The 81,602-nt window shown below is 65.6% G+C and carries 73 protein-coding genes and 1 CRISPR repeat array; of the genes, 27 read left to right on the top strand and 46 right to left on the bottom strand.

Features of this window, described 5'->3' with window-relative positions:
* Positions 1–128: 128 nt before the first annotated feature.
* The 3 genes from A6A05_RS00785 to A6A05_RS00775 all read right to left on the bottom strand — a co-directional run bounded on the left by A6A05_RS00785 (position 129) and on the right by A6A05_RS00775 (position 2,478).
* The gene (locus A6A05_RS00785; protein WP_068496500.1) at positions 129–503 is read right to left on the bottom strand and encodes a VOC family protein; all 375 of its coding nucleotides are present in this window, start codon (positions 501–503) and stop codon (positions 129–131) included.
* A 97-nt stretch (positions 504–600) separates the two neighbouring features.
* Complete coding sequence (gene purB / locus A6A05_RS00780; RefSeq protein ID WP_068496498.1) at positions 601–1,938, bottom strand: adenylosuccinate lyase; 1,338 nt, start codon at positions 1,936–1,938, stop codon at positions 601–603.
* 78 nt (positions 1,939–2,016) lie between these two features.
* A complete protein-coding gene (locus A6A05_RS00775) occupies positions 2,017–2,478 on the bottom strand; it encodes a MarR family winged helix-turn-helix transcriptional regulator (protein WP_068496496.1) in 462 nt (153 codons plus the stop codon).
* A 125-nt stretch (positions 2,479–2,603) separates the two neighbouring features.
* Here A6A05_RS00775 and A6A05_RS00770 point away from each other — a divergent pair, with 125 nt between their 5' ends.
* The 3 genes from A6A05_RS00770 (at position 2,604) to A6A05_RS00760 (ending at position 5,217) form a co-directional block, all read left to right on the top strand.
* The gene (locus tag A6A05_RS00770; protein ID WP_068496518.1) at positions 2,604–3,695 is read left to right on the top strand and encodes a ParA family protein; all 1,092 of its coding nucleotides are present in this window, start codon (positions 2,604–2,606) and stop codon (positions 3,693–3,695) included.
* Positions 3,696–3,766: 71 nt separating this feature from the next.
* Positions 3,767–4,537, top strand: coding sequence for a methyltransferase domain-containing protein (locus A6A05_RS00765; protein WP_068496494.1), 771 nt, complete (start codon positions 3,767–3,769; stop codon positions 4,535–4,537).
* Positions 4,538–4,569: 32 nt separating this feature from the next.
* On the top strand, positions 4,570–5,217 hold the full coding sequence (locus A6A05_RS00760) for a 3'-5' exonuclease (protein WP_068496492.1): 648 nt from the start codon (positions 4,570–4,572) through the stop codon (positions 5,215–5,217).
* Between the two features lie 6 nt (positions 5,218–5,223).
* Here A6A05_RS00760 and hemN read toward each other — a convergent pair whose 3' ends face one another.
* The 5 genes from hemN to A6A05_RS00735 form a co-directional block, all read right to left on the bottom strand.
* Entirely contained in the window at positions 5,224–6,573 is a 1,350-nt protein-coding gene (gene hemN, locus A6A05_RS00755; RefSeq protein WP_068496516.1) for an oxygen-independent coproporphyrinogen III oxidase, read from the bottom strand.
* A gap of 82 nt (positions 6,574–6,655) precedes the next feature.
* A complete protein-coding gene (locus A6A05_RS00750; protein ID WP_156520831.1) occupies positions 6,656–7,102 on the bottom strand; it encodes a hypothetical protein in 447 nt (148 codons plus the stop codon).
* A 53-nt stretch (positions 7,103–7,155) separates the two neighbouring features.
* On the bottom strand, positions 7,156–9,579 hold the full coding sequence (locus A6A05_RS00745) for an ATP-binding protein (RefSeq protein WP_068496488.1): 2,424 nt from the start codon (positions 9,577–9,579) through the stop codon (positions 7,156–7,158).
* Positions 9,576–12,530: an ATP-binding protein gene (locus tag A6A05_RS00740; RefSeq protein ID WP_068496486.1), complete on the bottom strand. Its 2,955-nt coding sequence runs from the start codon at positions 12,528–12,530 to the stop codon at positions 9,576–9,578. Before A6A05_RS00740 ends, A6A05_RS00745 begins: the two co-directional genes overlap by 4 nt.
* Before the next feature lie 8 nt (positions 12,531–12,538).
* Positions 12,539–13,474, bottom strand: coding sequence for a TRAP transporter substrate-binding protein (locus tag A6A05_RS00735; protein ID WP_068496484.1), 936 nt, complete (start codon positions 13,472–13,474; stop codon positions 12,539–12,541).
* 228 nt (positions 13,475–13,702) lie between these two features.
* On the opposite strand from A6A05_RS00735, the gene A6A05_RS00730 reads away from it, so the two are divergent.
* Complete coding sequence (locus A6A05_RS00730) at positions 13,703–14,143, top strand: RrF2 family transcriptional regulator (RefSeq protein ID WP_068496482.1); 441 nt, start codon at positions 13,703–13,705, stop codon at positions 14,141–14,143.
* Positions 14,144–14,262: 119 nt separating this feature from the next.
* Entirely contained in the window at positions 14,263–15,042 is a 780-nt protein-coding gene (locus A6A05_RS00725) for a response regulator (RefSeq protein ID WP_068496480.1), read from the top strand.
* A 46-nt stretch (positions 15,043–15,088) separates the two neighbouring features.
* Here A6A05_RS00725 and A6A05_RS00720 read toward each other — a convergent pair whose 3' ends face one another.
* The 6 genes from A6A05_RS00720 to ccoG form a co-directional block, all read right to left on the bottom strand.
* Positions 15,089–17,185 carry a bacteriohemerythrin gene (locus A6A05_RS00720; RefSeq protein WP_068496479.1) on the bottom strand — a complete coding sequence of 699 codons (2,097 nt, stop codon included), beginning with the start codon at positions 17,183–17,185 and terminating at the stop codon, positions 15,089–15,091.
* A 107-nt stretch (positions 17,186–17,292) separates the two neighbouring features.
* Positions 17,293–17,790: a CRISPR direct-repeat array (repeat unit 36 nt; unit sequence GCCGTGGTTCCCCTACCGACTCCCTGATGGTAGGCT).
* 58 nt (positions 17,791–17,848) lie between these two features.
* Positions 17,849–18,178, bottom strand: a complete 330-nt coding sequence (gene cas2 / locus A6A05_RS00715) for a CRISPR-associated endonuclease Cas2 (protein WP_068496477.1) — start codon at positions 18,176–18,178, stop codon at positions 17,849–17,851.
* Positions 18,175–19,062, bottom strand: coding sequence for a type II CRISPR-associated endonuclease Cas1 (gene cas1, locus A6A05_RS00710; RefSeq protein WP_068496475.1), 888 nt, complete (start codon positions 19,060–19,062; stop codon positions 18,175–18,177). Before cas1 ends, cas2 begins: the two co-directional genes overlap by 4 nt.
* Positions 19,038–22,076, bottom strand: a complete 3,039-nt coding sequence (cas9, locus tag A6A05_RS00705; RefSeq protein WP_245644108.1) for a type II CRISPR RNA-guided endonuclease Cas9 — start codon at positions 22,074–22,076, stop codon at positions 19,038–19,040. The genes cas1 and cas9 overlap by 25 nt, the downstream gene beginning before the upstream one ends.
* A 170-nt stretch (positions 22,077–22,246) precedes the next feature.
* The gene (gene tpx / locus A6A05_RS00700; protein WP_068496472.1) at positions 22,247–22,750 is read right to left on the bottom strand and encodes a thiol peroxidase; all 504 of its coding nucleotides are present in this window, start codon (positions 22,748–22,750) and stop codon (positions 22,247–22,249) included.
* Positions 22,751–22,852: 102 nt separating this feature from the next.
* On the bottom strand, positions 22,853–24,349 hold the full coding sequence (ccoG, locus tag A6A05_RS00695; RefSeq protein WP_245644106.1) for a cytochrome c oxidase accessory protein CcoG: 1,497 nt from the start codon (positions 24,347–24,349) through the stop codon (positions 22,853–22,855).
* A gap of 75 nt (positions 24,350–24,424) precedes the next feature.
* On the opposite strand from ccoG, the gene A6A05_RS00690 reads away from it, so the two are divergent.
* The gene (locus tag A6A05_RS00690) at positions 24,425–24,877 is read left to right on the top strand and encodes a YaiI/YqxD family protein (protein WP_068496470.1); all 453 of its coding nucleotides are present in this window, start codon (positions 24,425–24,427) and stop codon (positions 24,875–24,877) included.
* The gene (locus tag A6A05_RS00685; RefSeq protein WP_068496468.1) at positions 24,874–25,581 is read left to right on the top strand and encodes a Crp/Fnr family transcriptional regulator; all 708 of its coding nucleotides are present in this window, start codon (positions 24,874–24,876) and stop codon (positions 25,579–25,581) included. The genes A6A05_RS00690 and A6A05_RS00685 overlap by 4 nt, the downstream gene beginning before the upstream one ends.
* 5 nt (positions 25,582–25,586) lie before the next feature.
* Here A6A05_RS00685 and A6A05_RS00680 read toward each other — a convergent pair whose 3' ends face one another.
* Both A6A05_RS00680 and A6A05_RS00675 read right to left on the bottom strand, forming a co-directional pair.
* Positions 25,587–26,933: a cryptochrome/photolyase family protein gene (locus tag A6A05_RS00680; protein WP_068496467.1), complete on the bottom strand. Its 1,347-nt coding sequence runs from the start codon at positions 26,931–26,933 to the stop codon at positions 25,587–25,589.
* Complete coding sequence (locus A6A05_RS00675; protein WP_068496465.1) at positions 26,930–27,598, bottom strand: hypothetical protein; 669 nt, start codon at positions 27,596–27,598, stop codon at positions 26,930–26,932. Before A6A05_RS00675 ends, A6A05_RS00680 begins: the two co-directional genes overlap by 4 nt.
* A 133-nt stretch (positions 27,599–27,731) precedes the next feature.
* Between A6A05_RS00675 and A6A05_RS00670 the strand changes: the two genes are divergently transcribed.
* Positions 27,732–28,133: a bacteriohemerythrin gene (locus A6A05_RS00670; RefSeq protein WP_156520830.1), complete on the top strand. Its 402-nt coding sequence runs from the start codon at positions 27,732–27,734 to the stop codon at positions 28,131–28,133.
* Here A6A05_RS00670 and A6A05_RS00665 read toward each other — a convergent pair.
* Positions 28,109–28,975 carry a class I SAM-dependent methyltransferase gene (locus A6A05_RS00665; protein WP_068496460.1) on the bottom strand — a complete coding sequence of 289 codons (867 nt, stop codon included), beginning with the start codon at positions 28,973–28,975 and terminating at the stop codon, positions 28,109–28,111. The two genes, A6A05_RS00670 and A6A05_RS00665, sit on opposite strands and share 25 nt — an antisense overlap.
* Before the next feature lie 107 nt (positions 28,976–29,082).
* Here A6A05_RS00665 and A6A05_RS00660 point away from each other — a divergent pair, with 107 nt between their 5' ends.
* A complete protein-coding gene (locus A6A05_RS00660; protein WP_082910587.1) occupies positions 29,083–29,475 on the top strand; it encodes a bacteriohemerythrin in 393 nt (130 codons plus the stop codon).
* Here the strand turns inward: A6A05_RS00660 and phoB are convergent.
* The 16 genes from phoB to A6A05_RS00585 all read right to left on the bottom strand — a co-directional run bounded on the left by phoB (position 29,472) and on the right by A6A05_RS00585 (position 46,078).
* A complete protein-coding gene (phoB, locus tag A6A05_RS00655) occupies positions 29,472–30,179 on the bottom strand; it encodes a phosphate regulon transcriptional regulator PhoB (protein ID WP_082910586.1) in 708 nt (235 codons plus the stop codon). The genes A6A05_RS00660 and phoB overlap by 4 nt on opposite strands.
* Positions 30,176–30,868, bottom strand: coding sequence for a phosphate signaling complex protein PhoU (phoU, locus tag A6A05_RS00650; protein ID WP_068496457.1), 693 nt, complete (start codon positions 30,866–30,868; stop codon positions 30,176–30,178). The genes phoB and phoU overlap by 4 nt, the downstream gene beginning before the upstream one ends.
* A gap of 13 nt (positions 30,869–30,881) precedes the next feature.
* Positions 30,882–31,658, bottom strand: a complete 777-nt coding sequence (gene pstB, locus A6A05_RS00645; RefSeq protein WP_068496455.1) for a phosphate ABC transporter ATP-binding protein PstB — start codon at positions 31,656–31,658, stop codon at positions 30,882–30,884.
* Positions 31,659–31,668: 10 nt separating this feature from the next.
* Entirely contained in the window at positions 31,669–32,946 is a 1,278-nt protein-coding gene (gene pstA / locus A6A05_RS00640) for a phosphate ABC transporter permease PstA (protein ID WP_068496453.1), read from the bottom strand.
* The gene (gene pstC, locus A6A05_RS00635) at positions 32,939–34,315 is read right to left on the bottom strand and encodes a phosphate ABC transporter permease subunit PstC (protein WP_068496451.1); all 1,377 of its coding nucleotides are present in this window, start codon (positions 34,313–34,315) and stop codon (positions 32,939–32,941) included. The genes pstA and pstC overlap by 8 nt, the downstream gene beginning before the upstream one ends.
* A 69-nt stretch (positions 34,316–34,384) precedes the next feature.
* Positions 34,385–35,416 carry a PstS family phosphate ABC transporter substrate-binding protein gene (locus A6A05_RS00630; RefSeq protein WP_068496449.1) on the bottom strand — a complete coding sequence of 344 codons (1,032 nt, stop codon included), beginning with the start codon at positions 35,414–35,416 and terminating at the stop codon, positions 34,385–34,387.
* A gap of 158 nt (positions 35,417–35,574) precedes the next feature.
* Positions 35,575–35,697, bottom strand: coding sequence for a KUP/HAK/KT family potassium transporter (locus tag A6A05_RS21150; RefSeq protein WP_216635728.1), 123 nt, complete (start codon positions 35,695–35,697; stop codon positions 35,575–35,577).
* A gap of 85 nt (positions 35,698–35,782) precedes the next feature.
* On the bottom strand, positions 35,783–36,433 hold the full coding sequence (rpe, locus tag A6A05_RS00625) for a ribulose-phosphate 3-epimerase (protein ID WP_068496446.1): 651 nt from the start codon (positions 36,431–36,433) through the stop codon (positions 35,783–35,785).
* 134 nt (positions 36,434–36,567) lie between these two features.
* Entirely contained in the window at positions 36,568–37,632 is a 1,065-nt protein-coding gene (gene fba / locus A6A05_RS00620; protein WP_068496444.1) for a class II fructose-bisphosphate aldolase, read from the bottom strand.
* 25 nt (positions 37,633–37,657) lie between these two features.
* Positions 37,658–39,655, bottom strand: a complete 1,998-nt coding sequence (gene tkt / locus A6A05_RS00615) for a transketolase (RefSeq protein WP_068496443.1) — start codon at positions 39,653–39,655, stop codon at positions 37,658–37,660.
* Positions 39,656–39,676: 21 nt separating this feature from the next.
* Entirely contained in the window at positions 39,677–40,618 is a 942-nt protein-coding gene (locus tag A6A05_RS00610) for a phosphoribulokinase (RefSeq protein WP_068496441.1), read from the bottom strand.
* Positions 40,619–40,629: 11 nt separating this feature from the next.
* Positions 40,630–41,604 (bottom strand): class II fructose-bisphosphatase, encoded by a 975-nt coding sequence (glpX, locus tag A6A05_RS00605; protein ID WP_068496438.1) that lies wholly within the window; start codon positions 41,602–41,604, stop codon positions 40,630–40,632.
* A 168-nt stretch (positions 41,605–41,772) separates the two neighbouring features.
* Positions 41,773–42,306 carry a cytochrome b gene (locus A6A05_RS00600; RefSeq protein ID WP_068496436.1) on the bottom strand — a complete coding sequence of 178 codons (534 nt, stop codon included), beginning with the start codon at positions 42,304–42,306 and terminating at the stop codon, positions 41,773–41,775.
* Positions 42,307–42,377: 71 nt separating this feature from the next.
* Entirely contained in the window at positions 42,378–43,007 is a 630-nt protein-coding gene (locus A6A05_RS00595) for a LuxR C-terminal-related transcriptional regulator (RefSeq protein ID WP_068496434.1), read from the bottom strand.
* Between the two features lie 166 nt (positions 43,008–43,173).
* Entirely contained in the window at positions 43,174–45,279 is a 2,106-nt protein-coding gene (locus A6A05_RS00590; RefSeq protein WP_172822154.1) for a putative bifunctional diguanylate cyclase/phosphodiesterase, read from the bottom strand.
* A gap of 91 nt (positions 45,280–45,370) precedes the next feature.
* Complete coding sequence (locus A6A05_RS00585) at positions 45,371–46,078, bottom strand: CHAP domain-containing protein (RefSeq protein ID WP_082910585.1); 708 nt, start codon at positions 46,076–46,078, stop codon at positions 45,371–45,373.
* A gap of 225 nt (positions 46,079–46,303) precedes the next feature.
* On the opposite strand from A6A05_RS00585, the gene A6A05_RS00580 reads away from it, so the two are divergent.
* Both A6A05_RS00580 and A6A05_RS00575 read left to right on the top strand, forming a co-directional pair.
* Positions 46,304–47,320, top strand: a complete 1,017-nt coding sequence (locus A6A05_RS00580; protein ID WP_245644104.1) for a TAXI family TRAP transporter solute-binding subunit — start codon at positions 46,304–46,306, stop codon at positions 47,318–47,320.
* Positions 47,317–47,994, top strand: a complete 678-nt coding sequence (locus A6A05_RS00575; protein ID WP_156520829.1) for a DUF6969 family protein — start codon at positions 47,317–47,319, stop codon at positions 47,992–47,994. The genes A6A05_RS00580 and A6A05_RS00575 overlap by 4 nt, the downstream gene beginning before the upstream one ends.
* Before the next feature lie 148 nt (positions 47,995–48,142).
* Here the strand turns inward: A6A05_RS00575 and A6A05_RS00570 are convergent, their stop codons facing one another.
* The gene (locus A6A05_RS00570; RefSeq protein WP_216635727.1) at positions 48,143–48,502 is read right to left on the bottom strand and encodes a c-type cytochrome; all 360 of its coding nucleotides are present in this window, start codon (positions 48,500–48,502) and stop codon (positions 48,143–48,145) included.
* A 107-nt stretch (positions 48,503–48,609) separates the two neighbouring features.
* On the opposite strand from A6A05_RS00570, the gene A6A05_RS20505 reads away from it, so the two are divergent.
* Positions 48,610–48,768, top strand: coding sequence for a hypothetical protein (locus A6A05_RS20505; RefSeq protein ID WP_156520828.1), 159 nt, complete (start codon positions 48,610–48,612; stop codon positions 48,766–48,768).
* Here the strand turns inward: A6A05_RS20505 and A6A05_RS00565 are convergent.
* Positions 48,765–49,157, bottom strand: coding sequence for an HIT domain-containing protein (locus A6A05_RS00565; RefSeq protein ID WP_068496428.1), 393 nt, complete (start codon positions 49,155–49,157; stop codon positions 48,765–48,767). The genes A6A05_RS20505 and A6A05_RS00565 overlap by 4 nt on opposite strands.
* Positions 49,158–49,235: 78 nt before the next feature.
* On the opposite strand from A6A05_RS00565, the gene A6A05_RS20500 reads away from it, so the two are divergent.
* Both A6A05_RS20500 and A6A05_RS00555 read left to right on the top strand, forming a co-directional pair.
* Positions 49,236–50,381 (top strand): SGNH/GDSL hydrolase family protein, encoded by a 1,146-nt coding sequence (locus A6A05_RS20500; protein WP_068496427.1) that lies wholly within the window; start codon positions 49,236–49,238, stop codon positions 50,379–50,381.
* Positions 50,382–50,392: 11 nt separating this feature from the next.
* Complete coding sequence (locus A6A05_RS00555) at positions 50,393–51,280, top strand: DMT family transporter (RefSeq protein ID WP_156520827.1); 888 nt, start codon at positions 50,393–50,395, stop codon at positions 51,278–51,280.
* Here A6A05_RS00555 and glgC read toward each other — a convergent pair.
* Positions 51,277–52,563, bottom strand: a complete 1,287-nt coding sequence (glgC, locus tag A6A05_RS00550) for a glucose-1-phosphate adenylyltransferase (protein WP_068496423.1) — start codon at positions 52,561–52,563, stop codon at positions 51,277–51,279. The two genes, A6A05_RS00555 and glgC, sit on opposite strands and share 4 nt — an antisense overlap.
* Positions 52,564–52,718: 155 nt before the next feature.
* Here glgC and glgA point away from each other — a divergent pair, with 155 nt between their 5' ends.
* The 3 genes from glgA to A6A05_RS00535 all read left to right on the top strand — a co-directional run bounded on the left by glgA (position 52,719) and on the right by A6A05_RS00535 (position 56,301).
* Complete coding sequence (glgA, locus tag A6A05_RS00545) at positions 52,719–54,209, top strand: glycogen synthase GlgA (RefSeq protein ID WP_068496421.1); 1,491 nt, start codon at positions 52,719–52,721, stop codon at positions 54,207–54,209.
* Positions 54,209–55,186 carry a glucokinase gene (locus A6A05_RS00540; RefSeq protein ID WP_068496419.1) on the top strand — a complete coding sequence of 326 codons (978 nt, stop codon included), beginning with the start codon at positions 54,209–54,211 and terminating at the stop codon, positions 55,184–55,186. Before glgA ends, A6A05_RS00540 begins: the two co-directional genes overlap by 1 nt.
* Positions 55,187–55,257: 71 nt before the next feature.
* Positions 55,258–56,301, top strand: a complete 1,044-nt coding sequence (locus A6A05_RS00535; RefSeq protein WP_082910582.1) for a sensor histidine kinase — start codon at positions 55,258–55,260, stop codon at positions 56,299–56,301.
* A gap of 28 nt (positions 56,302–56,329) precedes the next feature.
* On the opposite strand, the gene A6A05_RS00530 is transcribed toward A6A05_RS00535, so the two are convergent.
* The 5 genes from A6A05_RS00530 to A6A05_RS00510 all read right to left on the bottom strand — a co-directional run bounded on the left by A6A05_RS00530 (position 56,330) and on the right by A6A05_RS00510 (position 60,474).
* Entirely contained in the window at positions 56,330–56,521 is a 192-nt protein-coding gene (locus A6A05_RS00530) for a hypothetical protein (RefSeq protein ID WP_068496416.1), read from the bottom strand.
* Between the two features lie 95 nt (positions 56,522–56,616).
* Complete coding sequence (locus A6A05_RS00525) at positions 56,617–56,997, bottom strand: dihydroneopterin aldolase (RefSeq protein WP_068496414.1); 381 nt, start codon at positions 56,995–56,997, stop codon at positions 56,617–56,619.
* Positions 56,998–57,015: 18 nt separating this feature from the next.
* Positions 57,016–57,522, bottom strand: a complete 507-nt coding sequence (gene folK, locus A6A05_RS00520) for a 2-amino-4-hydroxy-6-hydroxymethyldihydropteridine diphosphokinase (RefSeq protein ID WP_068496411.1) — start codon at positions 57,520–57,522, stop codon at positions 57,016–57,018.
* Positions 57,523–57,600: 78 nt separating this feature from the next.
* The gene (locus A6A05_RS00515) at positions 57,601–58,287 is read right to left on the bottom strand and encodes a response regulator transcription factor (protein WP_068496409.1); all 687 of its coding nucleotides are present in this window, start codon (positions 58,285–58,287) and stop codon (positions 57,601–57,603) included.
* Between the two features lie 108 nt (positions 58,288–58,395).
* Entirely contained in the window at positions 58,396–60,474 is a 2,079-nt protein-coding gene (locus A6A05_RS00510; RefSeq protein WP_068496407.1) for an ATP-binding protein, read from the bottom strand.
* 115 nt (positions 60,475–60,589) lie between these two features.
* On the opposite strand from A6A05_RS00510, the gene A6A05_RS00505 reads away from it, so the two are divergent.
* Positions 60,590–61,252: a hypothetical protein gene (locus A6A05_RS00505; protein ID WP_068496405.1), complete on the top strand. Its 663-nt coding sequence runs from the start codon at positions 60,590–60,592 to the stop codon at positions 61,250–61,252.
* 76 nt (positions 61,253–61,328) lie between these two features.
* Here A6A05_RS00505 and mepK read toward each other — a convergent pair whose 3' ends face one another.
* The 3 genes from mepK to A6A05_RS00490 form a co-directional block, all read right to left on the bottom strand.
* Positions 61,329–61,898 (bottom strand): peptidoglycan L,D-endopeptidase MepK, encoded by a 570-nt coding sequence (mepK, locus tag A6A05_RS00500; RefSeq protein WP_068496403.1) that lies wholly within the window; start codon positions 61,896–61,898, stop codon positions 61,329–61,331.
* Positions 61,899–61,991: 93 nt separating this feature from the next.
* Positions 61,992–63,566 carry a L,D-transpeptidase family protein gene (locus A6A05_RS00495; RefSeq protein ID WP_156520826.1) on the bottom strand — a complete coding sequence of 525 codons (1,575 nt, stop codon included), beginning with the start codon at positions 63,564–63,566 and terminating at the stop codon, positions 61,992–61,994.
* Positions 63,567–63,831: 265 nt separating this feature from the next.
* On the bottom strand, positions 63,832–64,248 hold the full coding sequence (locus tag A6A05_RS00490; protein WP_068496399.1) for a rhodanese-like domain-containing protein: 417 nt from the start codon (positions 64,246–64,248) through the stop codon (positions 63,832–63,834).
* 147 nt (positions 64,249–64,395) lie between these two features.
* Here A6A05_RS00490 and A6A05_RS00485 point away from each other — a divergent pair, with 147 nt between their 5' ends.
* From A6A05_RS00485 to A6A05_RS00460, 6 genes are all read left to right on the top strand, one after another.
* A complete protein-coding gene (locus A6A05_RS00485) occupies positions 64,396–66,459 on the top strand; it encodes a nitrite/sulfite reductase (protein ID WP_068496397.1) in 2,064 nt (687 codons plus the stop codon).
* Positions 66,456–67,148 (top strand): phosphoadenylyl-sulfate reductase, encoded by a 693-nt coding sequence (locus A6A05_RS00480; protein WP_068496395.1) that lies wholly within the window; start codon positions 66,456–66,458, stop codon positions 67,146–67,148. Before A6A05_RS00485 ends, A6A05_RS00480 begins: the two co-directional genes overlap by 4 nt.
* Positions 67,149–67,164: 16 nt before the next feature.
* Complete coding sequence (gene cysD, locus A6A05_RS00475) at positions 67,165–67,965, top strand: sulfate adenylyltransferase subunit CysD (RefSeq protein WP_068496506.1); 801 nt, start codon at positions 67,165–67,167, stop codon at positions 67,963–67,965.
* Positions 67,966–67,987: 22 nt separating this feature from the next.
* Positions 67,988–69,838 (top strand): adenylyl-sulfate kinase, encoded by a 1,851-nt coding sequence (gene cysC, locus A6A05_RS00470; protein WP_068496393.1) that lies wholly within the window; start codon positions 67,988–67,990, stop codon positions 69,836–69,838.
* 109 nt (positions 69,839–69,947) lie between these two features.
* The gene (locus A6A05_RS00465) at positions 69,948–71,618 is read left to right on the top strand and encodes a PAS domain-containing sensor histidine kinase (RefSeq protein ID WP_082910581.1); all 1,671 of its coding nucleotides are present in this window, start codon (positions 69,948–69,950) and stop codon (positions 71,616–71,618) included.
* Positions 71,615–72,490, top strand: coding sequence for a radical SAM protein (locus tag A6A05_RS00460; RefSeq protein ID WP_068496392.1), 876 nt, complete (start codon positions 71,615–71,617; stop codon positions 72,488–72,490). Before A6A05_RS00465 ends, A6A05_RS00460 begins: the two co-directional genes overlap by 4 nt.
* A gap of 9 nt (positions 72,491–72,499) precedes the next feature.
* Here the strand turns inward: A6A05_RS00460 and A6A05_RS00455 are convergent, their stop codons facing one another.
* Positions 72,500–73,090: a hypothetical protein gene (locus A6A05_RS00455; RefSeq protein ID WP_068496389.1), complete on the bottom strand. Its 591-nt coding sequence runs from the start codon at positions 73,088–73,090 to the stop codon at positions 72,500–72,502.
* 202 nt (positions 73,091–73,292) lie between these two features.
* On the opposite strand from A6A05_RS00455, the gene A6A05_RS00450 reads away from it, so the two are divergent.
* The 3 genes from A6A05_RS00450 (at position 73,293) to ligA (ending at position 78,958) form a co-directional block, all read left to right on the top strand.
* Positions 73,293–74,633 (top strand): glutamine synthetase family protein, encoded by a 1,341-nt coding sequence (locus tag A6A05_RS00450; RefSeq protein ID WP_068496502.1) that lies wholly within the window; start codon positions 73,293–73,295, stop codon positions 74,631–74,633.
* 131 nt (positions 74,634–74,764) lie between these two features.
* Positions 74,765–76,465, top strand: a complete 1,701-nt coding sequence (locus A6A05_RS00445; RefSeq protein WP_068496387.1) for a sensor domain-containing phosphodiesterase — start codon at positions 74,765–74,767, stop codon at positions 76,463–76,465.
* A gap of 39 nt (positions 76,466–76,504) precedes the next feature.
* Positions 76,505–78,958: an NAD-dependent DNA ligase LigA gene (gene ligA / locus A6A05_RS00440; RefSeq protein ID WP_068496385.1), complete on the top strand. Its 2,454-nt coding sequence runs from the start codon at positions 76,505–76,507 to the stop codon at positions 78,956–78,958.
* A gap of 51 nt (positions 78,959–79,009) precedes the next feature.
* Here the strand turns inward: ligA and A6A05_RS00435 are convergent, their stop codons facing one another.
* Entirely contained in the window at positions 79,010–81,253 is a 2,244-nt protein-coding gene (locus A6A05_RS00435) for a bacteriohemerythrin (RefSeq protein WP_068496383.1), read from the bottom strand.
* Between the last annotated feature and the right edge of the window lie 349 nt (positions 81,254–81,602).

Genomic DNA, 81,602 nt, shown 5'->3' with positions numbered 1-81,602 from the left:
TACAAAACCGGGCGCGCCGGGCGATCTCCCCAGCATCCACCCGGCCAGACGGTCACGCCCCAGTCCCAGGCGATCCAGCGGAACTACCGCCCCACGTACTCCGCCGAAAGCTCGAGTCCGACAGGCTGCTAGTAGCGCGACACTTCCACCAGATTGCCGTCAGGATCGCGGAAGTAAAGCGAGGTGATGGGGCCGGTGGCCCCGGTTCTGGCCACCGGCCCTTCCTCGATGGCGATGCCTTCGCGGTGCAGGCGCGCCGCCACCTCGTCCAACGGGCGTTCGGTGATCAGGCAGAAATCGGCCGCCCCCGGCGTTGGGCAATGCGCCTTGGGCTCGAACTCGCGGCCGTTCTGGTGCAGGTTGATCTTGTGGCGGCCGAAGGCCAGGGCTTTGCGGCCCTGGCCGAAGGTCACCACCTGGAACCCCAATGCCCTGGCGTAGAAGTCGCACGTCGCCTCGATGTCGGCGACGGTCAGGACGAAATGGTCGATCCGGTCGATCATGTTCTCATTGCCTTGCCCCTCGCCGGGCGCAAGCTCCGCTTGCTTGGCCGCCGCCTCAATGGCGGCTGAGCATGATTCGATTTCATCGGCTCATGCTTTACGCCCGGCCGAACACCCGGCGGAAGATGGTGTCGACATGCTTGGTGTGATAGCCCAGGTCGAACAATTCCTCGATCTGAGTGACGCTTAAGGCGCGGGTGACGTCCGCGTCGCCCTTCAGGTTGGCCAGGAACTGGCCGGTGGTGTCCTGGCCTTCGCCGGCGGCGTCCCACACCTTCATGGCATTGCGCTGGACCAGGCGATAGGCGTCCTCGCGGCTGGTGCCGGCCTGGGTCAGGGCCAACAGAACCCGCTGCGAGAACACCAGTCCGCCCAGTTGGTTCAGATTGCGTTCGACGGCATCGGGGTAGATCACCAGCTTATCGATCACGTTGGTCAGTCGCGCCAGGGCGAAGTCCAGGGTGATGGTGGCGTCGGGGCCGATATAGCGCTCGACCGAGGAATGCGAGATGTCGCGCTCGTGCCACAGGGCGACGTTCTCCATCGCCGGCATGGCATAGGCGCGGACCATGCGGGCCAGGCCGGTCAGGTTCTCGGTCAGGACCGGGTTGCGCTTGTGCGGCATCGCCGAGCTGCCCTTCTGGCCGGGCGAGAAATATTCCTCGGCCTCGCGGACTTCGGTGCGCTGCATGTGGCGGATTTCCACGGCGACGCGCTCGATCGAGCTGGCGATCACCCCCAGGGTGGCGAAGAACTGGGCATGGCGGTCGCGGGGGATGACCTGGGTCGACAGCGGCTCGGGGGCCAGGCCCAGCTTGGCGGCGACATGTTCCTCGACCCGGGGATCGATGTTGGCGAAGGTGCCGACCGCGCCCGAGATGGCGCAGGTGGCGATGTCGGCCCGGGCGGCGATCAGGCGGGTCTTGGCGCGCTGGAACTCGGCGTGGAAGCCGGCGAACTTCAGGCCGATGGTCACCGGCTCGGCGTGGATGCCGTGGCTGCGGCCCATGCACACCAAATCCTTGAACTCGAACGAGCGGCGCTCGAGGGCGGCCAGCAGCTTGTCCAGGTCTTCCAGCAAGATGTCGGCGGCCTGGGTCAGCTGCACGTTCAGGCAGGTGTCCAGAACGTCCGACGAGGTCATGCCCTGGTGCACGAAGCGCGATTCGGCGCCGATATGCTCGGCCAGTTCGGTCAGGAAGGCGATGACGTCGTGCTTGGTCTCGGCCTCGATGGCATCGATGCGGGCGATGCGCTCGGGCGTGTAGGGCAGGTCGCCCTTGGCCCACACCACCGCCGCCGATTCCTTGGGGATGATGCCGATCTCGGCCAGGGCGTCGCAGGCATGCGCCTCGATCTGATACCAGATGCGGAACTTGTTGGCGGCGTCCCAAATGGCGGACATCTGCGGACGGGAATAGCGGGTGATGGACATGGGAAACCCCTGCGGCGAAAGCGGCGCGAACGGTGAAGTGGGGTTATGGCAAAAAAGCCCGCGCTTGCAAAGGGGTGCTTACACCCGGATGCGGCCGTAATGGATGAAGTCGGACCAAGTCCGCTCCAGGCGCAGCATGGTCGAGACGGTGTCGTCCAGCGACTTCTTGGTGTCGTCGTCGGTGCCCATGGCGTTGGCCAGGTCGTTTTGCAGGGTGCGCACGGTGGCGCACAGTTCCAGGCCCTTGTCGGTCAGCTTCAGGCGGACCGAGCGGCGGTCGTGCGCGGAACGTTCCTGGGTCAGGTAGCCGTACTCGGTCAGGCCCTTGATGTTGTACGACACGTTCGAGCCCTGGTAGTAGCCGCGGTCCTTGAGGTCGCGGATGACCACGTCGTTCTCGCCGATATTGTAAAGCAACAGGGCCTGGACGGCGTTGATGTCCTCGATCCCCTTGCGGCGCAGCTCGGTCCGCAGCACGTCCAGGAAGTGACGGTGCAGTCTTTCGATCAGACGGATGATTTCGAAGTACGGCTGGCCCATGGGCGGTGAGTATAGATTTAAGAATTGTGTCCGCCAACAGGGAAAATCGCACCAAGCTTGAGATTGTCGCCCGCTGGTTCAACGGATATTCTGCCTGCCATCTGTTGCGAACCGGGGTTTTGCGCATGACCGACGGGCAAGTCGCCGCCAAGCCGATCGTCATTACCGTCTTCAACCAGAAGGGCGGCGTCGGCAAGACCACCACCAGCGTCAATCTGGCGGTGTGCCTGGCCGCCTTGGGCCGCCGCGTGGTCCTGGTCGACCTCGACAGCCAAAGCAACGCCACCACCTCGATGAGCCTGACGGCGCCGGTGCCGACCGGGGCCTACCACCTGATCACCGGCCGGGCCAGCTGCTCGGAATGCCTGAAGCCGACGCCTTACGACAATTTGCGCCTGATCGCCGGGTCGGACGAGCTGGCCTGGGCCGACATCGAGCTGGCCCTGCAGGATGATTGCCAGTTGGCGATCCAGCGCGCCTTCGAGCGGCTGCCAAGTGATGTCGAGATCGTGGTGATCGATTGCCCGCCGGCCCCGGGCATCGTCTCGGTCAACGCCCTGGTCGCCGCCGACGCGGTGGTGATGCCGGTGATGCCCAGCCCGCACGCGCTGGATGGCTTGCACAAGGCGTGGTGGAACGTCAATCGGGTGCGCGGGCACTTCAACCACGACCTGCACACCGTCTACATCCTGCTGACCATGACCGAGGACGGCGAGATGACCGGCCGTCTGACCGAGGACATCATCGCCGAGTTCGGCGCCCGGGTGGTGCCGGTGCTGATCCCGCGCGATCCGGTGGTGATCGAGGCGGCGGCGCGCGATCTGCCGGTGGTGACGATGGCGCCGCAATCGCCGCCGGCCCGGGCCTATCTGCGGCTGGCCGAATTGCTGCTGAATCGGGTGTCGCGCATGGCGGCGCTGGCCGAGGGTGACGAGGGCGCGGGTTCCGCCGACCGCGACTTCGGCGCCGACCGGCTGGCCGAATGGGCCGGAGCGGTCGCCCAGAGCGGCCAGGGCCGCCGGGCGGTGCCCGAGCCGGGCGATCCGCCGGCTCCGGGCTGGACCGAGGACATTCCCGCCGGATTGCCGCTGACCATGGCCCCGGGATGGGGCTGGAAGCTGGCGGTGGCGGCGGCGTTGGTGCTTTTGGGCGTGGTGATGGGGCTGGCCGCCGGGCTGACCATCCACAATTGGTCCTTGGTCCCGATCCCGGTCTAACCCGGCATTTTCCTAGGTTGACCGGTTAGTGCGGTACGGTACCTTGTCCACATTGGGGGGAGCCGTTCAGCATGCCATGGGATCCAAAACTCTATTCCGCCTTCGCCGCGCCGCGCCTGCGGCCGGCGCGGGATCTCTTGGGACGTGTCGATCTGGTGCGCCCGGCCCGCATCGCCGATCTGGGCTGCGGCACCGGCAACGTCACGCAGCTGCTGGCCGAACGCTGGCCCGAGGCCCGGGTGTGGGGCGTCGATTCCTCGCCCGAGATGTTGCGGGCCGCCGCCGCCGAACCGTCGTCGGTGACCTGGGTGGCATCCGACGCGGCAAGTTGGCAGCCCGAGGCGCCGCTGGACCTGTTGTTCTCGAACGCCGCCCTGCAATGGTTGGACGATCACGAAAGACTGTTTCCCCGATTGATGGATCTGGTCGCCCCCGGTGGCGTGCTGGCGGTGCAGATGCCGCACAACCATTATGCCGCGTCGCACGCGGTGATGACCGAAACCGTCGAGGCCGGCCCGTGGGCGCCGCTACTGCGCCCGCTGGCCCGGCGTTTTCCCGTCGGCGATGGCGATTTCTATTATGACCTTCTGGCGCCGCACGCGGCCCATCTGGACATCTGGGAAACCGAATACCTGCATGTGCTGGACGGCGACGACCCGGTGGTCAAGTGGACCATGGGCACCGCCTTGAAGCCGCTTCTGGACGCGTTGGAGGGCGAGGCCCGGGCCGAGTTCCTGGCCGAATACACCCGGCGTATCGGCTTGGCCTATCCACGCGGCGCCGATGGTCGTACGCTGTTTCCGTTCCGCCGCCTGTTCATGGTGGCATCGCGCCAGGGCTGACAAGGCGGCGCTTCACAAGAGAGGGGGGCGCCATGCTGACTTTGGAAGACCTGGACGAGGTCGAACGCATCGTCGCCATCGACGCCGAGACCACCGGCTTTCGCATTCCCGCCGCAGCCGAGATCAAGCGGATGCCCAAGGGGATGCGGCTGCCCGGCATCGTCATCGAGATCGGCTGCCTGGAACTGACCCGCGACGGCGACGGCTGGCGGCCAGGGCGGGAATGGCAGCGCCGCATCCAGCCGAATGGTCCGATCGCCAAGGCCTCGGTGGCAGTGCACGGCATCAATATCGCCGATCTCAAGGGCGCACCCACCTTCGGCGACATCCTGGACGAGTTCGAGGATTTCATCGGCCAGGACGTGCTGTTGGCCCACAGCGCCACCAACGAGATGGACTTCCTGAATTTCGAATATGCCCGGGTCGGGCGCTGCGGCTTCGATCAGGTGATCTTCGGCGAGGACGATTTCATCTGCACCCAGCACCTTTCCCGCTCGTTCTTTCCTGGCGTGCCGGGGTCGCTGGACGTGCTGTGCGATCGGCTGTGGATCGACCGATCCGATCGCTTCCAGCATCACGGCGCCCTGTTGGACGCCGTCCTGACCGCCGAGGCCTTCTTGAAGATGCAAGGCGGCTTCGTCGTCGATGAAACCCGCAAGGTCAGCTTCGGCGACGAATAGCCCCGCTCACACCGCCCGGGAATGGCGCTGTTCGCCCTTCTTCAGATAGCGGTCGAACACGGCCGCCGCGGCGCGCACCAGGGTGCGGCCCTCGTCGGTGACGGTGATGCGCCGGCCCTCGACCACCACCAGCCCGTCTTGCGACAAAGGCGCCAGGTTGGCCAACTCGCCCTGGAACTGGGCGGCGTCGGCGCCGTGGCGGGCGCAGACCGCGTCCAGGTCGATTTCCAGGTCGCACATCAAGGTCATGATGATGTCGCGGCGAAGCTGGTCGTCGGCATCGATGGCGACGCCGCGTGCGGTGGCCAGGCGGCCCTGCTTGATGGCATCCAGGTAGAAATGGGTCTCGCCGACATTGGCGACATAGCCTTGCGGCAGCATGCCGATGCCAGAGGCGCCGAAACCGATCAGCACGCTGGCCTCGTCGGTGGTGTAGCCCTGGAAATTGCGATGCAGGCGCTTTTCCTTCAAGGCGATGGCCAACGGGTCGTCGGGGGCGGCGAAATGGTCCAGCCCGATCTTGACGTAGCCCAGTTCCTCCAGCCGGGCGGTTCCCTGCTCGTACTGGGCCCAGCGGGTCTCGGCGTCGGGCAGGGCGGCTTCCGGGATCAGGCGCTGGTGCTTCTTCATCCACGGCACATGGGCATAGCCGAACAGGGCGATGCGGCGCGGCCTGAACCCATGCGCCTTGTCGATGGTATCGAGCAGGCCGTCTGTGGTCTGGTAGGGCAGGCCGTAGACCAGATCCATGTTGATTTCGGGCACGCCGTGGGTACGCAGCCAGCCGATGACGTTGGCGGTGACGTCATAGGGTTGGATGCGGTTGATCGCTTCTTGCACCTTGGGGTCGAAATCCTGCACGCCGATCGAGGCGCGGGTGACGCCGGCCTGGGCCATCGCCTTGACATAGGTCTCGTCGGCGGTGCGCGGGTCCAGTTCGACCGCGATCTCGGCGTCGGGCTTGATGACGAAGCGGCTGCGCAAGGTGTCGATGGTGCGGACGAAATCCTCTGGCGTCAGGATGGTCGGGCTGCCGCCGCCGAAATGGACGTGGCGCGCGGTCATGCGGGTGGCCAGGCAGTCGGCGACCAGCCCGATCTCGCCCAGCAATCCGTCCATATAGGCGGCGACGGGGGCATATTTGCGGGTGATCTTGGTGTGGCAGCCGCAGAACCAGCACATTTCGGCGCAATAGGCGATGTGCACGTACAGCGACAATTCGGTCGCCGGATCCAGCCCTTCCAGCCACTGGCCGTATTGCTCGGGACCGATGCCAGGATGGAAATGCGGCGCGGTGGGATACGACGTGTAACGGGGCACTCGCAAATCGTACTTGGCCGACAAATCGCGTCGCATCATGGGGTCCTTCGCAAAAACTCAAGGCCAGACCCTAACCCCGACGGCCGACCATTTCAACAATGGGGCCGGTAGGGCTATTTCAGCGGCGGCCGCCGACGCCTCGCAAGATGTCGATGATTACTCCGGTGGCCGCCTCGACCAGGACGACGTCGTCGCCGACCTGGCTGCGCTTGTAGCCCCGGGGCAGGCGTGACAGCTTGCGTTCCAGCTCGCCCGGCAGGTTACGGCCCTGCAAGCCGGGCGGCAGGGTGTCGCGCTTGGCCAGGCCGGGCGGCAACTCGTCGCGCTTGGCGAGTCCGGGCGGGGTCTTCTTGTGTTTGTGGCCCTTGCGGTCGTCCTCGCCGGTCAGGACCCGCTTGCCCAGGCGGAACCATTCCTCGATCTCGCGGCGGTCCTGGGCGGTGAAGCCCTCTTCGGCGCGGTTCAGGACGGCGCGGCTCAGGTCGGCGGCACTTTCCGCCCGGGCGGACAGTGGGGAAAGCGCCGCCAGGATCAGGGCCGCCACCGGAACAATGCGCATCATCATCACCATCCTCCCCTTCCGGGACTGACGAATCCTAGGCCATCCATGTGGCGAAGTCACGGCGCCTTCAGCAGCATCGAGGCCGGGAACCACAAGGTGACGGTGGTCCCGCCGCCTAATCGACTGTCGACGCTGAGCCGGCCGCCATGCAGTTCGATCAGCTTGGCCGACAGCGGCAATCCCAGGCCCGCGCCTTCGAACCGCCTGACCAGGCTGGAATCGGCCTGGCCGAACGGAGCCAGGATTTTGGACAGGTCCTCAGGCGCTATGCCGATGCCGTTATCGGCCACCCGCACCGCCAGACCGTCCTCGACCAGTTCGGCTATCAGGCGGACCTGGCCACCGGTGGGCGTGAACTTGATGGCGTTGCCCAGGATATTGACCGCCGCCTGCTTGATCCGGCGGGCATCGCCGGTCATGTCCGGCAGGTCGTGGGGAATGCTGGTCGATAGCGCCACGCCGGCCACGCTGGCCCGTTCGCGGACCAGGCCGATGCAATTGTTCAGGGTTTCGCAGGTGGCGACGCGGTCGCGCCGCAGCACGATATGACCGATATCGATGCGGGCGATGTCCAGCATGTCGTTGATGATCTGCAGCAGATGGCGGCCGGAAACGTTGATGTCGTGGGCGTATTCGCCATATTGCGGCGTGCCGATCGGTCCCAGCAGCTCGTTCTCGATGATCTCGGAAAAGCCGATGATGGCGTTCAGAGGGGTGCGCAGTTCGTGGCTCATGGTCGCCAGGAACTCGCTTTTCGAGCGATTGGCCAGTGCGGCGGCGTCGCGCGCTTCCAGGGTCGCGTGCTCGGCCTGCAGGCGTTGGGTGACGTCGTGGAACGCCGCCAGCATCGCCGCCGATCCGTCGGGGCTGTGCAGGGGGATGGTCGTCACCTCGTAGGTCAGCGGGCTGTCGGCCGGTTGCCACTCGCCGCCGGCCGGCAGCGCCTGGCCGAAATAGTCCAGCGCCTTGCGTCCGGCGATCGGTCCGAACGAGGCTTCCAGCGCCGGGTTGCCGTAGAGCATGGTGTCGTCGCCGTCGATCAGGGCGATGCCGTCGCGGATCGACGCCAGGATATGGCGCAGATGGGCGTGTTCGTGTTCCAGCGCCTGGCGGAGTTGATGGACCTCGGTGACGTCTTCCTTCAGGGCGATATAGCTGTCGATGTCGCCGGCACCGTTCTTGACCGGGGCGACGGTCATCTTTTCGCGGTAAAGGGTACCGTCCTTGCGCCGGTTGACCACCTCGCCGCGCCATTCCTGGCCGGCGCGGATGGTCTGCCACAAATCCTCGTAGGTTCCCGGCACCACCTGGTCGGATTTCAGCACGCGCGGATTCTGGCCGATCATTTCGGCCCGCTCGAAGCCGGTCATGCGGGTGAAGGCGGGGTTGGTGTATTCGATGTCGCCCTTGGTGTCGGTGATCATCACCGCCACCGGGCTTTGCTCGACGGCGCGAAACAGCTTGCGGGCCTCTTCCTGCCACAGGACGGCCCGACGTTCGCTGCGCCTAAGGGTTTCGAGCGAAAAGGCCACCAGCAGGACCGTGCCCACCAGCACCATATAGAAGGTGGTACGCGTTTCGGACAGGGCTCGGCCGATCTCCGCCTCGGCATCGGCTTCCAGCCGGGTCTCGGTCCGCTCGACCAGATCGCGCATGGCAAAATGGGCACGGTGCCAGTTTTCGGTTTCGGCGGCGCGCATCTTGCCGGCCAGGGCCAGGCGGTGCAGCCGCTCGATCTCTTCGGGGACCGGGCCGCGCACCACTTCGGTGAAAATGGCGGCCTGATCGGATGCTGCGTGCTGGCGGAAGGATTCGATGAAGGCATGGCGCTCGGCGCGCGCCTCGGCGAGCAGGCCGACCATCTCGCGGTCGGCCGCGCCTTGCGCGATCATCGCGGCCCCCAGGCTCCGCGAGCGTTCGATGCGATCCTTGACGCTGCCCAGGTCCATATAGGCGGCGATCAGGTTGGTCAGTTCCAGCGGTACGGAATTCTCGGCCGCCCGGGTTGCCGCGGCGACGAGTACCGAATAATTCTCGATGACGGTGCGCAAATCGCCATGGCCATCGACGGCGGCGCGCGCCCGGTCGATCAACTCGGTCGGCAGCCTTGTCTCCGAGGCGGCGCCAGCTCCCGTCGCCGAGTGCTGCGTCAGCCCCTGATACTCGGCCAGGCGCTCGTTGACGCGCTGGCGCTGCTCGATCAGTGCGGGAACCGACGCGGTGGACAGGCCGCTCATGGCCTGGGTGGACAGGCTGCGCTCGGCTTCCAGTTCGCGGGTCAGCGCCCGCGACGAACGGGCCAGTTGGGCCACCTTCAGCAGGTCCGAATTGCGGCGATAATCCTGCAGGCGGTCGTTGACCATCATCACCGAGAAGACCACCAGGGCCACCATCGGTGCCAGGATGGCCAATACCAGCCGCGAATGGCCAAGCCAGCCTTTGGCCTTGGCAAGTCCCAGCGACAGACGCGACGGCTTCATATTTGCGGCTCCGCCGGATTGGGCGAACCGGCCGCGCTGAGAAGGGCCAGGGCCTGGCGCAATTGCGCCATGTCCACCGGTTTGGTCAAGAACCCGTCCATACCGCTGGCGATGCAGCGTTCTGCCTCGCCGCCCAGGGCGTTGGCCGTCAGTGCCAGGATGGGGATGCGACCGCCGTGCTTGAGCTCTTCGGCGCGGATCTCGGCGGTCAGTTGCAGGCCGTCCATCACCGGCATGTGGCAGTCAGTGATGATCAGGTCGAACTTGCGACTGCGCCACATTTCAAGGGCGGCGGCGCCGTCTGCGACCATCTCCGGATGATGGCCCAGAATGCGCAGCTGGCGAAGGATGACCTGCTGGTTGACCGGGTGGTCCTCGGCCACCAGAATCGACAGTCCGGTGTCGGGCGGCGGGGCGAAGGCCGCGGGTTCGGGCGGCGCCGTGGCGGCGCCGATCGGGTGGCAGTCGGTGACCGTGGCGATCGCCGCCGTCACCGCGTGCGGATCGATCGGCCGGCCCAGGAAGCCCCGGCAGCGGGGAAGACGCTCCAGCACCGAATCGTCGGGGGAATCGAAGCTGTCGCGGATCAGCAGCAGCGGGGTATTCGCCAGGCTGGCCAGTTCGCCCAGATCGCTGCCTTCCAGGGTCATCACCGCCACCCCGAACGGCGCCCGGGTGTTGGCCGCCTTGGCCGAGGCGGCCAGGGCGCCGGCCATTTCCGACACCCGCACCACGGCGGCGCCGGCTTCCTCGGCGGCGCGGGCGATCATGGTCCGTTCGGCGGCGTCACGGGCCACCACCAACACCCTGACCCCCATCAGGTCGATCGGGGGCGGCGGAGCCTGGTCGTCGGTGACGACCACCGGGAAATCGAGATCGATGACGAAGGTCGATCCCTGGCCCTGATTGCTGAACAAGGCGATCCGCCCGCCCATCAGGTCGACCAACCGACGGGTGATCGACAGGCCCAGGCCGGTGCCGCCGAATCGCCGGGTGCTCGAACATTCCCCTTGGGTGAAGGGCCGGAACAGAGACGGTTGAACGTCGTCGGGAATGCCGATGCCGGTATCGACGACACGGATGCACAGGCCGACGCGGCCCTGGGCGTGGTCGGTGCGGACCGCGAAGACCCGGACCAGGCCCTGCTCGGTGAACTTGATGGCGTTGCCGACCAGATTGAACAGGATCTGCGACAGCCTGGCCGGGTCGGCCAGCATCTGCGCCGGAAGGGCCGGGTCGGCGAAGGCTTCCAGCACCAAACCCTTCTTGGCGGCGGCTCCGTTCAGGGTCTGGATGACGCCGTCGATCACCTGGGCCGGCGACACCGCGCGGGTCTCCAGTTCCAGCCGCCCGGCCTCGATCTTCGAGTAATCCAGCACGTCGTCGATGATCGACAGCAAAGCCAGGGCCGACTGGCGCACGGTCGCCACCAATTCGGCCTGGTCGGGCGACAGCGGCGAATGGGTCAGCACTTCCAGCATGCCGACGACGCCATTCATCGGCGTGCGGATCTCGTGGCTCATCGCCGCCAGGAACGCCGACTTGGCCTGGTTGGCGGCCTCGGCCGCTTCCTTGGCAAGGGTCAGTTCACGGATGGCACTGTCGCGATCGCGGGTGGCGTGGTGGAATTTCGACAGCACGCGGTTGAAGACCGCGGCGATCTCGGCGGTCTCGCCGCTGACGGCGGCCGGGACCAGCGGCCGGGCGAAGGGGGCGCCGTGCTCGTGGACCTCGATCTGGACCAGAAGATCTTGCAGGGTGCGGCGCTTGGCCTCGGCCTCGCGGGCAAGGTCACGTGCTTGTTCGGTCTCCAGGCGGGCCTTGGCCAGGGCGTCGCGCCGAAAGACCTCGACGGTGCGGGCCATCGCCGCCAATTCGTCGGGCAGGTCGGCGCCTTCGATCTCGCCGCTCCAGTCGCCGCGCGCTCCGGCCTCCATGCGTTGGCGCAGACGCTGCAAGGGCTGACGGATGGATTGGCCGATACTCCAACTGGCGATCGAGCCCACCACCAGCAAAATCAGGCCCAAGATCGCACCCGCCAGGCCAACGCGGACCAGCAGCCCTTTCGACTGGCTTTGCAGCATGACCTCTCGGTCGTGTCCCTGGGCGACGACGCGGTCGACCACCAGTGCCATCGTCGCCTGGTTGGAATCGACCTCGTTGGCCAGGGTAGCCGCGCGCAGGCCATAGGTGTCGGCGATGGCCTGGGTGGCGGCGTCGATGGTGGCGAGACGCCGGCCGATCACCTGCAGCGAATCGCGCTGCAGGTCGGTGGCGGCCAGCTCGACCAGGATCGGCACCGTTTCGGCCACCCGGCCCAGCGCGGCCCTGGCCGGGCGGCCTTGGGCGGGATCGCCGGTGAAGTAGAAGGTGTTGACGGCGATCAGGGCTTCGACGAAATGCTCGTGCGACTTGACCAGGGCCGGTTCCAGCAGGCTGCCGGGCCGCGACCGCACCGAGGCGTTCAGGATCGAATAAAGCCCCGACAGCTCCTTGGCCGACTGCACGATGTCGGATTCGTAGATGCGAGCGATTTCCGCGTTGATCGCTTTCAGGCGCTGAAAGCCGGCGACGAACCGCCGAGCCGCGTCGGTGATTTGCGTCAGCTCGGATGGACCGACGGATTGGGCCAGGGTGGGATCGGCCAGGGCGGCGAACAAATCTTCCGAACGGCGGATGATGTCCTTCAGCGCTTCGTCCGAAGGCGTGTTGAGGTATTGGCGGATCTGGCTTTGCAGTCGGCCGGACTGGGCGTCTATCGCGGTCAGCTGGTGGATGCGGCCCTGGACCAGACGCAGCTCATCAATGTCGGCGCCCACCAGTGCCGCACCTTGCCACGCCAGCAGGGCGATGGCGATCACCACCACGGCATTGAGCCCCACCACCAGCGGGATGCGCCAGCTGATCGGCAAGAACCTGATCCAGTGGCTGATGGCGAGGGGTTTTCCCATGGCGCCGCCTATCTGGTCGCCTGGATGCGGCGCACCAGGTCCTTCAAGGCGGGCGTTGCCGCAAAGCGGTCATAGACCGGCCGCATGGCGGCCTGGAAAGGCGCCTTGTCCACCGCGACCGGGACGATGCCGGCATCGGCCAAGGCCCGGGCCGCGATCTTTTCGCGCTCGGCCCACAACCGGCGCATCTCGGGGACCGAATCGGCGGCGGCCTGGCGAATCAGGGCGCGGTCGGCGGCCGGCAACTGGTCCCAGACCCGCTTGGACATCATCAAGACCTCGGGCGCCATCACATGTTCGGTCAGGGCGTAATGCCCCGCCGCCAGATAGTGGCCGGCGTCATGGTAGGATGGCAGATTGTTCTCGGCGCCGTCGATCAGCCGGGTCTTCAAGGCCACCGCCACCTGGCCATAGGCCAACGGCGTCGGCCTGGCCCCCAAGGCCGCCACCATCGCCTCGGCCAGCGGCGATTGCTGGACGCGGATGCGCAAGCCCTTGAGGTCGGCCGGGCGCTGGATCGGCTTGTCGTGGGTATAAAAGGACCTGGCCCCGGAATCGTAATAAGCCAGCAGGACGAAGCCATGCGCCTCGAAGGCGCGGCCGATCTCGGCTCCCACGGGGCCATCGACCACCCGATGCATATGCGCGGCCGAGGTGAACAGGAACGGCAGCGAGGCGACGATGGTTTCCGGAATGGTGGCGTTCAAGGGCGTCAGGTTGACCCGGGTCATCTCCAGCGCGCCGGCCAAGGTTTGCTGGATGGTTTCGACCTCTTCCCCCAAAACGCGCGAGTGAAAGATTTTCAGGGTCAGGCGCCCGTTCGAGCGCTCGGCCAAAAGCCGCCCCATATGCTCCAGCGCCTGCACCGTGGGATAGGCCTGGGGATGGGTGTCGGCGACGCGCAGCTCGCGCGCGGGGGCGCTGGCCGCCGACAAAAAGCCCATCAACGCGACACACGCGGACCAGAGATACGGCACGACTTTGGACACCACCGTCCCCCAGCACTGGCAACTTCTTCTGTTGTATCCCTGCACGCACCACAAAGAAAGGTTCTATGGATGCTGGAATCGTTCTACCGCATGGGTGGCATGCCGATCTTGGCATTGACCGCACACCTCAACTAATAGAAGATCGCGCGGCTGTGAACGCGGGGGAAAGCGAATGGCGGGATTATGCGTCTGACATTGCATACCGACTATGCCTTGCGGGTTCTGGTTCACGTGGGCCTTCGGCCCGGGGCACTGACCACCATCAACGACATCGCCGCCGAACATGCGATCTCGAAGAACCATCTGACCAAGGTGGTTCATCAGTTGGGCCGCGCCGGCTATCTCGAGACGGTGCGCGGCAAATATGGCGGTGTGCGTCTTCGGGTCGATGCGGCCTCGATTCGGATCGGCCAACTGGTCCGTCAGGTCGAGGACGATTTCGCCTTGGCCCGTTGCATGCGCGACGCGCCGGACGAGGCTTGCCTTCTCGATTCCTCGTGTGTCGCCCGTCACGCTTTTTCCGAAGGGCTCGATGCGTTCTTCACCTCGCTCGACCGCTATACCCTGGCCGACATGATCCAGGCCGAAAGGGGTAAGCCCAATTGCAAGGCCGCGTGCGGCTGAGCCGAGCGGGCGTGGCCCGCGTTTTCCGGACTGCGGCATGGTGAATTCTGGGGCAGGACACCCGGGCCTTGGCCGTGTTATAGAAGATCCCTGGGATTCGTTCGAGTTCGGGGGAGTGAATGTCCGCTTTTGATGCCGTCGATAACGAAAATGAACGCCGCGTCATCGCTGAGTTCCTTGAGGAACTGCGCGATACTGCCAGCGCCTTGCAGGTTCTCTTGGGGAACTTGCGCTCGAAAAGCGTGACCGCCGAAGAAGGCCTGGCCACCTTGAAGCGCGACGCCAGCAGCCTGCGCAGCAATGCCCAAGCCCTGAACGTGCCGCTGATCAAGCTGGTGACCCACCGCCTTGACGAATATCTGGCCGATCTGAAGGTTCTGGGCGACGGCGACCTTGACGCCATTCAGGTCTATATCGACCGCATCGACAAGCTGGCCGACGGCGACGATTCCGGTGCCGACATGCCGGCGGTGGCTCGCGCCTTGCCGGCCAAGCGCGCCGTCGACATCGATTTCGGCCCGATCGTCCAAAAGAATATCGAGGTCATGCTGGTGGTGCCCGAAAAGGCCATGAGCCGGATCGTCGAACGCGAGCTGGCCGCCTGCGGCTATCGCACCTCGGTGGTGCGCAATCCGTTCGAAGCGCTGGAAATGGTGGTGCACACCAAGCCCGACATGGTGGTCGCCTCGATGGAGCTGGGCAGCCTTTCCGGCGTCGATCTGGGCTGCGCCCTGTCGGCGATGCCGGTGACCCAGGGAATTCCGTTCGCCGTGTTCACCAGCTACGCCTGGGGACATCCCAAGCTGGCCGGTTTGCCGCCGCGCGCGGCGCTGATCCGCAAGGGGCCGCAATTCGGCGACGATCTCGCCGAATGCCTGTCGCGTTTCGGGATCACCTGACCGGCGTATCTTCCGAGATCATGCTGCGATCCTATCGCAGCATGATCTATGCCGCCTTGGCTTGGCGCAGGAACAGCGCCAGGTCGTGGTCGTCCTTGGCGAAATGTTCCCGGGTCCACGCCGCGAGATATTCGAAGGTCCGGTTGACGGCCCCGTCCTTGCCGGCTTCCATGTCGGCCTTCAGGGCGCCGGCCTGTTCCAGGAAACGGCGATGCGAATCGCGGTGGTGGTCGATGGCAGGATAGCCCTGGCGGCTCATCAGCGCCTCTTCCTCGCGGAAATGTTCGCCCATCTCGACCACGATGTCGGCGATGGCGGCACCGGTCACCCCAGAGGAATCACCGCCCATCATCGCCGCGAAGGTCTTGTTGACGTGGTCGAAGAAGGCGTGGTGCTGGGCATCGACGGCCTGGTCGCCGGTATCGTAATCGGCATTCCATTCCATCAAGGTGATTTCGTCCTGGTCCGAGCGGACCTGGTCGAGGAAGCGCCGGACCTCGGCGCGCAGATACTCGGCCTGTTGGGACAGGTCGGACGCCGAGGTGTGAATCTGCTCGGCGGCACCGCCGGTGTCGCGGGCGGCCTGTTCGACGGTGCCGATGTTCGACGACACCTCGTGCGTGCCTTCGGCGGTTTGTTCGATGTTACGGGCGATCTCGCCGGTGGCGGCGCTTTGTTCCTGCACGGCGGCGGCGACCGAACTGCCGATCTCGTTCATCTCGCCGATGACCGAGGCGATGCTGTCGACGGCGTGCACCGCGGACGCGGTGCCTTCCTGCACGGCCTTGATGTGGTTGGCGATCTCGCCGGTGGCGCGCGCCGTCTGGCTGGCCAGTCCCTTGACCTCGTTGGCGACCACCGCGAAGCCCTTGCCGGCATCGCCGGCGCGCGCGGCCTCGATGGTGGCGTTCAGGGCCAACAGGTTGGTCTGGTGGGCGATGGCGTTGATCAGGTTGACGATCTCGTTGATCTGGCCGACGGCGTCGGACAAATGGCGGATCTGGCCGGTGGCTTGTTCCGCCTCGGTCTCGGCGCGGGTGGCGACCGCCTGCGAACGCTCGACCTGCTGGGCGATTTCGGCGATCGAGGCCGACAGCTGCTCGGTGGCGGCGGCCACCGTCTGGGCGTTGCTGGAGGCCTGCTGCGCCGCCGAGGCGACGGTGGTGGCCTGGGCACTGGTTTCGTTGGCCGAGGCGGCCAGTTGCTGCGAGGCCGCCTGCAATTCGGTGGCGGCCGAGGTGACGGTCTGCACCACCTTGCCGACGCTGGATTCGAAGGCGTCGGCCATCTGCTTCATGGCGGCATGACGGGCGGCCTGGGCCTGGCGCTTCTGCTCGGCCTGCTCGGCCTGCAGTTTACGCACCTCGATGGCGTTGTTGCGGAACACCTCGACCGCCTGGGCCATGTTGCCGACTTCGTCGGTCCGTTGAAGGTCGGCGATCGGGCGTTCCAGGTCGCCGCCGGCCAGGGCTTTCATCGAGGCGGTGATGCGGGTCAAGGGCGACAGGATCGAGTTACGGGTGAACAGGCCGACCACCGCCAGGATCAGTGCGGTGAATCCTGCCGTTGCCAGGCCCAGGGCGAAGGCCCGGTTGGCCGCGGCGTCGGCGCCATCATGGATGTCCTTGGCGTGGGCCTCGATCTTGTCGGAAATGGCTTCCATCGCGGTGGCAAGGTCGTCGAACGACTTTTGCAACTCGCCGACCGAGGCCAGCGCCGCCTTGCGGTCGGTAAAGGCCAGATCGACGGTGCGGCGGACCTGTTGGGCATAGGCGGCCAGCGGTTTGTCGGCGCTGCTCAGCGCGGCCTTGATGTCGTCGGGCAGGTGCATCGACTTGTTGGCTTCGATGCTTTTGGTGAATTGCTCGATATGCGTGGCAAGGTCTTCGCGCAGATGTTTCTGGTCGGCGGCGTCGCCGATTTCGGCCATGGACAGTGCGGCGAAGGCATCGGCCCGCAGGGCGTCGTGCATCATGTCGGCGGTCATCTGGGTGCGCAGTGCCGATGCTGCGTCTGACAATTCCTCGACGCCGACCTCCATCTTCTCGGCGGTCCACAGGCTGTTTGCCGTCATCAGCGTGGCCACGCCCAGAACGGCAAGGCCAATGGCGGTGAACTTGCCGCGAATGGTGCGAATCAACATGGAAGGTCTGCCCCGAACGTCGTGTCGTCGGGTAATGTCCTTACACCAAATATGTTTATTTAACCCTAAAAATCCACCCGTATGGTTGGGGGCCTCCCCCCGGCCCGGCCGTGGTTCCCCTACCGACTCCCTGATGGTAGGCTCAAGGCACTCGTCGCCGCTCCTCAGGCGGCGCCGTGGTTCCCCTACCGACTCCCTGATGGTAGGCTCGGCAGTGCCTGCAGTCTGCGGCCGAAGCAGCCGTGGTTCCCCTACCGACTCCCTGATGGTAGGCTGTGGGCGGACATCGCACCGCTCTGCGATGAGCCGTGGTTCCCCTACCGACTCCCTGATGGTAGGCTGCGGGGTTTTCGCTTGTCATAGGCAAGGCAGCCGTGGTTCCCCTACCGACTCCCTGATGGTAGGCTCCGGGGACGAGCGGGCCGATCATCTGCAGGGCCGTGGTTCCCCTACCGACTCCCTGATGGTAGGCTCGAATCCGGCACCGTCACTATCACCATCAAGCCGTGGTTCCCCTACCGACTCCCTGATGGTAGGCTTTTTCTCCTTTTCGGCTCGTATGGCGGCTGGCCGTGGTTCCCCTACCGACTCCCTGATGGTAGGCTACCTTCACGGCAAGGCTCTGAAAATCCTCTGATTTCCGCCCCCTTTGTGGGGCCGAAATCAGAGGAGAACCAGCTGGCGTTGGGCGACGGTTTCATTTTTCGGGGCGTCTCCCAGCATGAGATACATGCGGCCATATTGGCGGTCGGTGACTTGAAGGGCGCGGATGCTACCGGTTCGCGGCAAATTCTTGCGGACCCGGGCCAAATGTTTGTCGATGGCTTCCTCGCCGCGGCAAATCCGAGCATACACCGAAAATTGCAGCATCAGATAGCCGTCATCCTTGAGGAAATTGCGAAAGCGGGTGGCGGCGCGGCGCTGATCCTTGGTCCCCACCGGCAGGTCGAAGAAGACGAACAGCCACATCAGGCGAACCTCCTCGGTTTTCATGGCGGTGCCTGCGGCAGGGCCAAGGCGTCGGGCGATTTGGTGTCGATGGCGCGGACCAGGCTGGCTGCCACGCGTTCGCAGGCCACCAAGGCGGTGACGGCGTCGCCGTCGATACAGGTGCTTTCCAGCAGTACGCCGGCCAGGGCGCGGCGGTCGTCGATGGTCAGCGGGCGGTCCCAGGGTGGGGTGGCCAAACCCACGACCAGTCTATCGACCAGCGGGCGGAACGGCTCGATCAGGTCGTCGGCCAGATTGAAGGGATTGGTGGCCGAGGCGTGGTGCAGACCGAAGGCCGGCAGCAAGCCGCTGGCCACCAGGGAGCGCGCCAGGGCCGAGCGCAGGATGGCATAGCCGTAATTCAGCATGGCATTGCGGCGGTCGGCGGCGGCCTCGCGGCGAAAATCGGGGAACAGGTGCTGCCAATAGAAGCGGGCGACGCGGGCCTCGACATTGCCGGGATCGCCCGATCCGACATGGCGGGCCATTTCTGCCAGCGTGTCTGACCCGTCAGGGTCGCGACCGGCCAACACCGCCGCCTGATGGGCGATCTTGGCCTGGATGATCGCCTGCCAGCAGCGCTTCTTGAACGGGGCCGACACCGCGATCTGCCGCCACGCCATCTGCGCCTGGCGGTGATGGGCGTGGAACGACAGGGCCATGCCGTTGGGCATGTGGGTGGCGTCGGTGGTGATCAGCGCGACGCCCGCCTCCATGCAGGCCGACAGTAGGGCGGCGGTCAGGCTGGCCTGGGGGGTGTCGAGCACCACCCAGGCCAAGTCCTCGAGCGCCAGGCGGACGATGCCGTCTTCCTGTTCGATGGCGATCTGGCCGTCGGCCAGGGACAGCCGGGCCGGCCGGCTTATGTGCAGGCCACGCCATGCCATGTCCGCACCTCGCGTTCGATTTCGCTCAAATTGCCCATGCGGTCCATGGCGAACTTGCGGAAGGATGCCAGGGTCTTGGCGCCGATGCCCGTTGATGCAAGGGATTTGCTGTGGTGTGGGGAAATCGATATGGCCCCGGTCGAACGGTGCATTCCCCGGAAGTACCCCTCGATCCGCGTCCCGTCGGCTTTCTCGACGGCGATCCATGAGAACGGGTACAGGCTCCACAGGAATTCGTGGTCTGGTCCCATGACCGTCCATTCCTTCTCGGGTTTGTAGGCGACCACCGCCCGGTTGGGCGGCTGCGGCCAGTCGGTGGGGTCGAACACCTGATGGGGATAGACCGGTACCAGGAAAAAGCGCCAACGGCCCTTGGGATCGGCCTGACGGAACACATCGACGCGGGCCATGTCGCCGCGGTCGGCGGTGCCGCCGCGGACCAGGATCCGCACATCGTCGGTGGTCACCAGTTTGACCTTGGTCATCGGATCGCCCTTGGGCGATCTGGGGGCCTTGTCGGGGTCCTTGGGTTTGCCGGCGGCAATCCATTGCCGCAGGTTCTCGATCAGGACCTTGTTGCGCTCGGGGTCCTTGACGCGGTCCAGGTCCTTTTCGGTCAATGCCGCGACCGGCTTGCGCTCGTACACCACCGGACCGGCATCGCCTTCGCCGATGGCGCGGATGGTGTCCTTGTGGCCGGCGCCACGGGCTCGACGGCGTTCGGCGCGCGACACCACGACGCCTTCCAGCTTGGCCTCGAGATCGGCGCGAAATCCCGGCCATGGCGGTTCCAGGCCGACGAAGTCGCGGCGGCCCCCCTCGCGCTCGGCCTTCTGGAACAAGGTGGTCAATCGCTGCAGCATCGATTGGCTGGTGGCGGCGACCACCGCCGCGTCCAGGGCGTGATGGCGATCGTCGTCCTTGCGGGTGCCGTCTTCGTGCTTTTTCAGGGATTGCAGTCCCCAGGCGCGACGCAGACGGTCGGTCAGCGGGCCGGGGCGGGCGGCTACGACGATATCGGGATAGGTGTGCTTCAGAATGCCCAGCAGCAGCCGGCAGGCATAGCGGGTGTCGTTCAGGTTGCGCGAGCGGAATTCCTTTTCCAGCCGGCTGGAATCGCGCAGCAGCAGGTTGCGCTTCTTGCGCCCCTTCATGGTCTTGCAGCCTTCGACGGTGCGGGCGAACTTTTCCCAGCGTTCAGGGTCGTCGTGCAGCCACTCCCACGGGGTCATCCCCTTCTTGTGCTGGTTGGCCTCGGTGAAGCACAGGGTCTTGTTGATGTAGGAATCGTCGCCCGAACGGCTCCACGGCAGGATGTGATCGACCTGGATGCGGTTATCGGAAGAGACCAGCGCGTCGATCGGGATTTCCCGGCCGGTGTAAAGGCACCAGCCGTTCTGTTCCTTCCACAGTTCGAACCGCAGCAGGTCCTCGGCGCCTGCGGCGGGGGTGCCGACCATTTCGTGGAACTGTTGGCGGGCGCGGTCCTTCTCGCTGTTGCGCTTGTCGATGCCCTTCTTGATCTCGTCGCGTTCATCGGCGGACTTGCCGATGTCGCGGGCCATTTCCACATGGATGGCGGTCGGGCGGCCATGGGTGTGGATGATGATCTTGATCTGCTTCAAGGCCTCGCCCAGGGCCTTGCGGGCCACCGGGTTGCGGATGTCGTCCAGATTGGTCTCGGTCTGGCGGGAATGGTCGTAGCCGGCATCGGCGCAGGCATCGGAATAGACCCGGCCCCGGGCCAGATGGGGCAGTAGTGCCCGGCAGGCCTTGGCCGAAATGTGGCCGGGGCCCTTGAATTTACCGAAGCTTCCGTTGCGAACGCCATCCATCAGGGCGTCCAGGATCGGCTCCTCGATTCCCAGCCCGGCCAATCCCTCGGCGATGCGGTCGGCATCGTCGCGGAAGGTCAGGATGGCGGCGATGGCGTCCAGCAAGGCCGGCCTGGTGCCCAGCATGTTGTCCCACACCGTGTCCCCCAGGCAGTGGCGCAGGGCGGCGCTGCCCGGCGTCGCCTCGCCCGAGCGGGCCACCACGTCGCGCTTGCCTTCCTCGTCCGGCGCTATGCCGGCGAAGCGGATGGACGGATCAAGCTTCAAGTGCTGGCGCAGGCGTTTGAAGGAAAATCCCTGAAGGCGGCCGAAATCGGCGCAGGCGGCGGCGAATTCGGCATCGGACAGCGGGCGTTCTCCGGCCCCGGACGATAACCGCAGCGCTGCCAGCCGGGACAGTAAGCGGAATCGTTCGAACGACGGCGAGTGGCGGGCGGCCCGCTTTTCGGACGGCTCGAACGGGCAGGGGCCGACCTTGTCGTCGGAATCGGCCAGGGGGCGCTGGAAGAAGGCGACGTCGATGAAGGATTGCTCGAGGTCGAAGGTGGCGAGCGGATTTCCCAATCGACGCTGGGCGGCCAGCAATCGGTGCACCTCGGTCTCGAGGTCCAAGCGCTGAACCGTGCGGGAATAGTCGCCGTCGCGATTGCGGCGCCGGGTCTGGTAGAACTCGTCTTTCCAGAACATCTCGCCGACGGTCCGCCAGTGTTGAAGCCGCTCGCCGGTCTGGGCGATGGCGCCCAGCATGGCACTCGATTCCTTGGGTGCGTTGGCGCCCCGGTCGCGTTTCGAGTTCGAGCGAAAGCCGCGGTGCTTGGCGATATGCCCCAAGGCGACCGCCAACTCGCCTGCCGACAACAACCGGTCCAGCCCCTCGGCGCGCGCCTGCCACGGGTCCAATCGGACGGTGGCCAGGCCAAGCTTGCCGCCATCGGCCAGAAGGCCATGGTCGGCCAGCAGGCGGCGAACAGCGTTCATGCGCTGCCGTCTGCGGTCGATCACCCGGCGCATGCCCCGGGCCTGGCGACGGATCTGATTGGTGGGGATGCGTTCCTTGTCGGTTTCGGGCACGTCGAAGGTGCGCGTGCCCAGCGCGATCAGGCTGTCCTCGGCCAGCAAGGCCCAGCCGCAGGTTCCAATTCCCAGGTCGATGCCGAGCTGGCGTGCAGATACATCCACGAACACCTCCATAAGTCGAGTGCGTGAATGCATCTTGACTTATGAGGGGTGCAATGAAAAGCTGTGCTTGGGAGTCGGTAGGAGAACCACGGTAAGTTGGATTACCATTGGTTATCCAATCGAAGGATTACCCCCGGCCCGCAAGGACCGGGGGGATTCCTTTTTGGGCCTCAGCCGGTGACGGCCTTGATTGCGGCGGCGTAATTGGGTTCGTCGGCGATTTCGCCCACCAGTTCGGTGTGCTTGACGATGCCGTCGGCGCCGATCACAACCACCGCGCGGGCCAGCAGGCCGGCCAGCGGGCCATCGACGATCTTGATTCCAAAGCGCTCGCCGAACGCCTTGTCACGCATGTCGGACGCCGACACCACGCGCTCAAGACCCTCGGCGCCGCAGAAGCGCTTATGGGCGAACGGCAGATCGGCCGAGGCGCAGATGACCACGGCGTTGCCCAGCTTGTCGATTTCGGCGTTGAACTTGCGCACGCTGGTCGCGCAGGTCGGCGTATCGACGCTGGGGAAGATCGACAAAACGACGGTCTTGCCGGCGAAATCGGCCAGCGAGCAATCGCCCAGGTCGGTCTTGGTCAGCTTGAAATCAGGCGCCTTGGACCCGATGGCCGGCAGGGAGCCATTGGTGTTGACGGGGTTGCCCTTCAGCGTGATGGTGGCCATCGCGACGGTCCTCCTTTGTTGGTTGGCCTAGCAGTGTGGTGAAAAAAGCCGGCCGCGGCAAGACCGGGACATTACCCCCGGTCTTACGATCCGCTCTGGGCGTTACCGCCCCGGTCCCGCGAACAGCGATTCATTCCTGATCGGCTTGCCGGCCTTGTCCTTCTCGGTCAGGACGAAGGTGATGGTGGCGCTTTTGCCGGTCAGTGCCGATTCCGGCACCGTGGCGAACAGGCGGAAGGTCCCGACGGTGTCCTTGTCGACCGCCAGCTCCAGTTCCTGGCCCTTGCCGGTGCCGCCGACCCGTTCCAGGGTCAGGCCGGGCAGACCCTCGGCCCGCAGGGTGTAGACGCGGTCCTCGCGGATCATGTTCAGCACCTTGTAGACATAGGCGTTGCGCACCGACCCGTCGGACATCTGGATGAACAAAGGCGTGCGCTCATGCAAGATGTTGACGGTGGTGGTCTCGCGGGTCAGCAGGCTGGTCAGCATGACAGCGGCGACGATGGCCAGCAGGCCGCCATAGATCAGGGTGCGCGGCCGGATCACCTTGAAGCCGGGGGCTTCGGTCTTGTGCTCGCGGGCATGCAGGCGGGCGCTGGAATCATAGCTGATCAGGCCCTTGGGCAGTCCGAACTTTTCCATCACCTGGTCGCAGGCGTCGATGCACATGCCGCAGCCGATGCAGGCCAGTTGGTTGCCCCAGCGGATATCGACGCCGGTCGGGCAGGTCTGGACACACATCTTGCAATCGACGCAATGGCCGCGGCCGGTGAAATTGAGGTCGGCCGGGGCCGGGGCGCGCGGTTCGCCGCGCCAGGTCTCGTAGGACACCACCAGCGAATGCTCGTCCAGCATCGCCGACTGGAAACGCGAATAGGGGCACATATAGACGCACACCCGCTCGCGGGCGAACCCGGCCAGCAGGAAGCAGAAGCCGCCGATGATGGCGGTGAACAGATAGACCGCCGGATCGGCATCCAGGGTGAAGAAGTCGCGAATCTGCTGGAAGGCGTCGCCGAACCACAAGGTCGCGGCCAGGCCGGTGAACAGCGAAATGACGAACCACGACCCCACCACGATGGCGGTCTTGGCCGCCTTTTCGGCGCTCATCGGGGCGCGGGCCAGGCTGATACGGGCGGTACGGTCGCCCATCACCCACTTTTCGATATTCTGGAACAGGTCGGTATAGACGGTCTGCCAGCACAGGAAACCGCACCACACGCGGCCGGCCAGCGCGCTCATCAGGAACAGGCTGACGGCGGCGATCAGCAACAGGCCGGTGACGTAATAGACTTCCTGCGGCCAGATTTCGATGTCGAAGAAATAGGCCCGCCGTCCGGCCATATCCAGCAAGATGGCCTGGCCGGGGGCGTCGGGACCGCGGTCCCAGCGCAGGAACGGACCCAGATACCACCAAGCCAGCAAGACGATGCCGGCCCACCATTTCAAGCTTCGGAACACCCCCTTGACGGCGCGCGGGACCGCCTGGCCCTTCTCGCGGTAAAAGGGAACCTCGCCCTGGGTGCGCGGACGCACGGGCACGTTGCTGGGGTCGATGTGCGCGTTCATGGTGATGTCCTGGTCCTCCTGTCCCGACATCAGGTTTAACGCATATTTGCTTGCGCTTCAGTGACATTTGTCACCGAGCCGCCATGCGTCTATGGTGTGGGGACCATGCGAATTCTCATCGACGGCGATGCCTGCCCGGTCAAGGACGAGGTGCTGCGGGTGGCCGATCGCCACCGGCTGCCGGTGTTGATCGTGTCCAACCGCTGGCACCGGATCGACCATTGGCTGGTCGAGCAGGTGGTGGTGCCCGAAGGGGCCGACGCCGCCGACGACGTCATCGCCGACCGGGCCGAACAGGGCGACGTGGTGGTGACCGCCGACATTCCGCTGGCGGCCCGCGCGCTGGCCAAGGCGGCCAAGGCCATCGATCCGCGCGGGCGGGTGTTCGACGACAATTCCATCGGCATGCAGGTGGCGATGCGGGACCTGATGAAGGATTTGCGTGAGACCGGCGCGGTGACCGGCGGCCCGGCTGGCTTCACCCGGCAGGATCGCTCGCGCTTTCTGGATGGAATCGAGCGGCTGATACAACAGATCAAGCGGGAGAGCCGGGAATGAAGCGCGGGCAGATCGATGCCGCCTGGCTGGGCAAGGCCGAGTGCAAGACCTGCGGCATTCGCGACCTGGTGCTGTTCGCCGACCTGCAAGAGGCCGATTTCCAACTGATCCACGTTCCCATCGAGGAGGTGCTGATCGAAGCCGGCGGCTTTCTGTATCAGGCCGGCGACGACGGCGTCGCCGCCTATACCATCCGCTCGGGGCTGATCAAGCTGATGCAATACATGCCGGACGGCGGCCAGCGCATCGTGCGCCTGCTGGGATCGGGGTCGGTGGCCGGGCTGGAGGTTCTGGCCGGCGGCGCCTATGAGCATTCGGCCCAGGTGCTGCAGCCGGCCCTGGTCTGCCGCCTGCCGCGCGAGGTGGTCGAGCGGCTGAACCGCGAGACGCCGCGCCTGCACCGTCAATTGATGGCCAAATGGTCGCAATCCTTGAAGCTGGCCGACGAATGGCTGACCGACCTGAACACCGGCACCGCCCGCCAGCGGCTGGCCCGTCTGTTCCTGCATCTGGCCAACCTGACCGGCGAAGAGCCGATCCGCCTGCTTGGGCGCGAGGATGTTGGCGCCATCTTGTCGCTGACCACCGAAACCGCCAGCCGGGCGGTGGCCGACTTCAAGCGCCAGGGTGTGGTGACGGAAGTGTCCACCAATTGCTTCCGGCTGGATCGCGACCGGCTGGACCGCCTGGCTGCCGGCGAATAGGGGAACTAAATCCGGCGATAGGCGGCCAAGGCCCGCTCGCGCGCGGCGGCCAGATCGACGATCGGGGCCGGGCGACCGGCCAGCCACGGCCGATGGATCAGCTTGGCCGGCAAATCGGCCAGCTCTGGCACCCAGTTCCGCACATAATCGCCGGCCGGGTCGAATTTCTCGCCCTGCAGGATCGGGTTGAAGATGCGGAAATAGGGGGCGGCATCGGCGCCGCTACCGGCCACCCACTGCCACGAGGCGGCGTTGTTGGCCAGGTCGGCATCGACCAGCGTGTCCCAGAACCAGGCCTGGCCCTGCTGCCACGGGATCATCAGGCTTTTGACCAGGACCGAGGCCACGATCATCCGGACCCGATTGTGCATCCAGCCGGTGGCCCACAATTGGCGCATGCCGGCATCGACGATGGGGATGAAGGTGCGGCCCATGCTCCAGGCGGCGAAATCGGAGGCCGATTCGCGCCACGGAAAGCGGGCGAAACGGAGGTCGAGCGGCCGGTCGGGCAGGTCGGGATGGCGGGCCAGCAGATGACGGCTGAACTCGCGCCACACCAGTTGTTTCAGCAAAGTCTCGGCCCCCGGGCTGGCGGCGCGGGCCTGGATGGCGTGCCATACCTGCCGGGGCGAGATCTCGCCGAAGGCCAGATGGGGCGACAGGCCCGAGGTCCCGTCGCGATCGGGCCGGTCGCGCAGGCTTGCATAGCCATCCAGCCGGTTCGACAGGAAATCATTCAGGCGGGCCTGGGCCTGGACTTCCCCCGGCAGCCAGGTGCGGGCCAGGCCGTCCCACCAGCGCGGACTGGGCAGCGGCGGCAAATCGTCGCCGGGCGGCAGGCTGGACGGATGACGCAAGGCGGGCGTCGGCCGCGGCGCCGGCGGCGCCGGCAATCGAAGGGCGGACCGCCAGAAGGCGGTGAAAACCTTCAGCGGCTGCCCCTGGGTGCCGGTGACCGCGCCCAGCGCAAACAGCATGTCGCCGGGGCAGGCGACCGGTTCGGTGCCGCTGCCGTCCAGGGCGGCGGCCAGGGCCGCCTCGGCCGCCTGTTCGTGCGGTTCCGGGTGGCGGGTCCAGCACACCGCCTTGGCCTGGCATTCGGCGGCCAGCCGGGCCAGTTGCAAGACGGTGTCGCCGCGGCGCACCACCAGGGCGCCGCCCAGGTTGCGGCGCAGTTCGTCCAAGGCGTGATGGCGCCACCATCGGCTGGCGCCCCCCGGCGCCCAGGGGGCGGACGGATCGTCGATGGCGACGGCGATGACCGGGCCTCGGGCGGCGGCGGCCTGGAAGGCGGGGTGATCGGCCAGGCGCAGATCGCGGCGCAGCCAGACCAGGACCGGACGTTCACTCATGGCTCGGAATCTCCGAACAGCGACAATCGCCTGCCGCCGCCGCCGCTCGTCGCCGGTTTGGCGCCGTCCAGGCGCGATCGCGGCCGGGTCAGGATTCGCCCGCCCGCCAGCATCAGCACCTGGAACGGGCGGCGGAACAACGACTGGATCGGCGGGCTCATCACGTCGCACCCGCCATCCGGGCGCGGGCCGAAGGCCGGCAGAATCAGGCGGCGGCCGTCCAGCACATAGCAAGAATATGTGGCGCCATCGCACGAGGCTTGCGGCGACAGGCCGGCATTGACCTCGCCGGGCAAGCGGCCGCTGGTCGGGCTGGCCAGGAACGTCAGTCCGCCCGCTTTCAGTTCCGCTCCGCACTGGCCGGGCAGGTCGGGCGGCACTGCCTGATCCGATATCCACCACCACTCGGTTCCGTCGATCAAACGGATCAGGTCGTCCTTGTGGGTGCCGGTGGCCTCGACCAGGGTCGGCAGGGCGTGGCCCATCCACACCACCCGGGCCGGGCGCCGCTGGCGCAGCAATGCCGCCACCCGCTTGATGGTGTCGCCGATCGTCTTGGCCTTGTCGCCGTCCCGGCACGGATCGGCGAACGCCACCAGCCGTTCCTTGGGGCAGATCAGGGCTCCGGACGGGTCGGGCAGCAGGTGGACAAGGTTGAGCAGCATGGGGCCATGATGACCGAGCCGGGGTGGGGGACGCAACCATCCGACATAGCCCCAATAAGGGCGTTTACCCGATTGCGCCCGAGCCCCCGGCTGGGCCTATAATCGAATAGTTGAGGGTGTGCCGGAGGTCGCCTTGCATCGCCTACCTTGGATGGACGGTCTGAATGTCGGGGTTGCCGCCCTTGATGAGGCACATCGCGACATGTTCTACCTGATGGGGGACCTGTCCGAAGCGGTGCATGCCAAGTCGGTGCGGGCCGCCCTGGCGATGGCGCGCGATTTCGTCGCCAAGGTCGAAGGCCATTTCGACGTCGAGGGTGAGATGATGACCCGGTTGGGCTTTCCCGGTGCGGCCGTCCACCAGGCCAAGCATGCCGCCACCCGTGACAAGGTCATCGACCTGGAACGGGCCTTGTCCGACGAAAATCTGGGATTGGCCAGCAGCATCCTGGGCGAGTTGGAAAGCGTCTATTTCCGCGAATTGCTGAACGAGGACATGATCCTGGCCAATTACAGTTCGGCGCAGGCGTCCTGACCCGCCTTCTCGGCGATGATGACCGAGGCCAGTTGCAAGGTCTCGTCGGTGCGGCCGAACAGGTCGGGGGCGACGCTGACCAGTTCCAGCCCGGCAGCGGCGCCTTCTTCACGCAAGGCCTCGAAGAAATCGGTGTTCATGCCTTGGGCTTCCATCTGCCCCCGTTGCTGGGCGGCGAACGGCGCGTGCGGGTTGACCTGGAACCCGAACGGTTCAATGAACACGCAGGTCACCGGACCGGGATGGGCGGCGATGGCCCGGAACAGGGAACGGTCCAGGGGCGCTGCATACATCGACGCCCACGACGAAAACAGCAGGACCCGCTGATCGGGGGCGACGGCCGGCAAGGTGGCGCTGCGGAAGTCGAACGGGTGGCATTCCAGCTTCAGGCGTGGTTCCAGGGCGGCCAGGCGCTGTGTCAGCCGCCGGCCGATGGCCGAGGGTTCAGCCGCCACGTACCGGGCCTGGGCATTGGCCCCGGCCAGCCACATGGCGAACACTTGGCGGCCATAGCCGCTGCCCAGCTCGATCACGCAATCGGCGGTCTGGGACAGGTCGGCCAGCAAGCGGTCGCGGCGGAACTCGAAATAGTCCGATGCCGCCAGCATCTGGCCGTGGAACGCCTGCGGCGTGGTGGGGTTCATCGCGCCGATCGGATCGGGGGCCTGTGGCTTGGCGAAATAGCGGACCTCGCCGTCCTTGGTCAGCAATCGATGGGCGCGCTCGAAATCGTCGAAGCGGGCCAGGACCCGGGCCAGGCTGTCTTCTTGTTCCAGCAAGGCGGCAAAGACCGCCTCGCGGGCAGCCCATGATTGGTCGTAGGTTTCGGCCCAGTCGGTCATCGGTTCCTCGGATTTGGCGTGCCGCCGGCAGCGATGCCCCGAGGGTGTTGCATGATCAATTAAGATTGCTCTAAAACTATCCTGGGTGTGCACAGGGTGGATTCTCGATGAGCTGGAAAGAAGCACTAAGCGTCGACGTGGTCTCGATCGACCGCCAGCATCATGCCCTGATCAACTCCGCCGAAGCCTTGTTCGCCGCCATCAATGCCGGCCTGACCAAGGATGCGCTGCTGGACGGGTTGGACCAGTTGATCGAGCAGGTTTCCGACCATTTCGCCCACGAAGAACGGGTGATGCGCAACATCCACATTCCGGCGGTGCATGTCCACGAGCGCCTGCATCAAAGTCTTTTGGACGAAGTGCGCGAGTTCCGCGAGGAACTGGCCCTGGGCCAGAACGAGCGCAGCCCGGTCGATATCGAGCGGTTCTTGAACGTCTGGCTTTATCGGCACATCGTCGAGGAAGACAAGAAGATCCTCGACCACCTGCATCGGGTCTAAGCGCTCTCGTCCATATCCAGCGAATAGCCGGCGGCGCGCACCGTGCGGATCAGATCGGGCTCGGCCCCGGTTTCGCCGTTCAGCGCCTTGCGCAGGCGGCGGATATGGACGTCCACCGTGCGCGGCTCGACATAGATGTCGGGGCCCCACACCGAGTTCAGCAATTCCTCGCGGCTGAACACCGTGCCGGGATGGCCCATGAAGAATTGCAGCAGGCGGAACTCGGTCGGGCCCAGATGGATGGCCCGGTCGCCCCGGGTGACGCGGTGGGCCGCCAAATCCATGCGGATGTCGGCGAAGGCCAGGCTGCCCTTTTCCGCCACCGGCTGGGCACGGCGCAACAGGGCGCGGACCCGGGCCATCAGTTCGGGGATCGAGAACGGCTTGGTCATGTAATCGTCGGCCCCGGTATTGAGACCGCGGATCTTGTCGCCTTCCTCGCCGCGCGCGGTCAGCATGATGATCGGCATGTCGCGCGTCGCCGCCTTGCGGCGGAACTGGCGGCACACCTCGATGCCCGACAGGCTGGGCAGCATCCAGTCCAGCAGTGCCAGGTCGGGTTTCCTTTCCGACGCCACCGCCAGCGCTTCCTCGCCGTCGCCGGCCTCGCAGACGCGATAGCCGTCCTTTTCCAGGTTGTAGCGCAGCATGGTGGCCAGGGCGGCCTCGTCCTCGACGATCAGAATCAGCGGCTTGGTCATCATTGGGCCTCGACGGACGGACCTTTGGGGCGGGCACCCTTCAGCGGCGTGCCGACCACCAGGAAATGCAGGGTTTCGGCGATGTTGGTGGCGTGATCGCCGATGCGCTCGATATTCTTGGCCATGAACATCAGGTGGGTGCAAGCGGTGATGGTGCGCGGGTCTTCCATCATGTAGGTGATCAGCTCGCGGAACAGGCCGGTATAGAGGTCATCGACCTCCTCGTCGCGGTTCCACACCCCGATCGCCTTGGCCACGTCCTGCTCGACATAGGCGTCCATGATGTCCTTCAAGATGGTCTGAACCAGCCGGCCCAGATTGATCACCGCGCCGACCGGCTTGACCGCCGGCTGCTGGTTCAAGACCAGCGAGCGCTTGGCCACGTTGGCGGCATAGTCGGCGATGCGTTCCAACTCGGACGCGATCTTCAAGGCGGCGACGATGTGGCGCAAATCGGCCGCCACCGGCTGGCGCAGGGCCAGCAGGCGGACGGTGAAATGCTGGACGTCTTGTTCCAGCACATCGACCTGGGCGTCCGAGGCGGCGATGCGCACCGCCAGGTCGCTGTCGCGGTTGGCCAGTGCCTGCAGGGCGCCGGCCAGTTGCGCTTCCGCCAGCCCGCCCATGCGCGAGATGGTGTTGGAAAGGTGGGTCAACTCGTCGTCGAAGGATTTGACGGTATGTTCGGTCATGATGCGCGTGTCCTTACCCGAAGCGGCCGGTGATGTAGCCCTGGGTCAGCGGATGCTGGGGATTGGTGAAAATCTGCTCGGTGTCGGCCACCTCGACCAGTTCGCCCAGATGGAAGAAGGCGGTGCGCTGCGACACGCGGGCGGCCTGCTGCATCGAGTGGGTGACGATGACGATGGTGTAATTCTCACGCAATTCGTCGATCAGTTCCTCGACCTTGGCGGTGGCGATCGGGTCCAGGGCCGAGCAGGGCTCGTCCATCAAGATCAGTTCCGGGCTGACGGCGATGGCGCGCGCGATGCACAGACGCTGCTGCTGGCCGCCCGACAGGCCGGTGCCGGGCTCGTCCAGGCGGTCGCGGACCTCGGTCAGCAGGCCGGCCTTTTCCAGGCTGGTCATGACGATCTCGTCCAACTCGGCCTGATCGCGGGCCAGGCCGTGGATGCGCGGGCCATAGGCGACGTTGTCGAAGATCGATTTGGGGAAGGGGTTGGGCTTTTGGAACACCATGCCGACGCGGGCGCGCAACTGCACCACGTCGATGCCCTTGTCGTAGATGTCCTGGCCGTCCAGGGTCAGCGCGCCCGAGACGTGGGCGTTCTCGATCTGGTCGTTCATGCGGTTGATGCAGCGCAGGAAGGTCGACTTGCCGCAGCCCGAAGGCCCGATCAAGGCGGTGACCTCGTTGGCGCGGATGTCGAGATCGACATGCTTCAATGCGTGTTTCTCGCCGTAATGGACATTGACGTCACGGGCGGAAACCTTGGCAAGGCGGGACGGGAGATGGGTCATCGTTTGGGTCCTACCAGCGGCGTTCGAATTTCTTGCGGAGCATGATGGCCGCCAGGTTCATGGCGCCCAGGAACACCAAGAGCACCAGGATCGCCGCCGAGGTTCGCTCGACGAAGGCGCGTTCCGGGCTGTCGGCCCACAGATAGACCTGGACCGGCAGCACCGCCGACGGGTCCAGCGGCGTGGCCGGGATATCGACGATGAAGGCGACCATGCCGATCATCAGAAGCGGTGCGGTCTCGCCCAGGGCATGGGCCATGCCCAGGATGGTGCCGGTCATGATGCCGGGCATGGCCAGCGGCAGCACATGGTCGGTCACCACCTGCTGCTTCGACGCGCCCAGGCCCAAGGCGGCCTCGCGGATCGAGGGCGGCACCGCCTTCAGGGCGGCGCGGCCGGCGATGATGATGGTGGGCAGGCAGATCAGTGCCAGCACCAGGCCGCCGACCAGCGGCGCCGAGCGCGGCATGCCCAGGAAATTCAGGAAGATCGCCAGGCCCAGCAGGCCGAACACCACGCTGGGCACGGCGGCCAGATTGTTGATGTTGACCTCGATCAGCGCCGTCCAGCGGTTCTTAGGGGCGAATTCTTCCAGATAAACCGCGGTGGCGACGCCCAGCGGGAACGACACCAGAAGCGTGATGGCCAGCGAGAACACCGAGCCGACTACCGCGCCCCAGAGGCCGGCCAGTTCCGGCTCGCGCGAGTCGCCCGACGAGAGCAAGATGGTGTTGAAGCGTTTCTTGACCGCGCCTGCGGCCTCGAGTTCGGCCAGCCAGGCGATCTGGCGGTCGGTCAGGCGGTTGCCGGCCAGGCCGGGCTGGCGCGAGACATAGCCCTTCATCGCCATGTCGACATCGTCGGACGCCACCATCCACAAGGGCTGGGTGGTGCCCTTGACCGACGGGTCGGCGGCCAGGGCGCGGCGGATATCCAGGTCGGCACCGCTGGACAGCAGGCCGGCCAGCTCGCGCTTTTCCGAGCGGCTTTCCACCGCCGGGAAGCGCTGCTGGATCGAGCTCTTGACCAGACCGGGTAGGTCGTCGCCGTCGATCGCGGCGGCGTCGAAAGTCACGTCGACCCGGATATAGGTCTGCATGAAGGCCGAGGCGCCATTCGAGATGATGGTCCACAGCAGCAGGACCAGGAAGCCCATCGCCAGCAAGATGGCGCCCAAGCCCACCGCCTTGAAGCGGCGTTCGGCGCGATAGCGGCGCTTGAGATGGGCGGCGGCGGTGTCGATCGACTGGCGCGTCGCGGCCGGAACGGCGGTGCTGGTGTCAGTCATACTTTTCCCGATACCGGTTGACGATGGAAAGGGCGACCACGTTCAGGGCCAGGGTGACGGTGAACAGCACCAGGCCCAGGGCGAAGGCGGCCAGGGTCTTGGGGCTGTCGAATTCCTGGTCGCCCACCAGAAGCGTGACGATCTGGGTGGTGACGGTGGTGACCGCTTCCAGGGGGTTGGCGGTCAGGTTGGCGGCCAGACCGGCGGCCATCACCACGATCATGGTCTCGCCGATGGCGCGGCTGGCGGCCAGCAAGACGCCCCCGACGATGCCGGGCAGTGCCGCCGGCAGGACCACCTGGGTAATGGTTTCCGACTTGGTGGCGCCCAGGCCATACGATCCTTCGCGCAAGCTTTGCGGCACGGCGGTGATGACGTCGTCAGCCAGGGACGACACGAACGGGATGATCATGATGCCCATCACCAGGCCGGCGGCCAGCGCGCTTTCCGAGGCGACCGACAGGCCTATCGCGCTGCCGGCGTCGCGCAGGAAGGGGGCGACGGTCAGGGCGGCGAAGAAGCCGTAGACCACGGTGGGGATGCCGGCCAGGACTTCCAGCAGCGGCTTGGCGATGGCGCGGAACTTCGGAGCGGCATATTCCGACATATAGACCGCCGACAGCAGGCCCAGCGGCACTGCGACGATCATGGCGATGCCGGCGATCAGCAGCGTGCCGGCGAACAGGGGCACGGCGCCAAAGGCGCCCGAACTGCCGACCTGATCCGAGCGGATCGCCATCTGCGGGCTCCACGAGGTGCCGAACAGGAATTCCCAGATCGACACCGCCTGGAAGAAGCGGATCGATTCGAACAACAACGACAGTACGATGCCGACGGTGGTCAGGATCGCCACCAGCGAGGCGGCGATCAGGAACACCCGGATGATCGTTTCGACCCGGTTGCGGGTGCGCAACGACACGGTGATGCGGGCCCGCGCATGGGCCAGGCCGGCCACCGCCAAGGCCAACGCACCGGTGGCGACCGAGATGAACAGGATCTGGCGCAGGCTGGCATAGTGGCGGGCGGCCTCGGCGACGGCGGCCGAGCTTGCCGGGTGGCCGTGGCGGGCGACGTTGCGCACCTCGTTATAGACCAGGGCCAGGCGCTCGTCCGACAAGGCCTGCAACTCGGCGGGCAGGGCCGCCAGGACCAGGGCGTGCAGCAGGGCCGGCTCGAAGGCCAGCCAGGCCGAGATCACCGCCAAGGCCGGCAGGCCGCACCACAGGGCGACCCAATAACCGTGATAGCTTGGTAATGAGTGCAATTGGCGGGGATGACCCTCGACCACCGCCAGGGCGCGGCCGCGCCCCAGGCGATAGCCCAGCACGGTCAGGGCCAGAAGAACCACGGTCAGGATGAACAGCGTCATGACGGCTTTCCACGCGGAAAGAAAAAGGGGCGGCCGCCCATCGGGGAAAGGGCGGCCGCCTGGGTACTCTTACATCTTCAGGGCTTCAAGACCATTGATCTTGGCGGCCCATTCCTTGCGCTCGGCATCGGGCATCGGGATCAGGCCCTTGTCGGCCAGATAGCCGGTCTTGCCCCAGGCCTTTTCCGCAGTGTACTCGGCCAGGTATTCCTTGATGCCGGGGATCTGGCCGACATGGGCCTTCTTGGCATAGACGAACAGCGGGCGCGACACCGGGTACTTGCCGGCGGCGATGGCCTCGAAGGCCGGCGCGACGCCGTCGACCATCGAACCCTGCAGCTTGTCGCCGTTCTGGTCCAGGAACGAATAGCCGAAGATGCCGAAGGCGTTCGGGTTGGCGTCCAGCTTCTGAACGATCAGGTTGTCGTTCTCGCCGGCTTCGACATAGCCGCCGTCCTCACGGATCGAGGCATAGGCCTTCTTGAAGGCCTTCTCGTCGGTCTTCTTCAGGTCCTTCAGCTCGGGGAAGGTCTCGGCGGCGACTTCCATCACCAGCTCGATGAAGGCGTCGCGGGTGCCCGAGGTCGGCGGCGGACCCAGCACTTCGATCTTCTGGGCCGGCAGCTTGGGGTCGATCTGGTTCCACATGGTATAGGGGTTCGGCACCAGCTTGCCGCCCTGCGGGATGTCCTTGGCCAGGGCCAGGAAGATCTGGGCGCGGGTGACGTCCATGTGCTTGGCCTTCTTCGAGGCGGCCAGCACGATGCCGTCATAACCCACCTTCATCTCGACGATGTCGGCGACGCCGTTCTTGGCGCAGGTCTCGACTTCGCTCTTCTTGATGGCGCGGGACGCGTTGGTCAGGTCCGGGTGATCCGGGCCGATACCGGCGCAGAACAGCTTGAAGCCGCCGCCGGTGCCGGTGCTTTCCACCACCGGGGTCTTGAACTTGCCGGCCTTGCCGAACTGCTCGGCCACCGCGGTGGTGAACGGATAGACCGTCGACGAGCCGACGATGCGAATCTGGTCGCGGGCCTGGGCGGCGCCGGCGAAGGCGACAGTGGCGAGCGCGATGGCCGCGACGGCCAGTTTCTTGCTCATTGAATTTCCTCCGTTCGAGCGAATGAATCGTTGCCACAAGCCGGGCAGGCTTTGGCGACGTCACTCTAGTCACCCTGTGTTACAGAACGGCGATGGAATGATGAAGGTTTTGTGACACTCGTCATCGTCATAAGGAATCCGTATAGCCGGCGCGGCTTTCAGCGTCGAGCCTTGATGGCGTAAAGCGGGCTGGTGCCGATATCGCCATAGACGATGCCGGTGGCGCCCAGGCACAAAGCGGCCAGGCGCTTGGTGTCGAAGGACGAGGATGCGACAGACATGGAGAGCCTTGAAACGAAAGAACCGGCGGCCAGATTGGCGCCGGTTCCCGTAAAGGCTCCATATGGATTTGGCGGGGGCGGGAACCTACCCCTTGGAATTCCGGATGGCGGCGATGTTGGCCGCGTAATCCTTGGTCTTGAACACCGCCGAGCCGGCCACCAGGCAGGTGGCCCCGGCCGCCATCACCTTCCAGGCATTGTCGGCGGTCACACCGCCGTCAACCTGGATGTCGATGGGCCGCGAGCCGATCATCCGCTTGATGCGGGCGATCTTCTCCAACTGGCTCTCGATGAAGCTTTGGCCGCCGAAACCGGGGTTGACGCTCATCACCAGCACCATGTCCAGGCGGTCCAGGACATATTCGATGATCCCTTCCGGCGTGTGCGGGTTCAAGGACACGCCGGCCTTCTTGCCCAGGGACTTGATGAATTGCAGCGAGCGGTCGAGATGCTTGTCGGCCTCGGCATGGACGGTGATCAGGTCGGCGCCGGCCTTGGCGTAATCTTCCAGATAGGGCTGGGCCGGGTCGATCATCAGATGGACGTCGAACGTCTTCTTTGTCCACGGCCGGATCGCCTTGATCACCGGCGGGCCGAAGGTCAGGTTGGGGACGAAATGGCCGTCCATCACGTCGATATGAATCCAGTCGCAGCCGGCCTCGTCGATGGCCTTCACTTCGGCTCCCAATTGGGCGAAGTCGGCGGACAGGATGGATGGGGCGATCAGAACGGACATGGGTGTCTCCAGCGTTTGGCAACAACCACCCGTCATGCCCGCCAAGGCGGGCATCCAGGAGCGACCGGCAACCGCCGGATGGCCCCCCTGGACCCCCGCTTGCGCGGGGGTGACGGGATGGGGAGCGGGTGGCTTTAGTTGATCTTCTGCTCGAGCGCGCCCTTGCCATAGGCGTTGCTCATCTCTTCCAGGCTCTTGACCTTGATCTTCGCAGCCTGGCCGGCGGCGCCGAACGCCTCGTAACGGGCCTTGCAGATGCCGACCATGGCATCCTGGGCGACCTTGTAATACTTGCGCGGGTCGAATTCCTTGCGGTGTTCGGCCAGGAACTTGCGGATCGAGCCGGTCGAGGCCATGCGCAGGTCGGTGTCGATATTGACCTTGCGGACACCGTGCTTGATGCCCTCGACGATCTCTTCCACCGGCACGCCATAGGTCGAGCCCATGTCGCCGCCGTAATTGTTGATGATCTCCAGCCAATCCTGCGGCACCGAGGAAGAACCGTGCATCACCAGATGGGTGGTGGGGATGCGGGCGTGGATTTCCTTGATGCGGTCGATGCGCAGCACCGCGCCGGTCGGCTTCTTGGTGAACTTGTAGGCGCCGTGGCTGGTGCCGATGGCGATGGCCAGCGCGTCCACCTGGGTCTGCTTGACGAAGGCGGCGGCTTCGTCGGGGTCGGTCAGCAGCTGGGAATGATCCAGGGTGCCTTCGGCGCCGACGCCGTCTTCCTCGCCGGCCTGGCCGGTTTCCAGCGATCCCAGGCAGCCCAGCTCGCCTTCCACCGAAACGCCGCAGGAATGGGCGATCTTGACCACCGCCAGGGTGGTGTTGACGTTGTAATCCCAATCCGACGGGGTCTTGCCGTCATCCTTCAAGCTGCCGTCCATCATCACCGACGAGAAGCCGGACTGGATGGCGCGCGCGCACACCGCCGGGCTGGTGCCGTGATCCTGGTGCATGCACACCGGGATGTCGGGATAGGCTTCCAGGGCGGCCAGGATCAGGTGGCGCAGGAAGGCCTCGCCGGCATACTTACGCGCGCCGGCCGAGCCTTGCAGGATGACCGGGCTGTTGGTCGCCTGGGCGGCCTCCATGATCGCCTTGACCTGCTCCATGTTGTTGACGTTGAACGCCGGCAGGCCATAGCCGTTCTCGGCCGCGTGGTCGAGCAGCTGGCGCAAGGAAACGAGAGCCATAATTTCTTCTCCCTAATCGAAACTCTTAAAGACGGGCCAGGGCCGCATCGGCGACCGCTTGGGCGGTGATGCCGAAGTGCTGGTACAGCTTGTCGGCCGGGGCAGACGCGCCGAAACCGGTCATGCCGATCACCGCGCCGTCGAGACCGACATAGCGTTCCCAGCCGAAGGTGGTGAGCGCCTCGACGGCCACCCGGACCGTGCCTTCACCCAGGACCTTGGAACGATACTCCTTCGATTGGCGATCGAACAGCTCCCAACACGGCATCGACACCACGGCCGCCGCCACACCCTTTTCGGCCAGCAGCGCGCGGGCCTCCAGCGCCATCGACACTTCCGAGCCGGTGGCCAGCAGCGTCACCTGCCGCTTGCCTTCAGCCTCGGCCAGCACATAGGCGCCCTTGGCGGTCAGGTTCTCGTCGGTGTGGGTGGTGCGCACCGTCGGCAGGTTCTGGCGCGACAGGGCGAAACAGCTGGGGCCGGTCTCGTTCAGCAGCGCAACTTCATAGGCTTCCGCCGTCTCGACGGCGTCGGCCGGGCGGAAGACCAGGGTGTTGGGGGTGGCGCGCAGCGCCGCCACCGTCTCGATCGGCTGGTGGGTCGGGCCGTCCTCGCCCAGACCGATGGAATCGTGGGTCAGCACGAACAGCACCCGCTGCTCCATCAGGGCGGTCATGCGCAGCGCCGGCCACAGATAGTTGGCGAAGATCAGGAAGGTGCCGCCATAGGGCACGAAGCCGCCATGCAGGGCGATGCCGTTCATCACGGCGGCCATGCCGAACTCGCGGATGCCGTAATGGATGTAGCGGCCGGCGAACTCGCCGGATTTGATCGACGGCTTGCAGGCCTTGGTGTCGGTCAGGTTGGAATGGGTCAGGTCGGCCGAACCGCCGATCATTTCCGGAATGGCGGCGGTGACCACTTCCAGCACGTCCTGGCTGGCCTTGCGGGTGGCGACCTTCGGGGTCTCGGCGGAAATCTTCTTCTTGAAGTCGGAAATCACGCTTTGCCAGCCTTCGGGCAGGCGGCCTTCGTTGGTGCGGGTGAACAGATCCCTGGCCGCCGCATCCATCTTGGCGACCCGGCCGTCCCAATCGGCCCGGGCAGAGGCACCGCGCGCGCCCGCGGCCCGCCAGGCGGCCAGCACATGCTCGGGGATCACGAAGGGCTCATAGGGCCAGTTGGCGGCGTCGCGGGCGGCCTTGATCTCGTCGGCACCCAGGGGGGCACCGTGGACCTTTTCGGTGCCGCACTTGTTGGGGGCGCCCTTGCCGATGGTGGTGCGGCAGGCGATCAGGGTCGGCTTGTCGGACTTGCGGGCGGCCTCGATGGCCTTTTCAATGGCGGCGAAATCGTGGCCGTCGCAGGCCAGCGTGTTCCAGCCGGCGGCGGCGAAGCGCTTGGCCTGGTCGTCCGAGGTCGATAGCGAGGTGTCGCCGTCGATGCAGATGTGGTTGTCGTCCCACAGCACGATCAGCTTGGAAAGCTTCCAGTGGCCGGCCATGGTGATGGCTTCCTGGCTGATGCCTTCCATCAGGCAGCCGTCACCGGCGATGGCATAGGTGTAGTGATCGACGATGCCGCTGCCGAAGCGGGCCGCCTGCATCGCCTCGGCCAGCGCCATGCCGACCGCGTTGGTGATGCCCTGGCCCAACGGGCCGGTGGTGGTGTCGGCGATGGCGACATGGCCGAATTCCGGGTGGCCGGCGGTGCGATAGCCCAACTGGCGGAAATTCTTCAGCTGGTCGATGTCCAGGTCTTCATAGCCGGTCAGGTAGCCCAGGGCGTAAAGCAGCATCGAGCCGTGGCCGGCCGACAGCACGAAGCGGTCGCGGTCGGCCCAGCGCGGGGTCTTGGCGTCGAACTTCATGAACTTGGTGTAAAGGACGGTGGCGACGTCGGCCATGCCCATCGGCATGCCGGGATGGCCCGACTTCGCCTTTTCGACGGCGTCCATGGACAGGAAGCGGATGGCGTTGGCCATTTCGGCGAGAGTGGCGGTGGAAGGCGCGGAAGCGTTCATCGTCGGGGGGTCCTTTACCGGTTAACGGGCGAAATGGCCAAGGGCGGCCTTGACCAGGTGGTAGGTGAGCAGCAATTGCGACAGGGCCAGCGAGTGACTTTGCGCCGGCTGGCCGGCATGGTCGATGAACTGGCCCAGGGGGGCGCGCAGATGGTGGGCCTCGGGGATCAGGCTCCACAGCAGGTCTTCCACCGCCTTGGCGCGTCGCGATTCGATGTCGCCCGCGATGTCCAGCACATCGACCGGCTTACCGTCGGTGTCGCGGGCCAGGGCCAGACGGAAGCCCGACTTGCCGCCGGCATCCAGCACCGGGCCCAGATCGGGGTGGGGCAGGGTCGGGCGCAGCAGGTGGCGGGCATTCAAGCGCGCACCGCATTCATCGGGCTGGGTCTCGGGCGGGGCGAAGCGGACCACGATGTCGGCGAAGGTCCGTTGCGGATGGATATGGGCCTGGCTGTCCTCGGCGCGGCGCTCCAGCGACAGCTTGACCTCGTCCTCGCTATAGCCGCGCTCGGCGCAGTCGCGGGCCATCTTCCACTTGACCCGCAGCGCCTCGTCGGGATCGACGAACACCTTGACGTCGAAGCAGTCGCGCAGTGCCCGGGTGTGGTAGCCCAGCAAGCCCTCGACGATGATGAACGGCTTGGGTTCCAGCAGAACGGGGCGTTCCAGCGTACCGCGCATGTGGTCGTAGACCGGCTTCAGAATGGGCTTGCCCTGGCGCAGCAAGCAGACATGCTGTTCCAGGATGTCCAGATAGTTGGCGGCCGGGTCCGGGGCGCTGACGCCGAAGCGGCGCCGTTCCGAGCGGGAATAACGGTGGTAATCGTCCGATTGCAGCAAGGCCACCCGGTCCGGCCCCAGGATCGACACGATCCCTTTGGCCAGCGTGCTTTTACCGGCGGCGGAATCGCCGACAAGACCCAGAATGATCGGGCGATCGACGACGCGATTGTTGGGCATGATCGGGTCCCTCACTTTGCGCGCCGATGCCAGCTGGTCAGCAACTGGCGCTCGTCGGCGCCGCCGCCCACCAGCAGGGTCTGGGTCCGTTCGTGGGTGGCGGTGCGCTCGATGCCTTCCAGCAGCAGGCCGGTGGTGATGCCGGTGGCGCAGAACACCACGTCGTCCGAGCGGACCAACTCGTCCACCTTCCACCAGCGCTGCTGGTCGATGCCGGCGGCTTCGACGGCACGGCGTTCGGTCGCCAACTGCGGGTCGATGCGGGCCATGAACTCGCCGCCCATCACCTTGATGGCTGCCGCCGACAGCATGCCCTCGGGGCAGCCGCCGGTGCCCATCAGGGCGTCGATGCCCGAGCCAGGAATGGCCGCCATCAGCGCGCCGGCGACATCGCCGGCCGGATATAGCGCGACGCGCGCGCCAAGGGCGTGGATGCGCTCGACCAGATCGCGGTGGCGCGGCTTTTCCAGCACATAGATGGTCAGGTCCTCGACCGGCTTGGCCAGGATGTCGGACAGCGCCTTCAGCTTGTCCTCGACCGGAGCGTCGGGGTCGATGCGACCCTTGGCGGCCGGGGGGGCTGCGAACTTTTCCATATAGAAAGCCGGGCCGGGGGCGAACAACGTGCCGGTCGGCGCGATGGCCAGGCAGGCCAGGGCGTTGGTCATGCCCTTGGCCAGGAAGCTGGTGCCTTCGACCGGATCGACGGCGATGTCCCAGCGAACCAGTCGGCCGGGATCGCCGAAACGCTGGCCGTGGTAAAGCTGGCTGGTTTCCTCGCGCGGGCCTTCGCCGATCAGGATGCGGGCGTCCAGGCCCAGATTGGCCAATTCGGATTCAAGGGCGGAAATGGCCGCCGAATCACCCTGGCTTTTGTCGCCACGCCCAATCCAGGCATAGGCAGCCCGGGCGGCGGCCTCGGTGGCGCGGCGCAGATCGTAGGCAGAGATCATGCGGCTGGTCCGCACGTCCTTCAGCTCCGTCATCCCCAGGCTTCCTCCCACAGGAATTCTGTTTTTCCTTACTGTCGTCGGGAGGGGCCACGGAGGGAACACCCACCCGGAGGTGACGCCAATCTCTTGTGGAGGGGCGTCAACCTGCCCGAGCGGGGAGGGGGAGTCAATATTTCTGTCACACCGTGAACGACTGGGTGGTCAGTCCCTACCCGGAAGCATGCGGGTCAGCACCGTGTCGCGCAGGATATAATGGTGGCGCAGCGCCGCGCCGACATGCCCGAGCAGCAGGATGGCCAGGCCCCAGGCCATGACCTCGTGCGCGCCCTCGAACAATTCGTGCAGGCCCTCGTTCTTGCCGATCAGGGTGGGAAGCTGCCAGCCGGCCAGCATCACCGCCCGGCCGCCGCTTTGCGACAGCAAGATGCCGTCGATGGGCAGCAGGATCATCAGCAGGTACAGCAGGATATGGCCGGCATGGGCGGCGGCTCGTTCGCGCCCTTGCATGGTGTCGGGCAGGGCCGGCACTCCGGCGCCCAGACGCCAGGTCAGGCGAGCCGACACCAGGATCAGGATCACCACGCCCAGTTCCTTGTGCCAGCCGAACACCTGGCCGCGGAAGTCGCCCTTCGGCAGTTCGCCCATCACCTGGCCCAGCACCCACAGGCCGATGATCAGCAAGGCCATCAGCCAATGCAGGGTCTTGATGGTGGGATTGTAGGTGACGGGTTTCATCAGCGTGTCTCCGCGAGAATGGGAATGTCCCATTCTCGCCAAGACGACATGAACGCTGCCTGAACCGCGCTTTACCTGTTATCGCGGCCCTTGAGGTAGAAGGCCACCGCCTGGGCGCGGTTGCCGACGCCCAGCTTGTCGTACAGGTTCTTCAGGTGGAACTTGACGGTGTTGAGCGAAATGTCCAGCTGGCTGGCCATCTGCTGGTTGGTCAGGCCGCCGGCCAAGGCGGCCAGCAACTCGCGTTCTCTGGGCGTCAGGCCGGCCAGCGGGTCGGACGCCAGGCTGGAGACGTCGATGAACGGGAACACCATGCGCCCGGCGGCCACCGCCTGGATGGTGTCGATCAATTGTTCCGGCGGCTCGCGCTTCGAGCAGAAGCCGGCGGCGCCCAGGGTCATGGCCTGGCGCGGCACGTCGGGGTTGGGGCTGCCGGTATAGACGATCAGGCGCGGGCTGTCGGCCTTGCCGCGCATCGCCTGAAGCACGGCGCGGCCGTCCATATAGGGCATTTCCCAGCCGATGATGCCGACGTCGAACGGCAGACGCTCGACCGCTTCCATGAAGCGTTCGCCGTCGTCGGTGACGGCGACCAGGCAAAATCGTTCGTCCCCTGCGAACAGTTTGACGAGGCTGCTTTGCAAAAGCGGATTTTTCTCGGCGATGACGATGTCGATCGGTCGGTTGGCTTGCGCGCCCATTGTGTTTGTTTCCTCCCGGGCGCACGGACTCCCAATGGCCCTGCCCAGTGGGAGGGTATATTAGCGTTATTATCCGGAAACGCAAATGAAAAGAGTAGGTTTTGTCCTACCCTTGCACTGCAGCATAACAAAAAACCCCCCGAAAGGGGGGTACATTGGAGTGAATCTAGGGTGAATCGGGTGGCTGCCCGTTGCCCAAGGTCATCAGCACCCGCTCCAACTCGGCCGCTGGCAGCGGCGGGGCCAGAACATAGCCCTGGATTTCGTCGCAGCCCATGTCGCGCAGCGCGTCGAGTTGGTCCTTGGTCTCGACACCTTCGGCGATAATGCGCCGCCTTAGCGAATGGCCCATGGAAATGATGGTCCGGGTGATGGCCGCACTGTCAGGGTCGGTGCCCAGGTCGGCGATGAAGGCGCGGTCGATCTTGATGGAATCGACCGGGAAAATGCGGATCACCGACAAGGACGAGGTGCCGGTGCCGAAATCATCCATCGACAGGCGGATGCCCATGTCCGACAGGCGGTTCAACAGGGCGACGGCGTTCTTGGTGTCCTTGGCGACCATGCCTTCGGTGATCTCGAATTCCAGCGCCTCGGGGCCGATGCCGCAGCGGTGCAGGATGCGTTCGACCATTTCGACGAAACCGGGGGCGCGCAACTGGCGCACCGACAGGTTGATGGCGATGCGCGGCGCCATCATCGAGCGATCGGTCCATGACCGATATTGCCGACAGGCGGCGTCGATAGCCCATTCGCCGATCCGGCCCATCAGGCCGGATTCCTCCATCACCGGAATGAACTTGGCCGGCGACACCACGCCCAGATCGGCCGCGTTCCAGCGCAGCAGCGCCTCGACGCCGGTGATGGCCCCGGTGTTCAAATCCTGCTTGGGCTGGAAATGCAGCGCCAGTTCATCCAGCTCGATGGCGCGCAACAGGCCGTTCTTGATGGCCAGACGCTCTTCGACGGCGGCGTTCATGTCGGCGGTGTAGAACTGGAAGTTGGCCTTGCCCAGTTCCTTGGCACGGTACATGGCGGCGTCGGCGTTCTTCAGCATGGTGGCGGCATCGCCGGCATCGTCCGGGAACACGGTGATGCCGATCGAGCCCGACACGAAGGCTTCCTTGCCGGCCAGGTCGAACGGTTTCTTCAGGGATTCCAGCACGCGGCCGGCTACCAGCGGGGCATTCTGATAGGTGCCCAGATTGGGCATCAAGATGGTGAACTCGTCGCCGCCCAGGCGGGCCACGGTGTCGCCGGAACGGATGCAGCCCGACAGCCGGCGGCCGGCTTCCTGCAACAGCAGGTCGCCCATGTCGTGGCCCAGCGTGTCGTTCACCAGCTTGAAGCCGTCGAGGTCGATGAACATCAGACCGACCATCTGGCCGTTGCGTTCGCCCTGGCTGACCGCCATGGCCAGACGGTCCAGGAACAAGGCGCGGTTGGGCAGGGTGGTCAGGGCGTCGTAATTCGCCTGCTTGCGGATGCGTTCCTCGTCGAGCTTGCGCTGGGTGATGTCCGAGAACACCACCACGTACTGACGCAGCTCGCCTTCCTCGTCATGGATGGTCGAGATGCCGACGCGTTCGGCATAACGCTCGCCGTCGCGGCGCACGTTCCATTGCTCGCCCTGCCAGCGGCCCGAGGTGCGCGCGGTGTCATACATCAGCAGGCCGGCCTGGTGGTCCATGCCGTCCTGGGTCAATTGCGGCGGCTTGCGGCCGATCACTTCCGACGGCAGCCACCCGGTGATCTGGGTGAAGGCGGGATTGACGGTGGTGATGCGCAGGTCGGAATCCAGCACCATGATGCCTTCCGAGGCGGTCTGGAACACCTGGGCCGACAAGTCGTTGCGGCGGGCGATGCGGCTGAGCTCGCGGGTGCGCTCCTCCAGCCGATGGACCGAGCGGACCAGCGAATCCACCGCCGGAATCGAGCCGCTCAGCGCGCAGGCGGCGATGGCGAAGGCCCCGTCGCCCAGATCGCGTCCCGACAGCCGCATGGTATGCCAGGCCCCGTCGGCGGCCCGCAGCATCAGAGGCGCGCCGCACGACGGATCGGCCAGCGGGTCAAGCCCCTTGCGCAGACGGGTGCGGTGATCTTCGTGAAGCAGGTCGGTGAAGGGGCGGCCGATCAGGTCAGCGGCAGCGTGGCCCAACAGGTCGGCGCCGGCACGGTTGATCCAGGCGATGCGGCTGCCCCGACACAGACACAGCAGGTCACCGCAAAGATCGACCAGTTGGTCAAGCTCGTGCGGGGTGGGAACAGACATGTCGTGGGCAAGTTTCATCCTGTCGCGAAACCCCAAGGAAGAACCGTTGCGGCCCTACCATATCCGATGGGGTGCGGCGACAAAAGGCGGATTAGTTAAAGGGCAGGGCGTCGGCGGCGGCGCGGCGGAACATCGCCTTGGCGACGCGGACCATGCCGGTGTCGGTGGTGGCGGCCGGGGCGGCGGCGACCTCGATCTCGGCCGGCTGGGTGATGGCAGCCGGAACGGCGACCGTGTGGGCGACGGCCACCGGCTCGGCCTTGGTGGCCTGCGGCTCGGGGAACATTTCGACCGCGCGGGTCAGGGCTGCCTGCTGGATGGCCGGCTTCTTGGAATTGCCAAGGTTGCCGGGCTGCCAGACGAAACCGTCGGTGCGATAGGTCCGGTTGCCGTAATCGCCGACGGCGGCGTACCACACGCGCACCTGGCTCCAGTCGTTCTTCGGCGACATGTCGATGACGGAGACGTTGGTGGTGACTTCACCGCGGCCGGTGCTGCGGATCGGCGCCCAATTGGCGTGATCGACCAGGATGACGCGGTTGCTGACCACGCGGGTCACCACCGAGACGTGGCCATGGCGCATCTTGCCCTGACGGGCGAACACCAGTACGCCACCTTCGCGCGGGGTGCGGCCCCGCTCGTAGATTCCGGCGGCGGCATTCCACCACTGCCAGGCGTCACCCTTCAGCTGAAGGCCGGAAACTTCGCGGGCGTAGGGTACGCATTGGATGGCGAAAGCAGGAAGCGACAGCACCGACAAAATCAGCGTCAGCGCGATGCGCAGCATTGCCTTCCTCATCCATCCCTCCCGTTCGTTGCCTTATCAGTTGCGCCGATTGTGTCGATGAAGAAAGCCGATGGCAACCACTTTTGACTCAAATTTTAGGGAATTTTTCATTATGTCGGATACGCACAGGGGGGCTTGTGGATAAATACGCACAGGCCAGGCGGGCTGGGGGTTTGCCGGGAACGGGTCTGGGCGTATGATGCCGCCGTTTCAATCCCCGGATGGGAGGATGATCCGTTGACGTGTCTGAAGGCGGCCATGGTCGCAACGATGGTGATGGTGGTGGCCATGCCGGTCGCGGGTGAAGCCAGCGAACCGCGGCCGATGACGGCGCAGGTTCCGGGGGCGGCCGCTCCGGCCGATCAGCGGCCGCTGGTGATCGCCTCGGGCGAGGTGACCGGCTACTACTTCCCGGCGGCCGGCGCGGTGTGCCGCATCCTCAACAAGGAGCGGCCGCAGGGGCGCGGCTGCGCGGTGATGCCGTCGTCGGGATCGGCGGCCAACATCGCCTCGCTGCGGTCCGGCGAGGCCGACCTCGCCATCTTGCAGGCCAGGGCGGCACAAATGGCCGTGCAGGGCCGCGAAGGGTTCAAGGAAGCGGGGCCGTTCCCCGATCTGCGCGCCATCATGAGCCTGCACGGCGAGACGGTTCTGGTGCTGGCCCGCCAGGGGGCGGCAATCAAGGCCCTGGCCGACCTCAAGGGCAAGCGGGTCAATCTGGGGCGGCCGGGTTCGTTCCAGCGCGGCATGGCCGAGGCCGTGATCGAATCCGCCGGCCTGACCGAGGGCGACCTGTCGCCGGCGGTGGAATTGGACCTGTCGGACCAGGCGGTGGAACTGTGCGAGGGCAATATCGACGCCGCCTTCTTCACCGGAATCCACCCGATGACCGAGGCCCAGGCGGCGATCGACGAATGCGACGCGGTGGCCATCCCGGTGTCCATCAAGGGGGCCGAGGCCTTCCTGAAAAGGTCGCCGTGGTTCGCCCATGCCATGATCCGCAAGGGCACCTATGAAAGTCTGAAGGAAGACCTGGCCTCGCTGCAGGTCAAGGCCGTGCTGGTCGGCACCACCCGGCTGTCGGCCGACGATGTCAGTGGTGTCTTGAAGGCGGTGCACGCGAATTTCGGTTCGTTCACCCGCCTGCATCCGGTCTTGAAAGGCCTGACCAAAAACACCACAGCCAAGGAAGGCCTGACCATCAAGCCGCATGACGGCGCCGACCGCTTCTACACGGAGACCAATCTGAGGTGACCGCCCTGCTCGAGTCGCTGCCTCCCGCCGAACTGACCAGCTTGATCCTGGCTGGCGAGGAGGTGGCGCGCTTGGAGCAAGCGCTGCGGGCGGCGGGCGACGATCCGGCCGGCCTGTTGACCGGCGGTGGCCGCGTCGCGCCGTTTCGCCATTATCCCGAGGGCGACGTCTATGATTTCGCCACCCACTCCCAGTTCTACTATCACATCCATCGCGGCAACGAGTACGGCCACATCCATCTGTTCCTGCGGCCCAAGGGCATGCCGCCCGAAATCCGTCCGCTGATCGGAATCGAGGGCGAGCCGGACGCGCCCTGCCATCTGATCGCCGTCGGTTTCGGACCCGATGGCAGCGCGGCGGAATTGTTCACCACCAACCGCTGGGTGACCGGCGAGGCCTGGTATTCGGCCGAATCCGTCGCCCGCATGCTGCCGTATTTCTCGGTGACGGGGGGGCGGCACGCTCGGGTGGGGGCGTGGCTGACGGCCTTGGTGGCGCTGTTCCGCCCGATCATCGTCGCGTTGGCCTGCGAGCGCGATGCCGAGATCGAGCGCTGGCGCCAAGCCCATCCCGGTGCCGATGCCCTGGATGACGCGGCGCTCGAGGTGACGTCGCGCCGCCAGATCTCGGTGTCGGCGTGGCGGGCCGATCTGCAAAACGCGCTCGAGCGATAAATCAGGCTCTCGTGAATAAAGTCCACTGAGCGAAGCGAAGGACTTTTACGCGGACAACAAAAAAGGCCGCCGGCCCAGTGGGCGCGCGGCGGCCTTTCTTCGGATATCCGGTCCGGGCGTCCAAGGGAACGCCCGGACCGGACGAAGACTACTTCAGGGTCTTCAGGTAGGCGACGACGGCGGCGACGTCTTCCGGTTTCTTCAGGCCGGCGAAGGCCATCTTGTTGCCGGGGATGGTGCCCTTGGGGTCGGCCAGGTACTTGCCCAGGGTGGCATCGTCCCAGGTCAGGCCCGAGGCCTTGTGGGCCTCGGAATACTTGAAGCCTTCGGCGTGGCCGGCCTTCTTGCCGGCGACGCCGGCCAGCGACGGGCCGACGCCATGCTTGCCGGCTTCGACCTTGTGGCAAGCCTTGCACTGGTTGAAGGCGGCCGGAGCCTCCTGGGCGTTGGCGACCACGGGGGCCAGCAGCAGGGCGGCGACAGCCAGACCGATCTTCTTCATCATCATCTCCCAAAACTCGATTGTGGGTTGGTCAAAGGAACTTAAAGCTTGTCTCGACATCGGGGCGGGCAACGGGATTTCCGCTGATCCGCTTCGCAGGATAGGGTCACTTCGTGGCGGAAGTTGGGCTTGATCGCGGCGGCAGGGCGGCGGGCCTGAAAAAGGCCAGGGCCGGCGCGATGGAATGCGTTCTCTCCCTTGGGTCTTCTGTCGAGGTTCTTGGCGCGGGCGGCATTATGTTTCAGGACGCGCTGAACTTCAACCTCATCTAGCTGGCAAAAGCCCCCAAAAGGCGGGTCATTTCGGAATCGGCGTAGGGCTTGGCCGGAACGGCGCCCCACACCGGATTGGGCCAAGCCGGGTCGGTGGTGAAGCGGGCGATGACGTGGACATGCAGTTGCTGCACCACGTTGCCCAGCGCGGCGACGTTGATCTTGTAGGCCTGGGTCAGGTTCTGCAGCCGTTGCGATGCCGCCGCGATCTCCTCGATCAGGGTCTGGCGGTCGCTTTGGTCCAGTTCGTGGATTTCGGTCACGCCGTGGCGGCGCGGCACCAGGACCAACCACGGATAATTGGCGTCGCGCATCAGCATGACCCGACACAGCGGCCAGTCGGTTACCGGGATGGTGTCGGCCGTCAATCTGGGGTGCAACTCGAACATTGATTCCAGCTCCTCGTTGCCAGTCGTTGCTATTCGCGGTATCACCAGCGGCAACGCCCCCACCGCCAAGGGACCTTGATGCGCCGTCGCCGCCTCCGCACCCGAGCCGAGTTCAACCCGCTCGCCGCCCTGGCCCGGATGATCCCCCGGCTTTGCCTGCTGCTGCTGGTCTTGCTGCCGGTGGCCGAGTTGGTGGCTGGGATCGTCTTGCTCAGAATACCCGAGCCGCGTCCGAACGCCAGTTCCACCTTGAGCGATCAGCAGATATCCCAGCTCTACGGGGTCGAGGATGCCGGCCCGGTGCGCGAGATGTTGGGCGAAATGCGCGACCTGGGCGATGCCGGTTATTGGCCGTTGGTCGAATATCGCATGAAGCCCTTCGCGGGAAAGCACGTCACCGTCGGGCCCGATGGCTGGCGGATGGTGCCCCGTGTCGAGGGCGAAGGCGCCAAGGTGTTCGTTTTCGGCGGTTCCGCCGTGTTCGGGACCGGCAATGCCGATGGCCAGACCATCCCGGCCTATCTTGATACCTTGCTGCTCGAGGCCGGCAAATCGGCGCGGGTGTTCAATTTCGGTGTGCCCGGCTGGATTTCGACCCAGGAACGAATCGCGCTGGAGCAGATGGTGGTGGCCGGCAACAAGCCGGACCTGGCGATCTTCATCGATGGGTTCGAGGACTTGCGGCGCTGCGATGGTTCCGACCGCACCGCCTTCAGCGAGCAATTGGCGGCCACCGAGGCCAAGCCCAGCCTGGCGACCATGGTGGCCCACTCGGCCCTGGCCAAGCTGGCAGGACGGCTGCGGTCGCCGCCGGCCAAGGGCCTGCTGCCGTTGGTCTGCACCCACGATTCCGAGGTCGAACGGGCGCTGGCCCGTCTTGAGGTCAATCGCCGCATGATCTTGGCGATGGCCGACCGTTTGGGCTTCAAGGTGTTGTTCGTCCAGCAGCCGGTGCCGACCTTCGCTTACGACAATGCCAAACGGCTGGTGCCGGTTTCCCCGACCGAGATGGCCCCGCTGGTCGGTGTCGCCAAGGGATATTCCCGCCTGGCCGAGGCCCGCGCCGCCGGTCGGCCGACCGAGCCCGAGACTTTGTGGCTGGCGGAACTGGAACCGGCGACCGGCAATGCCTATGTCGATATCGTCGATTACAGCCCGTCCTTCAACCGCGCCATCGCCGAAACGGTGGTGCGCCACGTGCTCGACAAGTCCCTGCTTCCTTGATTGGGCTCGCCTTGACCCGTCGCACGCGCTGGCTGTTCCTGTTGGTCCTGCCGGCCCTGTTCTGGGCCGGCAACGCCGTGATGGCCCGGGCCAGCGTCGGCGATATCCCGCCGGTCGCCTTGAATTTCTGGCGCTGGGTGTTGGCCCTGGCCCTGCTGGCGCCGTTCACCCTGCGCGACCTGTGGCGCCATGCCGACATCGTGCGCGCCCATTGGCATCACCTGCTGGCACAAGGCCTGGTCAGCGTCGCCGCCTATAACGCCCTGCTGTACCTGTCGCTGCAGACCACCACCGCCATCAACGCCACCCTGGTCGGCAGTTCGTTGCCGCTGATGGTACTGCTGCTGGCCAGGTTGTGGCTGGGCGAGCCGATCCGTGGTCGCGCCCTGCTTGGTATTGTCGTGTCGGTGGCCGGGGTGGCTCTGGTGGTGACCAAGGGCCAGCCGTGGCGGGTGGCCGAGGTCGGGCTGACGCCGGGCGACGCCATCATGCTGGCCGCCACCTTGTCGTGGGCGCTTTACTCGGTGATGCTGAAGCGCTTCCCGGTTCCGCTGGCGCCGTTCACCTTGCTGACCGCGCTGATGATCGTCGGCGTGGTGGCGGCGGCTCCGTTCTATCTGTGGGAGGCGGCGATGGGGGCCTCGCTCGAGCTTTCCGCGCGCAATCTGGCGGTGATCGCCTATACGTCGGTGTTCGCCTCGCTGGCGGCCTATTATTTCTGGAACAATGGCGTGGTGATCGTCGGCGCCGCCACCGCCGGCCAGTTCACCTATCTGATCCCCCTGTTCGCGGCGATCCTGGGAATCCTCCTGCTGGGCGAGGAGTTCCGCACCTTCCACGCCGCCGGCGCCGCCCTGATCTTCGGCGGCTTGTTCCTGGCCGGACGCAAGAAAGCCTAGTCCCCCAGGTTCCGCAGCATGTCGGGGGTGATCAAGGTGACGCCCTTGTCGCTGCGCAAGAAACGCTGGGCATCCAGCACCGGGTCCTCGCCGACCACCAGCCCCGGTGGGATGGTGCAGCCCTGATCGACGATGCATTTCTTGAGCCGGGCATGGCGGCCGATGTCGCAGTTGGGCAGGACCACGGTGTCCTCGACCAGGGCATAGGAATTGACCCGGACGTTCGAGTAAAGCAGCGAGCGGCGCACGGTGGCGCCCGAGATGATGCAGCCGCCCGACACCATGCTGTCCACCGCCATGCCGCGGCGCTCGTCATTGTCGAACACGAACTTGGCCGGCGGCAATTGCGCCTGATAGGTCCAGATCGGCCACGAATCGTCGTAGATGTTCAAGGACGGCGTGATGGTGGTCAGGTCGATATTGGCTTCCCAATAGGCGTCCAGCGTGCCGACGTCGCGCCAGTAATGTTCGGTGGCGCCGTCATGCATGACGCAGGAATCCTGGAAGCGGTGCGCCACCAGCCGATGCTTGCCGACCAGGCGGGGGATGATGTTCTTGCCGAAATCGTGTTCGGTTCCGGCGGTCTCGGAATCCTCGAGCAATTGCTCGTACAGGAAATTGGCGTTGAAGATATAGATGCCCATGCTGGCCAGCGCCTTGGTCGGGTCGGTGGGCGTGGGCCGCGGATTCTCGGGCTTTTCGTCGAAACGGATGATGGAATCGTCATCGTCCACGGCGATGACGCCGAAGCCCTTGGCTTCCTCCAGCGGCACCTCAAGACAGGCGACGGTGGTGTCGGCGCCGCTGGCCATGTGGTGGGCCAGCATCTTGGCGTAATCCATCTTGTAGACATGGTCGCCGGCCAGGACCAAGACGAATTCCGGCTTGTGGCTGCGGATGATGTCGAGGTTCTGGTAGACGGCATCGGCGGTGCCCTTGTACCAGGCCTCGCCGTCGGTGCGCTGCTGGGCCGGCAGCAATTCGATGAACTCGCCGAACTCGCCGCGCAGGAAGCCCCAGCCGCGCTGAATGTGCTGGATCAGCGAATGCGCCTTGTACTGGGTCAGCACGCCGACGCGGCGGATGCCCGAATTGATGCAGTTGGACAAGGTGAAGTCGATGATGCGGAACTTGCCGGCGAACGGAATGCCCGGCTTGGCGTGCCAGTCGGTCAGCGCGCCCAGGCGCGAGCCGCGCCCGCCGGCCAGCACCAGCGCCAGCGTGCGCCGCAGCCGAAGGTTGGCTTCCCATTCATGGCCGGTCCGTTCGTCATGCTTCGCCATTCCCGCTCCCTCTCTTGTCCGTGCCCCCGGGGCATTGGTGCCACAATCGCCGGGCGGATACAACCGCCCCCGCCGGGTGGGTGGTTCCGCTTTCGCCGCCGGTCGGGTTGGGCTAGGCTTAGGCATTGCAATTTCGTGGCACAGGGGATTGGGTCATGCGCGTGCTGTTCGCTTCGTCCGAGGTGTTTCCCCTGGCCAAGACCGGCGGGCTGGGCGACGTGTCGGGGGCGCTGCCGGCGGCGCTGACCGAGGCCGGCACCGACATTCGCGTGCTGATGCCGGCCTATCCGGAAGCCCTGGACCTGGCCGAAGGCAAGCGCCAGGTCGGCGATCTGGGCGACCCCTTCGGGATCGGCGACACTGTGTCACTGGTCTCGGCCAAGCTGCCGGGATCGGGGGTGCCCTTGTGGCTGCTGGACTGCCCGGCCATGTATCGGCGGGCCGGCGGGCTTTATCAGGACCGGGCCGGCAACGATTATCCCGACAATCTTTTGCGCTTCGGCCTGCTGTCGTGGGCGGCGGCCCGGCTGTCGACCGAGGACAGCCCGGTCAAGTGGCGGCCGCAAGTGCTGCACGGCAATGACTGGCAGACCGGCCTGGCCCCGGCCTATCTGCATGCCTGGGTTCCGGCCGAGCGGCCGGCGACCGTGTTCACCATCCACAACATCGCCTATCAGGGCGTGTTCCCCAAGGATTCGGTGCCGCGCCTGGGCCTGCCGTGGGAGCTGTTCCAGATGGAGGGGCTGGAATTCTATGACCAGCTGTCGTTCCTGAAGGCCGGCCTGTTCTATAGTGACCGCCTGACCACCGTCAGCCCGCGTTACGCCCGCGAAATCCAGGCGGCGCCGCACGGTTCGGGGATGGAAGGGCTGTTGGCGCACCGCGCCGCCGACCTTGACGGCATCTTGAACGGTGCCGATTACCGGGTCTGGACCCCCGATTCAGATCCGTTCCTGCCGCACACTTACGTGCCGTCCGACTTCACCGCCGGCAAGGCCGCCAACAAGGCCGCCCTGCAGGCCGAGTTGGGCTTGGCCATCGATCCGGCCGCGCCGCTTCTGGTGGTGGTCAGCCGCATCAACGACCTGAAGGGCCTGGACATGGTGCTGGCGGCGATGCCTGCCTTGCTGCGGATGGGGGCGCAGGTGGCGGTGGTCGGGACCGGCGACCATTCGCTCGAGGAAGGCTTCCGCGCTGCCGCCGCCACCAGCCCGCGTCAGGTCGCGGTGACCATCGGCTATTCCGAGAAGCTGGCCCACCAGTTGCTGGCGGCCGGCGACATGCTGTTGATGCCGTCGCGTTTCGAACCCTGCGGCCTGACCCAGTTCTACGCCTTCCGCTACGGCACCGTGCCGGTGGTGCACGCCACCGGCGGCTTGGCCGATACCGTGGTCGATGCCACCTATGATGGGCTGATGACCGGCACCGCCACCGGCTTCACCTTCGAGCACGCCAATGCCGGCGCCTTCCAATGGTGCGTCGAACGGGCCGTCGGGCTGTTTCGCCAGCCCGAAACCTGGACCAAGATCCAGAAGACCTGCGTCGCCCAGGATTTCAGCTGGAAGCGCTCGGCTGCGCGCTATCAGTCGCTGTACCAGGGGCTGGTGCCGCAGGCCGGCGGCAAGCGTCGCAAGGGGGGCGTCTGATGGCCGGGCTGCCGGCGCTGATCGCCGACATCGGGGGAACCCACGCCCGCTTCGCCCTGGTCGATGAAAGCGGTGCCATCGGCGAGATGATGGTCTATCGCTGCCGCGAGCATGCCGGCCCGGCCGAAGCCGCCCAACTGTTTCTCGATCATATGAAGCCGGCGAAAGCGCCGGTGGCCGGTGCCTTCGCCGTCGCCTCGGCGCTGTCGGGCGATCGGGTCGAGATGACCAATGCCGCCTGGTCCTTTTCCATCGCCGAACTGCAGGCCAGGTTGGGCTTCGAGCGGCTGCAGGTGGTCAACGACTTCACTGCGGTCGCGCTGTCGGTGCGCCATATCCACGGTGCCGACCTGATGACGATGGGCGGCGGGGCGCCTCTTGCCGGCGCTCCCATCGCGGTGCTGGGGCCGGGGACCGGCCTGGGGGTGTCGGGCCTGGTGCCGACACCATCGGGCGAGTGGGTGGCCCTGGCCACCGAGGGTGGCCACGTCACCATGGCCGCCACCGACCCGCGTGAAGCCCAAGTGTTGGATATCCTGCGCGCCCGCTACGGCCACGTTTCGGCCGAACGGGTGTTGTCGGGGCCGGGACTGGTCAACCTGTACCAGACGCTGTGCACGCTGAAGGGCGTCACGCCTGCGGCCGAGGTGACGCCGCCCTGGGTGCTGGAACAGGCCGGGGCCGGGGGCTGCCCGGTGTGCGCCGATACCTTGCGGATGTTCTTCGCCATGATGGGCACGGTTGCCGGCAATTTGGCGCTCAGCCTGGGCGCCAAGGGCGGCGTGTTCATCGCTGGCGGCATCCTGCCGCGCGTCAAGGATGCCTTTCGAACTTCGGACTTCCGCCGTCGCTTCGAAGACAAGGGCCGTTTTGGCCCCTACCTGTCCGAGATCCCGGTCTGGTTGATCCTGCATCCAGAACCGGCATTTGCCGGCCTGGCGGCCATGTGTCGCCGGGATGAACCCATTGGCGAGTAACCGTGTGTATGGGGTGTTGAGTTAGGGTGGGCCGCCCATAGTAACAGTGGAACCGCGCCAGTGGGGTGTCCATGCTTGCCGTACTAGGCCTGTCGATTTCGCTGCAAATTGCAGCAGCCCTTGTGGCCCTGGGCATCGCCCGTCGCGATGGCTGGAGTCTGGGCTGGCTGGTGTTGAGCGCCGGCATGATCCTGATGGTGTGGCGCCGGGTCCATGCGTTGCTCGATTGGCTGGCCGGCCGCCCGATAGACGAGATGTCGGAACTCATCTTGCTGGCCATCTCGGCGCTGGTGGCCATGGGGGTGGGATTGCTGGCCCGGTCCTTCACCACCAAGATAATCCTGGCCGAGGAACTGGCCGAGGCCAAGCGCGAGGTCGAACGGTCCAGCCAGGCCAAGACCGAGTTCCTGGCCAATATCAGTCACGAATTACGGACGCCGTTGAATGCGGTGATTGGCTTCTCGCAGGTCATGCGCAACGAGATGCTGGGGCCGCTGGGCAGCGCGCGCTATCGCGAATATGCCGCCGGCATCGAGGAATCCGGGCAGCATCTTCTGCAATTGATCGACGACATCATGGATGTGTCGCAAATCGAATCGGGCCGCGTCGATCTGCGCGAGGAACAAGTCCATCCGTCGGAATTGGTGGAATCCGTGGCCCGTCTGATCCGTCCCAAGGCCGACAGCAATCGGGTGCTGCTGTTCGTCGAACCGATCGCCGATCTGCCCGAGTTGCGGGTCGATGCCCGCCGCATCAAGCAGGTCTTGCTGAACGTGCTGTCCAACGCGGTCAAGTACACCCCGGCCGGCGGCCGGGTGGAACTCAGGTGTCGTGTCGCCGAATCGGGTGATTTCGTCTTCGAGGTCTCGGACACCGGCATCGGAATCCGCCCGGGTGACATCGACCGCGTGTTGCGGCCGCTGGATCGCGGTGAATCCAGCTATACCCGCAGCTATGACGGCCCCGGCCTTGGTCTGCCGATCGCCCGCGGGCTGGTGGAATTGCATGGCGGATCGCTGAAGCTGGACAGCTTCCCCAATAACGGCACCCAGGTCGTGGTTCGCCTGCCGGCCGCCCGGGTCGTCAAGGCCGATGCCGCCGCGGCCCAGGCGTGATCAGCGACCTTATCCTGAAAAGTCCGGGTTAGCGCAGCGCGGCGCTTTGGCTGGCGACAGCCAGCGGACCGTGCTGATTGGGCGCAAAGCCCATGCTAGGCGAGAACGCCACCGCGAAAAAGACCGCGCCGGCATAAAACGACGTCAGCAGCAGGACCCGAAGGGCGTTGTCGGCCGAGAGGCCGTTGGGCGAGACGGGCGGCGAGACATCCTGGGGCATGGCTTACTCTTAGGGTGTAGGTTTGCTGAGTGAAAGCTTACCCTTTAGGAGTAGTGCCTGTCAATATCCTCATATTGAAAACGCGAAGCCGTCGGTCAGTCGCGCCGACGTTCGATCTCGATGCCGACCGAGGCGGCCTCGGCGTAGACGTCCAGCTTTTCCACCCGCACCCGCACCGAATTGACGCGGTCGTCGGTCAGGCACAGGGCGGCGATCTTGTCGGCCAGGGTCTCGACCAGATTGATGTGGCCGTTGGCCAGCATGGTCTTGATGCCTTCGATGATGTCCTCGTAGGACACGACGTTGGCGATGTCGTCCGATTGCGGGCCGGCCAGTTCGAACACCGCCATATCGACGTTGACGCGGACCCGTTGGGGGGCCAGCAATTCATGGGCGTGGATGCCGATCGAGCACTTCAAGACCAGGTCGCGGACCAGGATACGGTAAAGCTGGGTGTTTTCGCCCTTTGCGAACATCTGTTCCTCGTCTTGCGGTCAGGCGACCAACTCGCGCATCGCCATCTCGTCGGCCAAGCGGACGCCGTCGTCGGCGGGCAGGGCGTCAAGCAGCGTGCGGATGGTTTGGCGGTGGATGGGGTGGACGATCGACGCCGCGATGTCGGCCAGCGGGATCAGGGCGAAATGACGTTCGGTCAGGCGGGGATGCGGGATGACAAGGTCGGGGCTGTCGTGCGCGATGTCGTCATACAGCAAGATGTCGAGGTCGATCAGCCGCGGGCCATAGCGCACCGAGGCGACCCGGCCGATGGCGGCTTCCAGGCGCTTCAGTTCGGCCAGCAAGGCCGGTGGCGTCAACGTGGTCGACAGGCGCACCGCCATGTTCAGGAAGGCCGGCTGCTCGGTGACGTAAAGGGGTTGGGTTTCGTAGACCTTCGAGCGGGCCTCGACCCGGCCCACCGCCTCAAGGGCGTCGATGGCCGCCCTCAGGTTGGCGAAGCGGTCGCCCAGATTGGTGCCCAGACCCAGATAGACGATTGCCATGCCTTCTCACCGTCGGAATGAAGGGCGCATTAATCGGTCAGATCGAAACCAAAGGCAAGCGCCGTGGATGAAGGCCGTTCAGACCTGCATCGGCTGGGGCTGGGCCGGCGCCCATCCCGACGACATCGCGATGCGGACCGCCTGGGCGCGATTGGCGGCGCCGATCTTGCGGTAGACGTTGCGCAGATGCACCTTGATGGTGATTTCCTGCAGGTCCAGGGCGATGGCGATTTCCTTGTTGGTCCGACCTTCGACCAGCAGCAGCAGGATTTCCGCCTCGCGCTTGGACAGCTTGTCGAAGGGGGCGGGCACGCCGTTCGGTCGGCAAAAATTGGGCGAGGGCGGCATCCCGTTCAGGCCGCCCGGCGTCTCGAAGAAGGTGCTGGACGGCAGGTATTTCTCGCCCGACAGGACCAGGCGCAGGGCGTTGACCATGGCAGCGCCGCTGACCGTCTTGGGGATGAAGCCCGAGGCGCCGGCCTGGACGGCGGCGACGACGTGATCGCGGGTGGAAAAGCCCGACACCACCACCACCGGCACCGACGGATACTTGGTCTTGACGCGTTCGATCCCCTTCAAGCCGTCCATGCCGGGCATCATCAGGTCCAGCAGGATCAGGCCCAGATGCTCGGCCGTGGCGGCGGCGGTCAGGGCTTCGTCCAAGGTCGCGGCGTCCAGAATCTCGGCGGTGGGATCAAGCTCGTGCAAAAAAGGCTTCAAGCCGTCGCGCACCAGCTTGTGGTCGTCGGCGACAAGAATTTGCATGGAACGCACCTCCGCTTTCCGTCGCACCCGGCAACGGCGTAGCGGTACTATACTGAGGCGTTTAGGGGATGCCAACCAAAAGGAATGGCGTTTGGCGGCGGGCTGGCCCTACTCGCCGGGCGGCTGAAGGAAGTCGATGACGATGTCGCCCAGGCGGGCCAGGGCCACCGGTTTCTTCAGCACGGTGCAGCGATCGTCTTGCAGGTTTTCGGCCAGTCGCTCGGTGGCGCCCAGATGGCCGGTGACGATGATGATCGGCAACAGCGGGTCGAAATCGCGCAGCCGTTCGACCAATTGCTCGCCGCCGCCGGCCGGCATGCGCAGATCGGTGATCACCACGTCGGCCGGGTCGCGCATGAAGGTCTCATAGGCCTGGCTGCCGCTGGTGCACAAGGTGACGCGGTGGCCCAGTTCCTCGAGATAGCGCCCGACGGTGGCGGCGGCGGTCTTCTCATCATCGACCACCATGATATGGCCGGTGGCCGTCAACTGATTCTGTGGGGGCGGCACCACTTCGGGGTCGTGGCCGATGCCGGTCAGGTCATCGACGGGAAGCGTGATGGTGAAGCAGGCGCCGATGGCGCGGTCCTGGATTTCCAGTCGCCCGCCCATCGAGTTGATGATGCCGAAGCTGACCGACAGGCCCAGGCCGGTGCCGCGTCCGGCCTCCTTGGTGGTGAAGAAGGGTTCGAAGATACGGGGACGCACCGCGGGCGGAATGCCCGGGCCGGTATCCTCGACGGTGATGACCAGCCCGTCGCCGCGGCGCCTGGCCGACACCGCCACGGTAGCGACCCAGCCGCCGGTCTGGTCGGCCTGCTTTTCCTTGAGCGCATGGTGGGCGTTGGACAGCAGGTTCATGATCACCTGCTCGAGCTGGACCCGGCGCCCGCGTACCGGCACCATCGCCTCGGGCAGATCGGTCTCGACCTCGATTTCGTCGGGCCGCATCTGGCCTTCCAGCACCGCCAAGGCCGACCGCACCGCGCCGATGGCGTCGAACACCTGGATCGGCGACGAATCGCGGCGCGAGAAGATGCGGATATCGTCGATGATCTCGGCGGTGCGCTGCGACTGCTCGGCGATCAGCTCGAATTGCTGGGCCTGCCATTCGGGCGTGGCCTTGCCGCGCTCCATGAACAGCAGCGCCCCTTCGGCGGTCAGGCGGATGATGTTCAGGGGCTGCGACAATTCGTGCACCAGGCCGGCGGCCATTTCGCCCAGGGTGGCCAGCTTCGAGGTCTGCACCAATTGTTCCTGCACCTGACGGCGTTCGGTGACGTCGCGGATGACCAGGAACCGGGCCGGGTGGCCGTGATAGGCCACCGAGCTGCCGACCACTTCGGCGTCGAAGGGGGTGCCGTCGATGCGGCACATCGGATGCTCGGCCAGCACCCGGCCGGTTGGCGGGTTGGCGACGCGGCGCGCGATGGTGTCGCGCATTTCGGCCGGGACCAGATCGACGATGTTCAAGCCGGTCATCGGGCGGCCCTCGGCCCCGAACACCCGCCCGGCCGCCGGGTTGGCGTACAAGATGACGCCTTTGGAATGGACCAGGATGGCGTCGGGGGTCATCTCGACCAGCGAGCGGTAGCGTTCTTCGCTTTCGGCCAGGTCGCGCACCGCCTTGTCGTGCTCGGCCTTGATGCGAAGCGCGCGGACGCCATAGGTCAGGTTGCGGGCGACGTCTTCCAGCAGGCGTACGGTGTCGTCGTCGAAGGCGGCGGGTTCCCCGGCATAGATGTTCAGGGCGCCGACGATGTCGCCCACCTCGCCCAGCGGCAGCGACACGACCGCGCGAAAGCCGTGGCGGCTGGCGGCCTCGCGCCAGGGGGCGAAGTCGGCATGGGTCTCGATGGACCGGACCACCTGGGTCCGGCCGGTGCGAATGGCGGTGCCGACCGGCCCGCGCCCCAGCGGCCCGTCATCCCACGCCACACTGATTTCCTGAAGATAGCTGCGGCCCTGGCCGGCGGCGGCAACCGCCGACACCTCCCTGTCCGGGGTGTGCTCGGGCATGCCGACCCAGGCCAGGCGGTAGCCGGCGACATCGACGGCGATGCGGCAGATGTCTTCCAGCAGCGACACCTCGTCGGCGGCCTTCAGCAACGCCTCGGTGGCGCGCGTCAGCGTCGCGACCGCACGGTCGATCATATGCAGTTGGTCGGCGACGCCGTGGGCGAGCATGAGCGGGGGGATGCCTTTCCGGCTGAAGCAGTTCGTCGAACATGGTACTCGTACCTGTGCTCGATGCGAAAGGGTTCCTAGGGGTTAATACCCGAGACGTTCGGAAGGATTTGCGATGCGATGGCTGCTGGTGCTGGTGAGTGTGCTGATGTCGTTGGGGGCGGTGCCGGCCGTCGCCGCCGAGCGGGCGCTGGACCTGCTGGATCCCGCCGTGTCCTACACGGCCGATTTCACTGTTTCCAGCGACAAGGGCACCTATAGCGGATTGCTGTGGCACCAGCATGGCCGCGAGCGCCGGTCCTACATGACCAAGGGCGGCAGCCAGACCATCCTGATCCGGCGCGACCTCGATTCCGCCTGGATGATGAAGCCGTCGGGGAAGTGGTATGTCGGCCTTAGCCTAAGGGCCCTGGGGGTCATCGCCGGTGGAATCGACAATCTGACCGTCAGCCGTACCCCCTTGGGCGACGAGGATGTCAACGGCCATCGGACCACCCGCTACCGGGTGGTCGGGCAGGGGCCGCGCGGCGGTCGCTTCGACGGTGACGCCTGGTTCACCCGCGAGGGCATCATGATCAAGGCCGCCGGCACCCTGACCGGTCCCGACGGCCGCCACATCCCGGTCCAGACCGAACTGAGCCGCCTGATGATCGGCCGGGTCGATCCAAAGAATTTCGAGCTGCCGTCGGGCTGGATGGGAATGGACCTGCGCTCGGTTCCGGCGGAATCGCTGGCCCAGGCGCTGGAGAGCTTGAAGCCGCTGCTGGAAGGCCGGTAAGGTTCTGCCTTTGGCGCCCCGTCCCGGGGCCGTTCAGACGCCACGCGGGCTTGGCGCAATCCGGTAGCCGGATTGCTTACCAGGTCCGAACGCGGCCGGTGTCGATGTGAACGAATTGCGAGGCCGGATAGGTGCCGACACCGCCGGCCTTCAGCATCTTGGCGGCGCGGCCGACGATGCGGGTGCTTTTTCCGGGCATGCGGATATCCACCGCCTTGCCGGCCATGTGCAGGCTGCCATGGGCGACGCCGTCGGTGGCCGAGGCCAGAATGGCGTTGGTCTGCGGCGACCGGTAGCCGGAAATAATGTGGATGGCGCCCTTGTTGCCCAGCTTCTTGTGCACGGCGACCATCAGGTCCAAGAGGCGCGGGTCCATGGGATGGGTCTCACCCGAACGATGGTCGCGCAGCATGCGGTTCACCTGCGTCAGCGCCTTGGGCAGATAGCGCCCTTCCGCCCAATAGACGGTCTTCAGCCATTCGCCGGTATGGATGTTGTAAAGATGCAGCCCGCGTTCGGGCATGGCGCGGACGGCGGCTTCCACCGGGGAAACCAAACAGGCCCCGGCGATCGCGGCCAAGCCGCCCGCCAGAAACGAACGACGCGATAGCGTCCCTTCGTCCTTGCTCTGACCTTCGAAACCCATGACACCCCCCTGAGGTGAGGCGAAATTCATACCATCGAGTGTGGGGGCTGAGTCAACCTCTCAGGTGTGGACCTTAGAGATGTTGCGCACAATCTAGTTGGCGGGGCCCACCCGGGCCGGGCGCTTCAGGGCGGCCTTCAGGCGGGCATCATGGCCGTAAAGGTCGTCGCGAAAATGGACGGTGCCATCCTCTTCGGCCCAGGCGGTGAAATACATCAGATAGACCGTCAGCGCCTTGTCCAGCTTGATGGTCTTGGTGTCGGCGGCGCTGATCAGCTCGGGCACCTTGTCGGCCATCTCGCCGCCGATCAGCGACTTGGCCAGGTCCAGCGGACGTTCCAGGCGCACGCAACCATGCGACAGAGCCCGGAAGATGCGGCCGAAATACTGGCGCTTGGGGGTGTCGTGCAGATAGATGTCGTCGGAATTGGACAGGTTGAACTTGATCTGGCCCAGGGCGTTGTCGGGGCCGGGACGCTGGCGCAGTCGGCCGGGAAAGCGCGATTGCCGCGACCAGTCGATGCCGATGCCCTGCTGCTTGGCCGAATCGCCGTCGAAGGCGTCCAGGATGACCATGTTGTTGGCCACCAGATAGTTGGGTTCCTTGCGCAGCTTGGGCAGGATCTCCTTGGTGGCGATGCCGGGCGGCACCGTCCAGGTCGGGTTCAGCACCACCGAACTGAGCGTGGTGGCCATGGTCGGTGTCGGGCTTTTGACGTCGCCGACGACGACGCGCATGGCCAGGTCGATGCGGCCCTCGCGCACCAGTTCCAGGTGCGCGGCCGGCAGATTGACGGCGATGTGCGACGAATCCAGCCGGTGCGGCATCCAGCGCCAGCGTTCCAGGTTGGCCTGGACCTGGCGCATCCGCTCTTCCGCCGGCACGTTCAAGGCGGTCAGGGTCTGCTTGCCGACGAAACCGTCGGGCTCGATACCGTGGCGGTTCTGGAAGGTCTTCAACGCGTCGGCAAGCGGCTTGTCCAGGCGCTTGCCCTTGTCGTGCGCGGCGGCCAGTTCGCCGGTCATGATCAGGCGGCGGCGCACCAGCAACAGGCGCTCGTCCTCGGCTTCGGCCTTGATCGAGGTGCCATCCGGGATGACAGGCCAGCCGCCGGCGGCGACCAGCTTGCGATAATGCTCCAGCGCGAGCTTCAGGCGCTGATAGCCGGCATAGGGCGGCGGCAGCACTTCCAGCAGGGCGGCGACATCCTTGCCGGACGACAGGTCGATCAGGAAGCGGGTGGCGTCGAAGCTTGGCCGCGTGTCCGGCCCCATGCCGCCGACCGAGCGGGTCGGCGCGATGCGCCCGGTCGCCAGGTCGTGGCCGAAGCGGGCCAGGGCGTCGCTGATCAACAGGTCGCGGTCGATCGCCGAATTGGTGGCGGGAATGGCGTAATTGTCGGCCGACAGCCCCTCGCCGGCGGCGACGGCCAGGATATCGCCGACCACCCGCTCGCCCTTGCCCTCGGTCCAGGCCAGGCGGTGCCCGCGCTGGCGATAGAAGCCGGTCAGCGGGGCAGGGTCCAAGGTGCGGTCGCCGATTTTCGGCGCCGCCTCGGATTCCAGCCGCTTTTGCAGGTCCCCGGGCGTTTCGGCGGCGCACGCCGGCCAGGCAAGCGACGCCAGGGCCAACGACAAGCCGATCAGGAAAGGACGAGCCAGGGACACGGGAAAACCACTCGGCATGAATAAGGATGGCGGCGCGGTTCATGGATATCCGCCCCCTGCCGCCCGAAGTCAATCCTTGTGACAATTTTGCCCATTTACGCCGGTCGGGTGCGGCACAAGTGCCACATCCAACCTAGTGTCCTGCCCCAGAAATTCGCAAGTGAATTTCTGGGATGAGCAGGCCACTAATCTGTTGAATTGTGAGGTGATTCCGATGTCCGCATTTTGATGCGAACTTCGGAATCACCACACTAGGTGGAAACCCTTATCCTTGAATCCAGGGCAGCCCCGCCGACTTCCAGCCCTGGGTGGCGCCGCGGTGACGGGCCGGGTCCAGCGGGCCTTCGAATCCGTCGGTGATGTTCCAGCATTGCTGGTGGCCCAACTGGGTCATCAACTCGGCGGCGGCCTTCGAACGCACCCCCGACCGACACAGGAACAGCAGCACGTCGGCGTCGGCGATGCCCTGGCCGCCCAACTGCTCGGCGAAGGATTCGTTGCGGGCCATGGTCGGGAATACCTGCCACGACACCAGGATCGGCTGCTTTTCCAGGGCGCTCAGGTCGGGCAGGCCGACATAGACCCATTCCGCCTGGGTGCGCACGTCGATCAGCTTGGTATTGGGTTCGGCCTGCAGGCGCGCCCAGGCGTCGGCGGGGGTGATTTCTCCGGCATAGGTCATGATGTTCTCCAGATTGTACGTTTAGTCTAGTGTGTTTATGGATTATATAACACAGAAACCTGTTGACTTTATAGACTGTGCAGCGCGATAACGTGAATACGAAATCAACATACACCTTGCGTGTGTGAAATAGAAGAGGACATCTCGATGCTCGACGCCGCCACCTCCGACCTGCCGATTTCCGAGCCGCTGGTTCGCCTGTCGGACCTGGACGAATACCGCGCCGGCCTGGCCCGGCACCTGTCCGGCGAATGGGATGGCGAGCGCTTCACGGCCCATCGCGTCCGTTTCGGCGTCTACGGCCAGAAGCAGCCGGGCGTGCAGATGGTCCGCATCAAGATCCCCGGCGGCCGCCTGCCGGTCGGCTGGCTGCGCACTCTGGCCGCGGTCAATCGCAATTTCGCCGAAGGCGCCTCGCACGTCACCACCCGCCAGGACGTGCAGATCTACGCGGTGGCGCTGGAAAAGACCCCCGACCTGCTCGAGGCGCTTTATTCCAACGGCATCACCACCCGCGAGGCCTGCGGCAACACCATCCGCAACCTGACGGCCTGCGCCCTGGCCGGCGCCTGCCCGCGGGAACTGGTCGATGCTGGTTTGGTCGCCGACCAACTGTCCCGGGCCTGGCTGCGCCATCCGCTGGTTCAGCACATGCCGCGCAAGATCAAGATCACCGTGTCGGGCTGCGCCACCGATTGCGGCCACACCGCCATCCACGATCTGGGCTTCATCGCCATCACCAAGGACGGCCGCCCGGGGTTCCGGGTGACGGCCGGCGGCGGCCTGGGCTCGCAGCCGCGCGCGGCGGTCGAAATCGCTGATTTCGTCACCGAAGATGAGCTGCCGGCGGTGCTGGAAGCCCTGGCCCGGCTGCACCAGCGTTATTCCGATCGTCGCAACCGCAACGCGGCGCGCCTGAAGTTCGTGGCCAAGCGTTTCGGCGACGACAAGTTCCGCGCCCTGTTCGCCGAGGAATTCGAGCGGGTTCGCGGCCTGCCGCAGCGCCACTGGGCCGGCCTGGACTGGAACCGCCCGGCCGAGGCCGCCATCTCGCGGGCTCCGGTCGGGCTGATCGACGCCCATGACGGCTCGGTCGCGGTGTCGGTGTCGGTGCCGCTGGGCATCGTCTCGTCCGAACAATGGGGAGCCCTGGCCGATATCGCCGACCGGGTCGGCGTGACCGAGCTGCGCGCCACCCGCGACCAGAATCTGCTGTTCCTGGGTGTCGCCCGCGAGCAGAGCCAACTGGTGGTCGATGGCGTCCGGGCCATCGGCTTCGACGTGCCGCGCTCGGCCGCCGACATCGCCACGGTGATTTCCTGCCCCGGCACCACCACCTGCCGCATCGGCATCACCAACTCGCAGGGCTTCGCCCGTGAAGCGCTGAATGCCGCCCTGTCCGATCCGCAGGCCAAGGGGACCAGCGTCCACGTCTCGGGCTGCCAGAATTCCTGCGGCCTGCACCATGTCGCCGATTTCGGCCTGCACGGCATGGCCAAGAAGATCGACGGCCAGCCGGCCCCTTACTATCAGCTGCATTTCGGCGGTGACGCCGCCAGCTCGACCATCGGCCTGACCGGCCCGATGATTGCCGCCCGCCACGCGGTCGCCGGCCTGGGGCTGCTGCGCCAGGCCTGGGCTTCGGGCCGTCAGGACGGCGAAGGGGTCAGGGCCTGGGCCGAGCGCCAGGGCAAGGACGGTATCGATGCCATTCTGAACAGCCTGGGTGAAGGCGGCGCCGACGACCTGTTCGTCGATTGGGGCGACAGCCACGATTTCGCAGGTGCGCCGCAGGCCAAGGGCGAGTGCGCGGCGCCCTTCGCCGCCGCCGACCTGTATGAGGATTTGGCCGACGATTCCCTGATCACCCTGGACCGCGCCCTGGCGGTCGGCAACCAGGCCATCGCCGCCGAAGCGGCCGACACCGGCATCGAATATGCCGCCCGCCGGCTGCTGCACCTGAAGGGCGTGCCCAGCGAGGACGGCCAGAACCTGGCCGCCCACATCGCCGCGATCGGCGCCCATTGGGCCGATCAGGCCGATGTGGTCGATGCCGCCCGGACGGCTTTGGCCGCCCGGGGTGGCGAGGCCGAAGCCCTGCGCGAAGCGGTGGCGCTTCTGATCGACACCGCCCGCGACCTGGCCGAGAACCCGGTCTCGGTCGCGGCGGCGGTCGGCGACATCAACGCCCTGCTGGGAGCCGCCGAATGACCGTGATCGACCCGCGTGCGGCCTATGGCGCCCTGGAAGGCCGCGAGTTGATCGAGGTGATGGCCAGGGATGTCTTTCCCGGCCGCATCGCCGTGACCTCGTCGTTCGGTGCCGAATCGGCGGTGCTGCTGGATCTGGTGGCCCAGGTCGATCCGGACCTGCCGGTGATCTTCCTCGATACCGGCGAGCTGTTCGACGAGACCTTGGCCTACCGCTATCAGCTCGAGCGCAAGCTGGGCCTGACCAATGTGGTGGTGGTTCGCCCGACCGACGAGGATCTGAAGGCGGCCCAGGATTTGTGGCGCACCGATGCCGACCGCTGCTGCGAGCTGCGCAAGGTGTGGCCGCTGGCCCGCGCCGTCGCCCCTTACGGTGCGCTGATCGACGGCAGGAAGCGCGGCCACAGCCTGGAACGTCAGACCATCTCGACGGTCGAGCAGGCCGGCCTGGTCACCAAGATCAGCCCGCTGGCCAACTGGAGCGAAGACGCGATCGAGACCGCCTTCAAACTGCGCGGCCTGCCGCGTCATCCGCTGGTCGAGCAGGGCTATCGCTCGATCGGCTGCTGGCCCTGTACCCGGCCGACCAAGCCCGGCGAGCCGGCCCGCGCCGGTCGCTGGGTCGGGTCGGCCAAGTCCGAATGCGGAATCCACACCCTGAATTTCGGCACCGACGGTGCCGGTATCTGACGAGAAAGCGATGACCATGAACCATCTGGACCAATTGGAAGCCCAGTCGATCTACATCCTGCGCGAGGCCTTCAACCGCCTGGACAAGATCGCCATGCTGTGGTCGATCGGCAAGGATTCCAACGTCATGCTGTGGCTGGCCCGCAAGGCGTTCTTCGGCCATGTGCCGTTTCCGGTGCTGCATGTCGACACCCACCACAAGATTCCGGAAATGATCGAGTTCCGCGACCGCGTCGCCAAGGAATGGAACCTGCCGCTGATCGTCGGCGAGAACCGCGCCGCGCTGGATGCCGGCATGGGGCCGCACCAGGGCCGGGTCAATTGCTGCACCGCCTTGAAGACCGAGGGCCTGAAGGCTCTGCTGGCCCAGCACGGCTATACCGGCGTGATCGCCGGCATCCGCCGCGACGAGGAAGGCACCCGGGCCAAGGAGCGGGTGTTCAGCCCGCGCAACGCACAGGCCGAATGGGACGTGCGTGATCAGCCGCCCGAATTCTGGGACCAGTTCAAGACCGACTTCGCCCCGGGCACGTCCTTGCGTATCCACCCCCTGCTGGCCTGGACCGAGCTGGATGTGTGGCGCTACATCGCCCGCGAGAACATCCCGGTGGTCGATCTTTACTTCGCCAAGGACGGCAAGCGTTACCGCTCGCTCGGCTGCGCGCCGTGCACCGGCTCGGTCGCCTCGACCGCCTCGAATGTCGAGGAAATCATCGAGGAACTGGAAACCACCCGGATTTCCGAACGTTCGGGCCGCGCCCAGGACAAGGAATCCGAAGACGCCTTCGAACGGCTGCGTGCCGGCGGCTACATGTAAGCGAACGACGAGGATTATGGATATGAGCAACACTCCGCTGAAGATCGTCGTCGTCGGCCATGTCGACCACGGCAAGTCGACCCTGGTGGGTCGCGTCCTGCACGAAACCGGCGCCCTGCCCGAAGGAAAGGTCGAGGCCCTGCGCGAGGTCTGCGACAAGCGCGGCATGCCGTTCGAGTGGGCCTTCGTCATGGACGCCCTGCAGGCCGAGCGCGACCAGGGCATCACCATCGACACCTCGCAGCTTTATTTCCATACCGGCGAGCGGCCGGTGCTGATCATCGACGCGCCCGGTCACAAGGAATTCCTGAAGAACATGATCACCGGCGCCGCCTCGGCCGAAGCCGCCGTGCTGGTGATCGACGCCCATGAAGGCGTGCAGGAACAATCGCGCCGTCACGGCTATCTGCTGCACCTTCTGGGGCTGACCCAGATCGCGGTGGCGGTCAACAAGATGGACCTGGTCAACTGGGATGAAGCCCGCTTCAAGGAAGTCGAGGCGGAAATCCGCGCCTATCTGGCCGGAATCGGCGTGATTCCGACCCATGTCATCCCGGTGTCGGCCCGCAGCGGCGAGTTCGTCCGCGAGAAGGGCCAGGCCGGCTGGTACAAGGGCCCGACGGTGATCGAGGCGCTGAATGGCTTCAATGGCGCCGCCCAGGCCACCGACCAGGCGCTGCGCCTGCCGGTGCAGGACGTCTACAAGTTCGACCAGCGCCGCATCATCGCCGGCCGCATCGAATCCGGCCGCCTCAAGGTCGGCGACCGCCTGGTCTTCTCGCCGTCGGGCAAGTCGGCCCGGGTCGCCACCATCGAGGACTGGGCCGGCGAGCATGTTACCACACTCGCTTCGGCGGCCGGCCGCTCGGTCGGCTTCACCCTGGACGAGCCGATCTTCGTCGAGCGCGGCCAAGTGGCTCACCTGGCCGACAACAGCCCGGTCCTGGCCCATGAAATCCGTGCCCGGGTGTTCTGGCTGGGCCGCGAGCCGCTGGTCAAGGGCGACCGCCTGAAGCTGAAGCTGGCCACCGCCGAATACAGTGTCGAAGTCGCCGCGATCGAACGCGTCGTCGATGTCGCCGATCTGGCCAGCCACGAAGCCGAGGTGGTGCAGAAGAACGCGGTGGCAGAGGTGGTGCTGCGCTCGCGCGCAGCCATCGCCTTCGACGCCTTCGGCGCCAACGCCCGCCTGGGCCGCTTCGTGCTGGTGCACGGCTTCGACATCGTCGGCGGCGGCATCATCGCCGAGGCGGCTGCGGCCAGCCGCAACATCTATGCCGTCGATCACAAGGTCACCGTCGATACCCGCGCCGTCGCCAACGGTCACAAGGGCGGCGTGGTGTGGCTGACCGGCCTGTCGGGCGCCGGCAAGTCGACCATCGCCATGGAACTGGAACGCCGGCTGTTCCAGAAGGGCTGGCAGGCCAGCGTGCTGGACGGCGACAATGTCCGCCACGGTCTGTGCTCGGACCTGGGCTTCTCGCCCGATGACCGCGCCGAGAACATCCGCCGCGTCGGCGAGGTCGCCCATCTGATGGCCAAGGCCGGCCTGCTGGTGGTGACCGCCTTCATCAGCCCCTATCGCACCGACCGCGACCGGGTGCGCGCCATCGACCCCGACGCCTTCCACGAGGTCTATGTCGCCACCGACTTGAACGAGTGCGAACGCCGCGACCCCAAGGGCCTGTACAAGAAGGCCCGCAAGGGCGAAATCCCGGAATTCACCGGCATCTCGGCCCCCTACGAGCCGCCGGCCGAGCCCGAGCTGCATCTCGATACCACCGGCAAGTCCATCGACGAATCGGTGGCCGAGTTGGTGGCCTATATCGAGGCGCGATTCGGTAATCTTGCGCTGGTGCAGGCCAGCGCCTGAGTTCGCCTATTAACCGAAAGAGGGGGCGGAGGTATTCCTCCGCCCCGCTTTTAATTCGGGTCTCGCGACCTTACCTTGGCGTATGGATGGGTGAGCGAGGTGACGGCGGATGAGTCAATGCGGGCCCCGCCACGGCAAACCGCCACGGACGACCGGGGCGCCATCCCGGGCGATCACCCGGCTGCGCGACCGGGTCAGCCAACTGGAACAAGCCAGGGCTGAGCTGCAGGCGGCCAAGACGGCCTTGCAGGAAAGCGAGGAACGCTACGCCCTGGCCATGCGCGGCCCCAACGAGGGCCTGTGGGACTGGAACCCGGTCACCAAGGAGCTTTACCTGTCGGCCCGCCTGCTGACCATCCTGGGCTTCGGCTCGGACAACGTTCGCACCACCTCGAACGAATGGCTGGAAATCGTCCATCCCGAGGACCGCGGTCGCTATCAGTCCGATCTGGTTCGCCACCTCAAAGGCCTGGACGAACATTTCGAATGCGAATATCGCGTCCGCGACCAGGCCGGCACCTATCGCTGGATGCAGGCTCGCGGGCTGGCGGTCAGGGGGGCGAATGGCGTCGCCACCCGCATGGTCGGCTCGATCGGCGACATCACCGAAAGAAAGCAGCGCGAATCGATCCTCAGGGCCAGCGAGGCCCGGTTCCGCTCGCTGGTCGAGGCCGCCGCCAGCGTCATCGTGGTGATCGACGGCGCCGGCCTGCTGCGCGAATTCAACCGCGAGGCCGAACGGGTGTTCAATGTTCGCCGCGACGTGGTCGTCGATCAGCCGTGGAATAATGTGCTGACCATGACCGGGGGCAATTTCGGCGCGCTGTTGGCCACCGTGCGGTGCGGACATAGCGTGCGCGAGCAGGAATTGACCACGGCCGAAGGCACAGTGTTGTCGTGGAACCTGGCCTTGTTGGACGACGGGGCCGGAATCATTGGCGTGGCCCAGGACGTGACCCGGCGCCATTGGGCGGAAAAGTCGCTCGGTTATGTCAACGAAAGCCTGGAACGCCGCGTCGCCGAGCGCACCCGCGAATTGGACCGGGCCCGGGAAGAGGCCGAGCAGGCCAGCAAGGCCAAAAGCGATTTCGTCGCCAATATGAGCCATGAATTGCGCACGCCCTTGAACGCCATCATCGGCTTTTCCGACGTCATGCGCCTGGGGGTGATGGGGCCGTTGGACAACAGCCATTACACCGATTACGTCGAGGCGATCTGGGATTCCGGCACTCACCTTTTGTCGTTGATCAACGACATCTTGGACATGGCCAAGATCGAGGCCGGCGAGTTCGCGCTGCGCCGCGAGCCGGTCAACCCGGTCACCATTCTGCATTCGGCCTGCCGGTTGGTCCGCGACAAGGCCCGGGCGCACGAAGTGACCATGAAGCTGGCGGTTCACGACGATATCGGAACGGTCGAGTTGGATCCCTTGCGGTTTCGCCAGATCATCTTGAACCTGACCTCGAACGCCTTGAAGTTCACCCCCGCCGGTGGCGAGGTCGAGGTGGTGCTGCGCCGCGACGAGGACTTCCTGCACTTGAGCATCGCCGATTCCGGCATCGGCATGACGCCGGACGAAATCGCCCGGGCCATGCGCCCCTTCGTCCAGGTCGATTCCTCGTTGGCGCGGCGCTTCCAGGGGACCGGCCTGGGGCTGCCCTTGACCCAGAAGTTCGTCGACATGCATGGCGGCACCTTGTCGATCGAAAGCTGCCCCGGGACGGGAACGAAGGTGACGGTGATGTTGCCTGCCGCGGATTCGTCTATAGTCGCCCGATGATCGACTATGATTTTCCGCTGTGGCGGCCACCATCCGAGGGCGACAACCTGATCATCCAGGCGACGCTGGGGTGTCGCTACAATCATTGCGCCTTCTGCTCGATGTACAAGGGCAAGACCTATCGCGCCCGGCCGCTGCCCGAATTGTTCGCCGACATCGATGCGGCCGCCGCCGACTGGCCCGAGGCGCACCGGGTGTTCCTGGCCGATGGCGACGCCTACAACCTGCCGACCGAGATTTTGGCGGCCATCTGCGACCATCTGGCGGCCAGGCTGCCCAATCTGCAGCGGGTCACCGCCTATGCCACGCCCTTCAACCTGCTGGCCAAGTCGGTCGAAGACATGCGGGCCTTGAAGGAGAAGCGGCTGACCCAGGTCTATCTGGGCATCGAGACCGGCAACGACCGGCTGCTGAAGGTGATCGCCAAGGGCTCGCGCAAGCAGATGGCGGCGGCGCTGGCGCGGGCGCGGGAAGCCGGCCTCAAGGTGTCGGCGACGGTGATCACCGGGCTGGGCGGCCAGGCCCATTGGCAGGATCACATCGACGACACCGCCAGTCTGGTCAACCTGGCTCCGCCGACCTTCCTGTCGGTCCTGCAACTGGGGCTGGAGGAATCGGTGGCCAAGAACTTCTTCGCCCGTCAGGGCGAAGCCTTCGCCTGGCAGGACGACCGCGCCGTGCTGGTCGAACTGCGCCGTTTGATCGAACGCCTCGATCCGCCGGCTCCGGTGATCTTTCGCTCGAACCATGCCAGCAACGCCCTGGCCCTGGCCGGTACCCTGCCCAAGGACAAGGATCGCCTGTTGGCGCAAGTGGACATGGCCCTGGCCGGCCAGGGCCGGTTGCGGCCTCGCTGGATCAGGGGGCTTTAGGGGAGGGACTTAGCCCAGTTCGGGCAGCCAGCTGGCCGGCTTCTGGCCGCTTTGCGGCTTGGTCGGGGCGGCGGGCTTGGCCGCTGTCGGCGGGGCGCCGGGTGCCGGCGCGGCCGATGGGGCGGGCGATCCCGCTTCGCCTTCTTTGGCGTCCTTGGCGTCGCGGGCGGCCTGAACGGCGGCTGCCGCTTCGCCGCCGCCACCACCACGGCGTAGGCGGGCTTCCAGGGCGGCGATGGTGGCGCGGTCGGCTTCCACCGCCTTTTGCCATTCGGCCCGCTCGGCTTTCAAACCCTGTTCCAGCGCCTCGATCCGGCCCAGCAGGGGCGCGGTGATGTCGTTCAGCTTGCTGGAGTTCTCGGTGAACAGGTTGGTCTTGACCCGGTCGATATCTTCCAGCAGGTCGCGCTTGATCCACTTGGACTTCTTGTCCAGGTCCTCGCCCATCTTTGACAGGCGTTCCTCGACCTCGGAATTGATCTGGACCTTGATCTCATAGGCCGACCTGACCAGGTTGGCCATGTACATCATCAGGCCGCCGCCGACCACAAGGATGACGCCGGCAGCCAGGCTGATGATAAGGACCGTCGAAAAACCCATGTTCGCCTGTCAGATAGCAGGGCAGGGAGATATTTCCCCTGTGTTTATCTAATTTCGTCCATGCGGCCTGGCAATGCAACAGGCGATGGGAAAAGTCGTGCGATTGGTTCGCCCGATGCGAAGAAAATAGGCGCGCCCCCCTTTTCGTCGTCGGCGCGAGCGACGATACTGGTGGCCAAGACAATCAATGACCGAGGGCTTCATGAACGTGTTCGCCGACTGGATCAAGGCCAACGGGGTCTCCGAGGTGGAGTGTCTGGTCCCCGACATGTCCGGCATCGCCCGAGGCAAGATCGTCCCGGCGCAGAAGTTCGTTCACGCGGCGCAGTCCAGGGGCCTGCGCATGCCGGAAAGCATTTTCGTGCAGACGGTGACCGGCGAATATCCGGAAGAGGACGTCACCGGCATCGCCAACGGCGACATCTACCTGATGCCCGATGCCTCGACGCTTCGCCGGGTGCCGTGGGTCGAGGAACGCACCGCCTGCGTCATCAACGATTGCTCCTATGCCGACGGCCGTCCCGTCGAGATCAGCCCGCGCCACGTGCTGAAGCGGGTGCTGGCCCTTTATGAAAACGCGGGCTGGCGTCCGGTGGTGGCGCCCGAGCTGGAATTCTTCCTGGTCAGCCAGAATACCGACAGCGACTATCCCTTGGTGCCGCCGACCGGCCGGTCGGGCCGGCCCGAGACCGGGCGGCCGGCTTACGGCGTCGATGCCATCAACGAGTTCGAGGGGCTGTTCGACCAGCTCTACGATTTCTCGGAGACCCTGGGCCTTGACGTCGATACCTTGTCGCACGAGGCCGGCAACGGCCAGATGGAGGTCAATTTCGACCACGGCAACGCGCTGGACCTGGCCGATCAGGTGTTCCTGTTCAAGCGCACGGTGCGCCAGGTGGCGCTGCGCATGGGGCTGTACGCCACCTTCATGGCCAAGCCGATGCAGAACGAGCCGGGCAGCGCCATGCACATCCACCAGAATTTGGTGGATGCCGTGTCGGGCCGCAACCTGTTCGCCGATGAAAACGGCGCCGACACCGAATTGTTCCGCTGGTATATCGGCGGGCTGCGCAAGTACTTGCCGCAAACGATGTTGTTGTTCGCCCCCAACGTCAATTCCTATCGCCGGCTGGTGCCCGATTACGACGCCCCCATCAACGTCCATTGGGGCCGCGACAACCGCACGGTCGGCCTGCGCGTGCCGGAATCCGGCCAATCCTCGCGCCGGGTCGAGAACCGCCTGGCCGGTGCCGACGCCAACCCCTATCTGGCCATCGCCGGCTCGCTGGTGTGCGGCTGGCTGGGCATTCAGAACAAGGTCGATCCCGGCGAGCCGATCAATGGTTCGGGCTACACAAGGGCGCATTCGCTGCCACGCCACCTGCCCGACGCCCTGGAGAAGCTGAAGGCCGCCCGCCAAGTGCGCGAGGCCCTGGGCGAGGATTTCTGCGAGGCCTTCATGTCGGTCAAGGAAGCCGAGTGGGACGCCTATCAGCGGGTGGTGTCTAGTTGGGAGCGCGAGTATCTCCTATTGAATGTATAGTCCCCACCCAGCCCGCGATGGTGTCGGCGTTTAATTATCGTTTAAATACGCACTTCTTGCGCACACATTAAACTTCCGTTAATGTATCAGCGGGATGGGATGGCGCATGTTTGCGCCATGGAGGGGTGTGCATGGGTGACGAGGCCGGAATGGTCGAGAAGCTGAAGGCGCAGCGTGATCGCTTCATCGCGTTCGCCTTTGCCGGTGCCGACCTGCTGTTGGAAGTCACGGAGCAAAATCAGGTCGCCTATTCGGCCGGTGCCGGCGAAGCGCTGTACGGACTGACCGACAACGACCTGATGGGCAAACCGCTGGGCGACCTTGTCCACCCCAAGGACCGCAAGCGTTTCGATGAATCGATGCAGCGGCTGAAGAATACCGGCCGCCTTGATCACACGCCCTTGATGCTGGTCGGCTCGGCCGGCACGGTCACCCGCATGCGCATGGCCGGCATCCGCCTGCCGCAATTTCCCAAGACCTATCACGTCGTGCTGTCGCGCGTGCCGCCGATCGCGGTCGCCGAGGCCGACCGGGTGGTCGGTGACGTCGATCACAAGGCCCAGTTCATCGAGATGGTGCGGACCCGTCTGAACGAGGCCAACCGCATCGGCACCGACTACACCTTGACCCTGTTCGACCTGTCGGCGACCAATTTCAACGCCATCGAGCCGGCCATCGCCCAGACCTTCCTGGCCACCGTTCAGCACACCTTGGACGAATGCTCGGTCAGGGGTGCCTCGGCCGGGGCGCTGTCGACCTCGTCGTTCGGCCTGGTCCACGACGACAAGACCAGTGCCGCCGAGGTGCACAAGCGCGTGTCGGCGGTGGCCGACAAGTTCGCCGGCAAGACCAACGGCGCCGCCTCGGTCAAGATGCGCACCGCCTCCTTGGAAATGGAAGATTCGGCGCTGTCGGACGAAGACATCTCCAAGGCGCTGACCTATATCGTCAACGGCTTCGTCAAGGACAGCGCCCGCTTCGCCCTGAAATCGCTGGCTGAAGGCGCCCGCGTCGCGGTCGAGGACACGCTGATCCGCGTGCGCAATTTCCGCAAGATGATCAAGGGCGACGACAAGCTGATCTTTTTGTTCCAACCGATCGTCAACGTCCGCACCGGCGCGGTGCTGCAATACGAGGCCTTCAGCCGCATCCAGCACAATGGCGCCTTCTTCACCCCCAACCAGATCATCCCGTTCGCCACCGATGTCGGTGTGATCGGCGAGTTCGACCTGATCGCGGTGACCAAGGCGCTGAAGATCTTGAAGGAACCGGGCGAGGTGTCGAGCCTGGCCAACATCGCCGTCAACATCTCGGGCCAGTCGCTGGGCAATCCCGGTTTCTATCATTCGCTGCTGAAGCTGATGGACCAGTACAAGTCGGTGCTGGGCCGTCTGGTGCTGGAAGTCACCGATGCCACCGACATCTACAATCTGGACGAGGCCAAGCGCCTGCTGATGCGCATTCGCAAGATGGGCACGCGCATTTCGCTGGACGATTTCGGCTCGGGCGGATCGGCCTTCGACCTGCTGCGCATCCTGCCGGTCGATTTCGCCAAGTTCGATCACGATTATGTGCGCGACGCCCACGACCCCAAGGGCCGGTCGGTGCTGAAGGCGATGACCAGCCTGTGCCACGATCTGGGGATCGTCACCATCGGCGAATGCGTCGAGGACGCGGCGATGCTGCGGAATTTGGCCGATATCGGCGTCGATTACGCCCAGGGCTATTATTTCGGTCAGCCGGCCGCCGACGTCGCCAAGCGCATCAAGTATTTCACCGACCACGTCAAGCAGGCCGGCACCGCCCAGCCCGGTCTGGCGATGGGCGGCTGACCCCTGGTCAGGGCCGGCGGCTGACGGTATAAAACGCGCATGCGCGCGCCCATCCCCGTTTCTGCCCTCACTCCCTTCGAGGCCCGTATCGAGGCCGCCACCTTGCGTGAGCAGGTGGGGCGCTGGGATATCGCCTATCACCAGAACGATGCCCCCGAGGTGGACGACGCCACCTACGATGCGGCGCGGCGTCGCCTGGGCGAGATCGAGGAACGCTTCCCCGAACTGGTCAGCGGCGCCAGCCCGACCGCCAAGGTCGGCGCCGCGCCCCTTGAAGGGTTCGGCAAGGTCCGCCATGCGGTGCCGATGCTGTCGCTGGACAATGCCTTCACCGACGACGACGTGCGGGAATTCGAAGGGCGCATCCGCCGCTTCCTGGCCTTGGCCCCCGATCAAGCGATCAATTTCGTCGCCGAGCCGAAGATCGACGGATTGTCCATCAGCTTGCGCTACGAGGATGGCCGTTTCGTCCAGGCCGCCACCCGCGGCGACGGTGCCGAGGGCGAAGACGTCACCCTTAATATCCGCACCCTGATCGCCCGGGGCAAGTTGCCGGAAACCATCGCGGGCGCCCCGCGCATCCTTGAGGTCCGGGGCGAGGTCTATATGGCCAAGGCCGACTTCCTGGCCCTCAACCAGCGCCAGGAAGAAGCCGGCGACAAGCTGTTCGCCAATCCCCGGAACGCCGCCGCCGGATCGTTGCGCCAGTTGGACCCGACTATTACCGCCAGCCGGCCGCTGTCGCTGTTCGTCTATGCGCTGGGCGATTGTTCGGATCAGGTGGCCGACAGCCATGCCAGCTTCCTGGACCGCCTGCGCGGTTGGGGTTTCCCGGTCAATGACCGGATCGAAAGGGTGGCGGGTGCCGACGGGCTGTTGGCGGTCTACGGCCGACTGGGGATCGACCGCGCCGGGCTGGATTACGATATCGACGGCATCGTCTACAAGGTCGATCGGTTCGATTGGCAGGCCCGGCTGGGCTTTGTCAGCCGCAGCCCGCGCTGGGCCATCGCGCACAAGTTTCCGGCCGAGCAGGCGACCACCCGGCTGGAAAAGATCGAGATCCAGGTCGGCCGGACCGGGGTGCTGACCCCGGTGGCCCATCTGCAGCCGGTCAATGTCGGCGGCGTGGTGGTGTCGCGCGCCACCCTTCACAACGAGGACGAGATCGCCCGCAAGGATGTCCGGGTCGGTGACGTCGTGGTGATCCAGCGGGCCGGCGACGTCATCCCCCAGGTGGTATCGGTGGTGCTTGACCGGCGCCCGGCCGACAGTTCCGCCTTCGTCTTCCCCGACACCTGCCCGGTCTGCGGTGCGCATGCCGTCAGGGCCGAGGGCGAGGTGGCCAAGCGCTGCACCGGCGGCCTGTCGTGCAAGGCCCAGGTCAAGGAGCGGCTTCGCCATTTCGTGTCGCGCAACGCCTTCGACATCGAAGGGCTGGGCGACGAGAACATTGCCCTGCTGGTCGATAAGGATTGGATCACGGGGCCGGCCGACATCTTCCGTCTGGAAGAAAAGAACACGGGGATCGTGCGGCTGCAAAGCTATCCCGGCTGGGGCGAGAAGAAGGTGACGAAATTGTTCGCCGCCATCAACGCCCGGCGCACCATCGGGCTGGAACGCTTCATCTTCGCGCTGGGCATCCCCCAGGTGGGCGAGGCCACGGCCAAGCGGCTGGCCCGCCATTACGGCAGCTTCGCCCGCTGGCGGGAATCCATGCTGGCGGCGATCGCCCGCGAGAACGAGGCCTATCACGAACTGACCTCGATCGAGGATATCGGCCCCAGCGTTGCCGGCGACCTGCTGGCCTTCTTCGCGGAAGAGCATAACCTGCGGGTGCTGGACGAATTGTGTGGCCCTGCCGTGGATTGCCGGGCTCGACCCACTTCTGTCCGGTTAGAGGAGGGCGTATCCACCCAAGAGCCGTCATCCCCGCGCAGGCGGGGATCCATGGCGCCGGCCGCTCGGCTGTATCCCATTGAAGAAACGGCATTCCAGCGTCATGCATGGATTCCCGCCTGCGCGGGAATGACGGCTGAGCGGGGGAGACGGTTTCAACTGTTCCGGAAACGCCTATCTCCCCGCAAATCCGCACGATGCAATGTGTTCATCGATGGAGGGAGAATTCTAACCGGACAGAAGTGGGTCAAGCCCGGCAATGACGACACGTCAGATACCGTCATGCCCGGACTTGATCCGGGCATCCAGACACAGCCATTGTTGACCGTCACCGACGCCGAGATCATCGTCGCCGGCAATTCCCCGGTCGCCGGCAAGGCGGTGGTATTCACCGGCGAACTGGTGACCATGACCCGGGCCGAGGCCAAGGCCCGCGCCGAAAGCCTGGGCGCCAAGGTGGTGGGATCGGTGTCGAAGAAGACCGATTACGTGGTGGCCGGGGCCAATGCCGGCTCGAAGCTGACCGACGCCCAGAAGCTGGGGGTGACGGTGCTGACCGAGGACGAGTGGCAGGCGCTGGTCGGGACGACATAAAACAGGCGCCCGCTCGGTTTCCCGGGCGGGCGCCTGTGGGACTGGCCGGTCTTAAGCGGCCATGACCTCGATATGATGGTCGGTGAAGAACCGGGCCATGTCGTGGTCTTCATGGGCGAAGTGCTCGCGGGTCCATCCGGCCAGGAAGTCGAACAAGGCGGTGGTCGAATCCGGCTTGCCTTCCTCGATGGCCCGTTTCAGCGCGACGAACCTTTCGACGAACAGGCGATGGTTGGCCTGATGGTCGGCCAGGGCCGGATAGGCGGCCCGGGTCATGGCCCGCTCCTCATTGGCGAAGTGGGTCTTCATGTCGTCGAGCAGGGTCGGCAGCACGCGCACGATTCCCTTGCCGCCGTCGCCGGTCATCATGTCGGCGAACAGTTTGTTGATCTGTTTGAGGTAGGCGCGGTGCTCGGAATCGATCGCCGGGATACCGGTTTCATACTCGTCCTTCCAGGTCATCAGCTCCATCTGATCCTTGTCGGAACGAACCTGATCCAGGAAGCGTTTGACCTCGCCTTGCAGATATTCCGCCTGCTGCGACAATTCGGTCGCGGACATGCGGATCTGCTCGGCGGCACCGCCGGTATCGTTGGCGGCCTGCTGGACCACCACGATATTGGCCGAGACCTCCTGGGTACCGATCGAGGCCTGTTCGACGTTGCGGGCGATCTCGCCGGTCGCCGCGGATTGCTCCTGCACCGCCGCCGACACGGTAGCGCTGATCTCGTTCACCTCGCGGATGACCTTCGAGATGCTGTCGATGGCGGTCACCGCCTCGCGGGTGCCGTCCTGCACCGCATGGATGTGGGCGGTGATCTCTTCGGTGGCCTTGGCGGTCTGGCTGGCCAGATTCTTGACCTCGCCGGCCACCACCGCGAAGCCCTTGCCGGCGTCGCCGGCACGCGCGGCCTCGATGGTGGCGTTCAGGGCCAGCAGATTGGTCTGGCCGGCGATGGCATTGATCAGCTGCACGATCTGACCGATCTGGCCGACCGCGGTCGCCAGGTTCTCGATCATTTCGGTGGTATGGCGCGCTTCGCTGTCGGCCTTGGCGGCCACCTGCAGCGAGCGCTCGACCTGATGCGAAATCTCGTTGATGGACGCCGCCAGTTCCTCGGTCGCCAACGCCACCGTCTCGACATTGGTCGAGGCCTGCTGCGACGACGCCGCCACGGCGGTGGCCTGGTGGCTGGTCTCGGTGGCGGCCATCTGGCTGGCAGATGCCTGCAGTTCGGTCACCGCGCTGGTCACCGTACCGACCACCTTGCCGACGCTGGATTCGAACGCGTCGGCCATGTGATGCATGGCGGCGCGGCGATCGGCCTCGGCCTGGCGTTTCTGTTCCTCTTGCTCGGCTTCCAACTGACGGACGCGGATCATTTGCGCTTTGAAGTGATCGACCGACTTGGCCATGGCGCCGATTTCGTCGGCACGGTCGGTGAAGCGGACATCGACGGCCAGGTTATCGGCGGCAAGTTGGCCCATCACCCCGGTCATGGCGTTGACCGGATTGACGATCGAGCGGGCGATCAGGAAGGCGCCGGCAAGGCCCAAAGCCAAGGCGGCAATCACGACGGCGAACGTCGTGGTCTGCTGGGTGGATAGCAGGGCTCCGATCTCGGCCTTCAGGCTATCCAGATAGCTTTGCTGCGATTCCCGGGTTGCCGTGCCGAGCTTGCCGAATTCCTCGGCCAATTTAGGCATGCTGACGGTTACGAGTTCGTTGCGTTGCATGATCGACGCAGAGACCTCACGGAACGCGGCCTCATAGGCCGTAAGCGCCTCGATCACCTTACCGATCATTTCGCGCTCGCCCGGGCTCCTGGCTGCGGCAATGGCTTTGCGGCTTGAGGAAGTGGCGGTATCCTTTAACGTGGTTGCCTCGGTGACCAGCGCCGGATCGGGTTCCGCCAGGAACTTGACTGCATTCAATCGCATCAGCAGCAGGGCTTCCTGAACTTCCCCGATATGGGCGGCGAGTTCGAACTCACGCCTGGACATGGATTCATCCATGACGGAGCTCAGGATCTTGCGTGCTTCGGCCCCTTTGGGATTGAGCGTCCCTTCGACCAGCGCGTCACGCTTCTCGCGCAGCACGGTCACTTTCTCGAATTCCGCGGAATATTCGTCGACAAGCTTCGCCATGCGTTCGAGATTGGCCTTGCGGGTCGGGTCCAATGTCGCCGCGACCGCGAGCGGAAGCTCATTCCTGAGAACCGTCACCATCGCACGGACTTCAGGGATGTAGCTGTCCTTGCCCGTGTAGGTGTAGCCGACGACGTTGCGGCGCATGGTTCCGACATTGCGCTCAATGGTTGCGATCCTGGTGGCGTTATCCACGACGGAATCAAAAGGTATGGACATTCTTGGTCACGGCGATTCCGCCATAGATGGAAAACCCGGCGACGATCATGAGCAAGGCGATGAGAGCCAGAAAGCCCCCCCAATTCTGGTTTTGACTGTCAACAAAGATTGTCGGGTTGCCATGAAAGCCTCCCTTGGCCTGCGTCGGGCCGGATCAGTGGATTCTGGGTGATTGCTGAATTCCCGAACCCCGACGCCTAATACCGGCGAACCTACGAAATGACCTGCTGGACCCAGGGCTGATAGCAGAGGCTTTTGACCCTGTCGCTGTCGGCGA

It is taken from the genome of Magnetospirillum moscoviense, from assembly GCF_001650635.1.
Lineage (GTDB): Bacteria > Pseudomonadota > Alphaproteobacteria > Rhodospirillales > Magnetospirillaceae > Magnetospirillum > Magnetospirillum moscoviense.
The sequence above is the reverse complement of the archived record's forward strand: the minus strand, read 5'-3'. Positions and strand labels throughout refer to the sequence as shown.

Coding starts and splice junctions, on each gene's coding strand:
- A6A05_RS00785 (WP_068496500.1), bottom strand. CDS start 503: ATGATCGACCGGATCGACCATTTCGTCCTGACCGTCGCCGACATCGAG.
- purB (WP_068496498.1), bottom strand. CDS start 1,938: ATGTCCATCACCCGCTATTCCCGTCCGCAGATGTCCGCCATTTGGGAC.
- A6A05_RS00775 (WP_068496496.1), bottom strand. CDS start 2,478: ATGGGCCAGCCGTACTTCGAAATCATCCGTCTGATCGAAAGACTGCAC.
- A6A05_RS00770 (WP_068496518.1), top strand. CDS start 2,604: ATGACCGACGGGCAAGTCGCCGCCAAGCCGATCGTCATTACCGTCTTC.
- A6A05_RS00765 (WP_068496494.1), top strand. CDS start 3,767: ATGCCATGGGATCCAAAACTCTATTCCGCCTTCGCCGCGCCGCGCCTG.
- A6A05_RS00760 (WP_068496492.1), top strand. CDS start 4,570: ATGCTGACTTTGGAAGACCTGGACGAGGTCGAACGCATCGTCGCCATC.
- hemN (WP_068496516.1), bottom strand. CDS start 6,573: ATGCGACGCGATTTGTCGGCCAAGTACGATTTGCGAGTGCCCCGTTAC.
- A6A05_RS00750 (WP_156520831.1), bottom strand. CDS start 7,102: ATGATGATGCGCATTGTTCCGGTGGCGGCCCTGATCCTGGCGGCGCTT.
- A6A05_RS00745 (WP_068496488.1), bottom strand. CDS start 9,579: ATGAAGCCGTCGCGTCTGTCGCTGGGACTTGCCAAGGCCAAAGGCTGG.
- A6A05_RS00740 (WP_068496486.1), bottom strand. CDS start 12,530: ATGGGAAAACCCCTCGCCATCAGCCACTGGATCAGGTTCTTGCCGATC.
- A6A05_RS00735 (WP_068496484.1), bottom strand. CDS start 13,474: ATGGGCTTTTTGTCGGCGGCCAGCGCCCCCGCGCGCGAGCTGCGCGTC.
- A6A05_RS00730 (WP_068496482.1), top strand. CDS start 13,703: ATGCGTCTGACATTGCATACCGACTATGCCTTGCGGGTTCTGGTTCAC.
- A6A05_RS00725 (WP_068496480.1), top strand. CDS start 14,263: ATGTCCGCTTTTGATGCCGTCGATAACGAAAATGAACGCCGCGTCATC.
- A6A05_RS00720 (WP_068496479.1), bottom strand. CDS start 17,185: ATGTTGATTCGCACCATTCGCGGCAAGTTCACCGCCATTGGCCTTGCC.
- cas2 (WP_068496477.1), bottom strand. CDS start 18,178: ATGAAAACCGAGGAGGTTCGCCTGATGTGGCTGTTCGTCTTCTTCGAC.
- cas1 (WP_068496475.1), bottom strand. CDS start 19,062: ATGGCATGGCGTGGCCTGCACATAAGCCGGCCGGCCCGGCTGTCCCTG.
- tpx (WP_068496472.1), bottom strand. CDS start 22,750: ATGGCCACCATCACGCTGAAGGGCAACCCCGTCAACACCAATGGCTCC.
- ccoG (WP_245644106.1), bottom strand. CDS start 24,349: ATGTCGGGACAGGAGGACCAGGACATCACCATGAACGCGCACATCGAC.
- A6A05_RS00690 (WP_068496470.1), top strand. CDS start 24,425: ATGCGAATTCTCATCGACGGCGATGCCTGCCCGGTCAAGGACGAGGTG.
- A6A05_RS00685 (WP_068496468.1), top strand. CDS start 24,874: ATGAAGCGCGGGCAGATCGATGCCGCCTGGCTGGGCAAGGCCGAGTGC.
- A6A05_RS00680 (WP_068496467.1), bottom strand. CDS start 26,933: ATGAGTGAACGTCCGGTCCTGGTCTGGCTGCGCCGCGATCTGCGCCTG.
- A6A05_RS00675 (WP_068496465.1), bottom strand. CDS start 27,598: ATGCTGCTCAACCTTGTCCACCTGCTGCCCGACCCGTCCGGAGCCCTG.
- A6A05_RS00665 (WP_068496460.1), bottom strand. CDS start 28,975: ATGACCGACTGGGCCGAAACCTACGACCAATCATGGGCTGCCCGCGAG.
- A6A05_RS00660 (WP_082910587.1), top strand. CDS start 29,083: ATGAGCTGGAAAGAAGCACTAAGCGTCGACGTGGTCTCGATCGACCGC.
- phoB (WP_082910586.1), bottom strand. CDS start 30,179: ATGATGACCAAGCCGCTGATTCTGATCGTCGAGGACGAGGCCGCCCTG.
- phoU (WP_068496457.1), bottom strand. CDS start 30,868: ATGACCGAACATACCGTCAAATCCTTCGACGACGAGTTGACCCACCTT.
- pstB (WP_068496455.1), bottom strand. CDS start 31,658: ATGACCCATCTCCCGTCCCGCCTTGCCAAGGTTTCCGCCCGTGACGTC.
- pstA (WP_068496453.1), bottom strand. CDS start 32,946: ATGACTGACACCAGCACCGCCGTTCCGGCCGCGACGCGCCAGTCGATC.
- pstC (WP_068496451.1), bottom strand. CDS start 34,315: ATGACGCTGTTCATCCTGACCGTGGTTCTTCTGGCCCTGACCGTGCTG.
- A6A05_RS00630 (WP_068496449.1), bottom strand. CDS start 35,416: ATGAGCAAGAAACTGGCCGTCGCGGCCATCGCGCTCGCCACTGTCGCC.
- A6A05_RS21150 (WP_216635728.1), bottom strand. CDS start 35,697: ATGTCTGTCGCATCCTCGTCCTTCGACACCAAGCGCCTGGCCGCTTTG.
- rpe (WP_068496446.1), bottom strand. CDS start 36,433: ATGTCCGTTCTGATCGCCCCATCCATCCTGTCCGCCGACTTCGCCCAA.
- fba (WP_068496444.1), bottom strand. CDS start 37,632: ATGGCTCTCGTTTCCTTGCGCCAGCTGCTCGACCACGCGGCCGAGAAC.
- tkt (WP_068496443.1), bottom strand. CDS start 39,655: ATGAACGCTTCCGCGCCTTCCACCGCCACTCTCGCCGAAATGGCCAAC.
- A6A05_RS00610 (WP_068496441.1), bottom strand. CDS start 40,618: ATGCCCAACAATCGCGTCGTCGATCGCCCGATCATTCTGGGTCTTGTC.
- glpX (WP_068496438.1), bottom strand. CDS start 41,604: ATGACGGAGCTGAAGGACGTGCGGACCAGCCGCATGATCTCTGCCTAC.
- A6A05_RS00600 (WP_068496436.1), bottom strand. CDS start 42,306: ATGAAACCCGTCACCTACAATCCCACCATCAAGACCCTGCATTGGCTG.
- A6A05_RS00595 (WP_068496434.1), bottom strand. CDS start 43,007: ATGGGCGCGCAAGCCAACCGACCGATCGACATCGTCATCGCCGAGAAA.
- A6A05_RS00590 (WP_172822154.1), bottom strand. CDS start 45,279: ATGTCTGTTCCCACCCCGCACGAGCTTGACCAACTGGTCGATCTTTGC.
- A6A05_RS00585 (WP_082910585.1), bottom strand. CDS start 46,078: ATGAGGAAGGCAATGCTGCGCATCGCGCTGACGCTGATTTTGTCGGTG.
- A6A05_RS00570 (WP_216635727.1), bottom strand. CDS start 48,502: ATGATGATGAAGAAGATCGGTCTGGCTGTCGCCGCCCTGCTGCTGGCC.
- A6A05_RS00565 (WP_068496428.1), bottom strand. CDS start 49,157: ATGTTCGAGTTGCACCCCAGATTGACGGCCGACACCATCCCGGTAACC.
- A6A05_RS20500 (WP_068496427.1), top strand. CDS start 49,236: ATGCGCCGTCGCCGCCTCCGCACCCGAGCCGAGTTCAACCCGCTCGCC.
- glgC (WP_068496423.1), bottom strand. CDS start 52,563: ATGGCGAAGCATGACGAACGGACCGGCCATGAATGGGAAGCCAACCTT.
- glgA (WP_068496421.1), top strand. CDS start 52,719: ATGCGCGTGCTGTTCGCTTCGTCCGAGGTGTTTCCCCTGGCCAAGACC.
- A6A05_RS00540 (WP_068496419.1), top strand. CDS start 54,209: ATGGCCGGGCTGCCGGCGCTGATCGCCGACATCGGGGGAACCCACGCC.
- A6A05_RS00535 (WP_082910582.1), top strand. CDS start 55,258: ATGCTTGCCGTACTAGGCCTGTCGATTTCGCTGCAAATTGCAGCAGCC.
- A6A05_RS00530 (WP_068496416.1), bottom strand. CDS start 56,521: ATGCCCCAGGATGTCTCGCCGCCCGTCTCGCCCAACGGCCTCTCGGCC.
- A6A05_RS00525 (WP_068496414.1), bottom strand. CDS start 56,997: ATGTTCGCAAAGGGCGAAAACACCCAGCTTTACCGTATCCTGGTCCGC.
- folK (WP_068496411.1), bottom strand. CDS start 57,522: ATGGCAATCGTCTATCTGGGTCTGGGCACCAATCTGGGCGACCGCTTC.
- A6A05_RS00515 (WP_068496409.1), bottom strand. CDS start 58,287: ATGCAAATTCTTGTCGCCGACGACCACAAGCTGGTGCGCGACGGCTTG.
- A6A05_RS00510 (WP_068496407.1), bottom strand. CDS start 60,474: ATGCTCGCCCACGGCGTCGCCGACCAACTGCATATGATCGACCGTGCG.
- A6A05_RS00505 (WP_068496405.1), top strand. CDS start 60,590: ATGCGATGGCTGCTGGTGCTGGTGAGTGTGCTGATGTCGTTGGGGGCG.
- mepK (WP_068496403.1), bottom strand. CDS start 61,898: ATGGGTTTCGAAGGTCAGAGCAAGGACGAAGGGACGCTATCGCGTCGT.
- A6A05_RS00490 (WP_068496399.1), bottom strand. CDS start 64,248: ATGACCTATGCCGGAGAAATCACCCCCGCCGACGCCTGGGCGCGCCTG.
- A6A05_RS00485 (WP_068496397.1), top strand. CDS start 64,396: ATGCTCGACGCCGCCACCTCCGACCTGCCGATTTCCGAGCCGCTGGTT.
- A6A05_RS00480 (WP_068496395.1), top strand. CDS start 66,456: ATGACCGTGATCGACCCGCGTGCGGCCTATGGCGCCCTGGAAGGCCGC.
- cysD (WP_068496506.1), top strand. CDS start 67,165: ATGAACCATCTGGACCAATTGGAAGCCCAGTCGATCTACATCCTGCGC.
- cysC (WP_068496393.1), top strand. CDS start 67,988: ATGAGCAACACTCCGCTGAAGATCGTCGTCGTCGGCCATGTCGACCAC.
- A6A05_RS00465 (WP_082910581.1), top strand. CDS start 69,948: ATGAGTCAATGCGGGCCCCGCCACGGCAAACCGCCACGGACGACCGGG.
- A6A05_RS00460 (WP_068496392.1), top strand. CDS start 71,615: ATGATCGACTATGATTTTCCGCTGTGGCGGCCACCATCCGAGGGCGAC.
- A6A05_RS00455 (WP_068496389.1), bottom strand. CDS start 73,090: ATGGGTTTTTCGACGGTCCTTATCATCAGCCTGGCTGCCGGCGTCATC.
- A6A05_RS00450 (WP_068496502.1), top strand. CDS start 73,293: ATGAACGTGTTCGCCGACTGGATCAAGGCCAACGGGGTCTCCGAGGTG.
- A6A05_RS00445 (WP_068496387.1), top strand. CDS start 74,765: ATGGGTGACGAGGCCGGAATGGTCGAGAAGCTGAAGGCGCAGCGTGAT.
- ligA (WP_068496385.1), top strand. CDS start 76,505: ATGCGCGCGCCCATCCCCGTTTCTGCCCTCACTCCCTTCGAGGCCCGT.
- A6A05_RS00435 (WP_068496383.1), bottom strand. CDS start 81,253: ATGCGCCGCAACGTCGTCGGCTACACCTACACGGGCAAGGACAGCTAC.